The organism is Pseudomonas sp. KB-10 (assembly GCF_018221585.1).
Lineage (GTDB): Bacteria > Pseudomonadota > Gammaproteobacteria > Pseudomonadales > Pseudomonadaceae > Aquipseudomonas > Aquipseudomonas yangonensis.
Window position 1 is genome coordinate 57,392 of record NZ_QYYB01000007.1, and the last position, 113,551, is coordinate 170,942.

Annotated in this window: 104 protein-coding genes, 2 tRNA genes, 2 pseudogenes and 1 riboswitch (1 of these 109 only partly in view); of the genes and pseudogenes, 49 read left to right on the forward strand and 59 right to left on the reverse strand. The window is 62.8% G+C overall.

All coding sequences use genetic code 11. From position 1 onward, the window contains the following. Nucleotides 1-102: 102 nt before the first annotated feature. The 9 genes from rimP to rlmE form a co-directional block, all read right to left on the reverse strand. Nucleotides 103-561 (reverse strand): ribosome maturation factor RimP, encoded by a 459-nt coding sequence (gene rimP / locus DXK50_RS18570; protein ID WP_161867188.1) that lies wholly within the window; start codon nt 559-561, stop codon nt 103-105. 129 nt (nt 562-690) lie between these two features. After that, nucleotides 691-767 (reverse strand) — tRNA-Met (locus DXK50_RS18575). A gap of 97 nt (nt 768-864) precedes the next feature. After that, nucleotides 865-950, reverse strand: a tRNA-Leu gene (locus tag DXK50_RS18580). Nucleotides 951-957: 7 nt separating this feature from the next. Then, entirely contained in the window at nt 958-1,335 is a 378-nt protein-coding gene (gene secG, locus DXK50_RS18585) for a preprotein translocase subunit SecG (RefSeq protein WP_024309416.1), read from the reverse strand. Between the two features lie 3 nt (nt 1,336-1,338). Then, complete coding sequence (gene tpiA, locus DXK50_RS18590; RefSeq protein ID WP_212631353.1) at nt 1,339-2,094, reverse strand: triose-phosphate isomerase; 756 nt, start codon at nt 2,092-2,094, stop codon at nt 1,339-1,341. Nucleotides 2,095-2,159: 65 nt separating this feature from the next. Next, complete coding sequence (glmM, locus tag DXK50_RS18595) at nt 2,160-3,497, reverse strand: phosphoglucosamine mutase (RefSeq protein ID WP_212631354.1); 1,338 nt, start codon at nt 3,495-3,497, stop codon at nt 2,160-2,162. Nucleotides 3,498-3,666: 169 nt separating this feature from the next. Next, nucleotides 3,667-4,518, reverse strand: a complete 852-nt coding sequence (gene folP / locus DXK50_RS18600; RefSeq protein WP_212631355.1) for a dihydropteroate synthase — start codon at nt 4,516-4,518, stop codon at nt 3,667-3,669. Nucleotides 4,519-4,526: 8 nt separating this feature from the next. After that, nucleotides 4,527-6,440, reverse strand: a complete 1,914-nt coding sequence (gene ftsH, locus DXK50_RS18605) for an ATP-dependent zinc metalloprotease FtsH (protein ID WP_161867193.1) — start codon at nt 6,438-6,440, stop codon at nt 4,527-4,529. A 173-nt stretch (nt 6,441-6,613) separates the two neighbouring features. After that, nucleotides 6,614-7,237, reverse strand: coding sequence for a 23S rRNA (uridine(2552)-2'-O)-methyltransferase RlmE (gene rlmE / locus DXK50_RS18610; RefSeq protein WP_017363689.1), 624 nt, complete (start codon nt 7,235-7,237; stop codon nt 6,614-6,616). Between the two features lie 90 nt (nt 7,238-7,327). Between rlmE and yhbY the strand changes: the two genes are divergently transcribed. After that, nucleotides 7,328-7,639, forward strand: a complete 312-nt coding sequence (gene yhbY / locus DXK50_RS18615; protein ID WP_003240550.1) for a ribosome assembly RNA-binding protein YhbY — start codon at nt 7,328-7,330, stop codon at nt 7,637-7,639. 85 nt (nt 7,640-7,724) lie between these two features. Here yhbY and DXK50_RS18620 read toward each other — a convergent pair whose 3' ends face one another. From DXK50_RS18620 to grpE, 8 genes are all read right to left on the reverse strand, one after another. Beyond that, nucleotides 7,725-8,165 carry a DUF4149 domain-containing protein gene (locus DXK50_RS18620; RefSeq protein WP_212631356.1) on the reverse strand — a complete coding sequence of 147 codons (441 nt, stop codon included), beginning with the start codon at nt 8,163-8,165 and terminating at the stop codon, nt 7,725-7,727. Next, nucleotides 8,143-8,619 carry a transcription elongation factor GreA gene (gene greA, locus DXK50_RS18625; protein ID WP_012019582.1) on the reverse strand — a complete coding sequence of 159 codons (477 nt, stop codon included), beginning with the start codon at nt 8,617-8,619 and terminating at the stop codon, nt 8,143-8,145. Before greA ends, DXK50_RS18620 begins: the two co-directional genes overlap by 23 nt. Then, the gene (gene carB / locus DXK50_RS18630; protein WP_212631357.1) at nt 8,616-11,837 is read right to left on the reverse strand and encodes a carbamoyl-phosphate synthase large subunit; all 3,222 of its coding nucleotides are present in this window, start codon (nt 11,835-11,837) and stop codon (nt 8,616-8,618) included. Before carB ends, greA begins: the two co-directional genes overlap by 4 nt. A gap of 36 nt (nt 11,838-11,873) precedes the next feature. Next, the gene (carA, locus tag DXK50_RS18635) at nt 11,874-13,022 is read right to left on the reverse strand and encodes a glutamine-hydrolyzing carbamoyl-phosphate synthase small subunit (RefSeq protein WP_212631358.1); all 1,149 of its coding nucleotides are present in this window, start codon (nt 13,020-13,022) and stop codon (nt 11,874-11,876) included. Nucleotides 13,023-13,212: 190 nt separating this feature from the next. Next, nucleotides 13,213-14,016, reverse strand: a complete 804-nt coding sequence (gene dapB, locus DXK50_RS18640) for a 4-hydroxy-tetrahydrodipicolinate reductase (RefSeq protein WP_212631359.1) — start codon at nt 14,014-14,016, stop codon at nt 13,213-13,215. Between the two features lie 77 nt (nt 14,017-14,093). Beyond that, a complete protein-coding gene (gene dnaJ / locus DXK50_RS18645; RefSeq protein WP_024309426.1) occupies nt 14,094-15,221 on the reverse strand; it encodes a molecular chaperone DnaJ in 1,128 nt (375 codons plus the stop codon). Between the two features lie 135 nt (nt 15,222-15,356). Next, on the reverse strand, nt 15,357-17,273 hold the full coding sequence (gene dnaK / locus DXK50_RS18650) for a molecular chaperone DnaK (protein ID WP_212631360.1): 1,917 nt from the start codon (nt 17,271-17,273) through the stop codon (nt 15,357-15,359). A gap of 99 nt (nt 17,274-17,372) precedes the next feature. After that, nucleotides 17,373-17,942, reverse strand: a complete 570-nt coding sequence (gene grpE / locus DXK50_RS18655; RefSeq protein WP_104729457.1) for a nucleotide exchange factor GrpE — start codon at nt 17,940-17,942, stop codon at nt 17,373-17,375. Nucleotides 17,943-18,099: 157 nt separating this feature from the next. Here grpE and recN point away from each other — a divergent pair, with 157 nt between their 5' ends. After that, a complete protein-coding gene (gene recN, locus DXK50_RS18660) occupies nt 18,100-19,776 on the forward strand; it encodes a DNA repair protein RecN (RefSeq protein WP_212631361.1) in 1,677 nt (558 codons plus the stop codon). A gap of 105 nt (nt 19,777-19,881) precedes the next feature. Here recN and fur read toward each other — a convergent pair whose 3' ends face one another. Further along, nucleotides 19,882-20,286 carry a ferric iron uptake transcriptional regulator gene (fur, locus tag DXK50_RS18665; RefSeq protein WP_013717010.1) on the reverse strand — a complete coding sequence of 135 codons (405 nt, stop codon included), beginning with the start codon at nt 20,284-20,286 and terminating at the stop codon, nt 19,882-19,884. 94 nt (nt 20,287-20,380) lie between these two features. Between fur and DXK50_RS18670 the strand changes: the two genes are divergently transcribed. Next, nucleotides 20,381-20,899, forward strand: a complete 519-nt coding sequence (locus DXK50_RS18670) for an outer membrane protein assembly factor BamE (RefSeq protein WP_212631362.1) — start codon at nt 20,381-20,383, stop codon at nt 20,897-20,899. A gap of 53 nt (nt 20,900-20,952) precedes the next feature. Here the strand turns inward: DXK50_RS18670 and DXK50_RS18675 are convergent, their stop codons facing one another. The 3 genes from DXK50_RS18675 to DXK50_RS18685 are packed head-to-tail and all read right to left on the reverse strand — an operon-like array spanning nt 20,953 to nt 23,104. Beyond that, nucleotides 20,953-21,273, reverse strand: coding sequence for an RnfH family protein (locus DXK50_RS18675; protein ID WP_212631363.1), 321 nt, complete (start codon nt 21,271-21,273; stop codon nt 20,953-20,955). Further along, complete coding sequence (locus DXK50_RS18680) at nt 21,266-21,700, reverse strand: type II toxin-antitoxin system RatA family toxin (RefSeq protein ID WP_104729453.1); 435 nt, start codon at nt 21,698-21,700, stop codon at nt 21,266-21,268. The genes DXK50_RS18675 and DXK50_RS18680 overlap by 8 nt, the downstream gene beginning before the upstream one ends. Next, nucleotides 21,701-23,104, reverse strand: coding sequence for a sodium-dependent transporter (locus tag DXK50_RS18685; protein ID WP_212631364.1), 1,404 nt, complete (start codon nt 23,102-23,104; stop codon nt 21,701-21,703). A gap of 127 nt (nt 23,105-23,231) precedes the next feature. Here DXK50_RS18685 and smpB point away from each other — a divergent pair, with 127 nt between their 5' ends. Next, complete coding sequence (gene smpB / locus DXK50_RS18690) at nt 23,232-23,714, forward strand: SsrA-binding protein SmpB (RefSeq protein ID WP_212631365.1); 483 nt, start codon at nt 23,232-23,234, stop codon at nt 23,712-23,714. Nucleotides 23,715-23,828: 114 nt separating this feature from the next. Here smpB and DXK50_RS18695 read toward each other — a convergent pair whose 3' ends face one another. Then, nucleotides 23,829-24,596 (reverse strand): FCD domain-containing protein, encoded by a 768-nt coding sequence (locus DXK50_RS18695; RefSeq protein WP_212631366.1) that lies wholly within the window; start codon nt 24,594-24,596, stop codon nt 23,829-23,831. Nucleotides 24,597-24,891: 295 nt separating this feature from the next. Here DXK50_RS18695 and DXK50_RS18700 point away from each other — a divergent pair, with 295 nt between their 5' ends. The 3 genes from DXK50_RS18700 (at nt 24,892) to dld (ending at nt 29,524) form a co-directional block, all read left to right on the forward strand. Further along, entirely contained in the window at nt 24,892-26,583 is a 1,692-nt protein-coding gene (locus tag DXK50_RS18700; protein ID WP_197855361.1) for an L-lactate permease, read from the forward strand. Nucleotides 26,584-26,667: 84 nt separating this feature from the next. Beyond that, nucleotides 26,668-27,807: an FMN-dependent L-lactate dehydrogenase LldD gene (gene lldD / locus DXK50_RS18705; RefSeq protein WP_161867202.1), complete on the forward strand. Its 1,140-nt coding sequence runs from the start codon at nt 26,668-26,670 to the stop codon at nt 27,805-27,807. 4 nt (nt 27,808-27,811) lie between these two features. Then, nucleotides 27,812-29,524, forward strand: a complete 1,713-nt coding sequence (gene dld / locus DXK50_RS18710) for a D-lactate dehydrogenase (protein WP_212631367.1) — start codon at nt 27,812-27,814, stop codon at nt 29,522-29,524. A gap of 200 nt (nt 29,525-29,724) precedes the next feature. On the opposite strand, the gene clpB is transcribed toward dld, so the two are convergent. The 4 genes from clpB to DXK50_RS18730 form a co-directional block, all read right to left on the reverse strand. After that, on the reverse strand, nt 29,725-32,289 hold the full coding sequence (gene clpB / locus DXK50_RS18715) for an ATP-dependent chaperone ClpB (RefSeq protein ID WP_212631368.1): 2,565 nt from the start codon (nt 32,287-32,289) through the stop codon (nt 29,725-29,727). Between the two features lie 119 nt (nt 32,290-32,408). Next, nucleotides 32,409-33,149 carry a nitroreductase family protein gene (locus DXK50_RS18720; protein WP_212631369.1) on the reverse strand — a complete coding sequence of 247 codons (741 nt, stop codon included), beginning with the start codon at nt 33,147-33,149 and terminating at the stop codon, nt 32,409-32,411. 127 nt (nt 33,150-33,276) lie between these two features. Beyond that, on the reverse strand, nt 33,277-33,762 hold the full coding sequence (locus DXK50_RS18725) for a glutathione peroxidase (RefSeq protein ID WP_004424465.1): 486 nt from the start codon (nt 33,760-33,762) through the stop codon (nt 33,277-33,279). A gap of 186 nt (nt 33,763-33,948) precedes the next feature. Next, nucleotides 33,949-34,434 carry an FKBP-type peptidyl-prolyl cis-trans isomerase gene (locus tag DXK50_RS18730; RefSeq protein WP_161867206.1) on the reverse strand — a complete coding sequence of 162 codons (486 nt, stop codon included), beginning with the start codon at nt 34,432-34,434 and terminating at the stop codon, nt 33,949-33,951. Between the two features lie 11 nt (nt 34,435-34,445). On the opposite strand from DXK50_RS18730, the gene DXK50_RS18735 reads away from it, so the two are divergent. The 4 genes from DXK50_RS18735 to DXK50_RS18750 all read left to right on the forward strand — a co-directional run bounded on the left by DXK50_RS18735 (nt 34,446) and on the right by DXK50_RS18750 (nt 39,212). After that, nucleotides 34,446-34,730, forward strand: coding sequence for a DUF3565 domain-containing protein (locus DXK50_RS18735; RefSeq protein ID WP_212631370.1), 285 nt, complete (start codon nt 34,446-34,448; stop codon nt 34,728-34,730). After that, a complete protein-coding gene (locus DXK50_RS18740; protein WP_212631371.1) occupies nt 34,731-35,915 on the forward strand; it encodes an acetate kinase in 1,185 nt (394 codons plus the stop codon). A 9-nt stretch (nt 35,916-35,924) separates the two neighbouring features. After that, nucleotides 35,925-38,018: a phosphate acetyltransferase gene (gene pta / locus DXK50_RS18745; protein WP_212631372.1), complete on the forward strand. Its 2,094-nt coding sequence runs from the start codon at nt 35,925-35,927 to the stop codon at nt 38,016-38,018. A 297-nt stretch (nt 38,019-38,315) separates the two neighbouring features. Next, nucleotides 38,316-39,212, forward strand: coding sequence for an acyltransferase (locus DXK50_RS18750; RefSeq protein ID WP_024309445.1), 897 nt, complete (start codon nt 38,316-38,318; stop codon nt 39,210-39,212). Between the two features lie 15 nt (nt 39,213-39,227). On the opposite strand, the gene DXK50_RS18755 is transcribed toward DXK50_RS18750, so the two are convergent. The 7 genes from DXK50_RS18755 to DXK50_RS18785 form a co-directional block, all read right to left on the reverse strand. Further along, a complete protein-coding gene (locus DXK50_RS18755; protein ID WP_161867331.1) occupies nt 39,228-41,375 on the reverse strand; it encodes a putative bifunctional diguanylate cyclase/phosphodiesterase in 2,148 nt (715 codons plus the stop codon). Between the two features lie 45 nt (nt 41,376-41,420). After that, nucleotides 41,421-45,137 (reverse strand): response regulator, encoded by a 3,717-nt coding sequence (locus tag DXK50_RS18760; RefSeq protein WP_212631373.1) that lies wholly within the window; start codon nt 45,135-45,137, stop codon nt 41,421-41,423. A 243-nt stretch (nt 45,138-45,380) separates the two neighbouring features. Next, the gene (locus DXK50_RS18765; protein WP_161867211.1) at nt 45,381-46,037 is read right to left on the reverse strand and encodes an OmpA family protein; all 657 of its coding nucleotides are present in this window, start codon (nt 46,035-46,037) and stop codon (nt 45,381-45,383) included. Nucleotides 46,038-46,178: 141 nt separating this feature from the next. Further along, entirely contained in the window at nt 46,179-46,847 is a 669-nt protein-coding gene (locus DXK50_RS18770) for an OmpA family protein (RefSeq protein WP_161867212.1), read from the reverse strand. Nucleotides 46,848-46,911: 64 nt separating this feature from the next. Beyond that, complete coding sequence (locus DXK50_RS18775; protein ID WP_212631374.1) at nt 46,912-47,559, reverse strand: MBL fold metallo-hydrolase; 648 nt, start codon at nt 47,557-47,559, stop codon at nt 46,912-46,914. Continuing rightward, on the reverse strand, nt 47,559-48,581 hold the full coding sequence (locus DXK50_RS18780; RefSeq protein ID WP_212631375.1) for an AraC family transcriptional regulator: 1,023 nt from the start codon (nt 48,579-48,581) through the stop codon (nt 47,559-47,561). The genes DXK50_RS18775 and DXK50_RS18780 overlap by 1 nt, the downstream gene beginning before the upstream one ends. After that, on the reverse strand, nt 48,559-48,894 hold the full coding sequence (locus DXK50_RS18785) for a hypothetical protein (RefSeq protein WP_212631376.1): 336 nt from the start codon (nt 48,892-48,894) through the stop codon (nt 48,559-48,561). The genes DXK50_RS18780 and DXK50_RS18785 overlap by 23 nt, the downstream gene beginning before the upstream one ends. A 35-nt stretch (nt 48,895-48,929) precedes the next feature. On the opposite strand from DXK50_RS18785, the gene DXK50_RS18790 reads away from it, so the two are divergent. After that, nucleotides 48,930-49,775, forward strand: coding sequence for a metal-dependent hydrolase (locus tag DXK50_RS18790; RefSeq protein ID WP_212631377.1), 846 nt, complete (start codon nt 48,930-48,932; stop codon nt 49,773-49,775). Nucleotides 49,776-50,063: 288 nt separating this feature from the next. Here DXK50_RS18790 and DXK50_RS18795 read toward each other — a convergent pair whose 3' ends face one another. Then, entirely contained in the window at nt 50,064-51,005 is a 942-nt protein-coding gene (locus DXK50_RS18795) for an alpha/beta fold hydrolase (protein WP_212631378.1), read from the reverse strand. Nucleotides 51,006-51,123: 118 nt separating this feature from the next. After that, nucleotides 51,124-51,792 carry a TetR/AcrR family transcriptional regulator gene (locus tag DXK50_RS18800; protein WP_212631379.1) on the reverse strand — a complete coding sequence of 223 codons (669 nt, stop codon included), beginning with the start codon at nt 51,790-51,792 and terminating at the stop codon, nt 51,124-51,126. 73 nt (nt 51,793-51,865) lie between these two features. Between DXK50_RS18800 and DXK50_RS18805 the strand changes: the two genes are divergently transcribed. After that, nucleotides 51,866-52,735, forward strand: coding sequence for a hypothetical protein (locus DXK50_RS18805; protein WP_212631519.1), 870 nt, complete (start codon nt 51,866-51,868; stop codon nt 52,733-52,735). Here the strand turns inward: DXK50_RS18805 and DXK50_RS18810 are convergent. The 4 genes from DXK50_RS18810 to DXK50_RS18825 form a co-directional block, all read right to left on the reverse strand. Further along, nucleotides 52,724-55,465 (reverse strand): LuxR C-terminal-related transcriptional regulator, encoded by a 2,742-nt coding sequence (locus DXK50_RS18810; RefSeq protein WP_212631380.1) that lies wholly within the window; start codon nt 55,463-55,465, stop codon nt 52,724-52,726. The genes DXK50_RS18805 and DXK50_RS18810 overlap by 12 nt on opposite strands. Before the next feature lie 144 nt (nt 55,466-55,609). After that, nucleotides 55,610-56,977: a DUF1329 domain-containing protein gene (locus DXK50_RS18815; protein WP_212631381.1), complete on the reverse strand. Its 1,368-nt coding sequence runs from the start codon at nt 56,975-56,977 to the stop codon at nt 55,610-55,612. Nucleotides 56,978-57,009: 32 nt separating this feature from the next. Continuing rightward, the gene (locus DXK50_RS18820; RefSeq protein ID WP_212631382.1) at nt 57,010-58,962 is read right to left on the reverse strand and encodes a DUF1302 domain-containing protein; all 1,953 of its coding nucleotides are present in this window, start codon (nt 58,960-58,962) and stop codon (nt 57,010-57,012) included. A gap of 217 nt (nt 58,963-59,179) precedes the next feature. Then, complete coding sequence (locus DXK50_RS18825; RefSeq protein ID WP_212631383.1) at nt 59,180-60,862, reverse strand: fatty acid--CoA ligase; 1,683 nt, start codon at nt 60,860-60,862, stop codon at nt 59,180-59,182. A gap of 190 nt (nt 60,863-61,052) precedes the next feature. Here DXK50_RS18825 and DXK50_RS18830 point away from each other — a divergent pair, with 190 nt between their 5' ends. Continuing rightward, nucleotides 61,053-62,228 carry a thiolase family protein gene (locus tag DXK50_RS18830; RefSeq protein ID WP_212631384.1) on the forward strand — a complete coding sequence of 392 codons (1,176 nt, stop codon included), beginning with the start codon at nt 61,053-61,055 and terminating at the stop codon, nt 62,226-62,228. A 45-nt stretch (nt 62,229-62,273) separates the two neighbouring features. On the opposite strand, the gene DXK50_RS18835 is transcribed toward DXK50_RS18830, so the two are convergent. After that, nucleotides 62,274-62,903: a LysE family translocator gene (locus DXK50_RS18835; RefSeq protein WP_161867239.1), complete on the reverse strand. Its 630-nt coding sequence runs from the start codon at nt 62,901-62,903 to the stop codon at nt 62,274-62,276. Nucleotides 62,904-62,982: 79 nt separating this feature from the next. Between DXK50_RS18835 and DXK50_RS18840 the strand changes: the two genes are divergently transcribed. The 4 genes from DXK50_RS18840 (at nt 62,983) to DXK50_RS18855 (ending at nt 66,440) form a co-directional block, all read left to right on the forward strand. After that, nucleotides 62,983-63,948, forward strand: a complete 966-nt coding sequence (locus DXK50_RS18840) for a 2-hydroxyacid dehydrogenase (RefSeq protein ID WP_212631385.1) — start codon at nt 62,983-62,985, stop codon at nt 63,946-63,948. Nucleotides 63,949-64,058: 110 nt separating this feature from the next. After that, a complete protein-coding gene (locus DXK50_RS18845) occupies nt 64,059-65,054 on the forward strand; it encodes a class I SAM-dependent methyltransferase (protein ID WP_212631386.1) in 996 nt (331 codons plus the stop codon). A gap of 37 nt (nt 65,055-65,091) precedes the next feature. Continuing rightward, nucleotides 65,092-65,212: riboswitch (yybP-ykoY riboswitch) on the forward strand. 93 nt (nt 65,213-65,305) lie between these two features. Beyond that, nucleotides 65,306-65,887, forward strand: coding sequence for a TMEM165/GDT1 family protein (locus DXK50_RS18850; protein WP_161867332.1), 582 nt, complete (start codon nt 65,306-65,308; stop codon nt 65,885-65,887). A 109-nt stretch (nt 65,888-65,996) separates the two neighbouring features. Then, complete coding sequence (locus DXK50_RS18855) at nt 65,997-66,440, forward strand: ester cyclase (protein WP_212631387.1); 444 nt, start codon at nt 65,997-65,999, stop codon at nt 66,438-66,440. 55 nt (nt 66,441-66,495) lie between these two features. On the opposite strand, the gene DXK50_RS18860 is transcribed toward DXK50_RS18855, so the two are convergent. After that, entirely contained in the window at nt 66,496-67,317 is an 822-nt protein-coding gene (locus DXK50_RS18860) for a M48 family metallopeptidase (RefSeq protein WP_212631388.1), read from the reverse strand. Nucleotides 67,318-68,602: 1,285 nt separating this feature from the next. On the opposite strand from DXK50_RS18860, the pseudogene DXK50_RS25565 reads away from it, so the two are divergent. Both DXK50_RS25565 and DXK50_RS25570 read left to right on the forward strand, forming a co-directional pair. Then, nucleotides 68,603-68,803: pseudogene (locus tag DXK50_RS25565) on the forward strand (HAMP domain-containing protein); the annotation flags it as partial. A 15-nt stretch (nt 68,804-68,818) separates the two neighbouring features. Next, nucleotides 68,819-69,661 carry a methyl-accepting chemotaxis protein gene (locus DXK50_RS25570; protein ID WP_418801343.1) on the forward strand — a complete coding sequence of 281 codons (843 nt, stop codon included), beginning with the start codon at nt 68,819-68,821 and terminating at the stop codon, nt 69,659-69,661. A 30-nt stretch (nt 69,662-69,691) separates the two neighbouring features. Here DXK50_RS25570 and DXK50_RS18870 read toward each other — a convergent pair whose 3' ends face one another. The 3 genes from DXK50_RS18870 to DXK50_RS18880 are packed head-to-tail and all read right to left on the reverse strand — an operon-like array spanning nt 69,692 to nt 70,779. Next, nucleotides 69,692-70,309 (reverse strand): SOS response-associated peptidase, encoded by a 618-nt coding sequence (locus DXK50_RS18870; RefSeq protein WP_212631390.1) that lies wholly within the window; start codon nt 70,307-70,309, stop codon nt 69,692-69,694. A gap of 27 nt (nt 70,310-70,336) precedes the next feature. Continuing rightward, nucleotides 70,337-70,597 (reverse strand): putative signal transducing protein, encoded by a 261-nt coding sequence (locus tag DXK50_RS18875; protein ID WP_161867246.1) that lies wholly within the window; start codon nt 70,595-70,597, stop codon nt 70,337-70,339. Beyond that, complete coding sequence (locus DXK50_RS18880; RefSeq protein ID WP_212631391.1) at nt 70,597-70,779, reverse strand: CPXCG motif-containing cysteine-rich protein; 183 nt, start codon at nt 70,777-70,779, stop codon at nt 70,597-70,599. Before DXK50_RS18880 ends, DXK50_RS18875 begins: the two co-directional genes overlap by 1 nt. A 292-nt stretch (nt 70,780-71,071) precedes the next feature. On the opposite strand from DXK50_RS18880, the gene DXK50_RS18885 reads away from it, so the two are divergent. Together DXK50_RS18885 and DXK50_RS18890 are read left to right on the forward strand one after the other, a co-directional pair. After that, nucleotides 71,072-71,392 (forward strand): hypothetical protein, encoded by a 321-nt coding sequence (locus DXK50_RS18885; RefSeq protein WP_212631392.1) that lies wholly within the window; start codon nt 71,072-71,074, stop codon nt 71,390-71,392. A gap of 286 nt (nt 71,393-71,678) precedes the next feature. Continuing rightward, nucleotides 71,679-72,842 carry a 1-acyl-sn-glycerol-3-phosphate acyltransferase gene (locus DXK50_RS18890; protein ID WP_161867249.1) on the forward strand — a complete coding sequence of 388 codons (1,164 nt, stop codon included), beginning with the start codon at nt 71,679-71,681 and terminating at the stop codon, nt 72,840-72,842. A gap of 64 nt (nt 72,843-72,906) precedes the next feature. Here DXK50_RS18890 and DXK50_RS18895 read toward each other — a convergent pair whose 3' ends face one another. Beyond that, nucleotides 72,907-73,182, reverse strand: coding sequence for a hypothetical protein (locus DXK50_RS18895; protein ID WP_161867250.1), 276 nt, complete (start codon nt 73,180-73,182; stop codon nt 72,907-72,909). Between the two features lie 272 nt (nt 73,183-73,454). On the opposite strand from DXK50_RS18895, the gene DXK50_RS18900 reads away from it, so the two are divergent. After that, complete coding sequence (locus tag DXK50_RS18900) at nt 73,455-73,661, forward strand: hypothetical protein (RefSeq protein WP_024309472.1); 207 nt, start codon at nt 73,455-73,457, stop codon at nt 73,659-73,661. Between the two features lie 61 nt (nt 73,662-73,722). Here DXK50_RS18900 and DXK50_RS18905 read toward each other — a convergent pair whose 3' ends face one another. Beyond that, complete coding sequence (locus DXK50_RS18905; RefSeq protein ID WP_161867251.1) at nt 73,723-74,307, reverse strand: YajG family lipoprotein; 585 nt, start codon at nt 74,305-74,307, stop codon at nt 73,723-73,725. A 165-nt stretch (nt 74,308-74,472) separates the two neighbouring features. Between DXK50_RS18905 and DXK50_RS18910 the strand changes: the two genes are divergently transcribed. Together DXK50_RS18910 and mqo are read left to right on the forward strand one after the other, a co-directional pair. Next, entirely contained in the window at nt 74,473-74,703 is a 231-nt protein-coding gene (locus DXK50_RS18910) for a hypothetical protein (protein WP_212631393.1), read from the forward strand. Nucleotides 74,704-75,165: 462 nt separating this feature from the next. Then, nucleotides 75,166-76,662: a malate dehydrogenase (quinone) gene (gene mqo, locus DXK50_RS18915; protein WP_212631394.1), complete on the forward strand. Its 1,497-nt coding sequence runs from the start codon at nt 75,166-75,168 to the stop codon at nt 76,660-76,662. A 57-nt stretch (nt 76,663-76,719) separates the two neighbouring features. On the opposite strand, the pseudogene DXK50_RS18920 reads toward mqo, so the two are convergent. The 5 genes and pseudogenes from DXK50_RS18920 to rplU all read right to left on the reverse strand — a co-directional run bounded on the left by DXK50_RS18920 (nt 76,720) and on the right by rplU (nt 80,459). Next, nucleotides 76,720-77,180, reverse strand: a pseudogene (locus DXK50_RS18920) (CreA family protein). A gap of 9 nt (nt 77,181-77,189) precedes the next feature. Then, nucleotides 77,190-78,308 carry a glutamate 5-kinase gene (gene proB, locus DXK50_RS18925; RefSeq protein ID WP_212631395.1) on the reverse strand — a complete coding sequence of 373 codons (1,119 nt, stop codon included), beginning with the start codon at nt 78,306-78,308 and terminating at the stop codon, nt 77,190-77,192. A gap of 81 nt (nt 78,309-78,389) precedes the next feature. Next, nucleotides 78,390-79,610, reverse strand: a complete 1,221-nt coding sequence (cgtA, locus tag DXK50_RS18930) for an Obg family GTPase CgtA (protein WP_003240429.1) — start codon at nt 79,608-79,610, stop codon at nt 78,390-78,392. Between the two features lie 242 nt (nt 79,611-79,852). Beyond that, the gene (gene rpmA / locus DXK50_RS18935) at nt 79,853-80,110 is read right to left on the reverse strand and encodes a 50S ribosomal protein L27 (RefSeq protein WP_003240427.1); all 258 of its coding nucleotides are present in this window, start codon (nt 80,108-80,110) and stop codon (nt 79,853-79,855) included. A 37-nt stretch (nt 80,111-80,147) separates the two neighbouring features. After that, entirely contained in the window at nt 80,148-80,459 is a 312-nt protein-coding gene (gene rplU / locus DXK50_RS18940) for a 50S ribosomal protein L21 (protein WP_004424548.1), read from the reverse strand. 246 nt (nt 80,460-80,705) lie between these two features. On the opposite strand from rplU, the gene DXK50_RS18945 reads away from it, so the two are divergent. After that, nucleotides 80,706-81,674: a polyprenyl synthetase family protein gene (locus DXK50_RS18945; protein WP_212631396.1), complete on the forward strand. Its 969-nt coding sequence runs from the start codon at nt 80,706-80,708 to the stop codon at nt 81,672-81,674. 149 nt (nt 81,675-81,823) lie between these two features. On the opposite strand, the gene DXK50_RS18950 is transcribed toward DXK50_RS18945, so the two are convergent. After that, the gene (locus DXK50_RS18950; protein WP_161867257.1) at nt 81,824-82,582 is read right to left on the reverse strand and encodes an SDR family oxidoreductase; all 759 of its coding nucleotides are present in this window, start codon (nt 82,580-82,582) and stop codon (nt 81,824-81,826) included. Nucleotides 82,583-82,690: 108 nt separating this feature from the next. Between DXK50_RS18950 and DXK50_RS18955 the strand changes: the two genes are divergently transcribed. The 7 genes from DXK50_RS18955 to DXK50_RS18985 all read left to right on the forward strand — a co-directional run bounded on the left by DXK50_RS18955 (nt 82,691) and on the right by DXK50_RS18985 (nt 89,795). Further along, nucleotides 82,691-83,425, forward strand: coding sequence for a HugZ family pyridoxamine 5'-phosphate oxidase (locus DXK50_RS18955; protein ID WP_161867258.1), 735 nt, complete (start codon nt 82,691-82,693; stop codon nt 83,423-83,425). A 65-nt stretch (nt 83,426-83,490) separates the two neighbouring features. Further along, complete coding sequence (locus tag DXK50_RS18960; RefSeq protein WP_161867259.1) at nt 83,491-83,940, forward strand: FxsA family protein; 450 nt, start codon at nt 83,491-83,493, stop codon at nt 83,938-83,940. 324 nt (nt 83,941-84,264) lie between these two features. Next, a complete protein-coding gene (locus tag DXK50_RS18965) occupies nt 84,265-84,558 on the forward strand; it encodes a co-chaperone GroES (RefSeq protein ID WP_021700385.1) in 294 nt (97 codons plus the stop codon). A gap of 48 nt (nt 84,559-84,606) precedes the next feature. Further along, nucleotides 84,607-86,253 carry a chaperonin GroEL gene (gene groL / locus DXK50_RS18970; protein WP_212631397.1) on the forward strand — a complete coding sequence of 549 codons (1,647 nt, stop codon included), beginning with the start codon at nt 84,607-84,609 and terminating at the stop codon, nt 86,251-86,253. 685 nt (nt 86,254-86,938) lie between these two features. Beyond that, nucleotides 86,939-87,175, forward strand: a complete 237-nt coding sequence (locus DXK50_RS18975; RefSeq protein ID WP_161867261.1) for a hypothetical protein — start codon at nt 86,939-86,941, stop codon at nt 87,173-87,175. A gap of 293 nt (nt 87,176-87,468) precedes the next feature. Beyond that, the gene (locus tag DXK50_RS18980) at nt 87,469-88,200 is read left to right on the forward strand and encodes a carbonic anhydrase (protein WP_283089027.1); all 732 of its coding nucleotides are present in this window, start codon (nt 87,469-87,471) and stop codon (nt 88,198-88,200) included. An 83-nt stretch (nt 88,201-88,283) separates the two neighbouring features. Next, nucleotides 88,284-89,795: a SulP family inorganic anion transporter gene (locus tag DXK50_RS18985; protein WP_212631398.1), complete on the forward strand. Its 1,512-nt coding sequence runs from the start codon at nt 88,284-88,286 to the stop codon at nt 89,793-89,795. A gap of 365 nt (nt 89,796-90,160) precedes the next feature. Here DXK50_RS18985 and DXK50_RS18990 read toward each other — a convergent pair whose 3' ends face one another. The 3 genes from DXK50_RS18990 to aptA form a co-directional block, all read right to left on the reverse strand. Beyond that, nucleotides 90,161-90,988: an arylamine N-acetyltransferase family protein gene (locus DXK50_RS18990; RefSeq protein ID WP_212631399.1), complete on the reverse strand. Its 828-nt coding sequence runs from the start codon at nt 90,986-90,988 to the stop codon at nt 90,161-90,163. Between the two features lie 327 nt (nt 90,989-91,315). Continuing rightward, nucleotides 91,316-92,812 (reverse strand): CoA-acylating methylmalonate-semialdehyde dehydrogenase, encoded by a 1,497-nt coding sequence (locus tag DXK50_RS18995; RefSeq protein ID WP_212631400.1) that lies wholly within the window; start codon nt 92,810-92,812, stop codon nt 91,316-91,318. Between the two features lie 161 nt (nt 92,813-92,973). Beyond that, nucleotides 92,974-94,320, reverse strand: a complete 1,347-nt coding sequence (gene aptA / locus DXK50_RS19000) for an omega-aminotransferase AptA (RefSeq protein WP_212631401.1) — start codon at nt 94,318-94,320, stop codon at nt 92,974-92,976. Between the two features lie 177 nt (nt 94,321-94,497). Here aptA and DXK50_RS19005 point away from each other — a divergent pair, with 177 nt between their 5' ends. The 11 genes from DXK50_RS19005 (at nt 94,498) to DXK50_RS19055 (ending at nt 103,991) form a co-directional block, all read left to right on the forward strand. Beyond that, nucleotides 94,498-95,415, forward strand: a complete 918-nt coding sequence (locus DXK50_RS19005; RefSeq protein WP_212631402.1) for a LysR family transcriptional regulator — start codon at nt 94,498-94,500, stop codon at nt 95,413-95,415. A gap of 157 nt (nt 95,416-95,572) precedes the next feature. Then, nucleotides 95,573-96,235 (forward strand): TetR/AcrR family transcriptional regulator, encoded by a 663-nt coding sequence (locus DXK50_RS19010; RefSeq protein ID WP_161867267.1) that lies wholly within the window; start codon nt 95,573-95,575, stop codon nt 96,233-96,235. After that, complete coding sequence (locus DXK50_RS19015; protein ID WP_212631403.1) at nt 96,235-96,819, forward strand: IMPACT family protein; 585 nt, start codon at nt 96,235-96,237, stop codon at nt 96,817-96,819. Before DXK50_RS19010 ends, DXK50_RS19015 begins: the two co-directional genes overlap by 1 nt. Further along, the gene (locus DXK50_RS19020; RefSeq protein WP_212631404.1) at nt 96,816-97,382 is read left to right on the forward strand and encodes a DUF922 domain-containing protein; all 567 of its coding nucleotides are present in this window, start codon (nt 96,816-96,818) and stop codon (nt 97,380-97,382) included. Before DXK50_RS19015 ends, DXK50_RS19020 begins: the two co-directional genes overlap by 4 nt. A 156-nt stretch (nt 97,383-97,538) precedes the next feature. Continuing rightward, complete coding sequence (locus DXK50_RS19025) at nt 97,539-98,222, forward strand: SDR family oxidoreductase (RefSeq protein ID WP_212631405.1); 684 nt, start codon at nt 97,539-97,541, stop codon at nt 98,220-98,222. Nucleotides 98,223-98,286: 64 nt separating this feature from the next. Continuing rightward, complete coding sequence (locus DXK50_RS19030) at nt 98,287-98,754, forward strand: GNAT family N-acetyltransferase (RefSeq protein ID WP_161867271.1); 468 nt, start codon at nt 98,287-98,289, stop codon at nt 98,752-98,754. Nucleotides 98,755-98,917: 163 nt separating this feature from the next. Next, nucleotides 98,918-99,484 (forward strand): MFS transporter permease, encoded by a 567-nt coding sequence (locus DXK50_RS19035; protein ID WP_212631406.1) that lies wholly within the window; start codon nt 98,918-98,920, stop codon nt 99,482-99,484. 236 nt (nt 99,485-99,720) lie between these two features. After that, on the forward strand, nt 99,721-101,268 hold the full coding sequence (locus DXK50_RS19040; RefSeq protein ID WP_212631407.1) for an ABC transporter ATP-binding protein: 1,548 nt from the start codon (nt 99,721-99,723) through the stop codon (nt 101,266-101,268). An 11-nt stretch (nt 101,269-101,279) separates the two neighbouring features. Next, complete coding sequence (locus tag DXK50_RS19045; protein WP_212631408.1) at nt 101,280-102,377, forward strand: ABC transporter permease; 1,098 nt, start codon at nt 101,280-101,282, stop codon at nt 102,375-102,377. 95 nt (nt 102,378-102,472) lie between these two features. Then, nucleotides 102,473-103,399 carry an ABC transporter permease gene (locus tag DXK50_RS19050; protein WP_212631409.1) on the forward strand — a complete coding sequence of 309 codons (927 nt, stop codon included), beginning with the start codon at nt 102,473-102,475 and terminating at the stop codon, nt 103,397-103,399. 142 nt (nt 103,400-103,541) lie between these two features. Beyond that, nucleotides 103,542-103,991: an REP-associated tyrosine transposase gene (locus tag DXK50_RS19055; protein ID WP_212631410.1), complete on the forward strand. Its 450-nt coding sequence runs from the start codon at nt 103,542-103,544 to the stop codon at nt 103,989-103,991. Between the two features lie 76 nt (nt 103,992-104,067). Here the strand turns inward: DXK50_RS19055 and DXK50_RS19060 are convergent, their stop codons facing one another. Continuing rightward, nucleotides 104,068-104,484: a hypothetical protein gene (locus DXK50_RS19060; RefSeq protein ID WP_212631411.1), complete on the reverse strand. Its 417-nt coding sequence runs from the start codon at nt 104,482-104,484 to the stop codon at nt 104,068-104,070. Between the two features lie 82 nt (nt 104,485-104,566). On the opposite strand from DXK50_RS19060, the gene DXK50_RS19065 reads away from it, so the two are divergent. The 5 genes from DXK50_RS19065 to DXK50_RS19085 all read left to right on the forward strand — a co-directional run bounded on the left by DXK50_RS19065 (nt 104,567) and on the right by DXK50_RS19085 (nt 110,556). Then, complete coding sequence (locus DXK50_RS19065) at nt 104,567-104,917, forward strand: MerR family transcriptional regulator (RefSeq protein WP_212631412.1); 351 nt, start codon at nt 104,567-104,569, stop codon at nt 104,915-104,917. A 125-nt stretch (nt 104,918-105,042) separates the two neighbouring features. After that, nucleotides 105,043-106,398 (forward strand): 8-oxoguanine deaminase, encoded by a 1,356-nt coding sequence (locus DXK50_RS19070; RefSeq protein WP_212631413.1) that lies wholly within the window; start codon nt 105,043-105,045, stop codon nt 106,396-106,398. 476 nt (nt 106,399-106,874) lie between these two features. Further along, entirely contained in the window at nt 106,875-107,957 is a 1,083-nt protein-coding gene (locus DXK50_RS19075) for a BMP family ABC transporter substrate-binding protein (protein WP_212631414.1), read from the forward strand. 230 nt (nt 107,958-108,187) lie between these two features. Further along, on the forward strand, nt 108,188-109,147 hold the full coding sequence (locus tag DXK50_RS19080) for a 2-oxoglutarate and iron-dependent oxygenase domain-containing protein (RefSeq protein WP_212631415.1): 960 nt from the start codon (nt 108,188-108,190) through the stop codon (nt 109,145-109,147). Nucleotides 109,148-109,608: 461 nt separating this feature from the next. Then, nucleotides 109,609-110,556 (forward strand): adenosine deaminase, encoded by a 948-nt coding sequence (locus DXK50_RS19085; protein WP_212631416.1) that lies wholly within the window; start codon nt 109,609-109,611, stop codon nt 110,554-110,556. 88 nt (nt 110,557-110,644) lie between these two features. Here DXK50_RS19085 and DXK50_RS19090 read toward each other — a convergent pair whose 3' ends face one another. The 3 genes in view from DXK50_RS19090 to DXK50_RS19100 are tightly spaced (at most 60 nt apart) and all read right to left on the reverse strand, a layout consistent with a single transcriptional unit that may run on beyond the window. Beyond that, nucleotides 110,645-112,729, reverse strand: a complete 2,085-nt coding sequence (locus tag DXK50_RS19090) for a TonB-dependent copper receptor (RefSeq protein WP_212631417.1) — start codon at nt 112,727-112,729, stop codon at nt 110,645-110,647. Between the two features lie 60 nt (nt 112,730-112,789). Next, nucleotides 112,790-113,161 (reverse strand): DUF2946 family protein, encoded by a 372-nt coding sequence (locus DXK50_RS19095; protein ID WP_212631418.1) that lies wholly within the window; start codon nt 113,159-113,161, stop codon nt 112,790-112,792. Beyond that, nucleotides 113,161-113,551, reverse strand: the 3' portion of a protein-coding gene (locus DXK50_RS19100) for a copper chaperone PCu(A)C (protein WP_212631419.1). The gene runs 104 nt beyond the window's last position; only the last 391 of its 495 coding nucleotides appear in the window; the start codon falls outside the window, past its right edge; it ends in the stop codon at nt 113,161-113,163. Before DXK50_RS19100 ends, DXK50_RS19095 begins: the two co-directional genes overlap by 1 nt.

A 113,551-nucleotide genomic window follows, 5' to 3' on the forward strand; every position in this document is an offset into this window, starting at 1 on the left:
ATTGGCGCTACACCCGTGCGCTGCCGCGCTACCTTCGCGCCATCTGTGTCACTCGCACTGCACCGACAATCGACAGTCCGGCAGCGACACAGAATCCGCATATCAATCAAATCGGGGGATGATATTGGCCTTGTCGATCAGGTCGATCGGCAACAGATACTCGTGGTCATCCACCTGCACCACCACGTCCTGCTCCTCCACACCGCGAAGGAGGCCCTGGAAGTTGCGACGCCCATCGAAAGGCGAACGCAGCTTGATCTTCACCTGCTCACCGACATGCCCCGCAAACTGTTCGAGAGTGAACAACGGACGATCCATGCCAGGAGAGGAAACTTCCAGCGTGTACTCGGAGGAAATCGGATCCTCGACATCGAGTACACCACTGAGCTGACGGCTGACGATCTCGCAATCGTCGATAAGAATGCCGTCGGCCTTATCGATATAGACACGCAGCAGCGAATGACGCCCCTGCGACAGGAACTCGATGCCCCAACATTGATAACCGAGCGCCTCGATTACCGGGGCCAACAAGGCCTGCAACTGTTCTAGCTTGCTCGACACTTAACGGCCCTCGTGCATGCTGTGCAAATAAAAAATGGGCGAAACGCCCATCCCTTCAATCCACCGAAAATACCGGCGGACACTGTCTTTCAGCTAACAAAAAGCCCCTGAAAAGGGGCCTGCTGAAACTGGTTGCGGGGGCAGGATTTGAACCTACGACCTTCGGGTTATGAGCCCGACGAGCTACCAGACTGCTCCACCCCGCGTCAAAGCTGGGCCGGAATTATACGGCCACCCCCTGGCGAGGGTCAACCAAACACTCCAGCAACAAGAAAGCCCGCGAACTGCGGGCTTTCTTGAGTATGGTACCGAGGAGGGGACTCGAACCCCTACAGCCTATGGCCACTACCACCTCAAGGTAGCGTGTCTACCAATTCCACCACCTCGGCAAAACGGTTACTGCTCTGGAGCCTCCGGCACATCCGAAGCATCGGACGCTGGAGCTTGCTCCTCGAGCACCGGCACGTCTTCGACCGCCGGCTTTTGTTGAACTTCCAGAACCGCTGGATCTGGCAGACCAACCTGAGTCAGTGCATCAGCTTTTTCTTTAGCAAAGAACGCTAAACCCAAGCTGGTAATGAAAAAACCTGCGGCGAGTATACCAGTAAACTTACTCAGAAAGGTAGAGGAACCTTGGCTTCCGAATACGGTTGCCGAAGCACCCGAACCGAACGACGCACCCGCGTCCGCACCCTTACCCTGCTGCAGCAAAACCAGCACCACAATCCCGATCGCACCCAGCAGGTGCAGAACAACAATGACGGTTTCCAGCATTCTTCAGCTTCCCGCAGCGCGACAGATCGCACCGAATTCATCCGCATTCAGAGAGGCTCCACCCACGAGCCCCCCATCGATATCCTGCATGCCGAACAACTCGGCTGCACTGGCGGCCTTCACACTGCCGCCATAAAGAATTCTCAGCTCATTGGCAACTTCAGCATTCAGCTGCGCAACCTGCGCACGAATCGCTGCATGCACTTCCTGAGCCTGCTCCGGCGTAGCGGTCAACCCGGTACCAATGGCCCAAACAGGCTCATAGGCAACGATGGCGCCCTTCAGCGAATCGACGCCTAAAACGTCGATCACTGCGGCCAGCTGGCCACCCACCACTCCCAGCGTCGCATTCGCTTCACGCTGTTCACGGGTCTCACCGACACAGAGCACGGGAACCAGCCCCGCCGCCTGTACCGCTGCAAACTTGCGCACAACCACTTCATCGCTTTCGCCCAGAATCAGGCGACGCTCGGAATGGCCAACCAACACCAGCTTGCAACCGCAATCGACCAACTGGCTGACTGCCAGCTCACCGGTCAAGGCGCCCTGCTCGACTTGCGCCGCGCAATCCTGCGCTCCAACCTTCACAGCCTTGCCATCCAGGCCTTCGACGACCTGAGCGATATGCAGACTGGAGGGGAACACCGCGACCTCGACATCGGCAGGCAAGTCCTGCTGACGCAACCCTTCGATCAGCTCTGCGACGCTGGCGCGGGTACCGTGCATTTTCCAGTTACCGGCGACCAAGGGGCGACGCATGTTTTACCTCGTCGATCAAAGAGGGCGCAGATGTTACCCAAGAGCATCCGCAGTAGCAAGCGCAATCAAGCACAGACTTCGGCAACAATCTTAGCCAATTCATCGGCATAGCCACGAACCAAGCTTTCATCGTCGCCTTCGACCATCACCCGAACGAGCGGCTCGGTGCCGGACTTGCGCAGCAACACTCGGCCACGCCCGGCCATGCTCTCGGTCACCCGAGCACAGGCTTCTTTCACCGAAGGATGCTCGAGCGGATCGACCGCACCGGAAAAACGCACATTGACCAATACCTGCGGGCACTTCTTCAGGTCACTGCGCGCCTCGACCAGGCTCTGACCGCGACGCTTGAGCGCCATCAGTACCTGCAGAGCCGCAACGATCGCATCGCCGGTAGTGGTGTGCTGGAAGCACACCAGGTGCCCGGAGTTCTCACCACCCAACTGCCAGTTGCGCGCCAGCAGCTCGGCGATCACGTAGCGGTCACCGACATTGGCACGAATGAACGGGATGTTCAGATCAGCCAGCGCCAGCTCCAGCCCCAGGTTGCTCATCAGCGTACCGACCACACCACCGCGCAGTCGCCCACGCTCCTGCAGATCGCGAGCGATGATGAACAGCAACTCGTCACCATCGACCACTGCACCATATTGATCGACCATCAGGACGCGGTCGGCATCGCCATCGAAGGCGATACCCAGATCAGCCTGCTGCGCCACCACCTCGGCCTGCAGCGCAGCGATATGGGTGGAGCCACAGCCGTCGTTGATATTGAGGCCATCAGGCTGCGCCGAGATGACCCGCACCTCAGCGCCCAGCTCGCGAAACACGCTGGGCGCCACCTTGTAGGCAGCGCCATGGGCGCAGTCGATGACGATCTTCAAGCCCTTGAAGCTGGTACCGCTCGGCACACTGCCCTTGCAGAACTCGATATAGCGACCGGAGGCGTCGTTGATGCGCGAAGCCTTGCCGATCCCCGCAGACTCCACAACGGTCATGGGCTGGTCGAGCAGCTCCTCGATCATCGCCTCGACATCATCCGGCAGCTTGGTGCCCTCGCTGGAAAAAAACTTGATGCCATTGTCATCGTGCGGATTGTGCGAGGCACTGATGACGATACCCGCGTCGGCCTGGAAGGTGCGCGTCAGATAAGCGATGGCCGGCGTCGGCATCGGACCGAGCAGTTGCACGTCCGCGCCCGCAGCAGCCAATCCCGCCTCCAGGGCGGACTCGAACATATAGCCGGAGATTCGTGTGTCCTTGCCGATCAGGATGCGGCACTTGCCCTGCTTGCGAAACGCCATGCCCGCCGCCCAGCCAAGCTTGAGCATGAAGTCGGGAGTAATGGGGAACTGACCGACGCGCCCACGAATGCCGTCGGTGCCGAAGTATTTTCTAGCCATAACGCTTTCCTTGTTAGCAGGCCAACGAACACGACCTGCGTTGTCTGGCCGCCTTTTTCAACAGCCTCAAAATGCTCATACACAGCACGTAAAGTCGAACGCGACCCTGAACTTTTCTTGGCTGTTTATGCCTAGCCCAGAACGCCTCGCCTACGCTTTCAAAAATTTGCTACTGCGCCGCTTCAACGGCAGCAATCATGCGCACCACGTCTACCGTTTCGGCGACATCGTGCACACGCAGAATATGCGCGCCCTTGGTCAGCGCCAGGGCCGCCAATGCCAGACTGCCGTAGAGTCGCCCGCCAACTTCGCGCCCCAGCACATTGCCAATCATGCTCTTGCGCGATACGCCGACCAGCAGGGGGCAGCCCAAGGCAGAGAGCTCGCTCATGCGCTTGAACAGCACCAGATTGTGCTCCAGCGCCTTGGCAAACCCAAACCCCGGATCGAGTACGATCCGCTCAGCGGGAATGCCGACCGTCGCGCATGCAGCCATGCGCTCGGCGAGAAAATCCCGCACTTCGCTGACGATATCCGGATATTGCGGGTTGTCCTGCATGTTTCCAGGCTCACCGCGCATATGCATCAGACAAACCGGCAAGCCGGTGTCAGCCGCGGCATCAAGAGCGCCATCGCGCTGCAGGGAGCGCACATCGTTGATCAGCCCCGCCCCCAGCCTTGCGCTTTCGCGCATGACCGCCGGTGTCGAGGTATCCACGGAAATGATCACGTCCAGCTCACGAGCGATGGCTTCGACCATCGGCGCAACGCGCTCCAGCTCTTCGGTCGGCGAAACGCTTCGCGCGCCCGGACGCGTGGACTCACCACCGATGTCGATCAGCGTCGCGCCGGCGGCAACCATCTGTTCGGCATGACGCAGCGCTGCGTCGCGCGCCGTGAAACGCCCACCGTCGGAAAACGAATCGGGAGTGACGTTGAGGATGCCCATCACTTGCGGACGGGACAAATCAAGAAGCCGGCTGCCACAAGGCAGCCGGCTCGGGTGTTGCTGTTGAGACATATGGAACCTTAGTGTTCGGCCGCTGGCCCACCGATGGGCTTTTCGGGACGACTGGGTTCGTCGATCTTGGCCTGCGGGGCACCGGAGTCGCCACCGCCGTCCCAACCACGCGGCTCGCGAGGCTCACGACCACCCATGATGTCGTCGATCTGCTCGGAGTCGATGGTTTCGTACTTCATCAGTGCTTCGGCCATGGCATCGAGTTTGTCGCGGTTCTCTACCAGCAACTTCTTCGCGGTGGCGTAGCACTCGTCGATGATACGGCGCACTTCCTCGTCGATCTGCTTGGCGGTCTCGCCGGAAACATTGCTGTTCTGGCTACCCATGCTACGACCGAGGAACACCTCGCCCTCTTCTTCGGCATACATCAGCGGGCCCAGTTTCTCGGACAAGCCCCACTTGGTGACCATGTTCTTGGCCAGCTGGGTGGCGCGCATGATGTCGTTGGATGCACCGGTGGTGACACCGTCGAAGCCCAGGGTCATTTCCTCGGCGATGCGGCCACCGAACAGCGAGCAGATCTGGCTGATCAGGGCGCGCTTGCTCAGGCTGTAACGATCCTCTTCCGGCAGGAACATGGTCACACCCAGGGCACGACCGCGCGGAATGATGGAAACCTTGTAGACCGGGTCATGCTCGGGCACCAGGCGTCCGACGATGGCGTGACCCGCCTCGTGGTAAGCAGTGTTGAGCTTCTCCTTGTCGGACATGACCATGGTCTTGCGCTCGGCGCCCATCATGATCTTGTCCTTGGCCAGCTCGAACTCCTTCATTTCCACCAGACGCTTGCCGGCCCGGGCGGCAAACAGCGAGGCCTCGTTGACCAGGTTGGCCAGATCGGCACCGGAGAAGCCCGGGGTACCACGGGCGATGACCGCCGGGTTGACGTCGTCGCCCATCGGCACCTTGCGCATGTGCACTTTCAGAATCTGCTCACGACCACGGATGTCCGGCAGACCGACCACCACCTGACGGTCGAAACGGCCGGGACGCAGCAGCGCCGGATCGAGTACGTCAGGGCGGTTGGTGGCGGCGATGACGATGATGCCGTCATTCATCTCGAAACCGTCCATCTCTACCAGCAACTGGTTGAGAGTCTGCTCACGCTCGTCATGACCACCGCCCATGCCGGCGCCACGATGGCGACCGACGGCGTCGATCTCGTCGATGAAGATGATGCACGGGGCGTGCTTCTTCGCCTGGTCGAACATGTCGCGCACGCGGGAGGCACCGACACCGACGAACATCTCGACGAAGTCGGAGCCGGAAATGGTGAAGAATGGCACTTTCGCCTCACCGGCCACGGCCTTGGCCAGCAACGTCTTGCCGGTACCCGGCGAGCCGACCATCAGCACGCCGCGCGGAATGCGGCCACCGAGGCGCTGGAACTTGCCCGGATCGCGGAGGAATTCCACCAGTTCGCTGACTTCCTCCTTGGCCTCGTCGCAACCGGCAACATCGGCAAAGGTCGTCTTGACCTGGTCCTCGGAGAGCAGGCGCGCCTTGGACTTGCCGAAGCTCATCGGGCCGCCCTTGCCGCCGGCGCCGCCCTGCATCTGGCGCATGAAGAACATGAACACGGCGATGATCACCAGAATCGGGAAACTGGCGACCAGCAGCTGGGTCCAGATGCTCTGCTGCTCGGGCTGCTTGCCTTCGATGACCACGTTGTTGTCGATCAGGTCACCGATCAGGCCACCATCCTGAATGGCCGGACGAATGGTCTTGAAGCCTTCGCCGTCGGTGCGTTTTCCGGTGATCACGTAACCATCGACGGTGACGCGCTCGACGCGCCCTTCCTTGACCTGCTCGATGAACTGCGAGTAGCTCAGGGTCTGCGGCTCGCTCGGGCTGGAGAAGTTGTTCATCACGGTGACCAGCACCGCCGCGATGATCAGCCACAGGATGAGATTCTTTGCCATGTCGTTCAATTAGCTACCCTCTGAAGCAGGCCTCGTGGCGAAGCAGGCTTCCCATGACGACCAATGATATACCGGCCTAACTTACACCAAACGCCCACATCCCGCAGGCACCGTCTGTAACCCTTTATGAGGTTTATGCCACTGAGACCGACAGAGCCGACACCAGTTTCAACTCATAATCCGCGAAAGCCGCGCGCCAACAGGTATTGCTCACGGGAACGATCCCGCGACGACAGCGGCTTGCGCATCTGCACCTTGTCGAAGGTCTCGCGCACCTGTTTGTGGTACGCATCGAAACCCTCGCCCTGGAAAATCTTGATCAGAAAATCCCCGCCCGGCCGCAAAACCCGTCCGGCCAGATCCAGCGCAAGCTCGCACAGATACATGGCGCGCGCCTGATCGGCGGTTCTCACCCCACTCATATTGGGGGCCATATCGGAAATAACAAGGTCAACCGGATTTTCGCCGATGGCTTCAAGAAGTCGGGCGAATACCGCATCGTCGGTAAAATCGCCCTGAATGAAGGTAACGTCGGGAATTGCATCCATTTCCAGAATATCGGAGGCGATCAGGCGGCCCTTATCGCCGATCACCCGACTGGTGACCTGCGACCAGCCACCCGGCGCAGCGCCGAGATCGACCACGGTCATGCCGGGACGCAAAATGCGATCCTTCTCCTGGATTTCCAGCAGCTTGTAGCTGGCGCGCGAGCGATAGCCGTCCTTCTGCGCCATCTTCACGTACGGATCGTCGAAATGTTCTTTCAGCCAACGCTGGCTGGTCTTGGAACGTGCCACTGAAACCTCGAGCTCAACGGGTCATGAATAACTGCGCGGGCTCGGGTAAGATAAGCGCCGTTTTCCAGACCGAATTAGGTACTAACGATTATGCCGCTCACTCAAGAGCAGAAGAAACAATTCAAATCTATCGGCCACCATCTGAAACCTGTATTGATCGTGGCGGACAACGGTTTGACCGAGGGCGTGCTGGCCGAACTGGACCGCGCTCTGAACGATCACGAACTGATCAAGGTACAACTGCGTCTGGCCGAACGCGAAGATCGCCAGGCTGCCATCACCGCCCTGTGCGAAGCCGGCCGCGCCGAACTAGTGCAGTCGATCGGCAAGGTCGCCCTGCTCTATCGCAAGAACCCCAAGCCGAATCGCAACCTGTCCAACGTGATTCGCTACCAGGGCTGAGCCGTAAGGGAGCGGATTTGTTCGTGTCACAGCGGGCCAGCGCCACGCGTTGATCGCGAATGAATTCGCTCCTACGCAACACCCGCTAGCGCCTCGCCGGCGCGCCCGGAACCGGCTGCAGCACCAGCAACAGCCCGCAGAACGCCATCACCAGGTAGCTGAAGCGTAGCCAGTACTCGGCCTGCGGCCATTGGTGCAACGCGACGAAATAACTCAGGGCCATGACCGCAACGGTCAACAAAAGCTGCCCACGCATATCCCGCCACAGACTCGAAAGTCCGTCACTGCGCAGCAGGGCGAAGGCCTGCAGCGCCACGCACACGGACGTCAGGCCGACAAGCAGCGGAACCAGACGCTCGGCTATTTCCTGCACCAACAGAGGTGCCAGGCCGATCTGGCCGATGGCCGGCAGAATGACGAACTGCAACAGCCACAAGCCACCGACCCAGAGGGTCTGGGCCAGCTGCCAGCTGACGGCAGCGGCCCGCGACGGCAGGTGTGGCTTAGATGTGGCGGACTTCGACAATCTCGTACTCGACCAGGCCACTGGGAGTCTGCACGCCGACCACGTCACCCTCGCTCTTGCCCACCAGGGCGCGGGCGATGGGCGAACCGACGGAGATCTTGCCCTGCTTGATGTCGGCTTCGTCTTCGCCAACGATCTGGTAGGTCACGCTTTCGTCGGTTTCGACGTTGGCGATTTCCACCGTGGTGCCGAAGATCACCTTGCCGGTGTGCTCGATGCTGGTGACATCGATGATCACCGCGTTCTGCAGGCGACCTTCGATATCACGCACACGCGCCTCGACCATGCCCTGCTCTTCACGCGCGGCATGGTATTCGGCGTTTTCCTTCAGATCGCCCAGTTCGCGAGCCTCGGCGATCGCCTGGCTCAGTGCGGGACGACGCACCTTGGTCAGGTGCGCCAGCTCTTCTTCCAGGGCGCGAGCGCCCTGGACGGTCATGGGGTACTTGTTCATGCCTTGATTCCTGCATGCAGATCCTGCAGCCGGCGCACGGTCTTCTCGGGACCGAACTTGAGCGCCTCACAGACCGCCTGCCCAGCCGCGATGGTGGTGGTGCAGTAGATCTTGTGCTGCAGAGCGTTGCGACGAATGGAGTAGGAGTCAGCGATGGACTGACGGCCTTCGGTGGTGTTGATGATCAGGGTGACTTCGTCGTTCTTGATCATGTCGACCACGTGCGGACGACCTTCGGTCACCTTGTTCACGCGGCGTACCGGCAGGCCGGCAGCCTCGATCACCTTGGCGGTGCCGGCAGTGGCGACCACTTCGAAGCCCAGGCTGACCAGATCGCGCGCGACCTGAACGGCCTCGGCCTTGTCGTCCTCACGCACGCTGATGAAGGCGCAACCCGAGTTCGGCAGGATCTCGCTGGCTCCCAGCTGGGCCTTGGCGAAGGCTTCACCGAAGCTGTCGCCGACACCCATGACCTCACCGGTGGATTTCATCTCCGGGCCGAGAATCGGGTCGACGCCCGGGAACTTGGCGAAGGGGAACACCGCTTCCTTGACGCTGAAGAACGGCGGGATGATTTCCTGGGTGTAGCCGACTTCGGCCAGGGTCTTGCCGGCCATGACGCGCGCCGCCACCTTGGCCAGCGACTCGCCGACGCACTTGGAGACGAACGGCACGGTACGCGAGGCGCGCGGGTTCACTTCGATGACGTAGATGTCTTCGCCCTGCACGGCCATCTGCACGTTCATCAGGCCGACCACGCCGAGCTCCAGAGCCATCTTCTTGACCTGCTCGCGAATCTCGTCCTGGATGTGCGCCGGCAGCGAGTACGGCGGCAGCGAGCAAGCGGAGTCACCGGAGTGCACGCCGGCCTGTTCGATGTGCTGCATGATGGCGCCGATCACCACGGTTTCGCCGTCGCTGACCGCATCCACATCCACCTCGATGGCGCAGTTGAGGAAGCGATCCAGCAGCACCGGGCTGTCGTTGGACACCTTCACTGCTTCGCGCATGTAGCGCTTGAGCTCTTCTTCCTGGTAGACGATTTCCATCGCCCGGCCGCCCAGCACGTAGGACGGACGCACCACCATCGGGTAGCCGATGTTCTTCGACAGAGCCAAAGCCTCGTCTTCGCTGCGCGCAGTGGCGTTGGCCGGCTGACGCAGGTTCAGGCGCTGAACCATCTGCTGGAAGCGCTCGCGGTCTTCGGCGCGGTCGATGGCCTCGGGGCTGGTGCCGATGATCGGCACGCCGGCTTCTTCCAGGGCGCGGCAGATCTTCAGCGGGGTCTGGCCGCCGTACTGCACGATCACGCCTTTGGGCTGCTCGACGCGGACGATTTCCAACACGTCCTCCAGGGTCACCGGCTCGAAGTACAGGCGGTCGGAGGTGTCGTAGTCGGTGGAGACGGTTTCCGGGTTGCAGTTGACCATGATGGTCTCGAAACCGTCTTCACGCATGGCCAGCGCCGCGTGTACGCAGCAGTAGTCGAACTCGATGCCCTGGCCGATACGGTTCGGACCGCCGCCGAGGATCATGATCTTGTCGCGACCGCTCGGGTTGGCCTCGCACTCTTCCTCGTAGGTCGAGTACATGTAGGCGGTGTCGGTGGCGAATTCGGCGGCGCAGGTGTCCACGCGCTTGTACACCGGCAGCACTTTCAGCTTGTGACGGTGCGCGCGCAGGCTCTTCTCGGAAACGCCCAGCAGCTTGGCCAGACGCGCATCGGAGAAGCCCTTGCGCTTGAGCTTGAACATCAGGTCGTAGTCGATGGCAGACAGACCCAGGGTCTGCACGGTCGCCTCGTCCTTGATCAGATCCTCGATCTGTACCAGGAACCACTCGTCGATACGGGTCAGCTCGAACACTTCGGCAACGCTCTTGCCGGCGCGGAAGGCATCGGCCACGTACCAGATACGGTCGGCGCTGGGCACGGTCAGTTCGCGCTTGAGGATGCTCTCGGCTTCCGGGTCGTTCAGATCGAGTTTCGGATCGAAGCCGGCAACGCCGACTTCCAGACCGCGCAGGGCCTTCTGCACCGACTCCTGGAAGGTACGGCCGATGGCCATGACTTCACCCACGGATTTCATCTGGGTGGTCAGGCGGGCGTCGGCCTTGGGGAATTTCTCGAAGGCGAAGCGCGGGACCTTGGTCACCACGTAGTCGATGGCCGGCTCGAACGACGCCGGGGTGCGACCGCCAGTGATGTCGTTGGACAGCTCGTCGAGGGTGTAGCCGACTGCCAGCTTGGCGGCGATCTTGGCGATGGGGAAGCCGGTGGCCTTGGAGGCCAGTGCCGAGGAACGAGACACGCGCGGGTTCATCTCGATCACCACCATGCGCCCGGTGTTCGGGCAGATGCCGAACTGGACGTTGGAGCCGCCGGTTTCCACGCCGATCTCACGCAGCACCGCCAGGGAGGCGTTGCGCATGATCTGGTATTCCTTGTCGGTCAGGGTCTGCGCCGGGGCCACGGTGATGGAATCGCCGGTGTGCACGCCCATCGGGTCGAAGTTCTCGATGGAGCAGACGATGATGCAGTTGTCCTTCTTGTCGCGGACCACCTCCATCTCGTATTCCTTCCAGCCGATCAGCGATTCGTCGATCAGCAGCTCGTTGGTCGGCGACAGGTCCAGACCGCGGGCGCAGATTTCCTCGAACTCCTCACGGTTGTAGGCGATGCCGCCGCCGGTGCCGCCCATGGTGAAGCTGGGGCGGATGATGCAGGGGAAGCCCACCATCTCCAGCACGCCGTAGGCTTCTTCCATGCTGTGGGCAATACCCGAGCGCGGGCAGGCCAGGCCGATGTCCTTCATCGCCTTGTCGAAGCGCGAACGATCTTCGGCCTTGTCGATGGTGTCGGCGTTGGCACCGATCATCTCGACGCCGAACTTCTCCAGCACGCCGTGGCGCTCCAGATCTAGAGCACAGTTCAGCGCGGTCTGGCCGCCCATGGTCGGCAGCAGTGCGTCCGGACGCTCCTTCTCGATGATCTTGGCCACGGTGGCCCACTTGATCGGCTCGATGTAGGTGGCGTCGGCCATGGCCGGGTCGGTCATGATGGTGGCCGGGTTGGAGTTCACCAGGATGACGCGGAAACCTTCTTCCTTCAGTGCCTTGCAGGCCTGCGCGCCGGAGTAGTCGAACTCGCAGGCCTGGCCGATGACGATGGGGCCGGCGCCGAGGATCAGGATACTTTTGATGTCTGTACGTTTTGGCATTTTATCTCTCTCGAATCCGTAGGTCAGTCGGCGGGCTTAGCGGCGCTTGGCCATGGCTTCGATGAAGCGGTCGAACAGCGGGGCCACGTCGTGCGGGCCGGGGCTCGCCTCGGGGTGGCCCTGGAAGCTGAAGGCGTCCTTGTCGGTACGCTCGATGCCCTGCAGGGTGCCGTCGAACAGCGACTTGTGGATCGGCCGCAGGTTGCTCGGCAGGCTGCTCTCGTCCACGGCGAAACCGTGGTTCTGGCTGGTGATCATCACCACGCCGGTATCCAGGTCCTGCACCGGGTGGTTGGCACCGTGGTGGCCGTGGCCCATCTTGACGGTCTTGGCACCGGAGGCCAGGGCCAGCAGTTGGTGACCCAGGCAGATGCCGAACACCGGGATATCGGTTTCCAGGATTTCCTTGATCGCCTTGATCGCGTAGTCGCACGGCTCGGGATCGCCAGGACCGTTGGAGAGAAACACGCCATCGGGATTCAGTGCCAGCACTTCGCTGGCCGGCGTCTGCGCCGGTACCACGGTCAGGCGGCAGCCGCGGGCGACCAGCATACGCAGGATGTTCAGCTTCACGCCGTAGTCATAGGCGACCACGTGATACGGCAGATCCTCGGCCGGGATCAGCGGATGGCTGTCGTTTTCCAGGTTCCAGGTGCTTGCGCGCCACTCGTAGGCACTGGCGCAGGTGACTTCCTTGGCCAGATCCATGCCCTTGAGGCCCGGGAAGCTGCGCGCCAGTTCCAGTGCCTTTTCTTCGGTGGCGTCGGCGCCAGTGAGGATGCAGCCGTTCTGCGAGCCCTTCTCGCGCAGGATGCGGGTCAGCCGACGGGTATCGATGCCGGCGATGGCGACGGTGCCATTGGCCTTCAGATACTCGTCCAGTGGCTGCTTGTCGCGCCAGTTGCTGGAGATCAGCGGCAGGTCGCGGATAATCAGGCCAGCGGCCCAAACACTGCAGGACTCGGCATCTTCCGGCGTGGTACCGGTGTTGCCGATGTGCGGGTAGGTCAGGGTAACGATCTGCTGGGCATAGGATGGATCGGTAAGGATTTCCTGATAGCCGGTCATGGCGGTGTTGAACACCACCTCTCCGATGGTCTGGCCATCGGCCCCGATGGAATCGCCGCGAAAAATGCTGCCGTCAGCAAGGGCTAAAATGGCAGGTTTGGGGGCTGGCTTAGTCAAGAAGACCTCCGTCTCGATCAAGGCTTGAAGCAAACGCAGGTTGTAAAAAAGCGGGATGACGTGTGAAGGTCATCCCGCTTTTTTATTTGAGCCATTCTGCGTAACTTTTAGTGGACACACTAAAACAGGAAGCTTACAGGAAAACCCTTTTTCGGTCCACCCAATAAGACGCCTCAGTCACACATTCGCGTCAGCGCAGGCCTAGTACGTCCTGCATGTCGTACAGGGCAGGCGAACGCTGCTGCAGCCACAGCGCCGAACGCACCGCCCCCTTGGCGAAGGTCATGCGGCTGGAAGCCTTGTGGGTGATCTCCACGCGCTCGCCGTCGGCGGCGAACAGCACGGTGTGATCCCCCACCACGTCGCCGGCACGCACGGTGGCGAAGCCGATGGTCTCGCGCTCACGAGCACCAGTCTGGCCTTCACGGCCATACACGGCGACCTTCTGCAGATCACGCCCCAGCGCATCGGCGACCACTTCGCCCATACGCAGCGCGGTACCGGACGGCGCATCGACCTTGTGCCGGTGATGCGCTTCGATGATCTCGATATCCACATCATCGCCCAGTACGCGGGCGGCGGTATCCAGCAGTTTCAGGCACAGGTTGACGCCGACGCTGAAATTGGCGGCAAAGACGATCGGGATCTGCTTGGCCGCCTCGCTCAGCTGCTGCTTCTCTTCCACGGTAAAACCGGTGGTGCCGATCACCATGGCCTTGCCGGCCTGACGGCAGACTTCAAGATTCTTCAGCGTCACCGACGGATGGGTGAAATCGATCAGTACATCGAAATCATCGACCACCGCGGCCAGATCACCAGCCAGCGTCACGCCGATCTTGCCCAGGCCGACCAGTTCACCTGCATCGGCGCCGATCAGGCTGCTATCGGCACGGTCAACAGCGGCGCTGAGCTTCGCGCCCTCGGTCTGACTCACCGCCTCGATCAGGGTCTTGCCCATGCGCCCGGCGGCGCCCATCACTGCAATACGTTGCATAAAATCAGCTCCAGGCTGCAGGCCTCAGGCCGCAGGCGAAAGGCTTGAAGCCTAACGCCTGCAGCCTGCCGCCGTGGTTATACGTCACCAAAGAAGCGCTTCACGCCTTCGAACCAGCCACTGGCCTTGGGCGAGTGGGAGTCGTCGCCCTGCAGCGACTTGCGGAACTCCTCGAGCAGCTCGCGCTGACGCTTGTTCAGGTTGACCGGCGTTTCCACCGCCACCCGACACATCAGATCGCCAGCCGCACCACCACGCACCGGGGCCACGCCCTTGCCACGCAGGCGGAACAGCTTGCCGGTCTGGGTGCCTTCCGGAATCTTCAGCTTGACCCGACCATCGAGGGTCGGCACTTCCAGTTCACCACCCAGCGCCGCATCGGCGAAGCTGATCGGCACTTCGCAGTACAGATGCTTGCCGTCGCGCTGGAAGATCGCATGCTCACGGACGTTGACCACCACGTAGAGGTCACCGGCCGGCCCGCCATGCGCGCCCGCCTCGCCCTCGCCGGACAGGCGAATGCGATCACCGGTATCGACACCCGGCGGCACCTTGACCGACAGCGTCTTGCTCTCTTCCACCCGGCCCTGGCCATGGCAGCTGCCACAGGGGTCAGTGATCATCTTGCCGCTGCCATGGCAGCGCGGGCAGGTCTGCTGCACGGAGAAGAAGCCCTGCTGCATGCGCACCTGACCGATACCACCGCAGGTGGTACAGGTGACCGGACTGGTGCCCTTCTTGGCGCCGGTACCATCGCAGGTCTTGCAACCGACCAGAGTCGGCACGCGAATGGTCACGGTAGTGCCGCGCACCGCTTCTTCCAGATCCAGCTCCAGGGTGTAGCGCAGGTCACTGCCGCGCTGGGCACCGCCGCGCGAGCCGCCACGACCACCGCCGAAGAAGTCGCTGAACACGTCGCCGAAGATGTCGGAGAAGTTGGCGCCACCGAAACCGGCTCCGCCGCCACCGCCCATCTGCGGGTCGACCCCAGCGTGGCCGTATTGATCGTAGGCCGAACGCTTGCTGGCGTCGGAGAGCACTTCGTAGGCCTCGTTGGCCTCCTTGAATTTCTCCTCGGCGTCCTTGTCGTCCGGGTTGCGGTCCGGGTGATATTTCATCGCCAGGCGCCGATAGGCCTTCTTCAGCTCGGCCTCACTGGCGCCGCGCTCGACCCCCAGGATCTCGTAATAGTCACGTTTTGCCATAGTTGTGCTGCACTCTCAGATTCGTGAGCTCCAGATACGCCGACGCGGGAGAAGGCTCCCGCGCGGCGAATCCTGCCCGTCGCGAGCGACGGTGGAGCGTAAAGAAGAGGCGGCCCGCTACGCAGGCCGCATCCCTTACTTGTTCTCCTTGACCTCTTCGAACTCAGCGTCGACCACGTCGTCACCCGCATCCTTGGCATCGCCGGCATCAGCCTGCGCGGCAGCACCTTGCGGCTGTTCGGCGTACATCTTCTGCGCCAGCGGCGTGGTGGCCTCGGACAGGGCGTTCATCTTCGCTTCGATGGCCGCCTTGTCGTCGCCCTTCACGGCAACTTCCAGCTCGCCAATGGCTTTCTCGATGGCCGCCTTCTCGTCGGCAGTGGCCTTGTCGCCCGCCTCGGTGAGCATCTTGCGGGTGGCATGCACCAGCTGATCGCCCTGGTTACGGGCAGTGGCCAGCTCTTCGAACTTGCGGTCTTCCTCGGCATTGGCCTCGGCGTCGCGCACCATTTGTTCGATTTCCTCTTCGGACAGACCGGAGTTGGCCTTGATCACGATGGACTGCTGCTTGCCGGTGGCCTTGTCCTTGGCGGAGACGTGCAGGATACCGTTGGCATCGATGTCGAAGGTCACTTCGATCTGCGGCACGCCACGCGGAGCCGGCGGAATCTCGGCCAGGTCGAACTTGCCGAGGGACTTGTTCTGCGCAGCCTGCTTACGCTCGCCCTGCAGCACGTGAATGGTCACGGCGCTCTGGTTGTCGTCAGCGGTGGAGAACACCTGCGACTTCTTGGTCGGGATGGTGGTGTTCTTCTCGATCAGCGCAGTCATCACGCCACCCATCGTTTCGATACCCAGGGTCAGCGGGGAAACGTCCAGCAGCAGCACGTCCTTGACGTCACCGGCCAGAACCGCGCCCTGAATGGCAGCGCCCATGGCCACGGCTTCGTCCGGGTTGACGTCCTTGCGCGGTTCCTTGCCGAAGAACTCGGCAACGGTCTTCTGCACCAGCGGCATACGGGTCTGACCGCCGACCAGGATCACGTCGTCGATCTTGCTGACGTCGATACCGGCGTCCTTCAGTGCAGTGCGGCACGGCTCGATGGTGCGCTGCACCAGGTCTTCGACCAGCGATTCGAGCTTGGAACGGGAGATCTTCACGTTCAGGTGCTTCGGACCTGTGGCGTCTGCAGTGATGTACGGCAGGTTGACGTCGGTCTGCTGGCTCGAGGACAGCTCGATCTTGGCCTTCTCGGCTGCTTCCTTCAGGCGCTGCATGGCCAGCGGGTCGCCCTTGAGGTTCATGCCGGTTTCTTTCTTGAATTCGTCGACGAGGTAATCGATCAGGCGAATGTCGAAGTCCTCACCACCGAGGAAGGTGTCACCGTTGGTGGCCAGTACTTCGAACTGGTGCTCGCCGTCGACTTCGGCGATCTCGATCACCGACACGTCGAAGGTACCGCCACCCAGGTCGTAAACGATGACGGTGTGGTCACCCTTGGCCTTGTCCATGCCATAGGCCAGCGCAGCCGCGGTCGGCTCGTTGATGATGCGCTTGACGTCCAGACCGGCGATGCGACCGGCATCCTTGGTGGCCTGACGCTGGCTGTCGTTGAAGTAGGCCGGAACGGTGATCACCGCTTCGGTCACCGGCTCGCCCAGGTAGTCCTCGGCGGTCTTCTTCATTTTCTTCAGTACTTCGGCGCTGATCTGCGGCGGCGCCATTTTCTGGCCGTTCACTTCGACCCAGGCGTCGTTGTTGTCAGCCTTGACGATCTTGTACGGAACCATCTGGATGTCTTTCTGCACGACATCCTCGTCGAAACGACGACCGATCAGACGCTTCACCGCGTACAGGGTGTTGTGTGGGTTGGTGACAGCCTGACGCTTAGCCGACTGGCCAACCAGAATTTCGCCGTCGCCCGCGTAAGCGATGATGGACGGCGTGGTGCGAGCGCCTTCGGCGTTCTCCAGCACCTTGACGTTGCCGTTTTCCAGAATGGAGACGCAGGAGTTGGTAGTCCCCAGGTCGATACCGATGATTTTGCCCATGAAAATTCTCCCGAAACTTTGATTTATCCGTCGCCTCGTTTCACAGGCGCCGGCAGCACTAAAACGCTTGACTCAAAAATGGGGTCGCCCCCGGAAATTTCAAGCCTGCTCGTCGATGGACGGCGGCGGTGTGGTAGGCGCCTTGCTGACCACGACCATGGCCGGGCGCAGCAGGCGACCGTTGAGCAGATACCCCTTCTGAAACACCTTGAGCACCGAGTTCGGCTCGACGTTGGTGCTCTCCTCCATCGCCATGGCCTGGTGATGCTCAGGGTTGAACGGCTCGCCATGCGGCTCGATCGCTTCCAACTGATGACGCGCCAGGGTGTCGAGGAACAGCTTGAGGGTCAGCTGCATGCCCTCGCGCACGCCCTTGATGGCTTCGTCGTCCGGACTGGACAGTTCCAGGCCACGCTCCAGGCTGTCGACCACCGGCAGCAGGTCGTTGGCGAATTTCTCCAGAGCGAACTTGTGCGCCTTCTCCACGTCCTGCTCGGCGCGACGGCGCACATTCTGCAGCTCGGCCGCAACGCGCAGCGACTGATCCTGCGCTGCCGCCAGCTGCTCTTCCAGGGCCTGCACGCGAGCCGCCAGATCGTCGTTCGGCGCAGCATTCTCGGTCGCCTGAGTCTCGGGGTTCTGCGTGTCCAGGTTCTGTTCGTCAGCCATGCCTATCTCCTCTCGAATGAAACGGCGCGAGTCCGGCCCGCGCACCTGCCGCCTATATGGAGCCAAATCCCCAGCTTTCAAGGGGCGATACGGAGGATTGCCAGGAAAAGAAAAAACACTGTATAAATAACCAGACATCAATTCGGGAGCGTTCGCCATGCTGGTGCACCTGTCCATTCACAACTACGCCATCGTCGACCACCTGGACCTCGAACTGGACGCCGGCATGAGCGCCATCAGCGGCGAGACCGGTGCCGGCAAGTCGATCATGCTCGACGCTCTCGGCTTGTGCCTGGGCGATCGCGCCGACAGTGGCGTGGTGCGTCCCGGAGCCGACAAGGCGGACATTCTCGCCAGCTTCGACCTGACGGACATTCCCGAAGCCCGCGCCTGGCTTGCCGAACGTGATCTGGACAGCGATGGGCCGTGCATCCTGCGTCGGGTGATCACCGCTGAAGGTCGATCACGCGGCTACATCAATGGCAGCCCCTGCCCGCAGGCCGACCTCAAGGCCATTGGCGAGCTGATCATCGATATCCACAGCCAGCACGAGCACCAGTCGCTACTCAAGACCGACACCCATCGCCGCCTGCTCGACGAATACGCCGGCAGTCAGGAACTGGCGCGCCAGGTGCAACTCGCCGCGCAGCGCTGGAAGCAGACGCGCAACGAGCTGGAGCGCATCTCCAGCCAGGGTGACGAACAGCGCGCCCGCCACCAGTTGCTCAGCTATCAGCTGGAAGAACTGGAAAATCTGGCGCTGGGCGACAACGAACTGGAACAGCTGGAGCAGGAGCACAAGGACCTGAGCAATGCCGAGGCACTACTCGGCGCCTGCCGCCAGGTGCTCGACCTGTGCAGCGAGAGCGATGCCGGCAACGTGTTGTCGGCGCTGACCGCCAGCCTCAACCGCCTCGGCGCCTTCGGTGGCCAGGGCGGTGCGCTGGGCGAAGCGAGCAACCTGCTGGCCAGCGCACAGATTCAGGTGGAAGAAGCCGTCGGCGAGCTGAACCGCTTCGTCGATCACTTCGACGCCGATCCCGAGCGCCAGCAGTTTCTCGAAGAGCGCCTGGACACCATCTACACCCTGGCGCGCAAGCACCGCATTCAGCCGACCGAGTTGGCCGCTCTGCAGCAGCAACTGTTCGAAGAGCTGGAAGGCCTGAATGCCGACGATCAGGCCAGCGAACGCCTGGCCGAGGAACTGGCCGCCTACGAGCGTCACTATCAGGAAAAGGCCGCTGAACTCAGCACACTGCGCGGCAGCGCCGCTGAACGCCTGTCCGCGGCAGTGGAGCAGGAAATGCAGGCTCTGGGCATGCCGGGCGGACGCTTCAGCATTCAGTTGCAGGTCACCAACAGCGAAGAGCCGCATGCCAATGGTCTGGAAAGCGTGGAGTTCCTGGTCAGCGCCAACCCCGGCCAGCCGCTGCGCGGCCTGGCCAAGGTGGCGTCCGGTGGCGAGCTGTCGCGCATCAGCCTGGCGATCCAGGTGATCACCGCCCAGACCTCACGCGTACCGACCCTGGTCTTCGATGAAGTGGACGTCGGCATCGGCGGGCCGACTGCCGAAGTAGTCGGCCAGCTGCTGCGCCGCCTCGGTGAGCGTGGCCAGGTACTGTGCGTGACCCACCTGCCCCAGGTCGCTGCGCAGGGCCACCAGCACCTGTTCGTGCACAAGCGACGCGGTGAGGATGCCACGTCCACCGCGGTGAGCAAGCTGGACGAAAGCGGTCGCGTCGAGGAGATCGCACGCATGCTCGGCGGCGTCGACCTGACCGAGGAATCCCTGGCTCACGCCCGCAAGATGGTGACCAGCGCCCAGGCTGCGTAAAGCGCTGCAGCCGGACGCGATCGGCAAACGACGAATCCGGCTTTCATCGAAGCCATAAAACAGAAAGGCGACCCAAGGGTCGCCTTTCTCATTGCCACAGAAGCATCAACTCTTCTTGCGTACGTACAGCACCAGATTGTGATCGACGAGCTCGAAGCCGTGCTCCTTGACGATTTCCTTCTGGCGCTTCTCGATCTCGGAATCGAAGAACTCGATCACCTCACCGGAATCGACACAGACCATATGGTCGTGGTGACCGCTGTCGGCCAGCTCGAACACGGCATGACCGCCATCGAAATTGTGACGCACCACCAGGCCGGCGGCCTCGAACTGGGTCAGTACGCGGTATACGGTAGCCAGGCCAACGTCTTCACCCGCCTCCATCAGCGCCTTGTAGACATCCTCCGCACTCATGTGACGGTGTTCGGCGTTATCGAGCATCTGCAGGATTTTGACCCGTGGCAGAGTCACCTTCAGTCCAGCTTTGCGCAGTTCGTTATTTTCAACCATGGTCTGCTTTCTCATGGATGCTGCTTCGCAGCACCCTTCAATACGGGTATGATCCGGGGTTCAAGTTGCCCAAGATAGTGGAAGTCACCCTCCGATGCAAAAAACCAAGCTCTTGCTGACCAGCCTGTCGCTGACCGGGCTCTTCGCACTCGCCGGTTGTTCATTCCCCGGGGTTTACAAGATCGACATTCAACAGGGCAATGTCGTGACGCAGGACATGATAGACCAGTTGCGCCCTGGAATGACCCGGCGGCAGGTGCGGTTTATCATGGGCAACCCGCTGCTCACCGACACCTTCCACGCCGACCGCTGGGACTATCTCTACAGCATCCAACCGGGCGGCACGCAGCGCCTGCAGGAGCGCGTCAGCCTGGTATTCGACGGCAACGACCAACTGGTCGGCCTGGCCGGCGACTTCATGCCCGGCGTCAGCCGCGACCAGGCGATTCTCGGCGAGGACGGCGGCGCGACCACGCCGCAAACCCAGCCGCAACGGCAGGACGACGCCCCGCCTGCACCGGGCTCGCTGCTGGAGCAGATCCAGCGCGAAGTGGACCAGGTGGAAACCGTGCCGGTGCCGACCCCGGAACCGCTGGAAACCGATCCGCAGTAATCGCCATGCATAAAAAAAGCCCGGAGCGATCCGGGCTTTTTTATACCTGGCGTTCAGCTCGCCTCGCCGTCGTCCGCCTTGCTCTTGGCCTTGGCTGCGCGCTGTTTGCGCACTTCCTTCGGGTCGGCAATCAGCGGCCGATAGATCTCGACCCGCTCACCCTCCTCGAGCACACGCTCCTCCGGCTTGCTTACCGCCTTGCCGAAAATGCCCAGCGGCGCCTGATTCAGGTCCAGCTCCGGAAAGAACTGCTGCATGCCTGAGCGTAATGCCGCTTCACGCACCGTGGTGCCGACCGGCACCGACAGACGCAGAAGCTTCTGCCGCTCAGCGAGGGCGTAGACCACTTCGATGGCGATACTGGGCTTATCCATACAGCTGCTTGGCTCGCTGGCAGAAAGCGTCGACCATGGTGTTGGCCGCCTGATTGAACAGCGGACCCAGCGTGGCACGCACCAGCGGCCCGGCGTAGTCGAAGGTCAGGTCCAGGCTGATCTTGCAGGCCTTGTCACCCAGCGCCTTGAATTCCCAGACGCCATTGAGGCTGGTGAAGGGTCCTTCCTGCAGATTCATCTCGATGCGCTGGCCGGGCAGCAGCACATTGCGCGTGACGAAGCGCTGACCGATACCGCCCTTGGCCACTTCGAGGCTGGCCAGCATGTGCGTCTCGCTGACTTCCAATATTTCACTGGAGCTACACCAGGGCAGGAACTGCGGGTAGCTGGCCACATCGTTAACGAGGTCATACAGCGCCTGTGCCGGGTAAGGCAGCAACGCCGAGCGCTGGATTCGAGTAGTCATTTACTTGCTCAGCTCCGCGATGAATACGATCAGCACGCCGATCGGCGCCACGACGCGAATCAGCCAGAGGCACAGATTGAACAGCAGCGGGCTCCTGATGGCCAACTCTTCACGCACGGCGTCGCGACTCAGCACCCAGCCGGCGAACAGGGCGAAGGACAAACCGCCCAGTGGCAACAGAATGCGGCTGGTGAGGTAATCGATGCTGTCGAAGAAGGTCTTGCCGCCCTCGGCGCCCCACTGCAGCAGGTGGAAACCATCTTCAGCGAAGACGAAGAACTTGGCCTCGGCCCACAGATTGAACGACATCACCGTACCCATGCCGACCAGCCAGCAGAACAGTGCCAATACTGCGGTCACCTTGGTACGGCTGCGCCCGGTTTTTTCGACGAAGTAGGCGACAGCCGGCTCCAGCATGGAGATCGACGAACTCCAGGCAGCGACGGCCACCAGCACGAAGAAGATCAGCCCCATCACCTGGCCGAAGGCAATGTTGCCGAACGCGATCGGCAAGGTGACGAACATCAGCCCCGGCCCCCCACCTGGCTCCAGGCCTGCGGCGAACACGATGGGAAACAGCGCCATGCCGGCGGTCAGTGCAACCAGAGTATCGAGCAGACCGACGGTGAGCACAGTGGCGCCAATCGAAGCCTTCTTCGGCATATAGGCGCCGTAGACCATGATCGAGCCGACGCCGACACTCAGGGTAAAGAACGCATGCCCCATGGCGGCGAGAATGCCGTCCTGAACCTTGCTCGGATCGAAATGGAAGAGGAAGTCGAAACCTTCGCGGAAATGTCCGGTGGTAAAGCTGTAGCCCAGCAGAACCAGCAGCAGCACGAACAGCAGCGGCATCATGATGCGCAGGCTGCGCTCCAGCCCGGCCACCACGCCCTTGCCGATGACGAAGGCAGTGACCAGCATGAACAGGCTATGCCACAGGGTCAGTCGCCACGGATCGGAGGTCAACCCGCCAAACGCTGCCCCGGCGCCATCGGCGCTGATGCCGGTGAAGTCGCCTCGCCCCATGCCGAGGATGTAATCCAGCGACCAGCCAGCCACCACGCTATAGAAAGACAGGATCAGCAACGCGGCGACCATGCCCATCAATGCGGCCAGAGACCAGTGCTTGGAGGCGCCGGCCTCGATCGCCAGACTCTTCATCGCGTTGACCGGACTTTGCCGGCCGCGGCGACCGATCAGGGTTTCCGCCAGCATGATCGGCACGCCAACCAGGGCGATGCAGAACAGGTACATCACGACGAACGCGCCACCGCCGTAGACGCCCGTCATGTAAGGAAACTTCCAGATATTGCCGAGGCCCACGGCCGAGCCGGTGGCCGCCAGAATGAACACCCAGCGGCTGGCCCAGGCACCGTGAATTGAAACTTTGTCGCTCGCCATTGCGGCCAAGACCCCAGATTGCGGGAAAAAAGATCGCGCATTGTCGGAGATTCGAGGCATGGGCTCAAGTTTGGCTCGGAAAAGCCCCATGGCGCAGGCGCCGGCGACTCCCTATAATGCGCGCCCTATGGCTAAGCAAAAGAAACATCCTCAAGGCACCATCGCGCTGAATAAAAAAGCGCTGCATGATTATTTCGTCGAACAGAAGTTCGAGGCGGGCGTCGCCCTGGCCGGCTGGGAAGTGAAAAGCCTGCGCGCCGGCAAGGCACAACTGGTCGACAGCTACGTGCTGCTCAAGGACGACGAGGCCTGGCTGATGGGGGCGCATATCACCCCGCTGAAGACCGCCAGCACTCACGTCATCGCAGACCCGATCCGCACGCGCAAGCTGTTGCTCAACAAGCGTGAGCTGGACAAGCTGTTCGGTGCCGTGCAGCAGAAAGGCTACACCTGCGTGGCCCTGTCGCTGTACTGGAAACAGCACCTGGTCAAGTGCGAGATCGCCCTGGCCAAGGGCAAAAAGGACTTCGATAAGCGTCATGTCGAGAAAGAGCGCGACGCCAACCGCGAAGTCCAGCGCGCCATGCGCAGCAAGGGCAAGGAAGACTGAAAGCGGCTGCAGGCTTCAAGCTGCAGGCAAAGCTGGCAGAGCGGAATGCCCTACCCGCTTTTAGCCTTTAGCTTTTAGCCTGCCGCCTGCCGCCTGCCGCTTGAAGCCTGCAGCCTATATCCCCAAACGCCTTTGCGCTCGCGCCACGCGCTGAGCTTCCAGCTGAACTTCCGAAAGCACTTCCTGCACGTAATCGATGTGCTGGTTGGACAGATCGCGCGCATCTTCCGCACGCCCTTCGATGATCGCCTCGTACAACGCGCGGTGCTGACCGATCAGCATGTCGCGTGTCTCTTCGCGCTGGGCATACATGCCGCCGATATTGGTCACGACGTTGCGTTTGAGCAGGTCGAACAGGCCGCGAATGGTGTGCAGCAGAACGGCATTGTGGCTGGCCTCCGCAATCGCCAGGTGGAAACGCGCATCGGCAGCGCCCTCCTCCGCACGCGTCACCTTGCCAACCCGCGCATAGCAATCCTGTAACGCCTCGAACGCCTCGGCCAGGCGCTGCCGGTCGATATCGGTCGCCCGTCGGGCCGCGTAATAGGCGCAGGAACCCTCCAGCGTATGGCGAAACTCCAGCAGATCGCGCTGCGCATCCTCCTTGTTCTCCAGCAGCTGCAGTAACGGGTCGCTGAAGGTCGAGCCAAGGGTTTCGGCCACGTAGTTGCCGCCACCCTGGCGACTGACCAACAGCCCCTTGGCCACCAATTTTTGAATCGCTTCACGCAGGGACGGGCGGGAAACGCCGAACTGCTCCGCCAGCGCACGCTCAGCAGGCAGCCTCTCGCCGGCACGCAAGGTGCCCTCGAGAATCATGGTTTCCAGCTGCGCAACGATGTCATCCGAAAGACGTCGCTGCCGCACCAGTCCTACTTCCATCACCCACATCTCCATTGGTTTGACCAGGCTTCAGGCCCAATGGCGCAAGCCTATAGCGCTCATCCAGGCGGAACAAGCCAGCACTATACGACCAAAGTCTTAGCATCTCGATTTGACAGCCTATTGAGCAACTTTTAACCTGAGCCCGCTACTTTGTAAATTGGTCTTACCAATTTAACCAACAAGAACAACAATCCATCGAGGTCTCGCCATGACAGCCCTACGCGCTGCAAGCCTGTTCGATAACGCCTCATCCCTGCCGCGCCAGTCGCGCGCTCGTGTGGAGTAACTCCCAATGTCCAACGGAATTCTCGCCCTGCTGGCGTTTTCGCCGATCCTGCTTGCAGCCATTCTGCTGATCGGCCTGCGCTGGCCGGCCAAGCACGCCATGCCGCTGGTTTATCTGCTCACTGCCGCGGTCGGCCTGTTCGCCTGGGACATGACCCTCAACCGCGTTCTCGCCTCCACGCTGCAAGGCCTGCTGATCACGCTGGGCCTGCTGTGGATCATCTTCGGCGCGATCCTGCTGCTGAACACCCTCAAGCACTCCGGAGGCATCACCGCGATTCGTGCCGGCTTCACCACCATCAGCCCCGACCGCCGCATCCAGGCCATCATCATCGCCTGGCTGTTCGGCTGCTTCATCGAAGGCGCCTCGGGCTTCGGCACGCCGGCGGCCATCGCCGCTCCGCTGTTGGTGGCCATCGGTTTCCCGGCCATGGCCGCGGTGCTGATGGGCATGCTGGTGCAGAGCACACCGGTCTCCTTCGGTGCGGTCGGCACGCCGATCATCGTCGGCCTCAACACCGGCCTGGATACCGCCACCATCGGTGCGCAGCTGGTCGAACAGGGCTCGTCCTGGGCGCAGTTCCTGCAACTGATCACCAGTGAAGTGGCGATCATCCACGCCACTGTCGGGGTGATCATGCCGACCATCATGGCGATGATGCTGACCCGCTTCTTCGGTCAGGAGAAAAGCTGGAAAGCCGGCCTGGAAGTGCTGCCGTTCGCCATCTTCGCCGGCCTGGCCTTCGTCGTGCCGTACGTCTTTACCGGCGTGTTCCTCGGCCCGGAATTCCCGTCGCTGCTGGGCGGCCTGATCGGCCTGGCCATCGTCACCAGCGCTGCCCGCTTCGGCTTCCTGGTACCGAAGAAGACCTGGGACTTCGCCCCGGCGGACAAGTGGCCGAGCGAGTGGCTGGGCACTGTCGAGATGAAGCTGGACGAGCTGACTGCCAAACCGATGAGCTCCCTGCGCGCCTGGCTGCCCTACGTACTGGTCGGCGCCCTGCTGGTGGTCAGCCGCGTCTTCCCGGACGTCGGCAACGCCCTGAAGGCGGTGGTGGTGAACTTCCCCGATCTGCTCGGCGAAACCGGGATCAGCGCCAACTTCCAGCCGCTGTACCTGCCGGGTGGCATTCTGGTCGCCGTGGTCCTGGCCACTTTCTTCCTGCACGGCATGAAGGCACGTGATCTGGGCAAGGCGGTGAAGGAATCCTCCAGCGTACTGCTCAGCGCCGGCTTCGTGCTGCTGTTCACCGTGCCGATGGTGCGCATCCTGATCAACTCCGGGGTCAACGGCGCGGAACTGTCCAGCATGCCTATCCTCATGGCCCGTTGGGTAGCCGACAGCGTTGGCGGCATCTACCCGCTGCTGGCACCGAGCATCGGCGCACTGGGCGCCTTCATCGCCGGCTCCAACACTGTCAGCAACATGATGTTCAGCCAGTTCCAGTTCGGCGTGGCCAGCAGCCTGGGCATCTCCAGCGCGCTGATCGTCGCGGTCCAGGCCGTGGGCGCCGCTGCCGGTAATATGGTGGCGATCCACAACGTGGTTGCCGCTTCGGCCACCGTTGGCCTGCTCGGCCGCGAGGGCAGTACGCTGCGCAAGACCATCTGGCCGACGCTGTACTACGTGCTGTTCACCGGCATCATCGCGATGGTCGCGATCTACGTGCTGGGTGTCAGCGACCCGCTGGTGCACTGATCCGCATCACTCGAAAGCGCCCCGGCTTGGCCGGGGCTCTTGCCGTCAGGCTACGCTTCCCCTTTTCAGCAACAGGATGAGCCCATGATCATTTCTGCCTCCACCGACTATCGCGCCGCCGCCGAGCGCAAGCTGCCGCCCTTCCTGTTCCATTACGCCGATGGCGGTGCCTACGCCGAGCACACCCTGCGCCGCAACGTCGCTGACCTGTCGGATATCGAACTGCGCCAGCGCGTGCTGAAGAACATGTCCGAACTGGACCTGTCCACCGAGCTGTTCGGCGAGAAGATGGCGATGCCGGTAGGTCTGGCGCCGGTCGGCCTGACCGGGATGTTCGCCCGTCGCGGCGAGGTGCAGGCAGCCAAGGCGGCAGCGGCCAAGGGTATTCCCTTTACCTTGTCCACCGTGTCGGTATGTCCGATTGAGGAAGTGGCGCCGGCCATCGACCGGCCCATGTGGTTCCAGCTCTATGTGCTGAAAGATCGCGGCTTCATGAAGAATGCCCTGGAGCGCGCCAAGGCAGCTGGCTGCTCGACCCTGGTGTTCACCGTGGACATGCCGGTGCCCGGCGCGCGCTACCGCGACGCCCACTCCGGCATGAGCGGCCCGAACGCGGCGCTGCGCCGCATGCTGCAGGCCATGACTCATCCGCAGTGGGCCTGGGACGTCGGCCTCATGGGCAAGCCGCACGACCTGGGCAACATCTCCGCCTACCGCGGCAATCCCACCGGCCTGGCCGACTACATCGGCTGGCTGGGCGCCAACTTCGACCCGTCGATCTCCTGGAAGGATCTGGAATGGATCCGCGACTTCTGGGACGGCCCGATGGTGATCAAAGGCATCCTCGACCCTGAGGACGCCCGCGACGCGGTGACCTTCGGCGCCGACGGCATCATCGTCTCCAACCATGGCGGTCGTCAGCTCGACGGCGTACTGTCCAGCGCCCGCGCACTGCCGGCCATCGCCGACGCGGTCAAGGGCGACCTGAAGATTCTCGCCGACTCCGGCATCCGCACCGGCCTGGACGTGGTGCGCATGATTGCTCTCGGCGCCGACACCGTGCTGCTAGGCCGCGCCTTCCTCTACGCCCTGGCCGCGGCCGGTGGCGCCGGCGTGAGCAATCTGCTCGACCTGATCGAGAAGGAAATGCGCGTGGCCATGGTCCTGACTGGCGCCAAGTCCATCGCCGAGATCACCTCTGATTTGCTGGTAAAGGAGCGTTGATCCCATGACTGCTGCCGCCACCATCACCCGCGACGCCCTGCTGGCGCAGATGCGCCAGATTGTCGGTGCCAGCCACGTGCTGACCGATGAACAATCGACGCGGCGCTTTCGCAAGGGCCATCGCACCGGTGAGGGCAATGTGCTGGCGGTGGTACGCCCGGGCTCGCTGCTGGAGCAGTGGCGTATCCTGCAGGCGGCGGTGGCGGCCGATCGCATCGTCATCATGCAGGCGGCCAACACCGGCCTGACCGGGGGCTCCACCCCGGACGGCGACGACTACGACCGCGAGATCGTGCTGATCAGCACCCTGCGCATCACGGGCGTGCAGCTGATCAACGATGGCCAGCAGGTAGTCTGTCTGCCCGGCGCCACTCTGGATCGCCTGGAGCAGGCGCTGGCGCCGCTGAACCGCGAACCGCATTCAGTGATCGGCTCGTCCTGCATCGGCGCTTCGGTGCTCGGCGGCATCTGCAACAACTCCGGCGGCGCCCTGGTACGCCGCGGCCCGGCCTACACCGAACTGGCGCTGTACGCGCAGGTGAAGGATGACGGCTCGCTGGAACTGGTCAACCATCTGGGGATCGAGCTGGGCGACAATCCCGAGGAGATCCTCACCCGCTTGCAGAACGGCGACTACACGCCGCAGCAGGTGCGCAACGAGGAGCATGCCAAGGCTTCCGACGCGCGCTACGGCGAGCACGTGCGCGATGTCGACGCCGACACCCCGGCGCGCTTCAACGCCGACCCGTCGCGCCTGTTCGAGGCCTCCGGCTCGGCCGGCAAGCTGTGCCTGTTCGCCGTGCGCCTGGACACCTTCCCGAAGGAGCCGAGTACGGTGTTCTACATCGGCAGCAACGACCCGCACGATCCGACCGAAGTGCGCCGCCACCTGCTGGCCAAACTGCCACGACTGCCGATTGCCGGCGAGTACATCCACCGCACCGCCTTCGACATTGGCGAAAAATACGGTAAGGATACCTTCCTGGTGATCGACAAATTCGGCACCGCCAGGGTGCCGGCCGCCTTCGCCATGAAGAGCCGGGTCGACGGTTTCTTCGAGCGCTTCGGCCTGCGCGGGGTGACCGACAAGGTGATCCAGGCGCTGATGAACCTGCTGCCCAGCCACCTGCCCGCGCGCATGCGCGAGTACCGTGACCGCTTCGAGCATCACCTGCTGGTGCGCGTGTCCAACGACACCCTGGAGCAGACCCGCGCCTTCCTCACCGAGTACTTCAGCGGCAGCGCCAGCGGCGCCTACTTCGAATGCGACGCCGAGGAAGGGCGCAAGGCCTTCCTGCACCGCTTCGCCATCGCCGGCGCGGCCATCCGCTACCGCGAGGCACACCGCAGCAGCGTCGAAGACATCCTCGCCCTGGACATCGCCCTACGCCGCAACGACCGCGACTGGGTCGAGACACTGCCGCAGGAGATGGAGGAGCAGATCATCCACAAGCTCTACTACGGGCACTTCTTCTGCCATGTGTTCCATCAGGACTACATCGTCAGAAAGGGCATCGACCCGATCGAGATGGAGCACCGCATGTGGAAACTGCTGGATGCACGCCGCGCCGAGTACCCGGCCGAGCACAACGTCGGCCACCTGTACGTGGCCAAGCCGGCGCTGGCCGGTTTCTACCGCGAGCTCGACCCGACCAACACCTTCAACCCCGGCATCGGCCACACCTCGAAGAAGAAGCATTGGGGTGGTTGCTGCTAGGACGCTGAGTCCATACGTAGGAGCGGCTTTAGCCGCGAACGAGAAAAATCGCGGCTGAAGCCGCTCCTACACGAAACGCGCAGCACCATAGCCCGGATGCAATCCGGGAAAACCTGACGCCGACTCCCCCGGATTTCATCCGGGCTACAAAAGCAAAGGCCCGCCGATTTGGCGGGCCTTCGTGTTTACGCGGCAAGCGATCAGGCGAAGACGATCTCCTCGCCCTCCACCTTGGCCTTGACCTGCGCACCGGGGGCGAAGTCGCCAGCCAGGATACGCTGCGCCAGCGGGTTCTCGATCCAGCGCTGGATTGCACGCTTGAGCGGGCGCGCACCATACACCGGGTCGTAACCGACGGCGATCAGCTTGTCCAGCGCCTCCGGCGTCAGCTCCAGGCTCAGCTCGCGCTCGGTCAGGCGGCCACGCAGGCGCTGGAGCTGGATCTCGGCGATACCGGCGATCTGCTCGCGGCCCAGCGGCTCGAACACCACCACCTCATCGATACGGTTGATGAACTCGGGACGGAAATGGCTGCTCACCGCGTCCATCACCGCCGCGCGCTGCGCTTCCTTGTCGCCGACCAGCTCCTGGATCTGCGCCGAGCCGAGGTTGGAAGTCATCACGATCACCGTGTTCTTGAAGTCCACGGTGCGCCCGTGGCTGTCGGTCAGGCGACCGTCTTCGAGCACCTGCAGCAATACGTTGAACACATCCGGGTGGGCCTTCTCCACCTCGTCCATCAGCACCACCGAGTAGGGTTTACGCCGCACCGCCTCGGTCAGGTAACCGCCCTCCTCGTAGCCGACATAGCCGGGCGGCGCACCGATCAGACGGGCGACGCTGTGCTTCTCCATGAACTCGGACATGTCGATTCGCACCAGCGCTTCCTCGGTGTCGAAGAGGAACTCGGCCAGCGCCTTGCACAGCTCGGTCTTGCCCACCCCGGTCGGGCCGAGGAAGAGGAACGAACCGCTCGGCCGGTTGGGGTCGGCCAGGCCGGCACGGGAACGGCGTACGGCATTGGCCACGGCCACCACCGCTTCGTCCTGGCCGATCACCCGCTGGTGCAGCAGGCCTTCCATCTTCAGCAGTTTTTCGCGCTCGCCTTCGAGCATCTTGCTCACCGGAATGCCGGTCCACTTGGACACGACCTCGGCGATTTCCTCGTCGGTGACCTTGTTGCGCAGCAACTGGTTCTCGCTCTTGCCGTGCTGGTCGACCATCTGCAGGCTGCGCTCCAGATCCGGGATCACCCCGTACTGCAGCTCGGCCATGCGGTTGAGGTCGCCCTTGCGCCGCGCGGCCTCCAGCTCGGTCTTGGCCTGCTCGATCTTCTGCTGGATCTGCGCCGAGCCTTGCACCTCGGCCTTCTCCGACTTCCAGATCTCATCCAGGTCGGCGTATTCCTTCTCCAGCTTGGCGATGTCTTCTTCCAGCTTGACCAGACGCTTCTTGGTCGCCTCGTCGTCTTCCTTCTTCAGTGCCTCGCGCTCGATCTTCAACTGGATCAGGCGGCGATCCAGGCGGTCCAGTTCCTCCGGCTTGGAGTCGATCTCCATGCGGATGCGGCTGGCGGCCTCGTCGATCAGGTCGATGGCCTTGTCCGGCAGCTGGCGGTCGGTGATGTAGCGATGGCTGAGCTTGGCCGCGGCGATGATCGCGCCGTCGGTGATGGTCACGCCGTGGTGCACCTCGTAGCGCTCCTTGAGGCCACGCAGGATGGCGATGGTGTCTTCCTCGCTCGGCTCGTCCACCAGCACCTTCTGGAAGCGGCGCTCCAGCGCGGCGTCCTTCTCGATGAACTGGCGGTACTCGTCCAGCGTGGTGGCGCCGACGCAGTGCAGCTCACCACGGGCCAGGGCCGGCTTGAGCATGTTGCCGGCGTCCATGGCGCCCTCGGCCTTGCCGGCGCCGACCATGGTGTGCAGCTCGTCGATGAACAGAATGATGCGCCCTTCCTGCTTGGAGAGTTCGTTGAGCACGGCTTTCAGGCGCTCCTCGAATTCGCCGCGGAACTTGGCGCCGGCGATCAGCGAGCCCATGTCCAGCGACAGCAGCCGCTTGTCCTTGAGGCCATCGGGCACCTCGCCATTGACGATGCGCTGGGCCAGGCCTTCGGCGATGGCAGTCTTGCCCACACCGGGCTCGCCGATCAGCACCGGGTTGTTCTTGGTGCGCCGTTGCAGCACCTGAATGGTGCGGCGAATCTCGTCGTCACGGCCGATCACCGGGTCGAGCTTGCCGTCCTCGGCGCGTTTGGTCAGGTCGACGGTGTACTTGTCCAGCGCCTGGCGCGACTCCTCGACGTTGGGATCATTCACCGCCTGGCCGCCACGCAGGTTGGCGATGGCATTTTCCAGCGCCTTCTTCGACACGCCCTGGCCAAGCAGCAGCTTGCCCAGCTTGGTGTTCTCGTCCATCGCGGCGAGCAGCACCAGCTCGCTGGAAATGAACTGGTCGCCCTTCTGCTGCGCCAGGCGGTCGGCCTGATTGAGCAGGCGCGCCAGGTCCTGCGACAGGTTGATATCGCCGGTTGGGTTCTGCAGCTTGCCGAGCTGGTCCAGCTCGCGGGTCAGGCCCTGGCGCAGGCTATTGATGTCGAAGCCCACCTGCATCAGCAGCGGCTTGATCGAGCCGCCCTGCTGTTCCAGCAAGGCCTGCATCAGGTGCAGCGGTTCGATGGCGGCGTGGTCCATGCCCACGGCCAGGGACTGGGCGTCGGAGAGTGCAAGTTGCAACTTGCTGGTCAAACGATCGATACGCATAAATGTCCTTCCTCCAGAATGGCAGGCCGGGACTACATCCCCGAATACTGATACCCGCCGAGATGAAGACTAGATAAGGACGATTACGCCGTATTCAAGAGACGACGACTTGACCCAGATCAGCGCCAGATCACCTGCTGCTCCAGCGGAAAGCGCAGACGCGGGTTGTACACGCCCTTCTCGCCCTGCCGCCCGACGGCCAGCAGCATGATGGGGATGGCCTGGCGCGGAATGTCCAGCACGCGGCGCAGGCGCACCTCATCGAAGCCTTCCATCGGACAGGTGGCATAGCCATGGCTCTGGAAAGCCAGCATCAGATTCTCCGCTGCCAGCGCAGTGGACTTGACCGCCCACAGGCGCATGTCGGCCTTGCTGTTGGGCGTGCGCATCAGCGGCTTGCGCAAGGCCATCAGACGCACCAGTTGCCGCTTGAACAGCCCCAGCAGGCCCAACGGCCCCTGGTTGTACTGGAACGGCGCAGTCTTGCTGTAGAAGCGGCGGATGCGCGCCGGCACCTCGGCTTCCGGCCACTGTTCGATGATGTTGCGACAGGCATGGCGCCAGGTATCCGGCCGCGCCAGCACGGCGATGATCAAGGGCGCCCGTGCGGCGTTCTGGCTCATGCACACAGGATGCAGCAGTGCCAACAGGGCCGGGTCGCGAATCACCTGAAAACTCCAGGGCTGCAGGTTGCAGGAATTCGGCGCCAGCACGGCCAGCTCCAGACAATCGCGAATCACCGCGTCCGGCAGCGGTTCGGAAGTGAAGCGGCGCACCGCGCGGCGACTTTCGATCAGCGCGCGCAGTTCGGCCGGTGAAGCCATGGTGGCCGGCGTTTGCTCGTTGGGAAAGCGGGTCATGGGCGCACTCCTCGGCAGTCGCCCGATTAAGCAACCGAACGACCGGGCGAGCAAGGCCGCGAGAGGAAATGGCCGAGAGATTGGCCGATCAGTCGCGCTTGGTGCCCTCGGCCCAAGCGCGACGGTGCTACAGACCCAGCGCCTTCTCGATGGCCTGGATCAGCGCCGGATCGTCCGGCGTGGTGCGCGGCGAGAAACGCGCCAGCACGCGACCATCCTGACCGACCAGGAACTTCTCGAAGTTCCAGGTGATATCGCCCGGAAACTCCGCGCCCTCGCCCGCCAGCAGGCGATACAGCGGATGACGACCGGGGCCATTGACCTCCAGCTTGCTGCCCAGCGGGAAGGTCACGCCATAGTTGAGGCTGCAGAACGAACGAATCTCGTCCTCGCTGCCCGGCTCCTGACCGGCGAACTGGTTGCAGGGCACACCGAGCACGGTAAAGCCATTGCCCTTGTACTGCTGATAAAGTTTTTCCAGCCCTGCGTACTGAGGCGTCAGGCCGCACTTGGAGGCGACGTTGACCACCAGCACCACCTGGCCCTTGTATGGCGCCAGCGGCAGTTCCTGGCCATCCAGCGCACGCAGATTGAGATCGTGAAAGGCACTCATGACGAAACTTCCTCAGCGAATTCAGTGCAGCGGGCGCAAGGCCCGGTAATCCTCGTGGCAGCCGCGACTGGGCAAGCTGCCATGCATGAAAAAGGCGCCCTAAGGCGCCTTGATCGCAAGCTTGAGCTTAGCAGCGGTTGACCCAGTGGGTACGACCGCAAGTCGCCTGACCGGCAACTTCGCCTGTCAGTGGTGATGACCACCTTCGCCATGGATGTGACCGTGAGCCACTTCCTCTTCGCTGGCGTCACGCACGTTCACCACCTTGACCTTGAAGTTCAGGCGCTGGCCGGCCAGCGGGTGGTTGCCGTCGACAGTCACGTCGTCGCCGTCGATGTCACGGATGGTGACGATCTGCATGCTGCCGTCCGGGCCGGAGGCGTGAAACTGCATGCCCACTTCCAGAGTGTCGACGCCCTCGAACATGGCGCGGCTCAGGGTAGCGACCAGCTCGGCGCTGTATTCGCCGTAGGCTTCTTCCGGCTCGACGGAGACTTCAACTTCGTCACCGGCTTTCTTGCCGACCAGGGCCTTTTCCAGGCCGAGGATGATGTTCCCGGCACCATGCAGATAAACCAGCGGCGCGCCGCCAGCGGAGCTGTCGATCACCTCACCGGCATCGTTGGTCAGGGTATAGTCGATGGAGACGGCCTTGTTGGCGGCGATCAGCATGGGGAGACCTTTTGCGAAAGAGAAATGAACGGCCAAGTCTAACCAAGGCCAGCCGGGATTGCGACCCGAGCCCAGACAAACGGGCTGTGCATATCCTTGATTTTCGTCAGGACGAGCACGGCGACTGGGTGGCAGTCTTATCTTGTGGCCATACTCAACATGTGCGCCACCGACCGCCCTGGCAAAATCGGCCCTGGGTACTCGATCCCGGGCAACGCCAGGCCAGGCGGGGCAGCTTCTTCCCCTGCGGTTGGTGTGCCTTGGATCGGTCGCACGATGATTTCAAGGAAACTTAAATGTCTGCACGCAACATTCTGGTGATCAACTGCGGCAGCTCGTCGATCAAGTTCGCCCTGGTCAACGAAGCACAGGAAACCTTCATTCTCAGCGGCCTGGCCGAACGCCTGGGCAGCCCCGAAGCGGTCCTGCACTGGCAACAGGGCGAACATAAGGACAGCCTGATGCTGTCGGGTGCCGACCATCGTCTGGCCCTGTCTCACCTGCTGCCCATCGTGCAGCAGGCCGCCGCCGGCGCGCTGCACGGCATCGGCCACCGCGTGGTGCATGGCGGCGAGCATTTCTCCGGCGCCACGCGTCTGGATGCCGTCAGCCTGCAGGCGATCCGTCATATCGCGCCACTGGCGCCCCTGCACAATCCGGCCAACCTGCAGGGCATCGAAGCAGCGATGAAGCTGTTCCCCGATCTGGTGCAGGTGGCGGTGTTCGACACCGCCTTCCATCAGAGCCTGCCAGAGCACGCCTACCGCTACGCCGTGCCACAGACGCTTTATGCCGAGCACGGGGTGCGCCGTTACGGTTTCCACGGCACCAGCCATCGCTACGTCAGCCGCAAGGCCGCACACATGAGCGGCCTGGCATTCGACGCCAGCAGCTGGCTGGTCGCACACCTGGGCAATGGCAGCTCCACCTGCGCCGTGGAGAATGGCCACAGCCGCGATACCAGCATGGGCCTGACACCGCTGGAAGGCTTGGTGATGGGCACACGCAGCGGAGACGTCGACCCCAATCTGCACAGCCATCTGGCGCGCACCCTGGGCTGGAGCCTGGAGCAGATCGACAGCATGCTCAACAAGGACAGCGGCCTGCTCGGGCTGTCCGGCCTGTCCAACGACATGCGCACCCTGGAGCAGGCTCGCGAACAGGGCCATGCCGGCGCCAGCCTGGCCATCGAAGTGTTCTGCTACCGCCTGGCCAAATCACTGGCAGCGATGAGCTGCGCACTGCGCCGCCTCGACGGGCTGATCTTCACCGGCGGTATCGGCGAGAACTCGGCGCTGATCCGCAGCAGGACGCTCGATCACCTGAGCCTGCTCGGGCTCAAGCTCGATGCCCAGGCCAACGCCCGTTGCGTGCGCGGCGTCGCGGGTGCCATTCACGCCGAGAGGCATACCCGCGTGCTGGTGGTACCGACCAACGAAGAGCGGCAGATCGCCCTCGATACCCTTGCCCTGCTCGACTGAGGTTCATTCATGCATACCTTCTTCATCGCCCCCACCGGTTTCGGTGTCGGTCTTACCTCCATCAGCCTGGGGCTGGTCGGCGCACTGGAGCGCAGCGGCCTCAAGGTCGGATTCTTCAAGCCCATCGCTCAGCCGCATACCGGCGACCTCGGCCCGGAGCGTTCCAGCGAACTGGTCGCGCGCACCCATGGTTTGAACTCGCCCAAGCCGCTGCCGCTCAGCCATGTCGAGCGCATGCTCGGCGACGGCCAGCTGGATGAGTTGCTGGAAGAGATCATCAGCCTCTATCAGCAGGCTGCCGTCGACAAGGACGTGGTCATCGTCGAAGGAATGGTGCCGACGCGCCACGCCAGCTACGCCGCACGGGTCAACTTCCATCTGGCCAAGAGCCTGGATGCCGACGTGATCCTGGTCAGCGCCCCGGAAGACGAAAGCCTCACCGAGCTGTCCGACCGCATCGAAATTCAGGCGCAGCTGTTTGGCGGCCCGAAGGACCCGAAAGTGCTCGGCGTGATCCTCAACAAGGTGCGCAGCGAGGATGGCATCGAAGCCTTCGCCGAACGCCTGGAAGAGTTCTCGCCGCTGCTCAAGACCGAAAATTTCCGTCTGCTGGGCTGCATTCCCTGGCAGGAGGAGCTGAACGCGCCACGCACCAAGGACATCGCCGAGCTGCTCGGCGCACGCATCCTCAACGCCGGCGACTACGAGCAACGGCGCATGATGAAGATCGTGCTGTGCGCCCGCGCCGTGGCCAACAGCGTGCAGTTGCTCAAGCCGGGCACCCTGGTGGTAACGCCGGGCGATCGTGACGACATCATTCTCTCTGCCAGCCTCGCCGCGATGAATGGCGTGCCCCTGGCCGGCCTGCTGCTGTGCAGCGATTTCGCCCCCGATCCACGCATCATGGAATTGTGCCAGGGCGCCCTGGCCAGCGGCCTGCCGGTGATGACGGTGAGCACCGGCTCCTACGACACGGCCACCAACCTCAACCGCCTGAACAAGGAAATTCCCCTGGATGACCGCGAGCGCGCGGGCAAGGTCTCAGACTTCGTCGCCGGGCATATCGACCACGACTGGCTGGCCAACCGCTGCGGCACACCGCGTGAGCTGCGCCTGTCGCCACCGGCCTTCCGTTATCAACTGGTGCAACGGGCCAAGGCCGCAGCCAAGCGTATCGTTCTTCCCGAGGGCAACGAACCGCGTACCGTGCAGGCAGCCGCCATCTGCCAGGCACGCGGCATCGCCCGCTGCGTACTGCTGGCCAAGCCGGAAGAGGTTCATGCGGTGGCCCGGGCACAGGGCATCGAGTTGCCGGAGGGCCTGGAAATCCTTGACCCGGACCTGATTCGCGGCCGCTACGTCGAGCCGATGGTCGAACTGCGCAAGGGCAAGGGTCTCAATGCACCGATGGCCGAGGCGCAACTGGAGGACACCGTGGTGCTCGGCACCATGATGCTCGCGCTGGATGAAGTGGACGGCCTGGTTTCCGGCGCCATCCACACCACCGCCAACACCATTCGCCCGGCGCTGCAGCTGATCAAGACCGCCCCCGGCTACAACCTGGTGTCCTCGGTGTTCTTCATGCTGCTGCCGGATCAGGTGCTGGTTTATGGCGACTGCGCAGTGAACCCGGACCCGAACGCCGAGCAGCTGGCAGAAATCGCCCTGCAGAGCGCCAACTCGGCACTGGCCTTTGGCATCCCGCCGCGCGTGGCCATGCTCAGCTACTCCACAGGCGACTCCGGCAGCGGCGAGGAAGTGGAAAAGGTACGCGCGGCCACCCGCCTGGCCCGAGAAAAACGCCCGGACCTGTTGCTCGACGGCCCGCTGCAATACGACGCCGCCGCCATCGAGAGCGTCGGCCGGCAGAAGGCACCGAACAGCCCGGTGGCCGGCCGCGCCACGGTGTTCGTGTTCCCAGACCTGAACACCGGCAACACCACCTACAAGGCGGTACAGCGTAGCGCCGACTGCATCAGCGTCGGTCCCATGCTGCAGGGCTTGCGCAAGCCGGTGAACGATCTGTCGCGCGGCGCCCTGGTCGACGATATCGTCTACACCATCGCCCTGACCGCGATCCAGGCAGCCAACCTGCCGGCCTGAGACCAAGGCAGCTGCCGCGCCCGGCGCCGGCAGCGCGGATGCAAACCGGGAGCGCTAGACCAGCCACTCCCGGATTGCGTCCGGACTAGGGTCTGGAGCATAAGCTGCTCTTGCACCCAAGGAAACCAAACGGTCACTGCTGGCACTTGCAGGTCAGTGCACAAGCGTTAACCTTTGCGCCGAACCAGCTCGCTGCACGGAACGCCGCAGCTCTTTCGACCGATACGGGGCACAGAGAAAGCCCCATTCTCAGGCCGCCCGCCGGGCGTGCGGCCTGCTTACGGAGGCGTTCGCCCGATGCTGCACTTTCTCCCCGCGCCGCTGCGCGGCCTGATCGCGAGCCTGCTGCTGGCTCTCAATACCCTGTTCTGGTGCTGGCCGCTGTTCTTCGTCGCCCTGCTCAAGTTGCTGCTGCCCTTCGCGCCGATCCAGCGCGCGCTGCGCTTCGTCATGCACGGCATCGCCGAAAGCTGGATCGGCGTGAACAAATTCTGGATGCGCCTGGTCGGCCATATCGACTGGAAAGTTCAGGGACTGGAGCGCTTCGATACCCGCCACTCCTACTTGGTGACCAGCAACCACCAGAGCTGGGTCGACATCCTGGTGCTGCAGTACCTGCTCAATCGGCGCATGCCGCTGCTGAAGTTCTTTCTCAAGCAGGAGCTGATCTGGGTGCCAGTGATAGGCCTGTGCTGGTGGGCGCTGGAATTTCCCTTCATGAAGCGCTTCAGCAAGGAATACCTGGCCAAGTACCCGGAAAAACGCGGCCAGGATCTGGCCACCACACGCCGCGCCTGCGCACGCTACAAGAGCAACCCGGTGGCGGTGTTCAACTTTCTCGAAGGCACCCGCCTGACCCCGGCCAAGCATGCGCAGCAGCAATCGCCGTTCAAGTACCTGCTGAAACCCAAGGCTGGCGGCATCGCCTTCGTGCTCGACGCCATGGGCGAACAGCTGCATGCCATCGTCAACGTCACCATCCACTATCCGCACGGTGTGCCCGGTTTCTGGGACCTGCTCTGCGGTCGTCTGGATGCCGTGCAGGTGAACTTCAAGCAGGTCGACATTCCCCGCGAATTCATCGGTCACAATTACGATCAGGACGCCGACTATCGCCTGGCCTTCCAGCAGTGGGTCAACCGCCTGTGGGAAGAGAAGGACGCCGAGCTCGCCAGCCTGCACCGGCAAGCCTGAAGCGTGCCCCACGCGTCATTCACCACGCGGCAGGGGCAGCCTGCTCCAATCCAGCAGCGCCGGCACCTGCATTGCGGTGCCGGCCGGCACACCCGGCGCCACCAAAAAGCCCTGCATGATGGTGCAGTGGTGCTGCGTCAACCACTCACGCTGCGCCTGGGTTTCCACGCCCTCGGCGATGACCTCCAGGCCCAGATGGCGGCCAAGATCGATGATGGTGCTGACCACAGCCGCATCGCGTGGTGAGTCGAGCATGTTGGAGATGAACAGACGGTCGATCTTCAGCGTGTCCAGTTCGAAATGGCGCAGGTACGCCAGCGACGAATAGCCGGTGCCAAAATCATCGATGGCGATTTTCACGCCCAGCTCACGCAAGTGACGCAATTGCGCCTGGGTCAGCTCGAGGTCCTGCATCAACGCGCTCTCGGTGACCTCCACCTCCAGCTGACTGGGTTTCAGGCCGTGGGCATCCAGCACCCGTTTCAGGTCTGGGACCAGCTGCGGCATACCGAACTGCACCGGGCTGACATTGAGACTGAGGACCATGTCCTCGCCGAACTGCTGCTTGAACTCCGCCAACTGCCTGGCCCCCTCGCGGAAGATCCAGTCGCCGAGGCGGTTGATCAGGCGGGTTTCTTCGAGCAACGGAATGAACACGTTCGGCGCAACGGTACCAGCGACGCGATGCTGCCAGCGTAGCAAGGCCTCGAATCCGCGAAGGCGGCCGGTCTCCAGCTGGAACTGCGGCTGGTAAACCAGTACGAAGTCATCGTTCTCGATGGCGTGGCGCAGGCTCTCCTCGAGCATCAGCCGCGAGCGCGCCCGACCGTTCATTTCCTGAGAAAAGAAGCGGTACTGCTGGCGCCCGGCACGCTTGGCCTCGTACATCGCCATGTCGGCCGAACGCAGCAGTCCCTGGACACTTTGCCCGCACTCCGGGAAGCAGGCGATACCGACGCTGGCACCAAGGGTAAAGTCCACGCCATCGAGCGTGTGGCGTACCGAAACCAGCTCGATCAGCTTCTCGGCCACCTTGGCTGCATCCTCGGGATGGCCGAGGTTGTCCAGCAGCGCGGTGAACTCGTCCCCTCCGATGCGCGCAAGGCTGTCGTAGGGACGCAAGCAGGCCTTGAGCTGCTCACCGACACGGCGCAGCAACAGATCGCCGACATCGTGACCCAGCGAGTCGTTGATGCGTTTGAATCCATCCAGATCGAGATACAGAACCGCGACACGCTGGCCGCTGCGCTCGATACGCGCCAGCGCCGACTCCAGCGCCTGATGAAAACCACGGCGGTTGAGCAGACCGGTCAGCGAATCGGTCACTGCCTGCGACTCCAGTTGCGCGTGCAGATTGCGCACCACCGACATGTCCAGCGCGATCACCACCATGGCACGTTGCGCTTGCGGCAGCGGTGAACAGGACAGCGCCACCGGCACGCAGCCACCCTTGAAGGTGCGCATCATGGCCTCGTGTACCCGGTAGGTCGTGTCGCGCTTGAAGTGCCGGTAGAACTCGGACTCCTGCCAGCCGCCCTCGTTGGCGGGGTTCTTGAGAAACGACAGCAGGTCGGCGCCCTCCAGATCGCCCACCTCGCCATCGAGCATCTGCGCCATGGCCGGGTTGGCGAACTGGATGCGACCATCCTCGCCGACCACCAGAATGCCCTCGGCAGCATTGTCCAACACCGAGGCATTGAACGCCCGTGCGCTTTCCAGCTGCTGGGACAGCGCCTGCAATTCGCAGCGATTGTGCTCATGCTCCAGCAGGCTCTGGATCTTGTGCCGCAGCACGCTGGGGTCGAAGGGTTTTAGAACGAAATCCACAGCACCGGAGCTGTAACCGCGCAGCACCGCGTCGTGCGTCTGGGCGATGGCGGAAACGAAGATGATCGGTGTCAGCCGCGTACGCGGATTGCCACGCATCAGCCGAGCGACTTCGAAGCCGTCCATGCCCGGCATCTGCACGTCCAGCAGCACCAGCCCGACATCCTCCTCAAGCAGGCAACGCAACGCTTCTTCGCCAGAACTGGCGCAGCGCAGCTGCCACTCTCCATCCTCGAGCAGCGCCTGCATGGCCTCGAGGTTTTCCATACGATCATCCACCACCAGCAGAACCTGCTTGGCGGGTACGGCGGCGTTCTTGGTCTGCGCCTGGGCCATCGTCACTCCCCTATCCATCTGCCCTTGCACCACTTGCTCCTGCCATCAGGTTAGTCCATTGCCAGACGAAGACACGGGCGGCATAGCCAACCAGCGCTCCAGCAGTGCCAGCAATTCATCACGCTTTATCGGCTTGGCCATGTAGTCGTCCGCGCCAGCGGTGATGCATTTTTCCCGGTCCCCCTTCATCGCATGGGCCGTAAGCGCAATGATCGGAATCGCGCAGCCATGCTCCTGCTTGAGCAGGCGCGTGGCGGTGTAGCCGTCCATGTTGGGCATGGCCATGTCCATCAGGATCAGGTCGTATGGGTGACGCTGATAGCTGGCGATGGCTTCGAGGCCGTCCTTGGCGGTACTGACGCACAGCCCGACTTCATCCAGCAATGCCGTCAAGGCATAGACATTACGCACATCGTCATCGACCAGCAGGATGCGCTTGCCCTGCAGCGGATTCAGTCGCGCATGCGCTGGCTGCGGTGCCTGAACATCGTCGAGGAACCCCTGCATCGCCTGACACAGCGCCGCGGTATCGTCGCCCTGCTTGCGCACCACCACGGCGCTGTAGCGACGCAGGCGCTGCAGCGTCTGCTGGGTGACATCCACGCCGGTGTTGATCACCACGCGAGTCCCCTGCAGCGGCCGCAGCTGGTTGAGGCTGTCGAGCAGGGCGAACCCATCCTGATCCGGCAGATCGAGATCGATCACCAGCGCGCAGAACTGGCCCTGCATGTAGGCCGCACGTGCCTGCTCGCCATCGGCGCAGGCGACCACCTGAAAGCCCAGCTCCGTGAGCTGCTCACGGTAGTGCTCTCGCTCGACCTCGACATCCTCCACTAGCAATACGGCCTGCTCCTGCTGCATGCCATGTTGCAGCTCAAAGAACACCTGCTCCAGCTCATCACGCCCGATGGGTTTGACCAGATAACGCGTGCCGTCGTCGTTCCACCCTGCAGGTTGCGGCACACAGGAAATGATATGCACCGGCGTATGCCGGTGGCCGGGTTGTGCGCGCAGACGACGGAACAGCTGCCAGCCACTGAGGTCGGGCAGCAGGATGTCGAGAATCACCGCATTGAACGACTCCTGCTGCAGCAGGCCCAGGGCCTGCAGGCCGGTGCGGCAGTGCACGCTGGAAAACCCGTGTGCATGCGCCTCCTCGGCGATTACCGAAGCAAAATTGACGTCGTCCTCCACGATCAGCAGCGGCGGCCCGTCACCGGCCCGCTGTGGCGCTTCGACCGGTGCCTCGACACTGAGCGAAGCGACCTGAACCGGCAGCCTGACGGTAAAGGTCGAGCCCAGGCCGGGCGCGCTTTGCAGGTTGATATCACCATCCAGGGCCAGCACCAGTTGGCGAGTGATGGCCAGCCCCAGGCCGGTGCCGCCGAAACGCCGACTGGTGGAGCCGTCGAGCTGCTGAAAGGCCTGAAATATCTGCTCGTGCTGGGCCGGATCGATGCCGATGCCGGAATCACGCACGCTGAAGCAGAGCAGCTCGCGCTCGTCCTCCTGTCGCCCCTGACTGCTGACACTCAGCGTGACGTCGCCCTTGTCGGTGAACTTCAAGGCGTTGGACAGCAGGTTGCGAAGGATCTGATGCAGACGTACACGGTCGGTATGAATGACCCGCGGTACGCCAGCCTCCAACTGGGTGTGCAGGCGCAGCCCCTTGAGCTCGGCCATCGGACGCAGGCTGGCATCCAGCTCGACCAGCACGTCCTGCATGTTGATCGGCTCGAGTTTGAGCTGCATACGCCCGGACTCGACCTTGGCCAGGTCGAGTACATCGTTGATCAGCTGCAGCAGATCGCTGCCGGCGCGATGCACGATATCGGCGTGCTTGGTCTGCTTCTCGGTGAGGTTGCCGGCCTGGTTCTGACGCAGTTGATCGCTGAGAATCAGGATACTGTTGAGCGGCGTACGCAGCTCATGGGACATGTTGGCGAGAAATTCGGATTTATAGCGGTTGGCCAGCAGCAACTGCTCGGCCTGCTCACGCAACTTTTGCTCGGCGGCCTTGCGCTCGCTGATGTCGATGATCACCGCCTGCACCAGGTTTTCATCGCCACTGCGAATCGGCGACAGGCCGACTTCCAGGGGAATCATGCGGCCCTCACGATGCACGCCGAACAGCTCGCGATTGCCCCCCATGCGACGCTGTTCGGGCATGGCCTGGTAGCCACGTCGCAGCGCCACATGACTGCCGCGCTGCGCCGCCGGCAGGAGCATTTCCACCGGCTCGCCAAGCAGCATCTGGCGTTCATAGCCGAACAGCAGTTCGGTCTGCCGATTGACCATGGCGATGCGCCCCAGCCCGTCGACCAGCACGATGGCGTTGGGCGATGCCTCGACCACCAGACGAAAGCGTTCTTCAGCCACCTTGCGGGCGCGCAAATCCACCAGGTTGATCAGGTAGCTGCTGCCCTCGTGTAGCGGGTTGAGGCTGATGCTGGCGGGAATCGACTCACCGCGCAAAGTGCGCACCATACGCTCGTCGTTCTCGGCCAGTTGCTCCTGCAGATCTTTCGGTGATTCGATATTCGGCAACACCCGCAGGATGGTTTCACCGGGCAACGCATTGAGCGGGCAATCGAACAACTCGGCGGCACTGCGGTTGGCCATTTCGATACGGCCCTTGTCGTCGCATAGCAGGGTCGCTACCGGCAGACGCTCGACAAGCAGACGAAAGCGCTCCTCGCGTTCCTGCAGCTCCCTGGTGATCCTCTCGCTAAGGTGCAGCTTGCGCTCTCGCTGATAGAGGTAGCCGCCGACCAGAAGCGCCAATAGCAAGGTCGCGACGAAGCCGGCCCATAAACCCAAAGCCCCCGTACGATCGACCAGGTTGCGCTCGTATTCCACCGTACCTATCACTTCAAGGCCCCAGACGCGGCCATACAGCGGCAGTTCCAGGTGACGGCGAAACTTCGGTTGCCAGCCATCCGGCACGCTTTCACCGTTGAGTAAATGACTATCGGGGGCCTGCAAATCGACCAGCACGATATCGAAATGCCGCGTCTGGGAACCAAGAATGCCCTCCATCAGATCGTGGCTACGAAAGGCTCCATGCACCACCCCCAGCAAGGCCTCGCGACGTTGTTCGGCTGTATTCAGCGGCACCCCCGGGCGAAACACCGGGAGGAACAGCAGCACGCCCTGCTGCACGTTGATATCGATTTCCTGGCGCAGCACCACTGGCCCGCTCAGGCTCGCCTCACCACTCTCGATACTGCGTTCAATAGCTTCCTGGCGAGCCGACTCACTGAGCATGTCGAAGCCCAGTACACGCCGGTTTCGCCAATCCAGAGGGCTCACGTAATCGATGGGCAGGTAACGGTCACGTGCTTCAAAAGGGAAAATCTGGTAATCGACTCGCCCTTCGGCGAGCAACTCGGCACGAAAATCAGGTAGCTGCTCGGCTGTCAGGTGACGCGACCAGGCCACGGCCTGAATGCCTGGGTAGCGGTCCTGCAGTTGCAATTGGTCCAGCGCGCGCTGCCACTCCACAGGTGACACCCGATCGCTACCGGTCATCAGCCCCGAAACCCCGCGTAGCGCCATTTCATAGGCTTGCATACGCGCCACGACCCGCTGACCGATATCCTGCGCGTTGAGCTCAAAGCGATTTCGGCTCTCCTCCTGCGCGCGCTCCTGCAAGATGCTCCATTGCCAGAAGATCAGTCCCCCCAGCCCAAACAACAGACTCAAGGCAACCAGCAGCGGTATCCAGGGCCTTGACGGCCGCTCGACAGCTCTGTCGTCCATTCGCTCTCCTTCGGTCATCCAGAACCAACGCGCACAGGTGATCCGTGCGCGGGCTGCACAGAACCATAGCAGGCATTCTAGTCAGGTTTTCCGTGGATGGCCTTTGGCCAGAACAGACTCGACAGGCGGTCAGGAAACTGGCGAAAACGCGCCCTTTCATGACGTGTGCGCGAGGCACCTGTAGCGACCGGCGGAGACTAAAAAGCCTCCCATTGGGAGGCTTTCGTACTACTGTGGCAAGGCTTACAGCGGACGCAGGTTGATCTCGACGCGGCGGTTCTGCGCGCGGCCTGCATCGGTAGCGTTGCTGGCAATCGGCTGGCTCGGGCCGGCACCATATGCGGAGATACGCTGAGCGGCCACACCGTTGGCCGTCAGGTAATTGGCCACGCTCTGCGCGCGACGCTGCGACAGGCTCTGATTAAGCTCCTGCGAACCAGTGCTGTCGGTGTGACCGACGATGTTCACGCCGTTCTTGTTGAACTCCTTGAACACCAGCACCAGCGAATTGAGGGTCGGGTAGAAGCTGCTGGAAATGTCTGCAGAGTTACTGGCGAAGGTGATGTTGCCCGGCATGATCAGTTTCAGATCATCGCCATTGCGTTGCACCTGCACGCCGGTGCCCTGCAGGGTCTGACGCAGCTTGGCTTCCTGGGTATCGACGTAGTAGCCGTAACCACCACCGGCCGCGCCACCGACAGCCGCACCGATCAGTGCACCTTTGCCGCGGTCTTTCTTGCTCGAAGTCGCAGCTCCGATCACGGCACCGGTGGCGGCGCCGATCCCGCCGTAGATGCCGGCTTTGCCAGCCTGGCTTTCGCCGGTGTAGGGATTGGTCGTACAGCCAGCCATCAGGGCCATGAGCGCAGTGGCTGCGATCAGATTACGCCTGGTCTTCATAAGGTTTCCTTGCAGATTCTTGGTATCGGGCAGACATGCCGCAGTCTTCGAGCCGCCACGGCGCGGCGAAGTTCCGCCCAAGCTTATCAGCCTAGGCGGATGAGCAGTGCGATCTGCAGCAGATCGTGGAAGAGGTGCAGGTCACTGCACGCCAGGCAACGGACGCAAGGTGACCTCGACGCGGCGGTTCTGCGCGCGGCCATCAGCCGTGGCGTTGCTCGCCACCGGCTGATCCGGCCCCATACCGCGTGTGCTCAAGCGGCTGGGATCGACACCCTGCGCCAGCAGATAATCAGCCACGCTCTGTGCCCGGCGCTGCGACAGCGCCATGTTGTGACTGTGCGAACCGGTACTGTCGGTATGCCCGACCACCTCGATGCTGTTCTGGTTGTACTGGCGGAAGGAGTTGGCCAGGTTGTTCAACGGCTGGTAGAAGCTGCTGGCGATTTGCGCCGAGTCGGTGGCAAAGGTGATATTGCCGGGCATGATCAGCTGGATCACATCGCCCTGGCGCTGCACCTCGACGCCCGTGCCCTGCATGCTGCGGCGCAACTCTTCTTCCTGCTTGTCGGCGTAATAGCCATAACCGGCTGCCGCGGCACCGGCAACGGCCGCGCCGATCAGCGCCCCCTTGCCGCGGTTGTCGTGGTTGATCAGAGCGCCGGCGGCCGCACCGGCCAGCGCACCCAAGCCGCCGTAGGTGGCCGTGCGGTTGGAGCTCGGCGCGCGCTGGTCATAGGGGTTCTGCGAGGCGCAGCCAGTCAGCAGCAGCGCAGACGAGCAAAGTGCGATCAGGGAAAGGCGGAACATGAAGGAATCTCCATGAACGGTGGATGATGGCCATTTGAGTCACCACGCAGCCATTAGTGCCCTGTCACGCGCGAATAAAGGGATTCTCGCGCATCTCGTCGCCCAGACGCGTGTCCGGACCATGGCCGGTGACCACGGTGGCATCCTCGTCGAGGCTATACAGACGCTGCCGGATCGAACGCTCGATAGTGGCGTAATCGCCGCCCCACAAGTCGGTACGGCCAATACCACGACGGAACAGGGTGTCACCGGCGATCAGCAGCTTGGCATCCTCGAACCAGAAGCTCATCGAACCCGGCGTATGCCCGGGCGTGTGCAGGGCCACACCGCAACCGCAGGCGAGTTCCTCGTCATCGGCCAGCCAGCGATCCGGCGCCGGCACCGGCGTATAAGGCACGCCGAACATGTTGCATTGCATCTCCAGGTTGTCCCAGAGGAACTGATCCTGCTTGTGCAGGTGCAGCGTGGCGCCGGTCTTCTCCTTCATCTGCCCCGAGGCGAGGAAGTGATCGAGATGGGCGTGCGTGTGAATGATGCTGACCACCTTCAGGCCATGGGCCTCCAGGCGCGCCATGATCAGATCGGGATTCCCGCCGGGATCGACCACGACGGCCTTCTTCGTAACCGGATCGCCGATGATGGTGCAGTTGCACTGCAAAGGCCCTACAGGGAAGGTTTCGCGGATCAGGGCGGGACGTTCGGCGGTACTCATCAGGAGGCCTCGTTGCGGTAATCGCCAGGCAGTTTACCGGTCCATTTGCGGAATGCACGGCGGAAATTGGACGGGTCGCTGAAGCCCAGCAAGTGGGCGATTTCATACAGCGGCAAATGGGTGGTGGTCAGGTACTGCAGGGCCAGGCGCTTACGCACGTCGTCGAGTACCTGCTGGTAGCTGGTACCCATTTGTGCCAAATGCCGACGCAGGCTTCGGCCACTGGTGTGCAAGGCACTCGCGGCACTTTCCAGATCCGGAAAATCGCCGGGCCGCGCCAACAGGAGACGTCGCACCCGCGTGAGCAGCCCGTCCTGCACGTCGAGGCTGGCCAGCAGCGCTTCGCACTGTTGCTCGCACATCTGCACAGTGGCCGGATTGGCCAGGGCCATGGGGCGCTGCAGATAGTGTTGGGGCACTCGCAGCCAGTGATAGGGCTGCTCGAATTGCGCGGCCACACCGAACACCTCGGCATAGCGCTCGCCATAGTCAGGCGCAGGATGAGCGAAACCGACAGCCACGTCCTGCAACTCTTCGCCCAGGAGAAAACGCGCAATGGTGTGGATGCTGGCCAGCAGGCCCTCGGCAGCGAAGCGCGATTGCGGCCCCAGCGGTAACGACTCGACCGCACGCAATTGCATGTCCTCACCCTGCTCCACCAACTCCAGATCAAAGGCCAGACCAAGCACGCGGTAGTACTTCAAGGCGAACTGCAGCGCTGTGCCCAGATTGGCACTGGACAGGACTGCATAGCCAAGAATGCCGTGGGTGGATACGTTGAGTCGCTGCCCTAGCAGCAGTCCGAGTGCAGGTTCGCCACAACGCTCCAGCACGGCCTGCGCAAGCATATGGAAGTCGAGAAAGGACACCCGTCCGTTGGGGCTGTCGAGCACTTCGGGGCGCACCCGCGCCGCAGCAAACACCTCGGCACGTACCAGGCCAAGCTCCTCGGCCAGCGCCAACAGCGCTTCGGCATAGGCTACCGGCGCCTGCTCAGCGTTAAAGTTCTGGGTTCGTTTCATGGTCTTGTTGTTTGAATGGCTGGCCGCAAATGACCGCACATTCGCCGAACTTAACCTTACCGATCGCCAACCGGCAACCCCATGAACGCTTTCCTGCCGAGCGCAAGGCAATCCATTCTCGCTCGCTCTGAAGCCGGCAATGACCCTTTACATTGCGCCGCTCATGCCAGTGACTGCTGACGTGAAAGCACGTCCTCGCCATCTCCAGGTCCGGTTCGATCAGCCCCAACTTTTTGCTGGAGCGAAGAAGTGGCCAGATATGACCATCACCTTGGCTGTTACTAACCTGTGCCTCGATGCGCAGCGCATCCATAGTAGAAGCCAGTCAAACAGCGCAAGGAACTCCTCATGGCCAGCACGACACCAGAAGGTTTGCAGATCCGCCCCAGGCATATGGATTTCGATCTGCCCAACCCGCTGCCGCGCCACTGGAACGGCGGCGACGCCTTCAAGACCCACCTGTTCGATGCCATGTCGGTGTTGTTTCCCGATGGCGAGCGCTTCTTCATCGACTCGGTGCGTCAGTTCCGCGACCGCATCGAAGACCCGGTCCTCAAGGAACAGATTCGGGGCTTCATTGGTCAGGAAGGCCACCACAGCCGTGAACATCTGGAATACAGCCAGCGCCTGCGCGACCTCGGCTACGACGTCGAGCGCATCGAAAAACGTGCCCGCGCGCGCATCCGCTACACCCAGAAGAAGTTTTCCCCGCAGCGCCAGCTGGCCGCGACCGCAGCGCTGGAACACATCACCGCGATCATGGCCGATGGCTTGCTGAGAAATGATGCCTACATGGCCGACGCCCATCCGACTCTGGTCCGCCTGTGGCGCTGGCATGCGCTGGAGGAGACCGAGCACAAGGCGGTGGCCTTCGACGTCTATAACCAGGTGTGCGGCAGCCGCAAACTGCTGCGCCGGGCAATGATCATGGGCACCTTCTTCTTCGTACTCGACACCACCCGCGGCCTCGCACACATGCTCAAGGTCGACGGCCTGTTGTGGAACTGGCGCGTGTGGCGTGATGGCATCCGCTGGATGTGGGGTAAGGAAGGCGTATTCCGCCCGCTGATCAGCACCTACCTGGACTTCTTCAAGACCGGCTTCCACCCCTGGGAGCACGACAACCTGGACCTGCTGCACGCCACGCGCGTGGAGTTCGACGACGCCCAGCAAGCGCAGGCCAGCGCAGCCTGAACTGATGCTGCTGACCAAAATGCATAGGAAAAGCCCGGAACCTGTCCGGAATGCTGTCACTTAAGGTTGTACACGTTTTGTTCCCCTCTCCCATTTGGGAGAGGGGTTAGGGGAGAGGGCTGAAAACACCGCGGAACTGCCATTTTCCCCCTCTCCGAACGCGGCCCGCCCTAACCCCCTCCCCAGAGGGGCGAGGGGACTGATTGCGGTCGACCCTTTCTTATATGAACAGCATTACGGAACCTGTCCGGGCTTTTTCATGCCTCTCTTTAGGTGCATGTGCTGCGCTCAGCCGCGCAGGAATTTCATCGCGTCGGCTGCGCTCTGCTCGGGAATCTCTTCCATCGGGATATGCCCGACGCCTGGATAGACCCTGACCTGAATCCGCGGCAGGTCACGCTGCCACAGTGGCACGTGCTTCGGTGAAATCCAGCGATCACGCTCGCCCCACATCAGCAGGGTTTTCGCCTGAATCTGCGCGACCCGCGCAGGCGTCGCATGGAGCTCCTCCTTGTTGACCTTCAGCAGCACGCGGAAGATGTCCATCATGCCGCGGCGGTTACCCGGACGCCGCGACAGGTCGTAGTAGCGATCGACCACCCCCGGCTTGATCCGCCCCGGTTCACCGTAAACCTCCTTGATACCTTGGGCGATCAACGCGCGCGGCATCCACATCGGCATGGCGATGGTCGCGCCGGGTAGTGCTGCAGCGGCGATCATCCACGGGACCTTGTGCATGTGGTAGCCGGCCGGATCGATCAGAACCAGTTTGCCGACACGCTGCGGCTGCGCCAAGGCGAAATTCCAGGCGATATAACCGCCGAGCGAATTGCCGGCGATATCGGCCTTGTCCACCTGCAGGTAATCGAGCAGCAGGCCGAGCACGCGAATCATGCGTTCTGCCGAGTATTCGCCGTCGCGCGCAGGGCCGGTCAGGCCAAAGCCGGGAACGTCGAAGCGGATGATGCGATAGTCGGAGGCGAACGCCTGCACCCAGCCGTCCCAGGTGTGCAGCGAGGCGACCACGCCGTGGATCATCACCAGCGCCGGCTTGTCGCGGCTTCCCTCATCGCGATAGTGGATGTTGAAACCATCGAGTTCGACATAACGGGAGCCGTCGGCGGCATTGCCGTAACGCGCCTTGAGGCGCTCCAGTGGCAGCGCACCGAAACCCAGGCGGGCGAAACCGGCAGCCAGCGGTGGTTGCAGTGACAGGCTGTTGGCGGTCATGCGGAATACCTCGGATCTTGTTGTAGGTATCACGCATCAGAGCACGGAGCGCGCGACTTGGCGCCCAACCTTGGGTCTGTTCAGGCACCGCTCGAGGCAACAAGGCCGCCCGCAACACTCACGAACGCGGACACAACGAAGCGATCAGCAGATCCCCCAACACCGTCTTGGCCTGCTCGATTTCCTGGCGGCTGGCGCTACGCCCGAGCAGATCGAGAGAAGCCGCTTCGAGGGCCCAGATCAGCGCCTGATAAACCAGTGGATCGCGCGGTGCCAGCTCCGGTTCGAGTCGCTCCACCAGCAGGCGCAGCATCTCCTGATGCGCGCGCTGACGATGGGCGGCCAGCGGCGATTGCGCGCGCAGTGCTTCTTCCTGCATCAGGCGGATGATCGGCCCAACCGCAAGGTGATAGTCGAAAAAGCGTCCGACCATCGCCCTGAGCCATTCCTGCGGACTGCCCGCGACCTGCTGCATCTCGCGAAAACGCGCGAGCAGCAACATCACCGAAGTCTGGTAGATGCCTTCGAGCACCTCCATCTTGTTGGCGAAGTACTTGTAGAAAGTACGCCGCGAAACCTGTGCGGCATCGAGCAGATCATTCACCGTTGCCTGCTCCAGCCCCTTGCGCGCGAACACAGCGATGGCAGCCAGTTGAATGTTGGTGCGCTGTAGGTGACCAACCAAAGGCCCTTCGCCAGCTGCGCCCTGTTGCGAGGCCACCGCGCCGTAACCGCCCAGGTCCTCGAAAACCGCCCGTATCGCACCGTGTCCGGCCAACTCGTCCATGCTGCTTTCCCAACCAAGGCGCGGGTGACGTGACGCTCCAGGCTGAGTACTCTGAAGGCGCCTCTTGCCGCGGATGCTCATCGTGTCGCCCACCCTAGCACGTCGCCTGTTCTGGCCGCTGGCCATCCTTTTGCTGGTCTGGTTGCCGCGGCTTGGCGCCGCCGAGCTTTTCTATCTCGGCCAGCGCATTCCGGACATCCACAAACCGTGGCGCAGTGACGACTACCGGCAACTTCGCGAAGCCCTGGAAAAGGTCGACAGCAGCCAGGTCAACGCGTTGCCGCGGCGCAGCGGCGAGTTCACCGGGCCGATCTACCAGCGCATGGTTTCGCCGGAAAACTTCCGCCCGCAGCTGAACATCTATGCACCGCTGGAACTGCGTCAGAACGAAGCGCGTGAGGTGTTGTTCGAGCTCAAGGAGCTGATGCGCCTGTACTTCGATTTCCGCGCCAAACAGCAGCCTTACGCTGCCGAGGCGCTCGGCCTGATGAGCTATTCGCTGCGGCAGCAGGCCATACTGTTCAGCCTCACCACCGAGTTCTGGATGACTTTGTCGCAAGGCGAGCAGAGCAATCCCGTCCGTCTTCAGGGGCTGCAGGAAACCAAGGCGGCGGCGGCCATGCTAAGTGGCAGCGCCCTCGACTATCTGGAGCTGACACAAGCCTTTGGCCGCGATGAGCTGCTGCTCTACAGCGCCGAGCTGAGCCAGCAGTTGCCGGAGTTGTTCGTTCATCTGCATGCCGAAGTGCAGGCGCAGCTGCTGGTGCGTATCGAAGGGCTCAGCACCGGTCATCGTTACCCGCAGATCGGCCAGGATATGGCCGCCCTGCTCCCCGTGCTGCGGATGATTCACGCCGATGTGCAGGCGAAACTGGCGCAACCGGTGAAACCGGTGGTCAAGACGCCAGCCCTGGACCTGTCGGCGCCGACCTCAGTGCAATAGCCCCAGCCCCTTGGCACGGGCGACGGCCTGGGTGCGCCGTTCCACGCCGAGCTTGCTGTTGATATGCCGCGCGTGAGTCTTGACCGTGTGCAGGGAAATGAACAGACGCTCGCTGATTTCCTGATTCGAACAGCCACGGGCGATCAGCTGCAATACCGCCAACTCGCGGCTGCTGAGTTTTTCGGTAAGCGGCTCATGCTCGGTTTCAGGCGACTCCGCCAGGGCTCGCTCTGCCGGCAGTTGGCCTAGCAAGGCGTCCCGTACCTGGCAGGACGACGGACGCTCTTTAAGGCGCTCGCGCAGCCATTGCGGCTGATGTTGTATCAATTCGATGAACGGCAGCAGCGCACCGCCCTGCGCGAGGTCAAGACAACTGTCGAGCTGTTGCTGCGCCTCGCGCGCGCGACCGGTTTGCCGCAGCAACTGGGCGAGCTGCGCCTGCGCCGCCAGACCGACCAGTTGGCCGCCCAAACCCTGTGCCCGCTGCTGCAAGGCCCGCAGACGCCGCTCGGCAATCTCCACTGCCCCTTGAAGACGCTCCAGAGCTGCCTGCTGGAGATCGATATGCAGCGCCAGCTGCGGGTGAAACTCCGGCGCCAGCGCTCGCCCTTCCCCATAGGTTTCCGCCAGCTGCGGCAGCCAGGCAGCTGCCAGCTCGACCTGCCCCTGGCGCAACCACAGCTCGCACTTCATCAGCGTGATCATCGCCAGATAGTAGATCGCCGGCACGTCCCAGACATGCATCAGACGTTCGGCCTCACCAAGCAGGGCAAACGCCTCGGCAGAGCGGCCATCACGGCCCTCGAGGCTGGCCAGCACGCAGTAACCGATCAGCGCACCGACATCGCGACAGGCCCTGGCCTCGGCGACCCCGGCGCGCAAACGCTCCACCGCCTGAGGCTGCAGCCGCAGGCTGAGCAGGTAGCCTTCATAGATCGTCAAGCGCGCCCGAACCGAGTAGTTGCGTTGCGCAGGCAGGCGCTGCACCAGCGCCAAGCCCTGCTGCACTTCATCCTGCGCGCGCAGCACTTCGCCGCGGCCTTGCAGTACCCGGGCGCGCTCGTAGTGAGCCAGCGCCTCCAGCAGCGGATTATCGATACGCTGCGCCAACTCCAGCGCGTCACGGTTCAGCCCGCGTGCACGCCATAGATCGCCACGCACCATGGCCAGGTTGGAAAGAGCCGAAAGACACATGAAGTGCGGGCCATAACGCTCCGCCGGCAAACCGGCCAGCGCCTCGCTGCACTGCTGCTCGGCACGTACTCCATTGCCACGTCCCCGAGCGATGACCCCATCGAGCGCCTGCCACTGCGCCAGCAGGCTGCGCTGATTGAGCGGATCGGCAGCAGGCAGGAATCGTCCGAGCTGATCGAGCAGTTCCTGAGCGGCATCAAGCTGACAGGCGAGCGCCAGCGCCCAGCCATAGAGCATGATCAGCCGCGGTGTGCTGGCCAGCAGGTCATCCGGCAGGTTGGCCTTCCAGCGCAGCAGCATGGCGATGTTTTGCTCCGCCAGCATCTGCTCTTCGGAAAGGTTCTGTACCAGGCTCGCCGCGACATCGGACTGCCCTGCCAGCAACGCCTGTTCAATGGCGGCATCCAACATGCCCTGCGCAGCGAACCAGCGGCAGGCACGCAGGTGAGCACCGCTGCGAGAGCGACTCAAACCGTCGGCTGGGCGCGCATTGAGCAGATCGGAGAACAGATGGTGATAGCGAAACCAGCGCCCCTGCTCATCCAGTGGCACCAGAAACACCTGATTAGCCTGCAACTGGCGGATGATCGCAGCGCTGTCATGACTGTCACGAACCGCGTCGCACAGTTCAGCGCAGAAGCGCTCCATGCAGGCCGTGTCGTAGAGAAACTGCTGCACTTCGGCAGGTTGCCGGTCAATGACCTCTTCGAGCAGGTACTCGCGAATCAGCCCTTCACCGCCGTGCAGCTGCAGCGCCTCACCCGTCTCTGCCAGTTCTTCGGCGGCCAATAGCCACAGGCGCAAGCCCGCGATCCAGCCCTCGCTGCGCTGCAGAATCCCGCTGACCTGCTGCCGTTCGAAGCGTGCGCCCTGGCTTGCCAACAATTCATCCAGTTCGGCAGCGGTCAGGCGTAGATCCTGTTCGCTGAGCTCGAGCAGCTGTCGCGACAGACGCAGGCGCGCCAGGTGCCAGTCCGGCCGCTGGCGACTGGTGACCAGTAGCAACACACCGGGTGGCAGGTGATTGAGGAAAAACTGCAAACAACGATCGAGTACCGGCCCCTGCGCCAGGTGGTAATCGTCCAGTACCAGCAACAGCGGCTGGCCACCGTCGAGTTGCCGCGTCAGCTCATCGAGCAGACCATCGAGCCATTGCTCGAATGCGAACGGTTGGTGGCGCTGACGCATCTTCAGCAGGCCGAGCGCTTCCTCGCCAAGGCCGGGGTAGAACTGCTGCAGTCCCTGCAGCATGCGCTCGAGAAAACGTCCAGGGTCACGATCACGTTCGCTGAGCCCCAGCCAGAGGCTATGCCAGTGATGGGGCAGGCGTTCGCAGAACTCGATGGCCAGGGAGCTTTTGCCAAAGCCGGCCGGCGCACTGACCAGCAGCAAACGCCCCTGCAGACCCTCCTCGAGACGTTCGCACAACCTGGGACGAGGCATATGCCCTGCTGGCAACGGCGGACGATAGAAACGCGCCTCCACCGGTGTAGCCGGTGTGTAGGGAAAACCTGGCGAGCGGGAAAGATCTGTCATCGGCCTATTCTTGGAAGTTCTACGTCAGCGGGCTCGATCTGAACCCAGCCTAGCGACTTGCAATGGCCATTTGAAGCGTCCGCCACAGTCCGTAACGAAAAAGCCGGCATAAGGCCGGCTTCGTCGTATTGCTGGAGGCAGGTTTTAGCGAACGCCTGCCTGACGCAGAGCGGCCGGGGTGTAATCGCTGCCGGCAGCCTTGTAGTTGAAGTCGTAGGCTTGTTTCTCCTCGTTCTTCATACCCAGGGCCAGATAGCGACCCGACAGCAGGTCGTACAGGGTTTCCACGGTGTACCACGGCACTTGCTTGTCGTAGTAATACTGAGCATGCGCCTCGGCTACGCGCCACAGGGTGCCACGGCCGTCGTAGTGGTCGATCAGAGCGGCTTGCCAGGTGTCCTCGTCGATGTAGAAGTCACGCTTGGCGTAGATGTGACGCTCGCCCGACTTCAGGGTCGCGGTCACATGCCAGACGCGATGCAACTCGTAACGAGTCAGATCCTGATTGATGTGGCCCGCCTTGATGATGTCGGAGTACTTAAGGTTCGGCGAGTCCAGCTTGTAGGCGTTATAGGGGATGTAGATCTCCTTCTTGCCTTCCAGTTTCCAGTCGTAACGATCCGGCGCACCGTTGTACATGTCGAAGTTGTCGGAGGTACGAAGACCATCAGCGGCGGTACCCGGACCGTCGTAGGAGACCTGCGGCGCACGGCGCACGCGACGCTGACCGGCGTTGTACAACCACGCCAGACGCGGCTCCTTCACCTGGTTGAGGGTTTCGTGCACCAGCAGCACGTTACCGGCCAGACGAGACGGCGCCGTTACGCGCTGCTTGAAGTAGAACAGTACGTTGCTTTCCTTGCTGGGGTCGAAATCGGTCAGGGCATCGCGGAAGGTGAACTCGTCCTGGAAGTAAACCAGCGAGTAGGAACCATTCGCCTGAGGAGTCGCCTGAGTCACCAGACGGCGCACGCTGCCACCACGGTAACGGGTGATGTGGTTCCAGATCGCCTCCAGACCGTTCTGTGGAATCGGGAAGGGGTTGGCGGTCTGGAAGTTCTCCAGGCCGTTACCACCCTCGACCATCTTGGTATTAACCGCGTTCTGCTTGGTCGCCGCGATCACCTCGGCCGGCAGGTTAGCCGAACGATGCGTCGGATAGACCGGCATCTTGTAGCTGTCCGGATAACGCTTGAACATCGCCAACTGACCGGGGGTCAGCTTGTCCTTGTACTGCTCGACGTTCTGCGCGGTGATGGTGAACAGCGGCTGCTCGTTGGCGAACGGGTCGGCCAAGAAGCCGCGTGGATCGACCGCGCCGGCGTTGGCCGGCAGACCGCCAGTCCAGGCCGGGATCGAACCATCGGCATTGCCAGCCATCTCGGCGCCGACCGGCGTCAGGGTGTTGCCCAGCTTCGCTGCTTCATCGGGCGACACTGCCGCCATCACGCTGGTCGCCAGCAGAGACAGGGTCAGGACGCCGCTTTGCCACAGTTTTTTTGTTGTTTTCATTTGCATCATCATTCCTCGAAATTCCTGACCGCTTAGAAGTTCATACCGAAGCTGAGCGCAACGAAGTCGCGGTCACGCTGGGTGTTGTACTTTCCGCCACCGAAGAAGGTGGTGTACGACAGATCGGCGGTGTAGGTGTTCTGGTACTCGGCATTGAGACCGAGACTCACGGCCTTACGACCTTCCTCGAAGTTTGCGCCCGGGCCAGGAGAATAACCCTTGACATCATGCGACCAGGCTACGCTCGGACGGAGGTTCACACCCGCGATGGCATTGGGATAATCCCAAATGGCGCGTGCGCGGTACCCCCAGGAATCGGAAGTGGTGAAGCCGTCCTTTTCGCAGTAGCGACTGACATTCTCTGCAGTAGCGCTGCCCAGAGTGCCGGTATTGAGGGTCTGGCAGGTTCCGCCCGGAAGAGGTCCAGGGCCGAATATCGGGTCACGCCCATATCGAGCTTCGCTGTTGCTCTCCAAGCCGCCCACGTGGGTCCAGCCAATTTCACCTACCAAGGTCAGGCGACTTGCCCCCATAACTTGGTCGAAGAAGTGAGTGAATGTCGTCTGAAGCTGGGTGATTTCCTTACGGCGGTATCCATGCAAGTCGCTGCCCGGAGAACCTTGCAGTACCGAGACATTGGGATTCAGCGGAGTAATGCCAGCGAAGAGAATATCAGTGGTGTTCAACTGCACCGGCGCATTCGGCCGGTAACTAACCTCACCACTCCACGCAGTGCCAGTTGGCAGCGTTGTGGAGAAACTCAATCCGTACAGGCGGATATCTTCTGGGTACTCCACAAAGTACCTGGAGTTACCAGCTACAACCAGCGGCGCCAGTTGCCCTACCAGGCCCGGAATCGCTGGCCCGGGAACGCCAATACCACCCAGTTGCGGGCCAAGCCCACCGGGGTTCAGCGGACTAAACAAAGCATAAACCGAGGGATCGGCGGCCGCGCCGCTGAATATTGGCAAGCGACTGTGGTAATTCATTGCGTAGAACCCGAATTCGGTATCAATGGGTTCGAATAAATAGCGGAATGCAACACCCCACTGACCACTGTCTCGTGCATCTCGATCCCCACCTCGAGCTACGAGCACCCCTTCATCGGGGTTACTCCAAGAAACACCATTATCTTTAAGGAGATCAACGACGCCGGGGGCTAATGGTCCAAGACCAGCCAAAGCTTGAGAGAGGCCTACCTCAGTACGGAGCACTGATAGATTATTGTCACAGCCGTCGGCGATCACATCAGGCTGAGAAAAAAAGGTACCGCAGTTGTCCACTACGGTCTGATCCCATTCAATCTGGTAGAAGGCTTCCATTGACAGGTTATCGGTCAGGCTCTGCGCCACATAGAACATATTGACCGGAATCAGGCCTTCTTTAATCTCCGCGCCAGGGCGGCGGAACGCAGAAACATCGATAGGGTTAATGGCATTAATGCCACCACCGATGAACGTACTTTCACCCCAGTTGACTACTTGTTTGCCGAAACGAACGCTGCCCGGCATATTGCCGATGGCATAGTTGTGATAAATGAAGGCGTCGAGGATTTCTGCACCCGAGGATTGAGCACCCTCTTTACGGTTGCTGTCGCTGATATCCTTGAATAGGCGGCTCTCGTCTTTCAATTCGAAGTCGTACCAGTACTTACCGCGAACGAATACGCCGGTATCACCGTATCTCAACTCAAGGTCATGGATACCCTTGAAAATCTTGGAGAAGGTCTCGCCGCGCTTAAAGTTCAGGTGACCATCATCCGAGGTTTGGGATAGACCGCGGCCACCGTTGTTAACGCCGATAAGATCCTTGTCGGCCTTCTCTGTAGCCCAGCTCGCCCCCACCGACAGCGACGAGTCGAATTGCCCTTCGATCTCACCGATATTGAAAGTGACGCCGAATGCCGGAGCGGCAAGGGTAGAAGCGAGGCTGACGGCCAGCGGCAGTTTTGCCAGGCGCCAGTAGGGTTTTGTTTTTGTTGTCATCGACGCTACTCCATGTGTTTTTTGTTATGGATGCTTGGACTATAGCCAGCAGGTGATACTGCTTGATCCCTCGAAAGTGTGATTTGCAGCCCCCAGGCACTCTGGCTCGCAGGTTTCAGACTCTGCACCCAGTCAAGCATGGACGGGAAACAGCAATTAGCAAGCCAAACGCTTGTTTGACTGACCAGTCATTTTAACCGGCCAGTCAACTCGCACCTCAGAGCGTGGACAGGAAGGCACTGCCAGCCTCCTGCCATTGGGCGATTTCGACGCGGATGCGCTTCTTGTCCAGTTTCCCGACACTGGTCTTGGGAATTTCAGTAACAAGGGCGATCTGCGTGGGAATCGCCCATTTGTTGATGTGGCCCTGCTCGACGAAAGGCTTGAGGTGTTCCTTGAGCCCCTTGGCATCCAGGCTCTGCTCGTCACGCAGCACCAACAATGCGAACGGCCGTTCGCCCCACTGCGGGTCCGGCACGCCCACCACCGCGACCTCACGCACGGCGGGATGACGGCTGATCAGGTCCTCCAATTCCAGAGAGGAAATCCACTCGCCACCGGTTTTGATCACATCCTTGATCCGATCACGAATCTCGATGAAGCCCATGCCATCGATGGTTGCCACGTCGCCGGTATGCAGCCAGCCATGAGCCCAGAGCTCCTCGCCCTTCTCGGGTTCGCGAAAATAGCCCTGGGTCAGCCAGGGCGCACGCAGCACCAGCTCGCCCTGCGACTCCCCATCACTTGGCAGCAGCTTGCCGTTCGCATCCATTATCGCGGCTTCCACCAGCGGCACCGGAATACCGGCCTTGATCCGGTAGGTGGTGCGCTCGTCTTCAGTGCCGGCGCGCAGCTCCTCGTTGAGGTAGGCACAGGAAATCAGCGGGCAGGTCTCGGACATGCCATAGGCAGCGGTCAGCTGGATGCCGCGCGCCTTGGCCGCCTCGTACAAGGAGCGGTTCAGTGCGCTACCGCCGATGATCATCTTCATGCCGCCGAAATCATGGCCCTGCGCACCGGGTGCATTGAGCAGCATCTGCAGGATGGTCGGCACGCAGTGGGAGAAATTTACCTCCTCCTCCTTGATCAGACGACAAAGCATGTCCGGCTCGTAGCGGCCGGGATACACCTGCTTGACCCCGAGCAGGGTGGCCACGTACGGCACGCCCCAGGCATGCACGTGGAACATGGGCGTAATCGGCATGTAGACATCGTCGTTGCCGAGCAGGCGGATGCTGTCCAGGCTACCCATGGTGGTCGCCATGGAAAGGGTGTGCAGCACCAGTTGCCGGTGGGTGAAGTACACGCCCTTCGGATTGCCGGTGGTGCCGGTGGTATAGAAGGTGGTCGCCACCGAGTTCTCGTCGAAGTCGGCGAAGTCGTAATGCGGGCTGGCGGCCGCCAACAGGCTCTGGTACTCACCGACAAGGTTCGGCAGATCGGCGCTCTTGTCCTCGCCATCGGTCAGCAGCAGGGTCTTGTCGACAGTGGTGAGCTGTTCGGCAATGCCTTTGTACAGCGGCACGAACTCGCTGTTGACCAGCACGAAGCGGTCCTCGGCGTGATTCATGGTGTAGAGGATCTGGTCCGGCGACAGGCGAATGTTGATGGTATGCAGCACCGCCCCGAGCATGGGGATGGCGAACATGCACTCAAGATAGCGGTGACTGTCCCAGTCCATCACCGCCACGGTATCACCGGCCTTGACCCCTGCCTCACTGAGCACGTTGGCCAGACGCGCGACACGCTCGTTGAAGGTGGCGTAGCTGTAACGCAGCTTGTCGCGATAGACAATTTCGCGGGTTTTCTCGTAACGGCTACCGGACAGCAGCAGGCGCTTGATCAGCAACGGATAGGCGTGAGCGTTTTCGGCGGAGGGGATCAGTCGGGTCTGCAGCATGAAATCACCTTGAGGCACGCTAGGAATAGGTATGCAGCGACTCTAGAGCGGCTCGCTCACCGCTAAATCAGCCCAAAGAATGATTTGCAACGTGACTCTATGTCCACTTTCGGTCACCAGTTAGAATCGATCTCGACAGTCGGTCCTTAAACAGGCGACACAGAGCCACTCTTTCATTCGAGGTAACAGCATGTCCGATATCGTCATCGTTAGCGGCGCCCGCACACCCATGGGCGGTTTTCAAGGCAGCCTGGCCAGCGTGCCGGCCGTCGAGCTGGGCGCTGCCGCCATTCGTGAAGCGGTCAAGCGCGCGGGTATCGAGCCGGCAGACGTGCAGGAAGTGATCATGGGCTGCGTACTGCCTGCCGGCCTCAAGCAGGGGCCGGCACGCCAGGCCTCACTCAATGCCGGCCTGCCAAGCGCCACCGGCTGCACCACCATCAACAAGCTGTGCGGCTCGGGCATGAAGGCGGTGATGATGGCGTTCGACTCGCTGAAGGCCGGTAGCAATCAGGTCATGATCGCCGGCGGCATGGAAAGCATGTCCAACGCGCCCTATGTGCTGGAAAAGGCCCGCACCGGCCTGCGCATGGGTCATGGCGAGATCAAGGACCACATGTTTCTCGATGGCCTGGAAGACGCTCGTACCGGCCGTCTGATGGGCTCCTTCGCCCAGGAAACGGCCGATACGTACGGCATCACCCGCGATGAGATGGATGCCTACGCCATCGAATCGCTGCGCCGTGCTCAGGCAGCAATCAAGGATGGCTCGCTGGAGGCGGAAATCGTGCCGATCACCGTCACTTCGCGCAAGGGCGAGGTGACGGTCAAGGATGACGAGCAGCCGCTGACAGCCAATCTGGACAAGATTCCCGCGCTCAAGCCCGCATTCAAGAAAGACGGCACCATTACCGCCGCCAATGCCAGCTCGATCTCCGACGGCGCCAGCGCCCTGCTGCTGATGACTGCCGAGGAAGCCGCCAAGCGCGGTCTCAAGCCGCTGGCCAAGGTGGTTGCCCATGCCACCCAGAGTCAGGACCCGAGCGAGTTCACCCTGGCGCCGATCGGTGCCATGAGCAACCTGCTGAAGAAGACCGGCTGGAACAAGGACGAGATCGACCTGTTCGAAATCAACGAAGCCTTCGCCATGGTGACCATGCTGGCCATGCGCGAGCACGGCCTGGATCATGCCAAGGTCAATGTCTTCGGTGGCGCCTGCGCCCAGGGGCACCCGGTCGGCTCCACCGGTTCGCGGATCATCCTCACCCTGATCAACGCGCTGCAGAAGAAAGGCGGCAAGCGAGGTATAGCCTCGCTGTGCATCGGCGGCGGCGAAGCCACCGCGGTGGCGATCGAACTGCTGTAAGCCAGCCCATCAGCCAAGAGCCCCGCAATCGCGGGGCTCTTTGTTTTAGCGCATTTCAGTCAGCGCCAGCTTTACACCGATCCCCACCAGCACCGCGCCCATCAGCCGGTCGAACCAGTGGCCCATGCGGGCGAAGCCGGCGCGCACACGTTGCTGGCTGAACAGCCAGGCCACCAGACAGAACCAGAACGCGGTGGCCAGCGCCAGATAGAGGCCGTAACCGGCCTGCACCGCCACAGGCGTGTGCGGGTTGATCACCACGGTGAACAGCGACAGAAAGAACAGCGTCGCCTTGGGGTTCAAGCCATTGGTGATGAACCCCGTGACGAAGGCACCACGACCGCTGCGCTCGCCTGCTGCCAGGTTCAGCTCAGCGCTGGCTGGATTGGCCGGCCGCGCACGCAGTGCTTTGATGCCGATATACAGCAGATAAGCCGCCGCCAGCCATTTCAGTGCGTTAAACAGCACAATGGACTGCGACACGATCAGGCCGATCCCCAGCAGCGAGTAGGTCACATGCACCAGAATGCCGGCGCCTACCCCGAACGCGGTGTACAACCCTGCGCGGCGACCAAAGCCGACGCTTTCGCGCACGACGATGGCGAAATCCGGCCCAGGACTGGCCACTGCCAACAAGTGAATCAGGGCAACGGTGAGAAATTCGGTCCAGTACATGGCGGCTCCGCATCGACGCTGAAGGTCTGGTAGGCTCGCCAATCTACTCTTGCGACCCTCCTGCGAAAAGGTACAGCTGATGAGCAACAGCCCACGCGCCGTCTTCCTCGACCATGCCTCCCTCGACCTTGGCGACCTGGACATGCAGCCGCTGCATCAGGCCTTCGCCGAGCTGACCCTGCACGCACAAACGCGTCCGGATCAGGTCGCCGAACGCCTGCAAGGCGCGCAGGTCGCCATCAGCAACAAAGTGCCGCTGGACGCTGCCACCTTTGCCGCCTGCCCCGAACTGAAGCTGGTACTGGTGGCCGCCACCGGCACCAACAATATCGACCTGAAGGCCGCCAGTGCTCATGGCGTAACCGTCTGCAATTGCCAGGGCTACGGCACGCCATCGGTGGCGCAACATACCCTGATGCTGCTGTTGGCCCTGGCCACACGCCTGCCCGACTACCAGCGCGACATCGCCGCTGGTCGTTGGCAGCAGGCCAGCCAGTTCTGCCTGCTCGATCACCCCATCGTCGAACTCGAAGGCAAGACGTTAGGCATGCTCGGCCACGGCGAGCTGGGCGGCGCCGTTGCCCGCCTGGCTGAAGCCTTCGGCATGCGCGTGCTGCTCGGCCAGCTGCCCGGCCGCCCCGCGCGCGCCGATCGCTTGCCGTTACATGAACTGCTGCCACAGGTCGACGCCCTGACCCTGCATTGCCCGCTCAACGAACAGACGCGCAACCTGATCGGCGCGCAGGAACTGGCGCTGATGAAACCGCGAGCCTTCCTGATCAACACCGCGCGCGGCGGCCTGGTGGACGAACAGGCGCTGGCCGATGCCCTGCGCAGCGGTCGCCTGGGTGGCGCTGCTACCGACGTGCTGACGCAGGAGCCGCCGAAGGACGGCAATCCGCTACTGGCCGCCGATATCCCGCGCCTGATCATCACTCCGCACAGCGCCTGGGGCAGCCAGGAGGCGCGTCAGCGCATCGTCGGCCAGATAGCGGAAAACGCAGATCGTTTCTTCGCCGGTGCGCCGCTGCGAGTCGTCGGGTAAGCTGCGCAGCTTTTTAGCGAGCGACGGACCAGCGTTGCGCTTTGGCAGCAATGCCCCGGTTTCGCTCCCCGGCCCTTATCTTTCCGCATCACAGATTTGTAGGAAGCACCATGGATCCGCGAAGCGAAGTTCTCCTGCGCCAGGCCCAGCTGTTCGGGGGCGAGCTGTTACTGGCCGGCCTGCCGGCCGACGATCTGCTCGGTGCCCTGCCCCAGGCGCGCGGCTGGAACTGGCATGCCGGCGATCAGGCGCTGCTCACCGCGCGCTTTGCCGACCGCAGCCACTTCGACACGCAGATGCCCGAAGGCGATTACCGCGCTGCCGTACTGTTCCTGCCCAAATCGCGCGAGCTGACCGACTACCTGCTGCAGGCTCTGGCTTCGCGCCTGGCAGGCAAGCCGCTGTATCTGGTCGGCGAAAAACGTGGCGGCATCGAACGTGCGTCGAAGCAGTTGGCTGCCTATGGCAAGCCGCACAAGCTCGATAGCGCCAGACATTGCCAGCTCTGGTGCGTGGAGGTGAATCAGGCGCCGCCAGTGCCCGACCTGCACGCGCTGGCGCAGTGTTACCCGCTACAACTGAGCGATGGCGTGCTGGAGATCGTCACCCTGCCCGGCGTGTTCGCCCATGGCCGCCTGGATCGCGGCAGCGCATTGTTACTGGAGCACCTGGATAACCTGCCGAGCGGCCACCTGCTCGACTTCGGTTGCGGCGCCGGCGTACTCGGCGCCGCGCTCAAACGGCGTTACCCGGCCAGCGAACTGAGCCTGCTGGATGTCGATGCCTTCGCCCTGGAAAGCAGCCGCCTGACACTCGCACGCAATGGCCTGTCAGCCAACCTGATCGCCGGTAGCGGCATCGAGTCAGCCCCTGAAGGGCTGAGCGCCATCGTCAGCAACCCGCCGTTTCATCAGGGAGTGCACACCGACTATCAGGCCAGCGAAAACCTGCTGAGCCAGTCTGCGCAGCACCTGATCAAAGGTGGCGAACTGCGCCTGGTGGCCAACAGCTTCCTCAAATACCCGCCACTGATCGAGCGTCATCTCGGCCCCTGCCGCACCCTGGCCGAGGCGGAGGGTTTTCGTATCTACAGCGCACGCCGCTGAATTGGGCTTGCTCCCGCTGCAACGCTTGGGCACAATTGCGCCCGTCCTAGGGGAGTAGTCTCCCGCGAGCGCCCTGCTCGCCCGGCATGCGTCAACACACTTGCTCCGCAGAGCATGGCGCATGCGACCCAAGGCCTTCACAGAGAGGCCCGAGGTTTGACAAGACCTATGACACGCACAACCTCACCCGGGGCGGGAAGGTCGTTCGTGTCATAAGCCGTGTCGACCCGCCCCCGTTAGGAAACCTGATGCTGGAATCCCTCTTCGTCCCCACACTGATCGTTGCCCTTGCCGAAATCGGCGACAAGACCCAGTTGCTCGCGCTGCTGCTGGCCGCCCGCTTTCGCAAACCCTGGCCGATCATCTGGGGCATCGTCGTCGCCACCCTGGCCAACCATTTCGCCGCCGGTGCTGTCGGCAACTGGGTTGCCGGATTCTTTTCCCCTGCCACCCTCAGCTGGATCCTCGCTGCCAGCTTCGTCGCGGTGGCGGCCTGGACGCTGGTACCGGACAAACTGGATGAAGATGAAGAATCCGGCCTGAAAAAATACGGCCCCTTCCTCACCACGCTGATCGCCTTCTTCCTCGCCGAGATGGGCGATAAAACCCAGGTCGCCACCGTCATGCTGGCAGCGCAGTATCCTCATTTCCTACTCGTGGTGATCGGCACCACGCTGGGCATGCTACTGGCCAACGTGCCGGTGGTGCTGGCAGGCAACTTCGCTGCCGAACGCCTGCCGCTAACTCTTATTCGTCGGCTGGCAGCCTGCGCCTTCGCGGCACTGGCAATCTATGCCGGCTATCAGGCGATGAAGCTGAGCGGCCTGATCTGACGTTTATCTGGCGCCATCGAAATGGCACTTCGGCCAATTTCAGCCCCCTCCTGCCTACTGCTAAAGTTCGCGCCAGGCCACGTGGCTCGCAGCGCAGACAGGAGGGAACATGTCATTGGATGATCGGAAGAAAGTGGTGTGCCAGCATATCGACCTGGTCTGGAACAAGGGGCGCCTGGCGCTGGCCGAGCAACTGCACAGCAGCGATTTTCTGTATAAAAGCTCGTTCATTGGCCGCGCGCTCGACAGCGCCGGCTTCTCTCGGATGGTGCAGGACATCCGCTACGCCATGCCGGATCTGCAGGTACTGGTCGAGGAGTGCATCGCCGAGGGCTACAAGGTAATGACCTGGAGCACATTGATCGGCACTATCCAGAAACCCGCGCTGGGCTACCCACCCAGTGACAAGGTGCTGAGCATATCGGCCATGGCCTACTGGAGGCTGACGCCCGGCAACGAAATCCAGGAAATCTGCACCATGTGCGACATGGAAAGCTTCCGCGCGCAGTTGGGCCTGCAAACCCGCCCACTCGCCGAAACAGCCCTGCCCTGAAACGATAGCGGCGCGCCGTGATGCTCAGGTCGCGCCGTTTTTCTCAACCTGAGACTCAGCGTCCGGCCTTGGCCTGCTCGTAAAGTGGCATCACCTTGGGAATCGCCGCCTGCAGAGAAGCGATCCGGCTGCTGGACGACGGGTGCGTGCTCATGAACTCCGGCGGCGCACTGCCGCCAGCAGCCTCCATCTTTTGCCACAGACTGATGGCCGCGTTCGGGTTGTAGCCTGCACGAGCGGCCAGCTCCAGACCGATCAGATCGGCTTCGTTCTCGTTACCGCGGCTATTGGGCAGCGTCAGGCTGTACTGCACCACGGTATCGGCCAAAGCCATGCTGCTTTCGCCGAGGCCCAGCAGGGCGCCGGCTCCCTGCCTGGCCACCTGGATACCATAGGCTTTGGACATCGCCTCACGGCTGTGCTCACGCAGAGCATGCGCCATCTCATGCCCCATGATCGCCGCGATCTCATCATCGGTCAGTTTGAGCTTCTCGATGATGCCGCTGTAGAAAATGATCTTGCCGCCCGGGCCACAGTTGGCATTGAGCTCGGGGCTTTTGATCAGGTTGACCTCCCAATCCCAGTTGGCAGCATCCGGACGAAAGCGCGGCGCCTGCGGAATCAGTCGCCCGGCGACAGTCTGCAGCCGCTTGGCATTGGCACTGCTCTTGTCCAGCATGCCCTTGCTTGACGCTTCGCTCAGTGTCTGCTGATAGGACTGCGCGTACATCTGATTGACTTCTTCAGCTGAAAGCATGCTGAACATGTACTGCTTGCGCTCTACGCCAACCGCACCACCGCTGGTGGTATTGACGGCCTGACAACCGCTCAGCAGCAGCGCTGCCGCCAGGCCACTCAGATAAAGAACCTTGCTCATCGAGCCATCTCCTTGAATCGGGCGCACTATGCTAGGCCGCCCCTGCAGCGCGAGCAACCGCGCCACTTGCGCGATCGCCGCCCACCATCTTTGCTGAATACGACAGCGGCCAGTTGGTTATCAGCAGCCCATAAAGGTTGACCTGCCGCAACAGCGAGGCCGTGACAGGCGCATTCTATGTCCGGGAGCCCCCATGAAGTTCAAATCGATCCAGTTTTCCGTCGCCTTCCTCGCTGGCGCCAGTGTGCTCGCGGTCGTTGTGGCTCTGGTGCTCTACGCCCTGTTCGCCAGCGGGCGAACCCAGACCCTGGTGCAACAACGCACCCAGGCGCTGCTGGAGCAGGTCATCGAAGAACGCCTGTACGCGCTGGCGCAAGCACAGGTCAGCGAAATTCAACGTGAGCTGGAAGCCCCCCTGCAGATAACCGCCGACCTGGCTCGGGTCAACGCCATGCTGGGCATGACCGACGATAGCGGCAGCCCTTTGCTCAGTATCAGCCGCGAGGAGCTGGCCAACCTGGTGCGTGAAACCACGGCGCAGAATCCGAAGCTGCTTGGCAGCTACCTGGGATGGGAGCCGAACGCTTTCGACGCCAGCGACGACATCTACGCAGGCAGCAATGAAAACGGCTACGACGGCACCGGCCGCTTCCTGCCCTGGTGGTACCGCAATGCCGATGGCAGCCTCGGCGTCGACGCCATCGGCTCGACCGAGAGCGAGGAGCTGCTGCCCACGGGCGTACGCGCAGGTGAGTACTACCTGTGCCCCAAGGAGCGCAAACGCCCCTGCGTGATCGACCCCGCGCCCTACGATGTCGGCGGCAAGATGACCATGCTCGCCTCCTTCACCTCGCCGATTCTGGTCAACGGAGAATTCCGCGGTATCGCCGGCGCCGATCTGGCGGTCAACTTCATTCAGGAGCTGCTGGCCAAGGCCGATGCTCAGCTCTATGACGGCGCCGGTGAGATGGCGCTGATTGCCAGCAATGGTCGTCTGGTCGCCTCGACCGAAGCCCCGGACAAACTCGGCGAGCCCGCCACGGTTCTGCTCGATGCCAACGAAGTGAGCAACCTCGGCAAACTGCAACCCGGCCAACCTCTTTACTCGGTCGATACCCAGGAAGATCCAGAGCACAGCAATATCGAGCTGTTTCTCAGTTTCAACATTGGCCAGAGCGATACGCGCTGGGTGCTGATGCTGGTGCTGCCGCTGAAGGCAGTGATGGCCGATCTGCTCCAGTTGCAGAGCGATCTGGCTGCGCAGCGCGATGGCGACACCCTAGGCATGACCCTGGTGGGCCTGCTGATTGCCGCTCTGGGCCTGCTGGTGATCTGGTTCGTGGGCTACGGCATCGCCCGCCCGCTGCGGCAGATGGTCGGCATGCTCGACGATATTGCCAAGGGCGACGGCGACCTCACCGTACGCCTGCAAGTCGACCGCAAGGACGAACTGGGACAGATCGCGGCGGGCTTCAACGCCTTCCTGGCCAAACTGCAAAGCATGATCGCGTCCGTGGTGACCTCGGTGCAGCAGGTCAGTGATTCCTCCGAACACACCGCCGACATCGCCATCCGCACCAACCAGGGCGTGCAAAAGCAACTGGCGGAAATCGAGCTGGTCGCCACTGCAGTGCATGAAATGACCGCCACCGCCCAGGACGTCGCACGCAACGCCACTCATGCAGCCGAAGCGGCCAACCACGCCGACCGCGCAGCCAATCAGGGCAAACAGGTGGTACAGGAAACCTCGGCGGCCATCGCCGCGTTGGCCAGCGAGATCGGCCGCGCCGTAAGTGTGGTGCAAAACCTGGCCAAGGACAGCGAGAACATCAACGCCATTCTCGTCGCCATTCGCGGCATCGCCGAGCAGACCAATCTGCTGGCGCTCAACGCTGCCATCGAGGCCGCACGCGCTGGCGAGCAGGGCCGTGGCTTCGCCGTGGTCGCCGATGAGGTGCGCAACCTGGCGCAGAAGACCCAGCAGGCCACCGAAGAAATCCAGAGCATGATCCAGCAACTGCAGCAGGGCACGCGCGAAGTGGTCAAGGTGATGGAACAGAGCCAGAGCAAGACCGACGACAGCGTGGAACACGCCAACCAGGCTGCACAATCGCTGCAGTCCATCACCCAGGCGGTGTCGGTAATCAACGACATGAATACGCAGATCGCCAGTGCGGCCGAGCAGCAGAGCGCCGTGGCCGAGGATATCAACCGTAACGTCACCAACATCGGCCAGGTGGCCAACGAGGTGGCTGGCGGCGCCGACGAAGCCAGCCAGGCCAGCGCCCAGCTGACCAAGCTGGCCGAACAGCAGCGGCGCCTGATCAATCAGTTCAAGGTGTAAAGGACAGCGCAACGGCGCCGCAGGACAACCTCAAGCCGGAGTCAGACACTCCGGCGCGTCCAGCTTCGGATCGTTGACCAGCGTTGCCAGCGCACGCTCGCGTAACGCAATCTGCGGCTTGGCCAACAACGCCATCAATTGCTCGGCGGGCGTATCGTCGTCCAGCCACAACGCCTGCTCATGCTCACAGAGAATCAGCGGCCGACGCAGTGTCGCGGCCTCCTGGGTAATCAGGGCCACGCTCAGATACTCATGCCCGCCGACCGGATACACCTCCCATAACGCCGCGAAATACATCAGCGAGTCGCCATTGGTCATCCAGTACGGCCGCTTGCGCGCCGTACCCCGCCACTCATAGAAACCGTTGGCAGGCAGCAGGGCGCGACGCTGGCGAAAGGCTTCACGGAACATCGGCTGCTCGGCAAGGGTTTCGGCGCGTGCATGCGCCGGCGTCTTGGAAAGATCCTTGAGCCAGGGCGGCGTCAGCCCCCATCGCGCTGCTGCTGCCTGCGGCCCGGACTCTCCGGCGCGCAGCATCAGTACCTGGCCGTTGGGCGCCAGGTTCCAGTGCGGTTTCTGGTCAGCGGGAAAACCGGGCAGCGCAGCAAAAGCGGGCGACCAGCGAAACAGGGCGTAACGTCCACACATGAAACGACTCGACAGGCAGGGGGCGGGTCAGCAGAGCAACACACCCTGGAAAGACTCTGGCTCATCGCCAGGCACTGGTTGCGCGGCATTGTACTCAGCGATCAGCGTTCGCGCCCGTTCCGCCTCGGCGTCGGCGACAACCACGCCGAGCAGGCCGCAGGCAGGCAGCTCCCCCACCGCGCCGACCAGATGCTGACCCAGCAGATGCGCCTCGATACCTTCGCTGGCCAGCATATCCACCAGCATCTGACCTTCCAGAAGGTTCTCCGGCTCGTAGATCCGTTGCATCAGTCGTTCTCCGCACGTATATCCAGCTCCCATTCGGCGCCGTCCGTACGCAGCTCGAACTGAATCGGCCGGCAGCACACCGCACAGTCTTCGATATAGGACTGATCACCGCCTGACAGATCGAGAAGCGCCTCGCCCGGCTCGCCACAATAAGGACAGTAGTACGCCTCGCTTTCCAACACCTGATGGGCTCCTCATATGATGATGCCAGGCAACAGGCCCTTGCCTTGCGTCGGTCGCTGACCAACGGTGCCGCTAAGCTCAGTGTAGCCATCGTTTTTGACTCACGTCACACCTTCAGGGAAAACCTTTTACAGCAACTTTACCAACACCCCGAAAACTAAAAAAAACTTATACAGATATGCCATCAAGATAATAGCGAGCGCTACCATTCATCGCCTTGCCTTGCATGTTGTTATCTATTAACTAATTTCTGCCCTGCTCAGTCATTTAACATCCATTGAGGGAACTTAAATGTCTATGTCCGCAGAAAAGAAATTTGAACCAATGACCTGCGATTGTGTGGTGACTGCCAAGTCTCGACCCGATGGTTCGGTTCTTATCTCGGTAAAACAAGGTGATCGTAAAATCAGGCGAGTCATTGACCATACCTGCGCAACGCAGGAAGTCATTCGGGCAATTAAGTTTGAACTTTCGGAGAAAACGAACGAAGGGGAAATAGTTAGAGTTGTACAGAACTACGGCCCTAAAAATCTGCCCACATTTGCCAATCAGCCTATCTACCGAACCCGCTACGCAAGAATGTGGGAAATGCGAAAACTCAAAAACTACTGATTCGCTGACCTGATCGCGCATCAGCGCTTTTCAATCCCGGCTTTCAGGGGGAACTTGAAAGCCGGGATCCTCAACTGTCCATCGCACAGATCGAGATGCCCTTTTCTCAGCGTGCGTGATTTTGCTCTGCAGCCCATCCCGGTTCCTTCGCGCCCCTGTCCGTTCTGCTCCGGCAGGCCACCTGTGCCACTTCGCGGATTGGCTGTGACTTGGCGCTATAATCGCCGGTCTACTGCTCACCCTGTTCAAGCAGAAACCTTTTCCACCTAGCCGTTCACAAGAGAGCATGATGGGCGCATTCGATGCCATCCGACCCTATGCCGATACAGAAGTGCGCCCCGTACTGGAGCGCCTGCTCGCCGATCCGGCGTTTCTCGGCACCCTCACCCGTTTTCGCTTCCCGCGGCTGGCCGGGCCGCTCGGCTGGCTGCTCAAGCCACTGATCGCTGCGCGGTTGCGCGGCGAATTCGCCAGCATCGACTCGGTGGCCGGCCTGCAGGAAAAGATCGAGCCATACATCGACCGTACCATCGAGCACGCCAGCGACGGCATCAGCTACTCCGGCCTGGAGCACTTGCAGCCGGGCAAGCCTTATCTGTATCTGGCCAACCACCGCGACATCGTCATGGACCCGGCCTTCGTCAATTACGCCGTCTACCATGCCGGCCTGCAGACACCGCGCATCGCCATCGGCGACAACCTGCTGCAACGCCCCTTCGTCAGCGATCTGATGCGCCTGAACAAGAGCTTCATCGTGCATCGTTCGATCAGCGGCCGACGTGAGAAGCTGGCGGCTTATCAATTGCTCTCCGCCTATATCAATCACTCGATCCGCGAAGACGGCGAATCGATCTGGATCGCCCAGGCCGAAGGCCGCGCCAAGGATGGTGATGACCGCACCGACTCGGCCATCCTCAAGATGTTCCACATGAGTCGCAAGGACGAGCCGTTCGCCAGCGTGATCGACTCGCTGAACCTGATCCCGGTGTCGATCAGTTATGAATACGACCCCTGCGATCTGGCCAAGGCCCGCGAGCTGAGCGTACGCGCCGCCACCGGCAGCTACACCAAGGCGCCGGGAGAAGACGACGCCAGCATTGCCCTTGGCATCACCGGCTACAAGGGCCGTGTGCACCTGCACTTCGGCCCGCCGGTAGGTGGCCTGGAGGACACCAAGCAGCTGGCGCAGGCGCTGGACCGTCACATCCTCGGCCAATACCGTCTGTTCCCCGTGCATTACCTGGCCTACGCCATGTGGGAGGGCCGTGAGGCCGAGCTGAAGGTGCCGGCGGCGAGCGAGCTGTTCCCGGCCGCGGAGCTGGCCAAGGCTGAAGCCGAGTGGCAAAAGCGCTTGAACGCCTGCAGCGCAGAGCAAAGGCCCTTCCTGATCCTGCAGTACGCCAACCCGGTGCGTAATCAGTACCGGATCAAAGCCGGTCTGCCTCTGTAAGGCGCATCCCATACAAACGAAAACGGCAGCCACTGGGCTGCCGTTTTCGTTTATCGCTCAGGCATCAAAGCCGCGTGCTGAACCAGGACAACAGCAGAGCCGCCCCCAGACAAATGGCGCCGAAACGATAGAAGAAGCGATTGATGCGCAAAGTGCGATCATCCTGTACCTCGCTCTCGTCCAGTTCACCCTGAGCCAGCACGCGCGCCACACCGCGCTGCTCGCGCAAGCGGGTCATCAGGCACAACCAGCTACCGGCCACGGCAAAGAACAACGCCAGCGAATTCACCGCTCCGGCAGGATGAGCGAGGAACAGCGACCACAACACCTGCAGCGACATGCAACACCTCGAGAACAGCATGGTGCAGTGAGCGCATCACCGCACCAGAATGGGGATTGCGGCTGAAACAGATGCGCTTCAGCCCCCGAAAAGTCGTCGCGCAGTGTACTGAAATCCCGCTTTTATAAGGTTCGTTTCCGACGAACGCAGCCCGCTATCCCGAAATCGTCTGAAAACTGTCACATGTCTGGCCTAGGGTTTGTATCTTTCAGAGTGACCAAGCAGTCACGACTGTGCTGGAGCCAAACCTCAATGTCCGTGGAGGACCCGCCATGCTCAATTCACAACCGCTGGATCGCGATTACCTGATCGACTCGCTGGATGAAGTGGACGCCGTGGTCGACGAACTTTCCTTCAACGTCCAGGATCAGCATTGGCTGGTGTATTGCGCGCTGGGTGGCCATGAGCACTATGACCTGCCGGACATCGATAACCGCACCGGCATGTGCTTGCCGGAGTTCTATGCCGAAGCGGCTTGAAGCTGCGAGACAAACAAAAACGCCCCGCAATGCGGGGCGTTTTCGTTCGCGGCGTCATGAATTACTGCAGCAGGACCTGGCCAATGGTCGGATCCTTGAACGCGCGGGTCAGCGCATCGCTGAGCACGTCGCCCACCAGTTTGCTGTTGGTCTGCTGGTTCGGCGCACTACCAAAGCGCTGGTTCAGCGATGCACCATAGCGACCGGTATAGCGGCGGCTGCCGCCTTGTACGTCAGCACGGATCGAAGCGGAGATATCAGCCTCGGTCACGTACATGCCCTCTTTCGGCGACTGGTACTTCAGCTCCGCCAGCGTGATGGTCAGCTGCGGCGCGTTATAGGCGTTGGGCGACGGGGTGAAACCGAGCAGCCGCACGGCAGCCTCGGCCTCGGCCTGCAGCTTGGGCAGCACATGCTCAGCGCTGACGCTGATCGAGCTGGTTTCCGGATACAGGCCGCCACGGGTGCCAAGCACCGGCGAAGGGCGACCATCAACCACGCGCACCACTACCGGCTGGCCCTGACCCACCGGGGTCAGCGAACTGGTAAGTTTGGGTTGCGGCGTGAGTTGCTGAGGGCTGAGGGCGCAACCGGCCAGAGTCAGGCTGGCGGCAGCAAGCAAGGCGATCAACGCACGGTGCAGCATGCTCATCTCTCCGAGTGAGGTAAAAGTGGCCGGCAGTATACCCAGCGCGGCCTGGGGCCGACAGTAGTGCAGGATAAGACTGCCAGCGGGCCATCGCGGTTCCTGTCATCAGCCTGTCACCGCCTCGTGGCATAAAGCAGACGTCACCACGCTGGAGCCTTCGCCATGCTGCTGCGCCGCCTGTTCAATCGTTCTCGTCCGATGCGCCATTTCGCCCTGATCGATGCTCAGGGGATTTGCCAAGCCCTGCGTCAGATGCAGGAACAGCCGGGCCAGGCTGGCTGGGTGGAAGTTCGTGAACCGAGCCTCTCCTGGCTCGGCGCTCCGCTACCTGCCGCAGCCCGTATCACGCCGGTCGTCACACAGGCACAGGCCGCTCACCCGTTGGCGGCCTGACCGATGGAAGAATAAAAGTCACGCAGGGGCGATCAATTCCCCTCATTCACCGTTATAATCACGCCCCGATTATAAGGACGTCTCCTGATCGGGCCGCACGACCTCGCCGATGCAACGTCATCGCCCCGCCCCAGAGAGTCGCCCACTTCGCGCTGCCAAGTCTGGCCAGCCGCTTTTAGCCCATATGCAGAGCCGATAGCAGCCATGCATTGCATGTTTTGCACGGGCAAAAGCGCGCCTAGGCAGTCGAGCTTTTGAGGTTCACCGCTCCAAAAGAGCGTGAAAAAACGGTTTTTACAAACTTCACAAGAGTGTGGCGAACAGATGAACAGTTTTGCGTCCGCAAACCCCAGCCTTGACCCTCCCCTCCGAATGACAGGGCTTTTTGCCTGAGTCTGCCGGTGTCGCCCTTAAAGGCCAAACGGCCGTCCATCTGGTGCAGTTTTTCTTGGAGAGAGGTTAATGGCGCGTAACGATTACCAAAGCGTAGATGTGGTGCTGGTAGGCGCTGGCATCATGAGCGCAACCCTGGGCGTGCTGCTCAAGGAGCTCAACCCCGGCATCACCCTGGAAGTGGTGGAGCTGCGTGAGTCCGGCGCAGTGGAAAGCTCCAACCCCTGGAACAACGCAGGCACCGGCCATGCCGCCCTGTGCGAGCTGAACTACACCCCGGAAGGCGCGGATGGCAGCATCGACATCAAGAAGTCGGTCACCATCAACGCGCAGTTCGAAGAATCCAAGCAGTTCTGGGCCTACCTGATCGAGAAGGGTGCGATCAACGCGCCAAAGTCTTTCATCAATCCGGTTCCGCACATGAGCTTCGTGCGCGGCAACAGCGGCATCGCCTTCCTCAAGAAGCGCTTCGAGGCCCTGCGTCAGCATCATGCCTTCACCGAAATGGAATACACCGAGGATCGCGCCACCATCGCCGAATGGGCACCGCTGCTGATCCCGGGCCGTGACACCAGCGAACCACTGGCGATGACTCGAGTGCAGGCCGGCACCGACGTGAACTTCGGCGCGGTCACCGAGCAGATGCTCAACTACCTGACCAGCCAGCCCAACGCCAAGGTCATCTGCAACCAGAAGGTCACCGACCTCAAGCGCGACGGTGATGGCTGGCTGGTGGACATCAAGGACACTCGCTCCGGCGCCACACGCAAGCTCAAGAGCAAGTTCGTCTTCCTCGGCGCTGGTGGCGGCGCGCTGCCGCTGCTGCAACTGTCCGGAATTCCCGAAGGCAAGGGCTTCGGCGGCTTCCCGGTAAGCGGCCAGTGGCTGCGTTGCGACAACCCGGAAATCGTCAAGCAGCACCAGGCCAAGGTCTACAGCCAGGCTGCCGTGGGCTCGCCGCCAATGTCGGTGCCGCACCTCGACACCCGCGTGGTGGACGGCAAGAAGTCCCTGCTGTTCGGCCCCTATGCCGGCTTCACCACCAAGTTCCTCAAGCACGGCTCGTTCCTCGACCTGCCGCTGTCGGTACGCCCCAACAACCTCGGCCCGATGCTGGCGGTGGCGCGCGACAACATGGACCTGACCCGCTACCTGATCAAGGAAGTGATGCAGTCCGAATCGCAGCGCCTGGAAACCCTGCGCGGCTTCTACCCGGAGGCCAAGGCCGAGGACTGGCGCCTGGAAGTGGCTGGTCAGCGCGTGCAGATCATCAAGAAGGACAGCAAGAACGGCGGCATCCTGCAGTTCGGTACCGAACTGGTGGCAGCTGCGGACGGCACCATCGCCGCCCTGCTCGGTGCCTCGCCGGGTGCCTCGGTGACCGTGTCGATCATGCTCGACCTGATTCGCCGCTGCTTCCCCGAGCAGGCCAGGAGCGAAGGCTGGCGCACCAAGCTGGACGAGATCTTCCCGGCCATGGCCGATGTCCTGTCCAAGGATGCCGAGCGCTACCGTGAGGTGCAGACGCAATCGAACAAGCGCCTGCAACTGGACATACCCAGCTGATCGCCAGGTATGAAAAAACCGCCCCTATGGGCGGTTTTTTTATGGGCGCCTTTAGAGCTACTGCTGCCCCCAGGGCAAGATCGGAATGGCCGTCACCGCATTTTGCGGGCTGCCTTCGATCACCCGGTCGCTATAGACCAGGTACACCAGGGTATTGCGCTTGGCATCAAAGAAGCGCACCACCTGCATGGTCTTGAATACCAGCGAGGTGCGCTCCTTGAAACCTCTTCGCCATCCTTGAGCTTGCCCTTGAATGCAATGGGCCCGACCTGGCGACAGGCGATGGACGCCTCGGCGCGATCCTCCGCCAGCCCCAGACCACCCTTCACGCCACCGGTCTTGGCTCGCGACAGGTAGCAGGTCACGCCCGACACCTTGGGATCATCGAAGGCCTCGACGACGATCTTGTCATTCGGCCCCACCCACTTGAATACCGTAGACACCTCACCGATGGTGTCGGCCAGTGCCACACCGGGCAGCATCAGCAGGCTCAGCAACACTCCCTTGAACGGACGCATACATGCTCCTTAGACGAGGATCAGATTGTCTCGATGCACCAGTTCCGGCTCATCGACATAGCCCAGCAGCCCCTCGATGGCATCGGACGGCTTACCGATGATCTTCTGGGCTTCCAGGGCACTGTAGTTGACCAGGCCACGTGCCACTTCGCGACCGTCCGGAGCAACACAGACCACCATTTCGCCACGGCGGAAACTGCCCTGCACCGCCTTCACACCCACCGGCAGCAGGCTTTTGCGGTCCTGGCTCAGCGCCTTCACCGCACCGGCGTCCAGCACCAGGGTGCCGCGGGTCTGCAGGTGGCCGGCCAGCCATTGCTTGCGCGCCGCCAGCAGGCCGCGCTCGGGCGCCAGCAGGGTACCCAGGCGCTCGCCGGCCTTGAGCCGCGCCAGCACCTGCTCGATGGCACCGCCAACGATGACGGTGTGCGCGCCGGAACGTGCCGCCAGGCGCGAAGCGCGTAGCTTGGTCTGCATGCCGCCACGGCCCAGCGCACCACCCACGCCACCGGCCACGGCGTCCAGCGCCGGGTCGTCGGCACGCGCCTCTTGGATCAGCTCGGCATCGGGATTGTGCCGCGGATCGGCGGTGTACATGCCGTCGCGATCGGTGAGGATCACCAGCAAGTCGGCTTCCACCAAGTTGGCCACCAGCGCGGCCAGGGTATCGTTGTCGCCGAAGCGGATTTCATCGGTGACCACGGTGTCGTTCTCATTGATCACCGGTACCACGTCGAGGTCAACCAGGGTGCGCAGGGTGCTGCGCGCATTGAGGTAGCGCTTGCGGTCGGAGAGGTCGTCGTGGGTCAGAAGGATCTGCGCGGTGCGACGGCCATGTTCGGCGAAACTCGACTCCCAGGCCTGGACCAGCACCATCTGACCGATGGCCGCGGCCGCCTGCAGCTCATGCATCGCGCTAGGTCGGCTGGTCCAGCCCAGACGGCTCATGCCGGCCGCCACAGCGCCGGAGGACACCAGCACCAGTTCGACGCCCTGCTCGCGCAGCGCCACCATCTGCTTGACCCAAACCGCCATGGCCGCACGATCCAGGCCACGCCCGTCGGCGGTCAGCAGCGCACTGCCGATCTTCACCACCCAGCGCCGTGCGCCGGTCACCTTGTCACGCATGATCTTCCAACCTTAGCCAGAAAACGATGGGGCCCACCCCACCTACAAAAACGCCGCAATTAAGCGGCGTTGGAAATTTGCTTAATCCCGGACGTAAATGATTTCCGGGCCGTCGTCGTCTTCATCATCGAAGAAGTCGTCGTCTTCGTCGATATCGTCGACGCTACGCACACCGGATTTACGCAGTGCACGCTGGTCGTCCAGCGCCTGCAGACGGGCACGCGCCTCGTCCTCGATGCGCTGATCCAGCTCGGCCAGCTCCTCGGCGAATACCGGGTCTTCGGCGATGCGTTCGGCACGCACTTCCAGGTAATGCATGATGTCGCGGCTGATGCGCTCGGTGCCATCGCGGCTGATGGCCGACACCACGTAGACCGGCCCCTGCCAGTTCAGACGGGCGACGATATCGGCCTTGCGCGCCTCGCGCTCGTCCTCGGGCACCTGGTCCATCTTGTTCAGCACCAGCCAGCGATCGCGCTCGGCCAGCGCCGGACTGAAACGCCCCAGCTCGTCGATGATCACCTGCGCAGCCTCGGCCGGATCGCTCTCATCCAGCGGCGCCATGTCCACCAGATGCAGCAGTAGGCGGGTACGTGCCAGGTGCTTGAGGAAGCGAATACCCAGACCGGCGCCCTCGGAAGCGCCTTCGATCAGACCGGGAATGTCGGCCACGACGAAGCTCTTGAAGCGGTCGACGCTGACCACCCCCAGGTTCGGCACCAGGGTGGTGAAGGGATAATCGGCGACTTTCGGCTTGGCTGCGGATACGGCGCGGATGAAAGTGCTCTTGCCGGCATTGGGCAGGCCGAGCAGGCCGACGTCGGCCAGCACTTTCAGCTCCAGTTTGAGATCGCGCGACTCACCCGGTTTACCCGGCGTGGTCTGACGCGGTGCACGGTTGGTACTGGACTTGAAGCGGGTGTTGCCCAGCCCGTGCCAGCCGCCCTGGGCGACCATCAGACGCTGACCGGCCTTGACCAGATCGCCGATCACCTCCTGGGTGGCCACGTCGATCACCGTGGTGCCGACCGGTACCGGCAGGATCAGATCCTCGCCCTTGGCGCCGGTGCAGTCGGTGCTGCCGCCCTTCTCGCCGTTCTGCGCGTGGAATTTGCGGGTGTAGCGGTAATCGATCAGGGTGTTGAGGTTCTCGTCGGCCTCGAGGAAGACCGAGCCACCGTCGCCACCGTCCCCGCCGTTGGGGCCGCCCTTCTCGATGAACTTCTCGCGGCGGAAGCTCATCATGCCGTTACCGCCGTCACCGGCTTTTACAAAAATCGAAACTTCGTCGACAAATTTCATGGATACGCCTCCCGCAAGAGCTGCGGGTCAACAGAACAACGTAAAGGCCCTTGCCGGATGACCCCACGCAGGCAGCGTGGCGTTACGGGTCATCGGGCAAGAACCCAAGGATACAGAAACAAAAAAAACGCCTGGAGCGTTTTTTAACGTCGCTTGCGACGGCCCGGAGGGTTGCCGCCATGGACGGCGGGCCAATAAAAAAGCCCCGTCCTACGGACAGGGCTTTTCCAGCGCGTAGGCGATTAGGCCTGAACGACGCTCACGTAGCGACGGCCGAAAGCGCCCTTCACTTCGAACTTGACCACGCCTTCGATCTTGGCGAAGAGGGTGTGGTCCTTGCCCATGCCCACGCCGAAACCCGGGTGGAACTCGGTGCCGCGCTGACGAACGATGATGTTGCCGGCCTTGATGACCTGACCACCGTACATTTTCACGCCAAGGCGTTTACTTTCGGAATCGCGGCCGTTACGGGTAGAACCGCCAGCTTTTTTGTGTGCCATGAGTCAATACTCCTATAAAGGGATCGGGGCCGACGAATCAGGCCTGGATACCGGTGATTTTGATCTCAGTGAACCACTGACGGTGGCCCTGACGCTTCATGTGGTGCTTACGACGGCGGAACTTGATGATGCGCACTTTGTCGTGACGACCTTGCGAAACGACTTCGGCAACCACTTTAGCGCCGTCTACGACCGGAGCGCCGATCTGAACGTCGTCGCCATTGCCGATCAGCAGAACGCGATCGAAAGTCACGGCTTCGCCGGTAGCGACTTCGAGCTTCTCGATCTTGAGGAATTCGCCTTCGGTGACTTTGTATTGCTTGCCACCAGTAACAATTACTGCGTACATGGTAAATCTCCGTTAATCCTGCTCACCCAGCGCTTTAGAAAAGTCGTTATTGGCTGGCATGGCTGCTCGGGGCCGGAAGTGACACCCTTGCAATTGCGTAAGGCAGGGAAATGCCCAGGGGGAAGTTCAGGGTGCGCGATTGTACGCAAGCGCCGAACGCTGCGCAAGGGCTGGCGGCACTTGCCTTGACAGCCCCCACCCCGCCACCTAGCATGCCGCGCAACCTCAAAGGAGCACCAGTAGCCGATGCAACCCCAGGCTTTCTACCGCGTGGTAGCGGACGATTTCACTGCCGTCGATGGCATCATTCGCCAGCAGGTGGTTTCCCGCGTGCCGCTGGTGGAAAAGATCGGCGACTATATCATCTCCGCTGGCGGCAAGCGCCTACGCCCGCTGCTGGTACTGCTCAGCGGCCGCGCGCTGGGCTATCAGGCCGACGACCTGCGTCTGCTGGCCGCCACCATCGAATTCCTGCACACCGCCACTCTGCTGCATGACGACGTGGTCGACATGTCCGATATGCGCCGTGGCCGCAGCACTGCCAATGCCCAGTGGGGCAACGCACCGAGCGTGCTGGTGGGCGACTTCCTTTATTCGCGCTCGTTCGAAATGATGGTCGAACTCGGCTCCATGCCGGTGATGAAGATTCTCTCCCACGCCACCCGCGTCATCGCCGAAGGCGAAGTGCTGCAGCTGTCCAAGGTACGCGACGCCAGCACCACGGAAGAGACCTACATGGAAGTCATCCGCGGCAAGACTGCGATGCTGTTCGAAGCCTCGACCCACAGCGCCGCGGCGCTGGCGGGCGCCAACGAAGCACAGCATGAAGCCCTGCGCACCTTCGGCGACCACCTGGGCATCGCCTTCCAGCTGGTCGACGACCTGCTCGACTACAAGGGCGACGCGGCAGAGCTCGGCAAGAACGTCGGCGACGACCTGGCCGAAGGCAAACCGACCCTGCCACTGATCTACACCATGCGTGAAGGCTCTGAGGAGCAGGCTGCCTTGGTACGCCGCGCGATCCAGAAAGGTGGCATCCAAGACCTGGAAAGCATCCGCGCTGCGGTCGAGGCAGCCGGCGCTCTGGATTACACCGCACAACTCGCCCGCGACTACGCCGAACGCGCCATCGCCTGCCTGGACGTACTGCCGGCCGGCGAGTACCGCGACGCGCTGATCGAGCTGAGCCGCTTCGCCGTTGCCCGCACGCACTAAGAAGTAGCCCGGATGTAATCCGGGAAAGCCTTACCCCAAGCGATCCGCCTCGGATTGCATCCGTGCTACAGGCTGGCGATACATAGCAACAACTCAAACAAAAAAACGCCCCGAACCAGTCGGGGCGTTTTGCGTTCAGGCGCAGCCGATTACAGGCGCAGGCCGCCGTCCAGCTCCAGGATGCGACCGGTGTAGTAGTCGTTTTCCAGGATGTAGGCCACCGAATGGGCGATCTCGGCCGGTTTGCCCATGCGCTTGAGTGGAATGCCGGAGGTCATCTTCTCCAGGGCTTCCGGCTTCATGCTGGCGGTCATCTCGGTTTCGATGAAGCCCGGCGCCACGCCCGCCACGCGAATGCCGTAGCGCGCCAGCTCCTTGGCCCAGACCACGGTGTCGGCAGCGACACCGGCCTTGGCCGCGGAGTAGTTGGCCTGGCCCATGTTGCCGGCACGGGAGATCGAGGAAATGTTGACGATGGCGCCCTGGTTGCCCAGCTCGATCATCTTCGCCGCCACTTCTCGGGTGCAGAGGAACACACCGGTCAGGTTGACGTCGATCACCGCCTGCCACTGCGCCAGGCTCATCTTGGTCATCTCACCGTCCTTGACGCGGATGGTCAGACCATCGCGCAGGATGCCGGCATTGTTGACCAGGCCGTTGATGGCGCCGAAATCCTCGGCCACCTGGGCGACCATGTGCGTGACCTGCTCTTCATTGGCCACGTTGCACAGGTAGGCACGGGCATCGCCACCGGCGGCCTTGCAGGCGGCTACGGCTTCATCGAGCTTTTCCTGGTTCAGATCGACCAGCGCCAGCTTGGCGCCCTTGGCCGCCAGGTACTCACCCATGGCGCGGCCCAGTCCCTGGCAACCGCCAGTGATGATGATGACTTTGTCTTTCAGTTGCATCGCTTTATCCCCTCAAGGTGCAGCATTTAGCGACCCCGCTGATGCCCGCTAGCCGCTATGCTAGGGCGTCTGTCCGTTTCTGACGGATTCTTTGCGAGGAGTCATAAGGTGAGCGTGAAAGCCGGCAAGCATGCACGAGAATTGCTGCTCAAGGAATACCGTGGCGTGCTCAGCACCCACTCCAAGGCCATGCCGGGTTTCCCGTTCGGGTCGGTGGTGCCCTACTGCCTGGATGCCGAGGGCCGGCCACTGATCCTGATCAGCCGCATCGCCCAGCACACCCATAATCTCGGGCAGGACGCCAAATGTTCGCTATTGGTTGGCGAGCGTGGCGCAGAGGATGTGCAGGCGGTCGGCCGCCTCACTTTGCTCGCCGAAGCACGACAGTTGCATGACGAGAGCGAAATCGAAGCGGCCGCACAACGTTATTACCGCTTTTTCCCCCAGTCGCGCGACTACCACCGGGCGCATGATTTCGATTTCTGGCGGCTGGAGCCGGTGCGCTGGCGCTTCATCGGCGGCTTCGGCGCCATTCACTGGCTCGACCAGGTCGCCCTGGCCAATCCCTTTGCGGCAGACGGCAGCGAAGCGAGCATGGTCGAGCACATGAATGAGGATCACGCCAAGGCCATCGCGCATTACGTGGAACTGGCAGGCCTGCCCCGGCATGAACCGGCGCAGATGGTCGGTGTCGACAGAGAAGGCTTTCACCTGCGCATTGGCCAAAGCCTGCACTGGCTGGCCTTTCCAACATCCTGCAACAACCCGGGACAGGTGCGTGAAGCCCTGGTGATGCTGGCTCGCGCCGAGAGCTGGCCGACCGACGGTTTGGCTTCAGCTTGAATTCAGGCCACAACCCCATACTTAACTCCTACTGGAAGCTCGCTTCCGCCAAGGACCCTCTGAAAATGCGCGCGTTTCTGTTTCTCTTTCTGCTCTTTCCGATCATTGAGCTGGCGTTACTGATCAAGGTCGGCAGCGCCATTGGCGTGTTGCCTACCCTGCTGTTGATCATCGGTACCGCGGTGCTTGGCAGTATTCTGCTGCGCGTCGCCGGGGTCGCGACCGCCTGGCGTGCCCGGGAAAAACTCTCGCGCGGCGAACTGCCCGAGCAGGAAATGCTCGAAGGCCTGTTGATCGCCGTCGGTGGTGGCCTGCTGCTGCTGCCGGGTTTCATCAGCGACATCTTCGGCGTGCTCTGCCTGATTCCTTTCACCCGTCGTCTGCTGGTCGGCAAGATTCGCCGCCGCGCCGAGGAACAGGCCCTGCGCCAGCGCGCCTTCTTCGACGACCAGGCTGCCCGCTCCGGGCAAACCCGCCCAAACGTCCTCGAAGGCGAGTACGAGCGCCGCGACTGATCCATGCAGCACCTGTAGAAGGCGGCTTGCCGACGATCCCGCTCAGGCTGATCGCCGGTGAACCGGCTTCTACTCAAGCGCAACGCTGGCATCGGACTGCGCTGTGCGATATCCCCCTCCGCCGCGCAAAAAATTTCACCCCCTCCCCTTGAAATGCCCTTGCCCGCCCACATGTAGCAGTCACCGCAAGGTGCCTGCCCGCTGAGGCAGTCCAACTTTCGCGGTACGCCCAGCGTGCCGCACCCGGCCTCGCCGGATTTTACAAACCCGCCGACCAAGCAAGAGTCGGCAAGTTGGCCATTCAATTGTTAGGAGAGATCGACAATGAAGCTTCGTCCTCTGCATGACCGCGTCGTGATCCGTCGCAGCGAAGAAGAGACCAAAACCGCAGGCGGCATCGTGCTGCCGGGTTCGGCCGCCGAGAAGCCGAACCAGGGTGAAGTCGTTGCCGTCGGTACCGGTAAGGTTCTGGATAACGGCGAAGTCCGTCCGCTGGCCGTCAAGGTCGGTGACAAGGTGGTATTCGGCCCGTACTCCGGCAGCAACACCGTCAAAGTCGACGGCGAAGACCTGCTGGTCATGGGCGAGCACGAAATCCTCGCTGTCATCGAAGCCTGATTCCCACGAATCTCCGTTTAACCTTCAAGAATTTGAGGACTGATCAAAATGGCTGCTAAAGAAGTCAAGTTTGGCGATTCCGCCCGCAAGAAAATGCTCGTTGGCGTCAACGTACTGGCCGACGCCGTCAAAGCCACCCTCGGCCCGAAAGGCCGTAACGTGGTTCTGGCCAAATCCTTCGGCGCCCCGACCATCACCAAAGACGGTGTGTCGGTTGCCAAGGAAATCGAACTGAAAGACGCCTTCGAAAACATGGGCGCCCAGCTGGTCAAGGATGTAGCTTCCAAGGCCAACGACGCTGCCGGTGACGGCACCACCACCGCGACCGTTCTGGCTCAAGCCATCGTCAACGAAGGCCTGAAGTCCGTCGCTGCCGGCATGAACCCGATGGACCTCAAGCGCGGCATCGACAAGGCGACCACCGCCATCGTTGCTCAGCTCAAAGACCTGGCCAAGCCGTGTGCCGACTCCAAGGCCATCGCTCAGGTAGGCACCATCTCCGCCAACTCCGACAGCTCCATCGGTGACATCATCGCCGAAGCCATGGACAAGGTTGGCAAGGAAGGCGTCATCACCGTTGAAGAAGGCTCGGGCCTGGAAAACGAACTGTCCGTCGTAGAAGGCATGCAGTTCGACCGCGGCTACCTGTCGCCATACTTCATCAACAAGCCGGACACCATGGTTGCCGAGCTGGAAAGCCCGCTGCTGCTGCTGGTCGACAAGAAGATCAGCAACATCCGCGAACTGCTGCCGGTTCTGGAAGCCGTTGCCAAGGCTGGCCGTCCGCTGCTGATCGTGGCTGAAGATGTCGAAGGCGAAGCCCTGGCTACCCTGGTGGTCAACAACATGCGCGGCATCGTCAAAGTCGCTGCGGTCAAGGCTCCGGGTTTCGGCGACCGCCGCAAGGCCATGCTGCAGGACATCGCTATCCTGACCGGCGGCACCGTGATCTCCGAAGAAGTTGGCCTGTCCCTGGAAAGCGCCACTCTGGAGCACCTGGGTAACGCCAAGCGCGTCGTCCTGAACAAGGACAACACCACCATCATCGATGGCGCTGGTGCTCAGGTCGACATCGAAGCCCGCGTTGCGCAGATCCGCAAGCAGGTCGAAGAAACCTCTTCCGACTACGACAAAGAGAAGCTGCAAGAGCGTCTGGCCAAGCTGGCTGGCGGTGTTGCCGTGATCAAGGTTGGCGCTGCCACCGAAGTCGAGATGAAAGAGAAGAAAGCCCGCGTTGAAGACGCCCTGCACGCTACCCGCGCTGCAGTGGAAGAAGGCGTGGTGCCTGGCGGTGGCGTAGCTCTGGTGCGCGCTCTGCAGGCCATCGAAGGTCTGAAGGGCGACAACGAAGACCAGAACGTCGGTATCGCTCTGCTGCGTCGCGCTGTCGAAGCGCCGCTGCGTCAGATCGTTTCCAACGCTGGCGGCGAGCCGAGCGTAGTGGTCGACAAGGTCAAGCAGGGTTCGGGCAACTTCGGCTTCAACGCCGCTACCGACACCTACGGCGACATGATCGAGATGGGTATTCTCGACCCGGCCAAGGTCACCCGTTCGGCGCTGCAGGCTGCTGCTTCCATCGGCGGCCTGATGATCACCACCGAGGCCATGGTTGCCGAAGCGGCTGACGACAAGGCTCCGGCCATGCCTGACATGGGTGGCATGGGCGGTATGGGTGGCATGGGCGGCATGATGTAAGCCGACCAGCCCCTGAGCTGTTACAAGAACCCCGCGCCCGTCGCGGGGTTTTTTATTGTCTGGGCAAAGGGAAGCAGTCGCACCAGCGACGCAAAACCGAACATGGGTCATGGAGCCTGAACTTGGCAAGGCCTACTGGTGCTGAAGCGCTGGAAGACTTCGAGGGCATCGAACGCCGGTATGCCCAGGGCGGCCATGAAGCATGCGGCGAGGCGGTGCACACCCAGCTGCTGCAACTCGTCGGCGCGACTCGCGCGCGCATGCGCCTGGCCCGCTGGCAGGATCTTCCCAGATGGCCCCAGGGGGCTCGGCACAGCTCTTGCCTGAACAAGCGACCTGCCGGCGCGGCGCCGGCAGCGCTCTATCGTGAAGCACCGTTCCATTTGCCTCATCCCCAACAGGAAGTGGCTCTATCTTGCACTCTGGCGCCCGGTAATGAGTTGGTCTGCAGGTAACTACAAGCGTCGGGCCGGCTGTTACAGAGCGCCGTAACCGGCACCTAAGGTTACGTTTAAGGCGTTACCGGCATCTTTGCCTGAACCAACAGTCAAGACCCGTGTCCCAGCACCACCCAGACGGAGCCAGCCATGCTCGATGACCGTTCGTCGCACAGGGCTACGACCAGGTGATTGGTGATCTAGGTTTAGCGAACAGCGTTTGGCAGCGCTTTCAAGGGGTTAGCAAAATGAAACTAGAAATAGCACGAGGTTTGTTCCTCGGCCTCGCCCTCAGCGTAACGGCGGTCGCCGCTGCGGCCTGGCAGGAACCCGGCCCACGCATAGTGGAAGCGCGCGACTGCTCTTCCACCCAACCCTGCCCCACAGCGCCCTTGCGCAAGCAGGTACAGCCCGCCGTGAAGCCGGATGCCAACCTGCTGGTACTGATGTTCGGCCTGAGCGGCGCGATGAAAGGCGAGCATTAACCCCCTCACGCCCTACCCTTCTGGCGGGCCAACCAGCAGCGCTGGATGGCTCGCCAATACCTGCCTCGATGCACGGCCATCTGCGCAATCTCCTGGCTATCGATGTCGCCAACAGATCGGCCCACCGCACCCTCTCGCGCCAGTGTAGCGCCCGCATAGTGGCGTTTTAGAGCAGCTCATTCAGGTTTGTTTAAGTAAGAATCCTTATCGTTGCGGCGGAAGTGACCGATCGGTCACAGGCGTTTGGTCAGCAGTCGAGAACGTCACTCATGAAAATGACAGGAGATGCAACGATGAACTCCACCGCTTCCCGAACCGGTACCCCACTGCGCCCCGTGGCGAAGGACAAGGCCGAGCAAGCCCTGCACCAACTGGTACAGGGCTTTCGCCGTTTTCGGCAGGACGTCTACCCGCAGCAACAGGCACTGTTCAAGCGCCTGGCCTCGGCACAGGCGCCCAGCGCCATGTTCATCACCTGCGCCGATTCGCGCATCGTCCCGGAACTGATCACCCAGAGCGACCCCGGCACCCTGTTCGTCACCCGCAACGTGGGTAACGTGGTGCCGCCTTACGGTCAGATGAATGGCGGCGTCTCCACCGCCATCGAATATGCCGTGCTCGCCCTTGGCGTGCAGCACATCATCGTTTGCGGCCATTCCGACTGCGGCGCGATGAAGGCCGTGCTCAACCCGGCCAGCCTCGACGGCATGCCCACCGTACGCGCCTGGCTGCGCCATGCCGAAGTGGCGCGCAGCGTGGTGGCAGACAACTGCAACTGCGGCAGTTCGCACGAAACCCTCGGCGTGCTGACCGAGGAAAACGTGGTGGCCCAGCTCGACCACCTGCGCACCCACCCTTCCGTCGCCGCACGCCTGGCCAGTGGTCAGCTGCAGATACATGGCTGGGTCTACGACATCGACAGTGGTGGCATCCGCGCCTACGACGCCGCCTCGGGCAACTTCCTCCCGCTCGACGGTGACGAGCAGCCCTGCGCCACCCCGCAACCTCGTTACGCCAGCGCCTGACCCATTCATTTCCCCGAGCCTGCCTTCATAAATGGAGGCGGGCACGGGCTGCTTTTGCCCGCAAGTCGGGCCAGGAGATCCCCATGAACCTGTTTCGCACATTGCCACGGGACGCGCTGGCGTCCGTCGTGGTCTTTCTCGTCGCCCTGCCCTTGTGCATGGGCATCGCCATCGCCTCCGGCATGCCACCGGCCAAAGGCCTGATCACAGGCATCATCGGTGGTCTGGTGGTCGGCTTCCTGGCCGGCGCGCCGCTGCAGGTCAGCGGCCCGGCGGCAGGGCTGGCGGTACTGGTATTCGAGCTGGTACGCACCCACGGCATGGCTGCCCTCGGCCCGGTGCTACTGCTGGCCGGATTGATCCAGCTGGCCGCCGGAACCTTGCGTCTGGGCGGCTGGTTTCGCGTCACCGCACCGGCGGTGGTCTACGGCTTGCTCGCCGGCATCGGCATCCTCATCGTACTGTCGCAGGTGCACGTGATGATCGATGCGGCGCCCAGGGCCTCCGGCCTGGACAATCTGCTGGCCTTCCCCGCAGCGGTGCGCGACGCCCTGAGCCTGGCCAGCGGCAACGCCATGATCGCCGGCATGATCGGCCTCGGCACCATCGCCAGCATCTGGCTGTGGGAGCGCTTTCGCCCGGCGCCGCTGCGCTTTCTGCCCGGCGCCCTGGTGGGCGTGACCCTCGCCACTCTCACCAGCCTGTTGCTGGCACTGCCGGTCAAGCGCGTCGAGCTGCCGGCCAACCTCGCAGACGCCATCGACTGGATCACCCCGCAAGGCCTGGCCAGCCTGGCCGACCCGCAACTGCTGATCGCCGCCCTCGCCCTGGCCTTTATCGCCAGCGCCGAGACGCTGTTGTCTGCGGCCGCCGTGGATCGCATGCACGACGGCCCGCGTGCGCGCTTCAACCGTGAGCTGTCCGCCCAGGGTATCGGCAACATCCTCTGTGGCGCGGTCGGCGCCCTGCCGATGACCGGCGTGATCGTGCGCAGCTCGGCCAACGTGCAAGCCGGTGCTCGCGGCCGCGCCTCGACCATCCTCCACGGCGCCTGGCTGCTGGCCCTGGTCGCCCTGCTACCCGGCGTGCTGCAGAGCATCCCGGTAGCCAGCCTCGGCGCAGTTCTGGTGTACACCGGCTGCAAACTGGTGGATCCCAAGGCCATGCGCAACCTCAGCCAATATGGTCGCATCCCGGTGTTCATCTACGCCGCCACGGCGCTTTGCATCGTCTTCACCGACCTGCTGACCGGTGTGCTGGTGGGCTTCGCCCTGACCCTGTTGAAGTTGGTGTGGAATGCCTCGCGTCTGCGCGTGAAGCTGGTGCCCACCGGCCCGGATAGCGCCGAACTGCGCATGAGCGGCGCCGCCACTTTCCTCCGTGTGCCACAACTGGCCAAGCTGCTGGCCAGCGTCGAGCCCGGCACACGCATGCATCTGAGCCTGGCGCGGGTCAGCTATATCGACCATGCCTGCATGGAACTGCTGGAAGACTGGGACCGCTCCGCCCGCGCCCAGGGCGGCGGCTTGGAGATCGTCGAAGGAGCGGCGTTGAAGCGTCGGGTGGAAGGTAGACAGCGCACGGCGCTGGCCTGAATGCAGCACGGCTCACTCATCCTGGCCGGTGAGTGAGCCAGACTGGGGACAGACCTTGTGCTTCCTTTGGGCCCGACGTTTGCCAAAAGGGACTCGCCGAAAGGGCGATACGAAGCGAAGCGTAGTAACAGCCGCAGGCTGGCCCGGAGGGTGAGCGAAGCGAATCGACCGTAATCACGGACGACGAATTTGCGGCGTCGGAGTGCTGGGCTCAAGTAAGAGCAAGAGCCCCTCTCCCCTAGCCCCTCTCCCGCAAGCGGGAGAGGGGAACTGATCGTGATCCTTCGGCGATATCAGTTGGCTTCCGAGATTTTCGCGGCTGGAGCCGCTCCTACAAGAGCGTGGCGATACCCGCGGCCTTGCCTTCAGGCCCCAGTGATCAGCCGCTCGATGATTTCCCGCCGCTCAGGATGCTCCGGCACCTGAATACCAAACTCCTCGCGCAATACCCTCAGCACCTCATCGACACTCTGCAACTGCACCCGCTCACTCGCCTGCCCCAGGCGGTGGATGGCGAAGCTGCCGTTGTTCAGCGTCTTGCGCAGGCCTGGCCCGGTGCGGGCGGCGATCATCTGGCCGAGGAAGGGCGAATCCGGGTGGGTGCATACGTACCAGTTGCCCACCACGTAATCGATATCCGCCACCTGCTGCAGATCGAACACGTACATCGCCCGCCAGCTGCAGGCCACCAGCGCGCGCAGGGTGTAGGTGCCGTCCGCCAGCGTCAGGCGATAGGGCTCGTGCGGCGTGGCCTGCTCCGCCTCGCTGTCGAGCAAAAGCGGGCCGGTCGGCACCATACCGCCGAAGCCGACGTCGCTGATGTAGCGCACGCCATCGATGGTCACCAGCACCAGCATATGGGTACGCGCCGGCAGGGCATCTTCCGGGCCGCCCATGACCACGCGGCCGGTCAGCCCCCGCGCGTCGAAGCCCAGCGCCTGCAACAGCAGCAGATACAGGCGGTTGAGTTCGAAGCAGTAGCCGCCACGGCCCTGACGCAGCAGCTTGTCCTGGATCGCGGCAGGTTCGACCTCCACCGGCACGCGCAGCATGCTGGCCAGGGTTTCGAAGGGAAATTCGGCGGTGTGCCGCGCCTGCAGCTCGCGCAGGGTGTCGAGCGTCGCTGGCGGCGCCGACGAGTAACCCAGGCGCCCTAGGTATGTGTGCAGATCCAGCTGGAATGCTTCGGTCATCGTGCTTCTCCCTTTCTACCTGCCGGCTGTTGTACCAGAGGCGGCAGAGGGGAGATATCTATCGGGTCGATAGCCCGTCTGATCGTCCTCACGCTCCGCGTGGGTATGCAGCCCGTGACGCTCCGCGCATCCACCGTAACGGCCGCAGAGCGGCCGAGGCTACAGGCCCCCATGCTGAGCGTGGGAGCGATCACGCAAACGCCCAGGTGGCTGCGGAGTTTCGCGGCTGAAGCCGCTCCTACAGGTGTCCCGGTGTCTGCCTCATAACGCCCACCAATGAAAAAGGCCGGTCTCGCGACCGCCCTTTCGTGCAACGTGTCAGCTCACTCAGCCATTGCTGGGGAAGGCGAACTGCGCCGCCTCGTGGCTCTTGCGCGCCGGCCAGCGCTGAGTGATGGCCTTCTTGCGGGTGTAGAAGCGCACGCCATCCGGGCCGTAGGCATGCAGGTCGCCGAACAGCGAACGCTTCCAGCCGCCGAAGCTGTGGTAGCTCACCGGTACCGGCAACGGCACGTTGACGCCGACCATGCCCACTTCGATCTCGTCGCAGAACAGGCGCGCGGCTTCACCGTCGCGGGTGAAGATGCAGGTGCCGTTGCCGTACTCGTGATCGTTGATCAGGGCCATGGCTTCTTCCAGGCTGCCGACGCGGACGATGCACAGCACCGGGCCGAAGATTTCGTCGGTGTAGATGGTCATCTCCGGGGTGACCCGGTCGAACAGGGTGCCGCCGACGAAGAAGCCGTTTTCGTTACCTGGCACCACCAGGTTACGGCCATCGACCACCAGTTTGGCGCCCTGGGCCACACCGGCGTCGATGTAGCCCTTGACCTTGTCGCGCGCAGCGGCGGTGACCAGCGGGCCCATGTCCAGGCCGCAGGAGGTGCCGGCACCGATCTTCAGTGCCTGGATCTGCGGAACGATCTTCTCCACCAGTGCATCGGCGATCTGGTCACCCACGCACACGGCCACGGAGATGGCCATGCAGCGCTCGCCGCAGGACCCGTAGGCCGCGCCCATCAGTGCGCTGACGGCGTTGTCCAGGTCGGCATCGGGCATCAGCACGGCGTGGTTCTTGGCGCCGCCCAGGGCCTGCACGCGCTTGCCGCGCTTGGTGCCCTCGCTGTAGATGTACTCGGCGATCGGCGTCGAGCCGACGAAGCTCAGGGCCTTGACCTCGGGCGCTTCGATCAGCGCATCGACCGCGTCCTTGTCACCGTTGACCACGTTCAGCACGCCCTTGGGCAGGCCGGCCTGCTGCGCCAGCTCGGCGATGAACAGGGTGGAGCTGGGATCGCGCTCGGAGGGCTTCAAGATGAAGCAGTTGCCGCAGACGATGGCCAGCGGGTACATCCACAGCGGCACCATGGCCGGGAAGTTGAACGGCGTAATCCCTGCCACGACACCAATCGGCTGCAGATCGGTCCAGGCGTCGATGTTCGGGCCGACGTTGCGGCTGTACTCGCCCTTGAGAATTTCCGGGGCGGAGCAGGCGAACTCGACGTTCTCGATGCCGCGCTTGAGTTCACCGATGGCGTCCTCGATGGTCTTGCCGTGCTCGGCGCTGATCAGCGCGGCGATTTCGTTCTCGTTCTGCTCCAGCAGTTGCTTGAAGCGGAACATGATCTGCGCGCGCTTGGCCGGCGGCGTGTTGCGCCAGGCCGGAAAGGCGACCTTGGCGGCGTCGATGGCCAGCTGCATGGTGGCGCGGTCGGCCAGGCCGACGGCAGCGGTGGAGTCGCCGGTGGACGGGTTGTACACCGGGGCACTGCGCTCGTTGCCGGCAACGCGCTCGCCGTTGATCAGGTGGGGGATATGGCTCATGAGGTTCTCCATCAAGAAATCGGGTATTGGGGAGAGACACCCTCTCCCCCGGTCCCCGCTCCGCGCCCCGGCCCTTCGCAGAGCTCAGGGCGCTTCAGCGGGCGAAGCGGTGCTTCGCTATTTCCGCTTACGCCCCGCAAGCGGGAGAGGGGAGCAAGGCATCAGTCGAGTTTGTTCAGCACGTCACCAACGGCGTTGAACACGCGGTCGAGATCTTCGATTTTCGCGTTGAAGGTCGGCCCGAACTGGATGGTGTCGCCGCCGAAGCGCACGTAGAAACCGGCCTTCCACAGGGCCATGCCGGCCTCGAACGGACGGATCACCGCATCGCCGTCACGCGGGGCGATCTGCAGGGCGCCGGCCAGGCCGCAGTTGCGGATATCGACGATGTGCTTGGTGCCCTTCAGGCCATGCAGCGCAGCCTCGAACTTCGGCGCCAGCTCGGCGGACTGCTGGATCAAATTCTCGCGCTTAAGCAGCTCCAGCGTCGCCAGGCCGGCGGCGCAGGCCACCGGGTGCGCCGAGTAGGTATAGCCGTGGGTGAACTCGATCATGTGCTCCGGCGACGGCTGCTGCATGAAGGTGTTGTAGATCTCGCTGCTGGCGATCACCGCGCCCAGCGGGATGGCGCCGTTGGTGATCTGCTTGGCGACGTTCATCAGGTCCGGAGTGACGCCGAAGAATTCCGCACCGCTCCACTTGCCCATGCGGCCGAAACCGGTGATCACTTCGTCGAAGATCAGCAGGATGTTGTGCTGCGTGCAGATTTCGCGCAGGCGCTGCAGGTAGCCCACCGGCGGCACGATGGCGCCGGCCGAACCGGACATCGGCTCGACGATCACCGCGGCGATGTTGGAAGCGTCGTGCAGTTCGATCAGCTTGAGCAGCTCGTTGGCCAGCTCCACGCCGCCGGTCTCGGCCATGCCTTTGGTAAAGGCCATGCCCGGTTGCAGGGTGTGCGGCAGGTGGTCGGCGTCCATCAGCTGGCCGTACATCTTGCGGTTGCCGCCGATGCCGCCGAGCGAGGTGCCGGCGATGTTGACGCCGTGATAGCCACGGGCGCGGCCGATGAAACGGGTCTTGGAGGCCAGGCCTTTCAGGCGCCAGTAGGCCTTGGCCATCTTCACCGCGGTGTCGGCGCACTCGGAGCCGGAGCCAGTGAAGAACACATGGTTGAGCTCGCCCGGCATCAGGTCGGCGACCTGCTCGGCCAGCTTGAACGACAGCGGATGGCCGTACTGGAAGCCCGGCGAGTAGTCGAGGGTGCCGAGCTGCTTGGCCACGGCCTCCTGGATTTCCTTGCGCGAGTGGCCGGCGCCGCAGGTCCACAGGCCGGACAGGCTGTCGTAGATCTTCCGGCCCTGGTCATCGGTGAGCCAGCTGCCTTCTGCGCCGACGATGATGCGCGGGTCGCGCTGGAACTGGCGGTTGGCGGAGAACGGCATCCAGTGGGCATCCAGCTTGAGCTGGCTGGCCAGGGACGGAGTTGCGGTCTGCGGCATGTTCATCGGGATGGCCTCGGCAGTGGCGGCGTGTTCGGGACAATGTGGGAGGGGCTTTAGCCGCGACTGTCGCCGCTGAAGCGCCTCCCACAGATACAGCGTCAGTTGCCAGTTAAGGTGCCACGGGCATAGAGTCAGTAAAACAATACTCTTCTTATCTTCAGTTCAAGGCCGACTAAACAAATGAGCAGCCGCCGCTCCGACCCGCTGGCCCAGGTCAGCGACTTTGAAATCCGCCTGCTCAAGCTGTTTCGCAGCGTGGTGGAATGCGGTGGTTTTTCCGCAGCAGAGAGCGCGCTGGGCATCGGCCGCTCGGCCATCAGCCAGCAGATGAGCGACCTCGAACAACGCCTCGGTTTGCGCCTGTGCCAGCGCGGCCGTGCCGGCTTCGCCCTGACCGAAGAAGGCCGCGAGGTGTACCAGAGCACCCTGCAACTGCTGGCGGCACTGGAGAGCTTTCGCACCGAGGTCAACGGCCTGCATCAGCACCTGCGCGGCGAGCTGAACATCGGCCTGACCGACAACCTGGTGACCATCCCGCACATGCGCATCACCAACGCCCTGGCCCGCCTCAAGGTGCAGGGGCCGGATGTACGCATCAACATCCGCATGACGCCCCCGTCGGAAGTGGAACAGGGGGTGCTCGACGGCCGCCTGCATATCGGCGTGGTGCCACAGGTCGGTGCCCTCTCCGGTCTGGAATACCAGGCGCTATACGATGAACGCTCGCTGCTTTACTGCGCGGTCGGCCATCCGCTGTTCTACGTCGACGACCAACAGCTTGAAGACGACAGGCTCAATGCCCAGGAAGCCATCGCCCCGACCTTCCGCCTGCCGCCCGAGGTGCAGAACCATTACCAGGCGCTGAACTGTACGGCCAGCGCATCGGACCGCGAAGGCATGGCCTTTCTCATCCTCACCGGTCGCTATATCGGTTACCTGCCCGACCACTACGCCCAGGCCTGGGTGCAGCAGGGTCGCCTGCGCGCGCTGAAGGCGTCCACTCGCTACTACGACATCAACCTGGCAGCGGTAACGCGCAAGGGCCGTCGCGCGCACCTGGTGCTGGAGAGTTTTCTCGAGGCCCTGGCTGAAGCCTGAACACATAGAACGACCGTACCGAAAAACGGCTCGAGCATGCACAGCCCTGGTGCATTTGTGCTATCACGGCGATTTTCCTTGCAACGCACTTGTCACCCAGGCAGCGCTGGGGTATCTGTGCAATCGCTCGGCTCCCTGATCAGTTCGGAATCACCCCATGACCTTCGAAGTCCCCGCCCACGGCACCACCGGCAAACCCGCCGGGCGCATTCGCCAGAAGAATGAAGAAGCCATCATCAAGGCTGCCGAGGAAGAGTTCGCCCGGCACGGCTTCAAGGGCACCAGCATGAACACCATCGCGCAGAATGTCGGCCTGCCCAAGGCCAACCTGCATTACTACTTCAACAACAAGCTGGGCCTTTATCTGGCGGTGCTGAGCAATATCCTCGAGCTGTGGGACAGCACCTTCAACAACCTCAGCGTCGAGGACGACCCGGCCGAGGCACTGGAGCGCTACATCCGCGCCAAGATGGAGTTCTCCCGGCGCCAGCCGAAGGCCTCGCGCATCTTCGCCATGGAAGTGATCAGCGGCGGCGACTGCCTGTCGCAGTACTTCAACCAGAACTATCTGGACTGGTTCCGTGGCCGTGCCGCGGTGTTCGAAGGCTGGATCGCCGCCGGCAAGATGGACCCGGTCGATCCGATCCACCTGATATTCCTGCTGTGGAGCAGCACCCAACACTACGCCGACTTCGCCTCGCAGATCTGCCGGGTGAAGCAGTGCTCGCGCCTGACCAAGCAGGACTTCGAGGAAGCCTCCGACCAGCTGGTACAGATCATCCTCAAGGGCTGCGGCCTGACGCCCGTCGCCAAAGCCTGATGGCCTTCACCCTGTCCGCGCCTTGCGAATACCGCGAGGAGATTCGCAAGAGCCGCTTTCTCGCCCTCGCCGCGCCGGTTGCCAGCGCGGCGGACGCACAGGCCTTCATCGACAGCCACGGCGATCCGGCCGCCTCGCACAACTGCTGGGCGTGGAAGGTCGGCAACCAGTACCGCTTCAACGACGACGGCGAACCGGGCGGCACCGCTGGCAGGCCGATACTCGCCGCCATCGAAGGACAGGACTGCGACCAGGTGGTGGTGCTGGTGATCCGCTGGTACGGCGGCATCCAGCTCGGCACCGGCGGCCTGGCCCGCGCCTACGGCGGCAGCGCGGCCAAGTGCCTGCAGGCCGGCGAGCGGCGCGAACTGGTCGTGCGTCAGGCCTTCACCTGCCACCTGCAGTTCGCCGAACTCCCCGTGTTCAAGGCGCGTCTGGGCGAGCTGGACAGCCTGATCGAGAGCGAGGATTACGACGCCAGCGGCGCGCGCCTGCACCTGGCCGTGGCGCCGGCCGAGCGTGAAATGCTGGAACGGTTGTTGGGTGATATCAGCCGTGGTCGGGAGAGCCTGAAGGCACCATGAAACGAACGATCACTGCACTGCTTCCACTGCTGTGGCTGGCGCTGCCTGTTCACGCCGAAGTACAGCAGCGGCTGCAGGAGCAGTATTACGACCTGCAGGTAGCGTCCGGTGAGTCCCTCAGCCGTGCCATCGACCAGGCCTCGCCGGTTCGCCAGAACGGGCAGATTTACCACGCCTACACGCGTTGGCAGGTGCAATGGAATTTCTGGTGGCGCGAGCAACGTGACGGTCGCTGCCAGATCGACCTCACCCGCACCCGGTTGAACGCCACCATCACCCTGCCCCGCCTCGGGGGCGGCGATGCGCAACAGCGTCAGCGTTTCCAGCAGTATCTCGGCGCGCTGCGTGAACATGAGCTGGGCCACTACCGCATCGGCCAGACAGCCGCCGCCGAGATCGACGCGGCGCTGCTGGCGACGCCTGAATACCCCAGTTGCGCCGAGCTGCAACAGCAGGCCAACCGCCGCGCCAATGCCGTGCTGCAACGGCATGTCGAACATGAACGCCGTTACGACCGCGAAACCGGCCATGGCCGCACACAGGGTGCTCGGTTGGCGGAATAACACTGCAGCGAGAGCTACGCCCCGCCGCGAAGCATGGCGGACGCGCTCAAGAAGCTTCGCCCCGAGGCGAGACGCCTACAGAGGATTGCCGTGCCGGGATTATCGGATCGGCATTCGCTATGCTGATCTTCTTTCTCAACCGCCATGGAACCCGACATGACTGCCTCTCGATCCATCCTGATCATTGGAGCCTCACGCGGCCTCGGCCTTGGTCTGGCCGGTGAGTTCGCCGCCCAGGGTTGGGCCGTTACCGCCACGGTGCGCAGCGCCGCACAGGAAGCCCCTCTGCAAGGGCTCGGCGTTCGCGTCGAACAGCTGGAAATGACCGACCCGGACAGCCTGGAACAATTGGCCGGACGCCTGAGCGGCCAGCAGTTCGACGTCATCTTCGTCAACGCCGGGGTGGCCGGGCCTTCACACCACAGCACCGCACAGGCCAGCGCTGAGGAAATGGGCCAGCTGTTCCTGACCAACGCAGTCGCCCCGCTCCGCGTGGCCGAACGCCTGCTGCCAAACCTGGCGGCCGGGCATGGGCTGATCGTATTCATGAGCTCGATCCTCGGCAGCATCGAAGCGGGCGCCGGCCTGGGCATGCCGCTGTATGGCGCCAGCAAGGCCGCGCTCAACCACCTCGTGCAATGCTTCGTACGCACGCAAGACAATCCGCACCTCGGCGTGATGCTGATGCACCCTGGCTGGGTGCGCACCGACATGGGCGGTGCCGACGCCCCGCTGGATATCGACAGCAGCTGCAAGGGCATGGTCCAGCAGATCAGCGCCGCCGTCGGCCAACCCGGCCTGCGCTATCAGGACTTCGAGGGCAACCCGCTGCCCTGGTAAGCGTCAGCGCTGGATATCGGCCCGCACCAGGCGGGCCGTGCAATTCCGTAGGAGAAGAAGAACGATGGAAATACGTATCGGTAATGAACCGGAGTTGATCCGCTTGGCTCAAGGTATCCGCTATCAGGTCTTCACATGTGAACAACGGATTCCTAAAGAGTTGGACCTTGATGGATTGGATGAGACGTCCTTCCATGCTTTGGCAACTGAACAAGGTGAGCCAATTGCCACCGCCCGTCTAACAGTAAAAGAGGACGGTTCCTCTACCATGGCCAGAGTGGCGGTCAGCGAGCCTTATCGGAGCGCGGGAGTAGCCTCGGCAGTTGTCCAGGCATTGATGCAGCATGCGCAGAGCATAGGTGCCACCTCCATTGACCTTCATGCTCACAGCCACCTGAAAGGCTACTACGAAAAATTTGGGTTTGAGTTCATCAAGGACGTTGAAATCGTCGGCGAGCATCAGCTCATTGAAATGCGGCGCCAACTCGTGCACATAGCAGCACAAGGTAATAGCTCCCAGGCATCAGCGTGAAGGCAATACCGCGACGCTCTGCGTCTCTACCGGACCGGATAGGCTGTTGCCATTTCGCGCCTGCGTGCACAGTCAGAGCGCCTCGGAATTCGTATACTCTTGCGCGCTATGAACACTCGCTGGATGCGAGTCAACCACACGACCGTTAATCGGAACCAGGTCAATGGACAACCTGTATCAGCCCCCCAAAGCCGAGCTGCTCGACGAACAATCCCAAGCCCGTAGCGCCTTCTTCGTCACCTCACTGAAGAAGTTCTATTTGCTGTACTTCACCACTTTCAGCCTGTACTCCTTCTACTGGTTCTACAAACAGTGGGACCTTCAGCGCAGCGCAATGCTGCCGAAAAAGATCTGGCCGGCGGCACGCTCGATTTTTCAGATATTTTTCACCCATTCGTTGTGCAGGCTGATCAGCGAACACAAGCAGCGCCTGGGTCAGGCGGCCTGGAGTTGCTCGGGTACCGCCTGGGCCTACGTGATCCTGACCATCGTCACCAATCGCCTGTCGCGAATCGACGGCCCAGGGGGCGCTCTTGAATTGCTCATACTGTTCGCCATCATCATGGTGCCCGCCATGCCCCTGGCGCTGATCCAGCAGCAAGCCAACCAGGCGAGCGGCGACGAGGACGGGCAGAGCAACGCAACTATCAGTGGCCTCAACCTGCTGTGCATGGCCCCCGGGGCCTTGCTATGGCTGCTCTTTATAGGCGCGCTCTTCATCGGAGAATGACTGCTCGCCTTGGTATCGGGCGAGCACGTCAGGCGCGGCTACCTGCGTCTCCCGGATGGCATTCGCCTCAGTACGCTCGAACCCAGTGCACTTGGCGCACCCAGTGCGCTGGCTCGCACCAATCCCGCGCATGAATCTGCACAGGCGGCTGACGCTAACGCCCGCCGCCTGCTTTTCTGACCTCCTGGCCAAGTTTTTGCTTTAGCACCGCTCAGTTATTGCAACGAGCGCTTTCCATGTCTGCCCCACCCGCTTCCCCGCGTTTGCAGCTGACCGCCATCAGCAAGCAATACCCCGGCTGCCTGGCCAACGACCGTATCGACCTGACCCTCGCCCCCGGTGAGATCCGTGCCCTGCTCGGCGAGAACGGCGCCGGCAAGAGTACGCTGATGAAGATCATCTATGGCGTCACCCAGCCCAGCAGCGGCGAGATCCGCTGGCAGGGCGAGCGGCTGACGATGCGCGACCCGGCCGTGGCTCGCAGCCTGGGCATCGGCATGGTGTTCCAGCATTTTTCCCTGTTCGAGACGCTCACTGTCGCCGAGAACATCGCCCTGGCCATGGGCTCGCAGGCCGGTACACCGAAGCAGTTGGAGCCGAAGATTCGCCAGGTGTCGCAGCGCTACGGCATGGCGCTGGAGCCGACGCGCCTGGTGCACAGCCTGTCCATCGGCGAACGCCAGCGGGTGGAGATCGTGCGTTGCCTGATGCAGGACATCAAACTGCTGATCCTCGACGAGCCCACCTCGGTACTCACGCCGCAGGAGGCCGACGAGTTGTTCGTCACCCTGCGCCGCCTGGCCGCCGAGGGCTGCAGCATTCTGTTTATCAGCCACAAGCTCGGCGAGGTGCGCGCGCTGTGCCAGAGCGCCACGGTGCTGCGCGGCGGCCGGGTGTCCGGCCATTGCGTGCCGGCCGAATGCAGCGATCTGGAGCTGGCGCGGCTGATGGTCGGCGACGCCGAGGGACTGGAAAGCAGCTACCCGAAAGTCAGCGGCGGCCTGCCACGGCTGCGCGTGGATGATCTCAGCTGGCACAATCCCGATCCCTTCGGCTGCTCGCTGGACCGCATTCGCCTGGAGGTGCGCAGCGGCGAGATCGTCGGTATCGCCGGGGTGGCCGGCAATGGCCAGGACGAATTGCTCGCCCTGCTCAGCGGCGAAACCCGTCTGCCGCGTGGCGAGCGCGAGCGGGTCAGCCTGGATGCCGCGCCAGTGGCCAATCTGCATCCGGATGCGCGGCGCCAGCTGGGCCTGGCCTTCGTGCCGGCAGAACGCCTCGGCCATGGCGCCGTGCCGGAAATGAGCCTGGTCGACAACGCCCTGCTCACCGCCTTCGGCCAGGGCCTGGTCAAGGGTGGGCTGGTGCAGCGCGGCAAGGTGCACGCGCTGGCCGAGCAGATCATCCAGCGTTTCGCGGTGAAAACGCCGGATGCCGACACGGCGGCACGCAGCCTGTCCGGCGGCAACCTGCAGAAATTCATCCTTGGCCGCGAGATTCTGCAAAACCCGAAACTGCTTGTGGCTGCGCACCCGACCTGGGGTGTGGACGTCGGTGCGGCGGCGGCCATCCACCGCGCGCTGATCGCCCTGCGCGATGCCGGCGCGGCGATCCTGGTGATATCCGAAGACCTCGACGAGCTGTTCCAGATCAGCGACCGCATCGGCGCGCTGTGCAGCGGGCGCCTGTCGCCGCTGGCCGAGACGGCGAAGGTATCCACCGTGGAAGTCGGCCGCTGGATGGCCGGTGAATTCGATCAACCCGCCGCCGCTGCGGCCTGCTGACGGAGCCCGTCATGCTGTTATCCCTGGAACCGCGCGGCCAGGCGTCGCGCCCCATGCTCTGGCTGTCGCCGCTGTTGGCCGCCGTACTGACGCTGGTGAGCGGCATGCTGCTGTTCACCCTGCTCGGCCATGACCCGCTGGAAACCCTGCACACCCTGCTGATCGCCCCGGTCAGCGACTGGTACGGCGTGTCCGAATTGCTGGTCAAGGCGTTGCCGATCCTGCTTTGCGCCCTCGGCATGGCGGTCGCCTACCAGGCGCGCATCTGGAACATCGGCGCCGAAGGTCAACTGCTGATCGGCGCCCTGGCCGGCAGCGCCATGGCTCTGCAACTGATCGACTGGGAAAGCCGCTGGGCACTGGCGGCGGTAGTGCTGGCCGGCACCTGCGCGGGCGCGGCCTGGGCCGGGCTTACCGCCTGGCTGCGCACGCATTTCAACGCCAACGAAATCCTCACCAGTATCATGCTCAACTACATCGCGTTGAACCTGCTGCTGTTCTTCGTGCATGGCCCGCTGAAAGACCCGGCCGGCTTCAACTTTCCCGAATCGGCCATGTTCGGCGATGCCAGCCGCCTGCCGCTGGTCAGTGAGGACGGGCGCCTGCATGGCGGCCTGTACCTGGCGCTGCTGGCTCTGGTGGCGGTATGGGTGCTGCTGCACAAGAGCTTTCTGGGTTTTCAGATCAAGGTGCTGGGCCTGGACAAGCGCGCCGCCGGTTTCGTCGGTTTTCGCGAGAAGCGTCTGGTGTGGTTCGCCCTGCTGGTCAGCGGCGCGCTGGCCGGTATGGCGGGTGTGGGCGAAGTGGCCGGGCCCATCGGCCAATTGGTACCGCAGGTCTCGCCCGGCTACGGCTACGCAGCGATCACCGTGGCCTTTCTCGGCCGCCTCAACCCGCTCGGCATCGTCGCCGCCAGCCTGCTGATGGCGCTGCTGTATCTGGGCGGCGAGAACGCGCAGATGAATCTCAACTTACCGCAGGCGATCACCCAGCTGTTTCAGGGAATGATGCTGTTCTACCTGCTGGCCTGCGACGTGCTGATCCTCTATAGGCCACGGCTGAAGTGGAAATGGGCACGCCGCGAAACGCTCGCCGAGGCGACCACCTGACTGCGGGAGTGGCTGGGCGACATTCCGCTTTAGCTGCGACAAAAGCTCGCCGCTGAAGCGCCTCCCACAAAGAGTCTGACTGTAAAGGAATCCCCATGGATCTCGATCTGTTGACCAATATCTTCTACGCCATGGTGCGCACCGGCACGCCGCTGCTGCTGGTGGCCCTGGGCGAGCTGGTGTGCGAGAAGAGCGGCGTGCTCAACCTAGGCCAGGAAGGCATGATGCTGTTCGGCGCGGTGATCGGCTTTATCGTCGCATTCAGCACCGGCAGCCTGTGGCTCGGTGTGTTGCTGGCCATCGCGGCCGGCATGCTGCTGTCGCTGCTGTTCGCCGCCGTGGCGCTGGGCTTCAACGCCAACCAAGTGGCCACCGGCCTGGCCCTGACCATCTTCGGCGTCGGCCTGTCCACCTTCGTCGGCGCGGCCTGGGTCGGCAAGCCGCTGACCGGCTTCGAGCCCATCGTCATTCCGCTGCTGTCCGATATTCCGCTGATCGGGCGCATGCTGTTCGCCCAGGACGTGCTGATCTACCTGTCCTTCGCCTTGTTCGCGCTGGTGGCCTGGGTGCTGCTGAAAAGCCGCATCGGCCTGATCATCCAGGCCGTCGGCGAGAACCCGGACGCCGCCAGCGCCATGGGCCTGCCGGTACTGCGCGTGCGCACCCTGGCGGTGCTCTTCGGTGGCGCCATGGCCGGGCTGGCCGGTGGATATCTGTCGCTGGCCTACACGCCGATGTGGGCGGAAAACATGACCGCCGGCCGCGGCTGGATCGCCCTGGCGCTGGTGGTATTCGCCAGCTGGCGGGTGCTGCGCGTACTGCTCGGCGCCTACCTGTTCGGCCTGGCCAGCATCCTCCACCTGGTGGCGCAGGGCATCGGCCTGTCGATCCCGTCGAACCTGCTGGCGATGCTGCCTTATGTGGCCACCATCCTGGTGCTGGTGCTGCTCTCGCGCGATGCGATCAAAACCCGGCTGTATGCGCCGGTATCCCTTGGCCAACCGTGGCAGCCGGGGCATTGAGGCTCGACAGCTATTAGTCGCGGCTGAAGCCCCTCCCACAGCAATAGAGCGACCTGCCGACCGGCTTTTGTCGGAGGGGCTTTAGCCGCGACAAGAGATTTTCGGCTATACCTGTGTCACACCCTGATCGAGAGGCAAAGGAATGCCCCACTCAGCCAGCTTGCGCGCAGGCCGTTTCTCGGAAACGCAGCGCATCTATCTCCTTACCGCAACGACCGAAAACCGCGAAACGCTTTTTTCGAACTTCACTGTGGGTCGACTCGTCGTCGCGGAACTGAAAACCGCCCAGCAAGAAGGTCTGGCCGAATCACTGGCTTGGGTGCTCATGCCGGATCACCTTCACTGGCTGATCGCCTTGGAGCAAGGCTCGATCAGCGACCTTATGCGGCGCATCAAGGGACGCAGCGCCAAGCGAATCAACACGGTGTCAGGCCGCCACGGAAAGCTCTGGCAGGACGGCTTTCATGACCGAGCGCTGCGCCGCGAGGAAGATGTTCTGCCTGCCGCGCGTTACATCGTCGCCAATCCCCTGAGGGCTGGTTTGGTCAGCCGTGTAGGCGATTATCCATTGTGGGATTCGGTGTGGCTCTGAGCTTGGAAGGGTCGCGGCTGAAGCCCCTCCCACAACAGCCGATCCCACGGCATCACATAGCACCGTGGGAGCGGCTTCAGCCGCGAAAAGCTTGCTGGGGCGCCCTCACCGGCCACAACTGCGCCACGCCCCAGGCCAGTTCGAAGACCAGGAAGATCGCGACCAGTGGCGTTGCGCCGTGCATCAGGGCGTAGATCTGCCAGGTGGAAAACAACAGCCGACCTGCCGCGTCATAGCGACCGAACACTGCTTGCGGGTCGCGGATACGCAGCACAGACCAGACGCAGATGATCGAGCCCATCAGGTTGCCCAGCAGCATGTGCATCGGTTCGAAGGCCGGTAGCGCACCCGGCAGGCCGAGGCCGTGATGCAGGCTTTGCAGCAGGCCATGCAGCGCCATCAGGCTCCAGGGCGTGGCAAAGGGGGCGGCCACCAGCAGGTCGTACCAGCCACTGGCCCGTACCAGGTGACGATAGTGTTCGGGGGTCCACATGGGTATTGCTCCAATCATTCAAGGAGCACCCAGGCTAAGGCCTGGAGTATGCTCCAAGGTCAACACCCCACCGAGTGAAAAGATGCGTATCGGAGAACTGGCCGAGGCCTGCGAAGTGAGCCGCGACACCCTGCGCTTCTACGAGCAACGCGGGCTGATCGCCGCTCGGCGCAGTGCCAACGGTTACCGCGACTACCCCGTCGAGATGGTGCAGCTTGTCACCTATATCAAGACCGCGCAGCGCCTGGGTTTCAGCCTTGGCGAGATCAGCCAGCATGTCGGCGGCCTGTGGCAGGCCAGCGACCCGGATCGAGCCGTGACCCAACTGCTGCAGGACAAGCTGGCACTGATCGAAAACCGCATCGACGAGCTGCAGCAACTGAGAAACGAACTGCTGCAGCGCCTGGCAACGACCTGTCCGTTGCGCCCCTGAGGCGCATTGCATGCTGACCCCGAGGTCAGTTATCTTCGCCGCACGTCATTTCTGACGAACCTGGATCAGCAGACAGGGTCAACACTGAGCTGGCTTACCTGACATCAACCTCAGAGGAGCCGCTCATGGCTGCTACCCGTATCTGGATCAAGAACCCGCTCGCCATCTTCACCGCCAACGACCTGGACGCTTCCGGCGGCCTGGTGATCGAGGATGGCCGTATCAGTGAGGTGCTCGGCGCCGGCCGGCAACCCTCGACGCCCTGCCAGCAGGTGTTCGATGCGCGCGAGCACGTGGTGCTGCCGGGCCTGATCAACACCCATCACCACTTCTATCAGACCCTTACCCGCGCCTGGGCGCCGGTGGTCAACCAGCCGCTGTTCCCCTGGCTGAAGACCCTCTACCCGGTCTGGGCACGCCTTACCCCCGAGAAACTGGCCCTGGCCAGCAAGGTGGCGCTGGCCGAGCTGCTTTTGTCCGGCTGCAGCACCGCCGCCGATCACCACTACCTGTTCCCCGGCGGCCTGGAGCATGCCATCGACGTGCAGGTCGAAGCCGTTCGAGAACTGGGCATGCGCGCCATGCTCAGCCGCGGTTCGATGAGTCTGGGCGAAGACGACGGCGGCCTGCCGCCGCAACATACGGTGCAAAATGGCGAGACGATCCTGGCCGACAGCCAGCGCCTGATCGGCCAGTACCATGAGCGTGGCGAAGGCGCGCAGATCCAGATCGCCCTGGCGCCCTGCTCGCCCTTCTCGGTCACCCGCGAGATCATGCGCGCCAGCGCCGAACTGGCCGAACAGCTCGACGTGCGTCTGCACACCCACCTGGCCGAAACCCTCGACGAAGAGGACTACTGCCTGCGCCAGTTCGGCCTGCGCACCGTGGATTACCTGGAAAGCGTCGGCTGGCTTGGCCCGCGCACCTGGCTGGCCCATGGCATTCACTTCAACCCCGAGGAAATCGCCCGCCTCGGCGCTGCGGGCACCGGCGTCTGCCACTGCCCCTGCTCGAACATGCGCCTGGCCTCGGGCATCTGCCCCGTGCACGACCTGGAGGCAGCCGGTGTGCCGGTAGGCCTGGGCGTCGACGGTTCGGCCTCCAACGATGCCTCGAACATGATCCTCGAAGCACGCCAGGCGCTTTACATCCAGCGCCTGCGCTACGGTGCCGAGGCGATCACGCCCGAGCGGGCGCTGGGCTGGGCCAGCAAGGGCTCGGCGAAGCTGCTGGGCCGCAGCGACATCGGCGAATTGGCGGTGGGCAAACAGGCCGACCTGGCGCTGTTCAAGCTCGATGAGCTGCGTTTTTCCGGCAGCCACGACCCCATCGCCGCACTGCTGCTGTGCGGCGCCGACCGCGCCGATCGAATGATGATCGGCGGCACCTGGCGCGTCATAGACGGGCAGATCGAAGGGCTGGACGTAGCGAAGCTGATCGCCGATCACCGGCAGGCGGCGCGTGAGCTGATCAACGGCTGACTTAGGCTTCGCAGGCTGGGTCGAGCACAGCGATATCCATGTCCCGGGTTTCGCCAGGCTCAACCCAGGCTACCGGCTGGGTCGCGGCTAAAGCCCCTCCCACAAAATAACGCTGTCCCCTTAAGGTTGCACAGGTTTGGCTCCCCTCTCCCTAACCCTCTCCCCGGAGGGGCGAGGGGACTGATCGAGCTCGACCGTTTCTTAGGTGAGCAGCATTACCTCCCACAAAAGTCCCTCCCACAAGAGCAGCGCCAACCTGTGGGAGGGGCTTCAGCCGCGACCGTCGTTTCACAGGAGCGACGCACCACAACACGCCATACAAGTCTGCCGCGCACCAATACCGCCCCCAACGCATGAGCAGGCGCACAGGCAGAACGCCGTCGCCCCGCCTATCTGTCCTTTTGGTCAGCTTTTTGCAGTCATGGGATCAGCCAACCAACGGCCACCCCCACACCAAGACTGGAGCTGCACCCACCATGCACAAGAAGAGCAAGAAACCGCTGCTGCGCACCCTCGTCGCTGTCCTGGGCTTTGGCACCATGCTCAGCGCCTCGGCAGCCGATCCTCTGAAGGTCGGTTTCGTCTACATCGGCCCCATCGGCGACCACGGCTGGACTTACCAGCACGAGCAGGGCCGGCAGATGCTGATCAAGGAAATGGGCGACAAGGTCACCACCAGCTTCGTCGAGAACGTGCCGGAAGGCGCCGACGCCGAACGGGTGATCCGCAACATGGCCAAGGGCGGTTTCGACCTGATCTTCACCACCTCCTTCGGCTACATGAACCCGACGATCAAGGTGGCCAAACAATTCCCCAAGGTCACCTTCGAACATGCCACCGGCTACAAGCAGGACAAGAACGTCGGCACCTACCTGTCGCGCTCCTATGAGGGGCGCTATGTCGGTGGCTTCCTCGCGGCGAAGATGACCAAGACCAAGAAGGTCGGCTACATCGCATCCTTCCCGATCCCCGAGGTGATCCGCGACATCAACGCCATCCAGCTGGCGCTGGACAAGTACAACCCCGGTACCGAGATCAAGGTGGTGTGGGTCAATACCTGGTTCGATCCGGGCAAGGAATCCGACGCCGCCAACGCGCTGATCGACCAGGGCGTGGACGTGATGTTCCAGCACACCGACAGCCCGGCGCCGATCCAGACTGCGGAGCGTCGTGGTATCTACTCTGTGGGCTACGCCTCGGACATGGCCCACTTCGGGCCCAAGGCCGTGCTCACCTCTATCGTCAACGATTGGGGCCCGCACTACGTCAAATCCGCCCAGGCAGTGATCGACGGCACCTGGCAGCCGCAGGACTTCTGGGGCGGCCTGGCCGAGGACACCCTCTCGCTGCCGATCAGCGATCTGGTGCCGGCTGACGTGAAGAGCGAGGCCGAGCAGATCATCGCGGATATTCGCAGCGGCACCTTCCACCCCTTCACCGGCCCGATCAAGGATCAGAGTGGTGCGGTACGCATCGCCGAAGGCGCCAGCGCGACCAATGCCGAGCTGGCCGCAATGAACTACTACGTGGAAAACGTGAAGGCCGAAATGCCGAAGTAAGCAGACCATCGCGGCACTGTGGCGGGTTGCTCCCGCCCCACCGGCTAAACCTTGTGGGAGGGGCTTTAGCCGCGACAAGCAAATGGCTCGCGGCTAAAGCTCCTCCCACGAACTAACAGAGATGCCGTCCCTGCTACCGGCAGAACCGCATCAAGGGGCTCTCATCCGAGATCTCTTTCCGCTGCCCTGGGTACGAGAAGACTCGCAGCACCGCCCACCCGAGGCTAAACATGAACGCATTACCCATCATCGACATCGCCCCTCTCTACGCCGACAAAGCATCGGCCTGGCCTGCCGTGGCCGAGCAGATCGACCGCGCCTGCCGCGACTGGGGCTTCTTCTACATCGTCGGTCACCCGATCAGTGCCGAGCGCATCGACGCCCTGCTCGGTGCGGCCAAGACCTTCTTCGCCCAGCCCGCCGAAGAGAAACTCAGGAGCGATATCACCCAGACCGCTCACCACCGCGGTTACGGTGCCATCGCCACCGAGCAGCTGGACCCGAGCAAGCCGAGCGACCTCAAGGAAACCTTCGACATGGGTTTCCACATACCCGCCGATCACCCCGAGGTGCTGGCGGGCAAACCGCTGCGCGGGCCGAATCGCCACCCGGACCTGCCCGGCTGGGCCGAGTTGATGGAACAGCATTACGCCGACATGCAGGACCTGGCCAAGACCCTGCTGCGCGCCATGGCCATGGCGCTGGACATCGAGCACGATTTCTTCGACGCACGCTTTCATGAGCCGATCAGCGTGCTGCGCATGATCCACTACCCGCCGCGCCACACTGCCACCAGCAGCGAGCAGCAAGGCGCAGGCGCGCACACCGATTACGGCTGCATCACCCTGCTCTACCAGGACGATGCCGGTGGCCTGCAGGTGCGCGCGCGTAACGGCGAATGGATCGACGCGCCGCCGATTGCCGGCAGCTTCGTGGTCAATATCGGCGACATGATGGCGCGCTGGAGCAACGACCGTTACACCTCGACGCCACACCGGGTGATCAGCCCGCTGGGGGTGGACCGCTACTCCATGCCGTTCTTCGCCGAACCGCACCCGGACACGCTGATCGACTGCCTGCCCAACTGCTCCAGCACGGACAACCCGGCCAAGTACACACCGGTAACCAGCGCCGAGTACCTGCTATCACGCTTCGCCGATACCTATGCCTATCGGCGCGAGGAGCTCTGACGGCTCCCACGCTCCGGCATGGGAGAACAGCCCGAGAGGGAATCGACTATGTGGCCCGGTAGGGCGGACTCAGGAGCGCCAGCGAACAGTCCGCCAGGCCTGGCCGGAACGCTGTCGCAACCTGCACGGCGTACTGCTTCGCGAGTACGCCCTACGTCATTGCTCGCTCCGGCTAGGAACCATCGATGATCAATTCGCGGACAAGTCCGCTCCACAGCCCGTAGGGCGGACTCAGGAGCGCCAGCGAACAGTCCGCCAGAGCCGGCCGGGAACGCTGCCGCAACGCACGGCGTACTGCTTCGCGAGTACGCCCTACGTCGTTGCTCGCTCCGTTGGGGGCGATCGACGATCAATTCGCGGACAAGTCCGCTCCCACAGGAGGGAGCGCCCATCGGCGCAGCACGATCCTGTCCGAGCGGTTAAACTTACCGGTTACCCAAGCCTGACCACGAGAAACCACCATGCCCGAATGGCTCAACGCCCTGCCCAAGGCTGAATTGCACCTGCATCTGGAGGGCTCGCTGGAGCCCGAGCTGCTGTTCGCCCTGGCCGAACGCAACCGGATCGACCTGCCCTGGAGCGATGTCGAGACCCTGCGCGCAGCCTATGCCTTCAACAACCTGCAGGAGTTCCTCGACCTGTATTACGCCGGCGCCAGCGTGCTGCACACCGAGCAGGATTTCTACGACCTGACCTGGGCCTACCTGCAGCGCTGCAAGGCGCAGAACGTCATTCACGTCGAACCCTTCTTCGACCCGCAGACCCACACCGACCGCGGCGTTCCCTTCGAAGTGGTACTGCGTGGTATCCAGCAGGCGCTGCGCGACGGCGAGCGGCAGCTGGGCATCAGCCACGGCCTGATCCTCAGTTTCCTGCGCCACCTGCCCGAAGAAGAGGCGTTCAAGACGCTTGAGCAGGCCATGCCGTTCCGCGATGCCTTTATCGGTGTCGGCCTGGACAGTTCGGAGAAGGGCTTCCCGCCGCGGCTGTTCGAGCGGGTGTTCGCCAAGGCGCGTAGCGAAGGCCTGCACGCGGTGGCGCACGCCGGCGAGGAAGGCCCGCCCGAATACATCTGGGAAGCGCTGGACCTGCTCAAGGTCAAGCGCATCGACCACGGCGTGCGCGCCATCGAGGACGAGCGGCTGATGCAGCGCATCATCGACGAGCAGATTCCGCTGACCGTCTGCCCGCTGTCCAATATCAAGCTGTGCGTGTTCGAGCACATGGGCCAGCACAACATCCTCGACATGCTCGAGCGCGGCGTGAAGGTGACGGTGAACTCGGACGACCCGGCCTACTTCGGCGGCTATGTCGGCGAGAACTTCGCCGCCCTGCACGAGCACCTGGGCATGACCGAAGATCAGGCTCGCCGCTTGGCGCAGAACAGCCTGGACGCGCGCCTGGCTTAAACCTGCTCGCTGCGCAACCTCGTGAGCTAGAGGCCGTGGCGCCCCGGCCGGGACAGGCGAGGACGCGCAGCAGGTCTTGGGCGGGTGCTCAGAAGTCGAAATCCACCTTGGCCCAGAGCGTGCGGCCGGGAGCAGAGATGCGGCTTTCGGCCGGGAAGCCGAAGCCGGCGTCGCCCGCCAGGTTGAGGTGCTCGGCGTAGTTCTTGTCGAGCAGGTTATCCACGCCGGCGCTGAGCTTGACCTGCCGGCTGACGCGGTAGGCGCCGTTGAGCGAGAGCACGCCGAAGCCGGCACTGTCGCCAAAGTCCTGCCCTACCACGTTGCCGCGCCCGTCGGCGGTGCGACCCTGGCCATCGACCACACGCCAGAGCGCGCCGACGCTCCAGTCGTCACGCTGGTAGCTCAGGCCCAGGCGCGCTTCCAGCGGCGGCATCTGCGGCAGTGCTTCGCCGTCCGAGCTGTTCTTGCCCCAGGCGTAGGCCAGGGTCGCATCGGCCCTCCAGTTGGAGGCGAAGGCGTAGGCCACGCCCAGCTCACCGCCCATGATGCGCGCATCGACGTTGTCGGCCTGGGTGCCCATGCCGCGATAATCGAACAGGATGTAGTCGCGCACCTGCCCGGCATAGGCCGAGGCCCAGGCCTGCAGCTTGTCGTCCTGGTACTGGATGCCGATATCGAGCTGGGTGGTCTTCTCCGGCTCGATGCCGTCGAAGGCATTGCGCGAACCGGCCGGGCCGTTGAGGCCGGCGGAGAACAGCTCCCAGTAATCGGGGAAGCGCTGCACATGGCCGAGGCCGGCATAGAGGGTGGTCGGCGAACCGGCCAGGTCATGCTCGTAGCGCACGAAGCCGCTTGGCAGGGTCTCGGCGCGCGTCTCGCCCGCCGTCGGGTTGGGCCGCGCCATGCCCATCATGCTGCGAAAACTCTGCCGGTAATCCTTGGCCGAGGCGCGATCCACCCGCGCCCCGGAAATCAGCCGATCACGCTCGGCCAGGCTCCAGGTGGCCTCGGCGAACGCGCCGTAGTTGTGCATCAGGGCGTCCTTGCTCCAGGGGAAGCGGTCGGCGTCCGTGTAGCCCGTCATCATGCTGTAGGTGGAACGGCGGCCACGGTGCTCGCTGCGCTGCGCATCGATGCCGGTGATCAGCTCGAGATCGTCCCACTTCCAGGTCGCCGCCAACCGGGCTCCGAGGGTGCGCCGGTCGACCTGCGAGGCCATGGGCATGGCCATCATGCTGGTCGGGTTTGGCACGCGCAGGCGGAAGTTGTCCATGATGTGGTCGGCGTAGTTGTAGTAGACCTTGGCCTCGACCTTATCCAGCGCACCGCCGAGGTTGCTGCGCTCGACGCGCAAGCCCAGGCTTTCGCGCTTGAACTGGGTGCCGTCCATGCCGCGCCCGGCGTAGCGCGCCTCGCCATCGCCACGACCAGCGCTGAGTTCGATCAGGGTGTCGGCATCCGGGGTCCAGCCCAGCGCCACGTCGCTGTTCCACTTGTCCCAGCGCGAGGCGATGGTATCGCCGTCACCGTTGTCGTAGTCATCCGAATGCGAACGGTTGGCCATCACCCGCAGGTAGCCCTGCTCACCCCCCACGGCGCCGTCGATCAGTCGGTCGAAGCGGCCGTTGGAGCCCGCCAGCACACTGGCATGCAGGCGCGCACCGAGTTCGCCGAAGCGCTCCGGCTCGCGCTCGAAGCGCACCACGCCGGCCGAGGCACCGGGTCCCCAGATCACCGTCTGCGGGCCCTTGGTCACGGCCAGCAGGTCATAGGTTTCCGGAGCGATATAGGAGCTGGGCGCGTCCATCCGTCCGGGGCAGGCGCCGAGCATCTGGCCGCCGTCTGTGAGCAACAGCAGGCGCGAGCCGAACATTCCGCGCAGCACAGGGTCGCCATTGCTGCCGCCGCTGCGAATTGCCGAGAAACCGGGAATGGACTTGAGGTAATCGGCCGCGTCGCTGGCCGGCACGGGCTGGCGTGGGTCCTTGGGGTCGGCCACCACGGTCAGCGGTGAGCTCTGCTGGATTGCCGTGATCACCGTGGGCGGCAGCTCATGAACATGCTCCTCGGCATATAGCGACGTGATGGTGCACAGGCCACAGGCGAGGGCCAGGGCAGACAGGGGAAAACGAGGGCGAACGGAAACAGCGCCCGGAACGAAGGAAACGGACATGCGGATACCTGAATGGTCGATTTGCAAAAAAGGGCCGGTTAGCCCTCGCGGGAGAGCAACTCAGGCATGCATGGGCGGTGCGCGTGACAGCGCACGGGGGAAATGAGTACAGGGCGGCGGTGCAAGCGGGAGCGCTGCGCCCGTTTGAACGGGCGACAACCGCCCGGTGACCGCCCAATGGCTATCCGTCAGCGCGGGACAATGGGAGAACAACGAGCAGTAGCCGCAGGCATCTACCTGCAGCAGCGGCTCGCCGACATCGCTGGCACGCGCAGCGGGATCAATGCCCTCGTGGCAGGCCAGCTCGTTCAGCCAGCGCCAGTCAGCGGGCTCGGCACGCAGCTGCGACGCCAGAGGCGCCAGCACGATCAGGACCAGCGCCAGCAGCCCGAGATGGGCGGCGAAGGTCCGTCTGCGCGCCGTGATCATCATCAGTGCTGGTGCTTGCCTGCGTCGTGGCCGGCAGCATGGTCATGGCCGGCCGGTACCTCTTGCTGCACGGCCACCTCAACCTCGACGCTGCCGGCCTTCTCGAAGGTCAGGGTCAGCGGGAAGCGCTCACCGTCCTTGGCCTGCTGCTTCAGGTTGAACAGCATGACGTGGTAGCCCATGGGCTCGAACTTCACCTCGCCGCCGACAGGGATGGCGACGTCCTGAACCTGCTGCATCTTCATCACGCCATCTGCGTGCTTATGCTCGTGCAGCTCGGCCTTGCCGGCCACCGGGCTGCTGACCGAGAGCAGGCGATCGGCCTCGCTGCCCTTGTTGTGCACGACGAAATAGGCCGCCGCGGTCGGCGCCACGGGCGGCATCTCGCGCGAC

Bases quoted from the DNA above. Each gene is read 5' to 3' on its own strand.
- DXK50_RS18885 (WP_212631392.1), top strand. From the start codon at position 71,072: ATGTCTATGTCCGCAGAAAAGAAATTTGAACCAATGACCTGCGATTGT.
- greA (WP_012019582.1), bottom strand. From the start codon at position 8,619: ATGAACAAGTACCCCATGACCGTCCAGGGCGCTCGCGCCCTGGAAGAA.
- proB (WP_212631395.1), bottom strand. From the start codon at position 78,308: ATGCGTGACAAGGTGACCGGCGCACGGCGCTGGGTGGTGAAGATCGGC.
- DXK50_RS19030 (WP_161867271.1), top strand. From the start codon at position 98,287: ATGGAAATACGTATCGGTAATGAACCGGAGTTGATCCGCTTGGCTCAA.
- DXK50_RS18950 (WP_161867257.1), bottom strand. From the start codon at position 82,582: ATGCAACTGAAAGACAAAGTCATCATCATCACTGGCGGTTGCCAGGGA.
- DXK50_RS18730 (WP_161867206.1), bottom strand. From the start codon at position 34,434: ATGCTGATCGCCGCCAACAAGGCCGTCTCCATCGACTATACCCTGACC.
- DXK50_RS19060 (WP_212631411.1), bottom strand. From the start codon at position 104,484: ATGTGGACCCCCGAACACTATCGTCACCTGGTACGGGCCAGTGGCTGG.
- DXK50_RS18855 (WP_212631387.1), top strand. From the start codon at position 65,997: ATGTCATTGGATGATCGGAAGAAAGTGGTGTGCCAGCATATCGACCTG.
- secG (WP_024309416.1), bottom strand. From the start codon at position 1,335: ATGCTGGAAACCGTCATTGTTGTTCTGCACCTGCTGGGTGCGATCGGG.
- DXK50_RS18785 (WP_212631376.1), bottom strand. From the start codon at position 48,894: ATGGATGCGCTGCGCATCGAGGCACAGGTTAGTAACAGCCAAGGTGAT.
- grpE (WP_104729457.1), bottom strand. From the start codon at position 17,942: ATGGCTGACGAACAGAACCTGGACACGCAGAACCCCGAGACTCAGGCG.
- DXK50_RS18990 (WP_212631399.1), bottom strand. From the start codon at position 90,988: ATGACCGAAGCATTCCAGCTGGATCTGCACACATACCTAGGGCGCCTG.
- DXK50_RS18965 (WP_021700385.1), top strand. From the start codon at position 84,265: ATGAAGCTTCGTCCTCTGCATGACCGCGTCGTGATCCGTCGCAGCGAA.
- DXK50_RS18995 (WP_212631400.1), bottom strand. From the start codon at position 92,812: ATGAGCCATATCCCCCACCTGATCAACGGCGAGCGCGTTGCCGGCAAC.
- DXK50_RS19050 (WP_212631409.1), top strand. From the start codon at position 102,473: ATGGATCTCGATCTGTTGACCAATATCTTCTACGCCATGGTGCGCACC.
- DXK50_RS18870 (WP_212631390.1), bottom strand. From the start codon at position 70,309: ATGTGTGGACGTTACGCCCTGTTTCGCTGGTCGCCCGCTTTTGCTGCG.
- DXK50_RS18805 (WP_212631519.1), top strand. From the start codon at position 51,866: ATGCTCATCGTGTCGCCCACCCTAGCACGTCGCCTGTTCTGGCCGCTG.
- clpB (WP_212631368.1), bottom strand. From the start codon at position 32,289: ATGCGTATCGATCGTTTGACCAGCAAGTTGCAACTTGCACTCTCCGAC.
- rpmA (WP_003240427.1), bottom strand. From the start codon at position 80,110: ATGGCACACAAAAAAGCTGGCGGTTCTACCCGTAACGGCCGCGATTCC.
- DXK50_RS18750 (WP_024309445.1), top strand. From the start codon at position 38,316: ATGCTGCACTTTCTCCCCGCGCCGCTGCGCGGCCTGATCGCGAGCCTG.
- DXK50_RS18670 (WP_212631362.1), top strand. From the start codon at position 20,381: ATGCAAAAAACCAAGCTCTTGCTGACCAGCCTGTCGCTGACCGGGCTC.
- dnaJ (WP_024309426.1), bottom strand. From the start codon at position 15,221: ATGGCAAAACGTGACTATTACGAGATCCTGGGGGTCGAGCGCGGCGCC.
- mqo (WP_212631394.1), top strand. From the start codon at position 75,166: ATGGCGCGTAACGATTACCAAAGCGTAGATGTGGTGCTGGTAGGCGCT.
- DXK50_RS19080 (WP_212631415.1), top strand. From the start codon at position 108,188: ATGAACGCATTACCCATCATCGACATCGCCCCTCTCTACGCCGACAAA.
- DXK50_RS19045 (WP_212631408.1), top strand. From the start codon at position 101,280: ATGCTGTTATCCCTGGAACCGCGCGGCCAGGCGTCGCGCCCCATGCTC.
- DXK50_RS19005 (WP_212631402.1), top strand. From the start codon at position 94,498: ATGAGCAGCCGCCGCTCCGACCCGCTGGCCCAGGTCAGCGACTTTGAA.
- tpiA (WP_212631353.1), bottom strand. From the start codon at position 2,094: ATGCGTCGCCCCTTGGTCGCCGGTAACTGGAAAATGCACGGTACCCGC.
- pta (WP_212631372.1), top strand. From the start codon at position 35,925: ATGCATACCTTCTTCATCGCCCCCACCGGTTTCGGTGTCGGTCTTACC.
- DXK50_RS19090 (WP_212631417.1), bottom strand. From the start codon at position 112,729: ATGTCCGTTTCCTTCGTTCCGGGCGCTGTTTCCGTTCGCCCTCGTTTT.
- DXK50_RS19035 (WP_212631406.1), top strand. From the start codon at position 98,918: ATGGACAACCTGTATCAGCCCCCCAAAGCCGAGCTGCTCGACGAACAA.
- DXK50_RS18800 (WP_212631379.1), bottom strand. From the start codon at position 51,792: ATGGACGAGTTGGCCGGACACGGTGCGATACGGGCGGTTTTCGAGGAC.
- DXK50_RS19065 (WP_212631412.1), top strand. From the start codon at position 104,567: ATGCGTATCGGAGAACTGGCCGAGGCCTGCGAAGTGAGCCGCGACACC.
- dnaK (WP_212631360.1), bottom strand. From the start codon at position 17,273: ATGGGCAAAATCATCGGTATCGACCTGGGGACTACCAACTCCTGCGTC.
- DXK50_RS18945 (WP_212631396.1), top strand. From the start codon at position 80,706: ATGCAACCCCAGGCTTTCTACCGCGTGGTAGCGGACGATTTCACTGCC.
- groL (WP_212631397.1), top strand. From the start codon at position 84,607: ATGGCTGCTAAAGAAGTCAAGTTTGGCGATTCCGCCCGCAAGAAAATG.
- fur (WP_013717010.1), bottom strand. From the start codon at position 20,286: ATGGTTGAAAATAACGAACTGCGCAAAGCTGGACTGAAGGTGACTCTG.
- DXK50_RS18775 (WP_212631374.1), bottom strand. From the start codon at position 47,559: ATGAGTACCGCCGAACGTCCCGCCCTGATCCGCGAAACCTTCCCTGTA.
- dapB (WP_212631359.1), bottom strand. From the start codon at position 14,016: ATGCAACGTATTGCAGTGATGGGCGCCGCCGGGCGCATGGGCAAGACC.
- DXK50_RS18845 (WP_212631386.1), top strand. From the start codon at position 64,059: ATGGATCCGCGAAGCGAAGTTCTCCTGCGCCAGGCCCAGCTGTTCGGG.
- carB (WP_212631357.1), bottom strand. From the start codon at position 11,837: ATGCCAAAACGTACAGACATCAAAAGTATCCTGATCCTCGGCGCCGGC.
- DXK50_RS18835 (WP_161867239.1), bottom strand. From the start codon at position 62,903: ATGTACTGGACCGAATTTCTCACCGTTGCCCTGATTCACTTGTTGGCA.
- DXK50_RS18875 (WP_161867246.1), bottom strand. From the start codon at position 70,597: ATGCAACGGATCTACGAGCCGGAGAACCTTCTGGAAGGTCAGATGCTG.
- DXK50_RS18795 (WP_212631378.1), bottom strand. From the start codon at position 51,005: ATGACCGCCAACAGCCTGTCACTGCAACCACCGCTGGCTGCCGGTTTC.
- glmM (WP_212631354.1), bottom strand. From the start codon at position 3,497: ATGGCTAGAAAATACTTCGGCACCGACGGCATTCGTGGGCGCGTCGGT.
- DXK50_RS18975 (WP_161867261.1), top strand. From the start codon at position 86,939: ATGAAACTAGAAATAGCACGAGGTTTGTTCCTCGGCCTCGCCCTCAGC.
- DXK50_RS19025 (WP_212631405.1), top strand. From the start codon at position 97,539: ATGACTGCCTCTCGATCCATCCTGATCATTGGAGCCTCACGCGGCCTC.
- DXK50_RS18840 (WP_212631385.1), top strand. From the start codon at position 62,983: ATGAGCAACAGCCCACGCGCCGTCTTCCTCGACCATGCCTCCCTCGAC.
- DXK50_RS18890 (WP_161867249.1), top strand. From the start codon at position 71,679: ATGATGGGCGCATTCGATGCCATCCGACCCTATGCCGATACAGAAGTG.
- DXK50_RS18810 (WP_212631380.1), bottom strand. From the start codon at position 55,465: ATGACAGATCTTTCCCGCTCGCCAGGTTTTCCCTACACACCGGCTACA.
- DXK50_RS18905 (WP_161867251.1), bottom strand. From the start codon at position 74,307: ATGCTGCACCGTGCGTTGATCGCCTTGCTTGCTGCCGCCAGCCTGACT.
- DXK50_RS18720 (WP_212631369.1), bottom strand. From the start codon at position 33,149: ATGACCCGCTTTCCCAACGAGCAAACGCCGGCCACCATGGCTTCACCG.
- DXK50_RS19095 (WP_212631418.1), bottom strand. From the start codon at position 113,161: ATGATGATCACGGCGCGCAGACGGACCTTCGCCGCCCATCTCGGGCTG.
- smpB (WP_212631365.1), top strand. From the start codon at position 23,232: ATGGCTAAGCAAAAGAAACATCCTCAAGGCACCATCGCGCTGAATAAA.
- recN (WP_212631361.1), top strand. From the start codon at position 18,100: ATGCTGGTGCACCTGTCCATTCACAACTACGCCATCGTCGACCACCTG.
- DXK50_RS19075 (WP_212631414.1), top strand. From the start codon at position 106,875: ATGCACAAGAAGAGCAAGAAACCGCTGCTGCGCACCCTCGTCGCTGTC.
- DXK50_RS19010 (WP_161867267.1), top strand. From the start codon at position 95,573: ATGACCTTCGAAGTCCCCGCCCACGGCACCACCGGCAAACCCGCCGGG.
- DXK50_RS18725 (WP_004424465.1), bottom strand. From the start codon at position 33,762: ATGAGTGCCTTTCACGATCTCAATCTGCGTGCGCTGGATGGCCAGGAA.
- DXK50_RS19020 (WP_212631404.1), top strand. From the start codon at position 96,816: ATGAAACGAACGATCACTGCACTGCTTCCACTGCTGTGGCTGGCGCTG.
- DXK50_RS18980 (WP_283089027.1), top strand. From the start codon at position 87,469: ATGAACTCCACCGCTTCCCGAACCGGTACCCCACTGCGCCCCGTGGCG.
- DXK50_RS18830 (WP_212631384.1), top strand. From the start codon at position 61,053: ATGTCCGATATCGTCATCGTTAGCGGCGCCCGCACACCCATGGGCGGT.
- DXK50_RS18780 (WP_212631375.1), bottom strand. From the start codon at position 48,581: ATGAAACGAACCCAGAACTTTAACGCTGAGCAGGCGCCGGTAGCCTAT.
- yhbY (WP_003240550.1), top strand. From the start codon at position 7,328: ATGCCGCTCACTCAAGAGCAGAAGAAACAATTCAAATCTATCGGCCAC.
- folP (WP_212631355.1), bottom strand. From the start codon at position 4,518: ATGTCTCAACAGCAACACCCGAGCCGGCTGCCTTGTGGCAGCCGGCTT.
- DXK50_RS18900 (WP_024309472.1), top strand. From the start codon at position 73,455: ATGCTCAATTCACAACCGCTGGATCGCGATTACCTGATCGACTCGCTG.
- DXK50_RS18685 (WP_212631364.1), bottom strand. From the start codon at position 23,104: ATGGCGAGCGACAAAGTTTCAATTCACGGTGCCTGGGCCAGCCGCTGG.
- DXK50_RS18760 (WP_212631373.1), bottom strand. From the start codon at position 45,137: ATGGACGACAGAGCTGTCGAGCGGCCGTCAAGGCCCTGGATACCGCTG.
- DXK50_RS18825 (WP_212631383.1), bottom strand. From the start codon at position 60,862: ATGCTGCAGACCCGACTGATCCCCTCCGCCGAAAACGCTCACGCCTAT.
- ftsH (WP_161867193.1), bottom strand. From the start codon at position 6,440: ATGGCAAAGAATCTCATCCTGTGGCTGATCATCGCGGCGGTGCTGGTC.
- DXK50_RS18960 (WP_161867259.1), top strand. From the start codon at position 83,491: ATGCGCGCGTTTCTGTTTCTCTTTCTGCTCTTTCCGATCATTGAGCTG.
- DXK50_RS18740 (WP_212631371.1), top strand. From the start codon at position 34,731: ATGTCTGCACGCAACATTCTGGTGATCAACTGCGGCAGCTCGTCGATC.
- rplU (WP_004424548.1), bottom strand. From the start codon at position 80,459: ATGTACGCAGTAATTGTTACTGGTGGCAAGCAATACAAAGTCACCGAA.
- DXK50_RS18820 (WP_212631382.1), bottom strand. From the start codon at position 58,962: ATGACAACAAAAACAAAACCCTACTGGCGCCTGGCAAAACTGCCGCTG.
- lldD (WP_161867202.1), top strand. From the start codon at position 26,668: ATGATCATTTCTGCCTCCACCGACTATCGCGCCGCCGCCGAGCGCAAG.
- DXK50_RS19085 (WP_212631416.1), top strand. From the start codon at position 109,609: ATGCCCGAATGGCTCAACGCCCTGCCCAAGGCTGAATTGCACCTGCAT.
- DXK50_RS18765 (WP_161867211.1), bottom strand. From the start codon at position 46,037: ATGAAGACCAGGCGTAATCTGATCGCAGCCACTGCGCTCATGGCCCTG.
- DXK50_RS18770 (WP_161867212.1), bottom strand. From the start codon at position 46,847: ATGTTCCGCCTTTCCCTGATCGCACTTTGCTCGTCTGCGCTGCTGCTG.
- DXK50_RS19015 (WP_212631403.1), top strand. From the start codon at position 96,235: ATGGCCTTCACCCTGTCCGCGCCTTGCGAATACCGCGAGGAGATTCGC.
- DXK50_RS18910 (WP_212631393.1), top strand. From the start codon at position 74,473: ATGCTGCTGCGCCGCCTGTTCAATCGTTCTCGTCCGATGCGCCATTTC.
- DXK50_RS19070 (WP_212631413.1), top strand. From the start codon at position 105,043: ATGGCTGCTACCCGTATCTGGATCAAGAACCCGCTCGCCATCTTCACC.
- cgtA (WP_003240429.1), bottom strand. From the start codon at position 79,610: ATGAAATTTGTCGACGAAGTTTCGATTTTTGTAAAAGCCGGTGACGGC.
- DXK50_RS18680 (WP_104729453.1), bottom strand. From the start codon at position 21,700: ATGACTACTCGAATCCAGCGCTCGGCGTTGCTGCCTTACCCGGCACAG.
- DXK50_RS19040 (WP_212631407.1), top strand. From the start codon at position 99,721: ATGTCTGCCCCACCCGCTTCCCCGCGTTTGCAGCTGACCGCCATCAGC.
- DXK50_RS18695 (WP_212631366.1), bottom strand. From the start codon at position 24,596: ATGGAAGTAGGACTGGTGCGGCAGCGACGTCTTTCGGATGACATCGTT.
- DXK50_RS25570 (WP_418801343.1), top strand. From the start codon at position 68,819: ATGATCGCGTCCGTGGTGACCTCGGTGCAGCAGGTCAGTGATTCCTCC.
- DXK50_RS18895 (WP_161867250.1), bottom strand. From the start codon at position 73,182: ATGTCGCTGCAGGTGTTGTGGTCGCTGTTCCTCGCTCATCCTGCCGGA.
- DXK50_RS19055 (WP_212631410.1), top strand. From the start codon at position 103,542: ATGCCCCACTCAGCCAGCTTGCGCGCAGGCCGTTTCTCGGAAACGCAG.
- dld (WP_212631367.1), top strand. From the start codon at position 27,812: ATGACTGCTGCCGCCACCATCACCCGCGACGCCCTGCTGGCGCAGATG.
- DXK50_RS18755 (WP_161867331.1), bottom strand. From the start codon at position 41,375: ATGGCCCAGGCGCAGACCAAGAACGCCGCCGTACCCGCCAAGCAGGTT.
- DXK50_RS18675 (WP_212631363.1), bottom strand. From the start codon at position 21,273: ATGGATAAGCCCAGTATCGCCATCGAAGTGGTCTACGCCCTCGCTGAG.
- DXK50_RS18985 (WP_212631398.1), top strand. From the start codon at position 88,284: ATGAACCTGTTTCGCACATTGCCACGGGACGCGCTGGCGTCCGTCGTG.
- DXK50_RS18790 (WP_212631377.1), top strand. From the start codon at position 48,930: ATGGCCAGCACGACACCAGAAGGTTTGCAGATCCGCCCCAGGCATATG.
- aptA (WP_212631401.1), bottom strand. From the start codon at position 94,320: ATGAACATGCCGCAGACCGCAACTCCGTCCCTGGCCAGCCAGCTCAAG.
- DXK50_RS18700 (WP_197855361.1), top strand. From the start codon at position 24,892: ATGTCCAACGGAATTCTCGCCCTGCTGGCGTTTTCGCCGATCCTGCTT.
- DXK50_RS18815 (WP_212631381.1), bottom strand. From the start codon at position 56,977: ATGAAAACAACAAAAAAACTGTGGCAAAGCGGCGTCCTGACCCTGTCT.
- DXK50_RS18860 (WP_212631388.1), bottom strand. From the start codon at position 67,317: ATGAGCAAGGTTCTTTATCTGAGTGGCCTGGCGGCAGCGCTGCTGCTG.